This is a genomic window from Bradyrhizobium sp. AZCC 1578 (assembly GCF_036924675.1).
In the GTDB taxonomy this organism is placed as follows: domain Bacteria; phylum Pseudomonadota; class Alphaproteobacteria; order Rhizobiales; family Xanthobacteraceae; genus Bradyrhizobium.
Genome location: NZ_JAZHRZ010000001.1, coordinates 5,316,507 through 5,431,849 on the forward strand (window position 1 = coordinate 5,316,507; position 115,343 = coordinate 5,431,849).

The window sequence follows — 115,343 nt, forward strand, 5'->3', positions numbered from 1 at the left end:
CGGACCTCCGGTGAGGTCCGCTATCAGGGGTACAGCGGACCTCATCGCCTAATCTGCGGCGCAGGTTATGAGTACAGTCGACAGCCACAGCGCGTTAACTTTTGTTGTAGAGCGGGCTGCCCGCTGCTGCGATTTCAGCGGTGGCCCTTTGTGGGTGAAGGGCTGGTCTCCAGGGGCCTCAGCTTCGACGCCCCAAGCTGGGGCCCTTAGTGCTAGAGGGCAGCTGAAAGGCCCACACGGGGACGAGGGAGTTCTTCCCGTGCTGGCCTTACCACGGGAAGGGGCACTTGAAAGGCTCACACGGAAACGGGGGACGAGGGAGTTCTTCCCGTGGTTTCTTTATCACGGGAGGGCCTTTTGTTATGTCAACAGGCCCGCGCACGCATTGCCATTCCCTGCAAACGGCTGCTTGTTCACCTAACTGGGTGACGCACACACCAGCTTGCCTGGCGCATTTGGGAGCCCACCCGGCCGGGCACGATGGAGCCTCGAACCAGGGTTTGCCGTCGAAAATACTGAGCGGGAAAACTGTCCAACACTCACGGAGAAGTTTGATAACCTGCGCCTGCGCTGATGAACTAGTAAAACTCGTGCCAATCAGAATTAACAGCAGTGGTGCCGCCAGAACGGGAGCGAAATTCATCGCGTCCTCCTTCTCTTTGCGGTCGCGGCTTCACACTACTACCTCAGCGATCAGAGAAAAGGCAGTACGACGGACATAGCTCGAGATTATCCAGCTCGGGTCGATTAGAATCATCAATGGTCCGGCCGCGGCCTGTCATTGGCTTAGCACCGGATATTCGAAGGCAACGACTTCTGGATCGTTTCCACGAACCAGGTTTCACCGGTGTCCTTGGCGGCGAACATCTTGATGTGTTGGCATCACCGACCCGCTTTGCTGGTATCATCAGCGGTGATGTAGCCGCTTGTAAAAGGTTGCTTCGCAATTACAGTGTGCATTGTGAATTGCGTGCGATTGATTTTCGCATTCCTAGACTCTTCCAAATGCTATCGACTTCCTATTCCGTCGGTGAACGTCGATGACAACCTCGTCCAGTACGTGCTGGGCTACCAGACGTCCGATCCAGCCAATGCGATGCTTCTTTTCGGATTGACAGCTATTCCGGCCGGCGCGCTCGTCACCACCTCCGTCGCGGCCGATGGCTCCGGCACGATCGACGACTGGACCATCGTGCTGGTCAAAAAGTAAGCGCGCACGTCGTCGATTTCGATCCGATGCCAGATAGGCTGGGCAGGAACTTTCCCTCGCTCCCATTCGGGAATAAGCGTGCGGTCCGGGACAGTCTCGATATCTAAACAAATGATCTTGTCGTGTTCCATAGTTTTAGGCGGGGCTCTTTTTTGATGAGTGGACCTTGTTCACCGTCTTCATTCGAGGAGTGACTTACAAAGGACGCTGGTGAGATGATCAACCGGGAGGTCCTCATGACACGGATAGTATCCCTAACGAGCCTTATGGCTTTGTTCTCAAGGGTGGGGATTATGCAGTCGAGGCGTTTGATGGGAGTGGCTGTCATTGCTGCAACGTGCATGTGCTTTCATCCCTATGCGCACGCCTATTCACTCTGGTCTACAAGCGCTGTAGGCTGCGTACCAGTGAGCGCGTCAGGTCTTCTTGTCACCGCTGGTGCTGTTACCGCCACGGTTGGCAATACTGTCACGCTCTATTGCGGGGGGCCCACCTCGATAGGTCGTCCCGTTACCCATATCGAAATAAGCTATAAGGGCGGCGGGACCCCCGAACCTACGGAAGCCCGAGACACACAGGCGGCGGCGCGTCTGGATCAATTTTTCAGGGGGATTGCGACAGCTGAGTTCATCGAAGTATCGAAGGAAACAGGAGCTGAAACATCAAAGTGCGCAGTCCAGTCCAACGGTTCGTTTCAGATCGCGACCGATGCAGGGAAATGCAGCGAAACCGGATCGATACCGAATATTGATAAAAATTTCTACTACGTGCGAATTATGGTGAAATCCGGCCTCTTCGCGGGACAAGACATGAGCGTCTACGCGTATCGCTTAGTTGGCAGCCGACGGCTTCTCCCTGAACGGCCGCCGCGATCTCATGGTCCTCTGCCTCCCGCGCGGCTATGAGATCGGCACGCGCGGCAGCCTACATCGCGAAGGCTTTGTAGATCGGGAACCACCATCGTTCGGAGTCGAAAGCGCGATTCCCGTTGGCAATGCCATACGCGCGGATTGAAACAAACAGAATACAAGCGTGATGGCAGCCAGCAAGCCAAAACCATCAAGCTGCCCTTGAATGTCGGGCCTAAACAGAGTGTCGCAACTTGAGAAGTGCTGCACGCCAGAAGCTTTTCGGCTTCTGAAAATCAGAAATGACAATTGACTTGTCGGGCAAATCAGTTGTTTATAGGGAGCCTGCTGATTTTCAGGAGGCTTCTTTATGTCCGATCAATCTTCCGAGCTTATAGAGATCTCGAAGCTCAACGGCGATTTCAGAAGAAATTACGGCAGGCTGATCGGCGCTTATCTCTATCTGCGATCTGTCAGCGCCGCGCGCGGCCGTTCCTTGTTTTGGGCCGGTCTCGCTTCCTTCGTTTGTTCTTTAGCGTTGGCTTGGTTGGCGCGACGTGGTTGGCCAATATGAACCTCGCTTTGATCTCTGCAATCAGCTCGTCCACCGTCTCAACGCGAACCGCCCTGTGGCGGGCCAAAGAGCTGTCGGAAAGCGTTAGATACCTCGGACAGCCCGACGCGGCCACGAGCACATAGTCTTGAATCTCCACATTGGGGGCATTTAATCGCGGGATAACGAGCATTTCGTCATCGGGCTTCGGCCGGTGGACTCGCCATTGCGCGGCATGCTTTGCGCCCCTCTTGGCCAACTGGCGAACGACCTGAAATCGGATCTTTCGTCGTCGGCTCAGTGACAGACTTGGGCCATCTGTTATGTCCACCTGAATGCCAAGATCGCTTCTCAATTCTTCAGCAACCCGCGCTGCAAGGCTTGAGAGAACATCGGACCAATGTTGTCGCGCATCATACCAAGCGCAGTCGCGTGAGGCTTTGTAGCCAATGAGCGCATAGGCTTTTCTTATCGAGCCAAAGTGCTTCACGTAACTTTGGGTAGAGGGAAGTCCGGCCGTATTGCGGATGATGCCGTCGCTGAGCTTTCCCTTGCGAGCAAGCGTGAGCCGTAGCCGCCGCAACATATCGTCCTCGGAGAGAACAACGTACCGCTCGGCCATAATTTTCTGGGCACGTGCGAAGAGGTTTCGGTCAACTATCGGTTCCACCGCCGCTGTGTTCCGAATCCAAATGTGATGAGGATTTCTTGTAAGCTTCTGCCCAAGACGGCGAGACGTGCGGTTGTAGACGAGATTGCCAACATAGTTCTCGTTCTTGAGAATGGCATGGACCATGATGTCGGTCCAAGGACGGCCATGCTGATTGGCGATGTTCGCTCGATTGAGCTTTCTTGCAATGTCAATGTTCGTTTTTCGCTCGACAACGAATTGCTGAAATATCCATCTGACGACCGCGACTTCTTCTTCAGACCCTGGCCGGAGCCGCACACGGTCCGTTTTCAGGGCCTTGCATTCCCCCTTCGCCAGCCTGCCTTTCGAACGCTGCTTCTCATCCACCATCTCCCTGTAGAGTCCGAACGTGAGCGGGCCACCAACGCGATAGCCGAGGCCCGCTATCCGGCAGTGACCGGCGTGCACCTTGACGCCAAGCTCTCGGCTATACTCAGCCGCCATGACACGTTTGATGTTCTTGACGATACTCGACAGGAGACTTCCATCGTTGTCGAACTGTTCAGCGCAATAGGCAACCTTGACGCCGCTTCGCTTGCAGACAAACTCGTAATGCGCGCTCTCATCGACGTCCTGGAAGCGTCCCCACCGGCTGACGTCGTAAACCAGCACGTGATCGAAGTCCGCGTTTCCTGATTGAACATCTTCGATCAATTCGATCAGGCCCGCCCGCCCGTTGATCCTCACTCCGCTGCGTCCTTCGTCGACGTACGTCCGAACGATGGTGAGGTTGCGTTGCTGAGCGTATGCCGCGATGGCGGCAGCCTGATTCTGGATCGAATACCGCTGAAGATCAGTCGACATTCGAACGTACTGTGCCGCGCGAAGAGCCTTCTGGGTCTTTGCCAGTTGCGTATTTCGGCGGATGACGAGCGCATTGACCATATGCATCAATGCTCCAATGCCGCAGCAGCGAAGCTGCCGCGGTATCCCGAGATCGATTCCTCACATGACTCTGTCCGCTGAAATTACATCATGAGACTTTTGTGATGTAGCAGCGGCAAACCTTGCATGACCCACCGTCTTTAGTCGGCGAGTGCCATCCCAAGAAACATAAGATTGTTCTGATCATCGTTTTCTCCCCAGCCCGGAGCATCCAACCGCAACTAGCGGTGGAGGGCAAGGGGCATACCCCCAAAGTGCACAGGTGGAGTCAGCCTTTGGACTTAGCCTTTAGCCCCAGCTCTACAAACCGGCGGATGGCTTCGGAAAGATCGATCTTCAACGACATTCAACGCATAGCGGAGAAGGCGTCTTCGTGATGCTGTTGAAGGCCCGCCGGTTCACGCTGGCGGGCTTCCTTCATGGACCTTCGACGACGGACCGCAGCCGCTACATGCGCTTGCCGGACCAACTCGCGCAATAATTCCAAATCGCGGAGTTCAGTCAGAAGATTTGCGGACAGGGTAGAGTAGTCGTCAATACGTTGCTGAAGAGAAGGCATTTTAAAGAAACCCTCACTAACTATTACTCATACTTCATTGTGAAGAGGGGGGACGGCGGCTTCAACAGGATTCGTCTAATTTGAGAGCCACATCCGGAGTCTTACGGGCGCTTCAATTTGTGGGCAGAGCCTTTGCGAAGAGGCCGCTAGCTCAGGGCAGCTTCTTTCATTCGCGGCACAGGCAGGTGGTTCGCGCGGCCTGCCCTTTGTCAGCGGCCGTACAGACGATAGGTCCGATTGAGGTCTAGTCTGCTCACCCCCGGCTACTTCCCCAAGCCGGGGGTTTCTCCAAGCGCTGGCGGCCCCGGTGCGTTGCGTATTGCCGGGGCCGCTACAGCGACCCGAGCACCTGCCAGACAATAGCCAGCACCAGTATCACCAGCATGGCGTAAGCGGTCCTACGGCCAATGCGGTTCACTTTAGTAGACCCGGCGATGCCGCCGATAGCCCGCGGGCTCTTGCGAACTCGCGAAATATGGATTGATGACGCACTGTGCCGATCGGCCCGATGCCGACGCGTTGCATTGGGGCAGCGACGTGTAGCTGCATTCGTAATAGATGGTCCGGTCGTACAGGCGCAGGCAAACCGGATAAGCCGGATCGTACATCTGGGCAGTCGCCGGAGAGACCATCCCGATCGTCAAAATCGCCAAGGCCAGAATGCGCATCAGAGCCTCCTTCTGCATTCAGCCCAAGGAGTGCCAGCCTCACTCTTTAGCTGATAATCTCCTTGACCTTGATGCCCCGCAAGGCCTCGATGCAATCAGCTACCAAATGCAAGAACTCATGCCGCTTTATGCTTTTCACCTGACGCCCTTCCATATTGATGAGAATGAACCTCGCCATTTCGTGGGCGACTTCAAATTGCGATTTGCCGATAACCTCAACATCGATCCTTTCAGCCATTTCGCTCTCCGCTAGTTGGAATTGGAAAGCAGCAGCCTGTGGCGAACACCTTGATGTGCTCGGGATCGCCAACCTGCTTGCTGGTGTCGATGTAGACAAAGACGGTCATTGGTCTCTCTTCAGTTTGCGCCTGCCCCAGTGATGACTTTTGCGATCGGCGTTGAAGACCCGCTCGACGTGACGATTTAACGCCCGCATGACGCCGATACGGGCCAGCATCGTCGGCCCGCCGCTCTCCGCAACCAAGATTAGCGCCTCCATCGCCGCCTGCCATTCCGGCGCTGAGTGCTCGGCCTTCGGCAGATCCATGATGTAGGTAGCGGCATCCTTCAACGTGAGGAGCCGCCGACCATCGGGAAGCGGTATTGGATCCTCAAACGAGGCGGACCAAGGCAATAAATCTACTCGGGCAATGATCTTGGGTGTTCCATCTTGTCCAAGACTATCGGTAGCGGCTTGTCATCTTGTTCTTGTTTTGTACTATCGCCAAATGACGACCGATCGTGAAATCGAGACCCTGTTCAGGCGGCTTCGCCTTTACGACCAGCTCAGGCGCCGGGCCGAGGGGCTTATTCGAAAAATCCAGAGAGAGATTTGAGGAAGCGCTATGGGACTACGGCACGTGCGTTCCGAAATCGAGCACATGCGCGTCCAGGTCGGAAGGCAGCGCAGGGAGATCCTGCAGCTTCAGCGCGCCGGCATCGCCACAGCGGCGGCTGAGCTCTTGCTCGGCAGGATGCTGGCGAAGATTGAAGGTCTTTGCGCAGAGCGGGACCGGCTCAGGAAGGAGCAGGGCGGACCGACGATAGGTCGCGTGCTCGGTGGCCGGAGCTGGTGATGCCAGAGCGGCTCAAATGGTACGACGAGAAGGCGGACAACTCGCCATGGATCAGGGCGCTTGCTGAAGTGCGCCAGCGGGCTGCGCGTGAAGGCTACTGTTATCAGCACGTCCAGGCGATCACGGTCGCGATCGATCAGTACGCGGAGAAGGCATTAGGCAACCGCGACTACTTCCTCAACAAGCCCTACAGCATCGGCGGGCCTAGGAAAGCCGGTGACGCGCCGTAACCTGCTCCAGAACGACGCGCCCATTTTCGCCAAGAATCGGACCCAGCCCGAGTTCGCCATTTCGGGGTGGCCGCAGTGGCGAGGGGCCCGGCGTCCGTCGTCCGGAATCGTCGCGCGCCGGGCCGCCTAGTGCGCCGACGCATAGGAGGCGGGATTGCGTTAAATCCGTTCCCCGTGCCCTCGCTGGCGATCCTGGACGGCATCGATGTGCCGGCGCCGGGGCGCTCGTGTTCGGGGCAGGGAAGGGCGGGCTACTCGGGTTGGTCAAAGTCCAAGCGGGGAGGTGGACGAGGCCACGCCCCAGGATCTCGCTACATGCCGTTCGGGCTAAACTTGGGACTGTCTAGCAAATTGCGATTAATCACCAGTCGAGGATCCGTGTCCTTCTGATGCATGAACGAGGCGCTGATCCCAGAAATCGTAGCAAAAGGGGACTTAGTGGAGTTTTGGATCAGATTTAACCACCCCATGAAAGTCGACGGCAAGTGTAATCGCCACGTCAAAGAGTGAAGGCGAACTGAGATTTCTGATCTCACATTTGTAGGCATGAGATCCCTGCGGCCATCCGGTCATCATTCCGGCATCACCGTACTTGATTGTTGATTGGCCGGCTTGGTGCGGAGTTTCGGGGGCTGACGACAATTGAACCACGGTGACGCGCCCTCCGGGAGGCAGCTTCGTCGGGAGGAAGTCCACGAAACAATCCGCGCGGACGTTCACGACGTTTGCGCGGTCTTTAGCCCATTGGATCAGCGCCGGAATTGCGATGAAGAGGACCGCGCCCATACCAGCTTGCTATTGCGAATGCGAAGGCCGCGGACGCAATGAAGTCTCCGAAATTATACATGAGGCTCTGCAAATACGGCCACTCGCTGGACCGCGGGCGCGTCTATTTCAGGTACGGGTACGAGTGCAGGCGTTGCCGAAAGTGTGACAAACTTCGTAATGCCAGAGCTGGCGTCCTCAGACCGGGAGACATAGCAAAAGCTTCGAGCGCGCTGCGGAACGGGGTGACAGTTAATCAGATCATTCACGGCATGCCGATGGGCGGAGGTCCTCGAAATCCATCTTTGATACTCGTCAACCCTGTGGCGTTTTACCGCTTTCGACGTGAGAACCCAGAGTTCAACGGGTTCGTGCTGGCCGCGATTGAAAAGAGGATCGGAAGAGCCAACAATCCTGTGCTAGCAGTGGCAGCCGGGACTTTCAGGTACGACTGGGATCAGGCCGACTATCAAATCATCCAGGCGATGGTGCCTGAAAATTTTCCGGACAGGGACGTCGTAGTCAACGACGTGATCGTATCCCTCCTCGAAGGAAGACTTGATCGCAACCAGATCAGCGCAAAGATCTACTACTACATCAGAGCCCAGAACCTCGCGTTCCCAACTAAATATCGCAAGTTCGGCAACAGTCCTCTTGAATCGCTGGATGAGGTCCTGTTCGAGGACGGGACCGCGACCCGGGGCGACACGGTCAGCCGCGGTCTTTGGGACTAGAACGCGCAGAGGCACCCCAGAGGGGCGGGGGATTTTAAGTAGGGCCGAAAGCGCTGATGAGCCCGATCACTATGGGGATGAGACCAGCGCAAATCCATAATGCGGGTGCACTGGAGCTTAGGCCGGCAATAAGGATCCAAAGACCGAAGCCGACGATGATGGCCGAGATCGCATAGGCGGCCCCTTTTTCCATGTTCGATCCAACAGCAAAACCGGGATCGATCGCCCTCTATGACTCGCTAGTGGGGCAAAACGTTCCGGTGCCCGTGGACGGCTGCCCCCTGGAAAGGTGATTTCGTGAGCAAATCAGCAGGCGGCGGATCGTATTCGTTCGACCAGCCGGCGTCAGGTCCCGCCGGGAGCAGGGTTTCAAACCAATCTCCGCTACTTCCGCCCGCGCCTGATTCGGCCGCCATGCGTTCCGCCCGGCCTCATGGCCGGGCCGAATTCATGGCCGCCAACGGCGACGGCACTTTTGGGCGAACAGCGACTTCGAGCGCACCAAGGCCCGCCAGTTCAGGCTGACTTGCCACTTATCGACGTTCAGCTAACTTCGGTGCAGCGGAGTGTCCCATGAATTGGCGATCTGCGGCAAGGAAGGCAAGCCTATGGATCCTCGGGTCCCTCGGCGCCGGTATATTGATTGCCAAAGCCATTGAAAAATGGGGAGACCGAATTGGGTATCTCGACGACCCCTCAAACGGTTTCCAGTGGGCGCTCGCCAAGGCTGCTGCAGTCACGGAACAATGGTTCTTTTATCCAGCTTTGACTTTCCTGATCGGATTGGCGATCGGCTTGTGGGTTGATGCGTTATTTCGCAGCAGAAGCGCCGAAAGAGAAGCGGAGCTTGCACTGCTGGGATACGATCTGAGGGAATTTTCAGACTTCATTGTTGAGCGCGCTGGCCAGATTAACCAACGGTGGCCAACCTGCATAAGTGACCGCATGCCGGACCTGCAAGCCTTACTAAATCGGGCACATGGCGCTGGGCTACCCGCTCCACCGCCAGAGGTCATGCAGCTAAGCGACGATGGCGAGCACTTTGCCGGTTACCTCCGGGACGTGGGCACGTTTCTGATCAACAATCAGTTTGCGGGAGCGAAGAACGTCGCCCTTCATTGGAATGCAGAGATCGAAAAATACGCCGCCAGCCGTCAGGGCGGCGGCGTTTGATTTCCTTTTTGATTTCCTTGGAGAACGAGGAAAGCCAACTCTCTGGCTAAAGCAACAGCCGCAGGCATTGGCGCACTGCGGCTTTAGCCGGGTCAATGGCTATTGGTGATGAAACGTCGGCCCCGCCGGCCCGGTGCCTAGCCCCCAAGGCCTCCCGCGGGGAGTAACCGCGTAGGAGGCCCGCCGACTCAACCCGGCGGGCTTCTTTGGTTTTGATGGGAGGGCAACGTCCTCGCTAACGCGGAGCAGCTGCCTACGGGCTTCGATCGCTCCGGTGCATCGATCATGGCAAACAATCTGGCGATGGTGGACCGGTGAAAATCAGGCGGCTAATTTTAGCTTTTTAAGCACATTGGGAGCCGCGTCATGTTGCAGGGTTTCCTTTGGTTATTTGATGATGCCATTGCGTACATTCTACTTGCCAGCACATTCGTGCTCGCAGCCCTCCAGTACCGACAACTCAGGCTCATGCAACACCGAACAGACGCGCTTGCATCCGAGGTCTACGAGCTAAAGATGCTGGTGAGGACCATGTCGTATGTTCCCGAGGCGGCCAACATGAAGCTTGCCGAGACAGAGCCGGCACTACCAACTGGCGCCGCGCCGCTGTCGCTCGCTTCAGTTTCCGCCGCGACAAAGCCGGGGTTTCCGGCCGTTTAATCGCGGCGACGGGGACGGCCGCTACCCACCTAGCAGCAGGAGGGTCGAGCAATGGCTGAAATCGTTCCTTTCCCCGTAATTCGCCGGCGGGCATACGATTGCAGAATTCGGCGCAGATGCGCCTCGCCCAAGACAATGACGTGGTCCACACATTCTCGCCGGATTGATCCAATGATTCGTTCGGCACAGCCGTTCTGCCATGGCGAGGCCGATGCGGTCGGTTTGTCCCGGATGCCCATGGCCCGCAGTCGACGTGTGACGACGGTGCCATAGATCCGATCCCGGTCGCGGATCAGGTAGCGCGGAGTCTCGTCCCAGGGAAAAGCCTCGGTTAGCTGGCGTGCAATCCATTCAGCTGTCGGGTTTGTTGTGACGTTGATCCAGACGAGCGCTCTGCGATCGAGCCGGAGGATGACGAAGCCATAGAGCAGCTCGAAACCGATCGTTGGAACGACGAAGAGGTCCATGGCGGCGATGTCCGGCATGTGGTTGCGCAAGAAGGTTCGCCATTCCTGGCTTGGCGGCCCGCGTCGCTTGACCATGTACTTGGCAACGCTCGACTGAGCGACGCTAAAGCCGAGCTTGAGCAGTTCGCCGTGGATGCGTGGCGCGCCCCAAAGCGGATTGTCGACGCTCATCCGCCGGATCAATCCGCGCAGCTCCATGTCGATCTGCGGTCGCCCTCCCTGTGGGCGCGACTTCCAACGCCAGTAGCCGCGAAAGCCGGCCCTGTGCCAACGCACGAGCGTCTCGGGCCGGATCATCGTGAGGACCTGCAGGATTGAGGGAAACCACCGCTACAGCTGGATCAAGAACCAGCGATCCTGGTTCGTCAGCCTGGCGCGACCATGCAGCCTGCGCCGCAAGACAATCAACTGATGTCGAAGCGCCGCGTTCTCCGCTTCCAGCCGCAACTTCGACTTGAAGGGCGAGGCCAGGACGGCTAGCACGAAACACAGCAGCCCGATCATTCCACCAGCTTAGGCGTTTCTATCACGTCATCAACTCGGATGGGGTTTTCGGTACACACAACCTTTGCAGAAGCGATTTCCGGGATCCCGCCGGCAACGGCAGCCCCAGTCAGTGCGCCCGCTGTCAAGGGACGAGCACGGATGATGCGAGGGTCGTCCTCCGGGCTCAACAACCCAAGAGAGCCGCGAGGGCTTCCGCTCTGCGAGAGCCGCTCAGTCGTTCCTAACGGGAACGTCCTAGATCGCTTTGGTGAGTGTCCTGATCAGACGAGTAGCCGGCGTCACGGCTCTCATGCATACTGTGGTCGCCTCCGTGCCCCTCCAAAGTGTAGGTGCTGTTTCTCCAGCAAGTTGGCGCCTTACCGTGATTTGTTTCGATTTCTTTCGTGGTTCACCGCGTTAGCGGTGTCGATGCCCCGACCCGCTCGATTTCAGTGATCAGCCTGGCGGGCTTGAGAAGTCATCGGCTCCCATCGGCGATCGAGGGCAGGTGAGTTGTTGCTTGTCGATTGTGTCAGAAACGCGTTATTCATACCCCAGATTGCCGCTTGTGTCCGGTTCTGGACCCGGATCTTGCGAAGGATCGCTTTGACGTGGACCTTAACGGTGGCCTCTGTAATATCCATTTTTCGCGCGATGCATTTGTTGGAGTGGCCTTCGACCAGGCAGCGAAGGATCGATTTCTCGCGCTGGGAAAGGTGCGGCTCGATCCTATCCGCTGCTGCGAGGAGCATCGCCTGATCGTTGCGTTCGTCGCTCGATGCCGTCCCGCTCAAGTGTTCCCCCTCGGGATCGAGGACGAAAGACAGAAATGCGGGCGGAAAGATTTTTTCACCCATCATCACCAGTTCAAGGGATTTGATGAAAACATCGCACGTCATCACATCGACGAAATAGCCGTTAGCACCTGCCCGAAATGCTGAAGCCACCTCGCCTACCCCATATTGATCGGCCACGATCGCAATTCGCCCGCTCGGGTACTGATTTTTGAAAAGTTCGATTTGTTCAACGGCGGAGTCAAAGTTATCTCCTGTATGGACAATGAGAAACAACAGCTGGTGTGGTGGGAGTTTGGTTGCGGGCAAATCATCGGCGCATAATGCCGAGGCTATGATACGGAAATTGACGGAGCGCAGGATACTAGCAAGTCCTTCTCTGAATAATATGCTTTTTCCAACAAGAATGGCTGCAAAAGATTGGCGGCGGCTCCGCATGGCAATCCTCCCCCACCCTTTTTTCAAAAAATAAAGCGTACATCTGGGGGTCTCGAGCTGGACCCTCTCATTCATTTTTTTGTCACCGGGCGAGGTGTCTCTCCCAGTTGGAAATCCTGGTGTCGAACGTCTGTGACCGTTGCAGGTTGTGTCAGTTAGATTTCAAGAGCTCCCAGCTTCAGGTTTAGTGAACCTTTTATGAATACTAGAGGTGAATTCCCGATATCAATATATATCTTTGGTTATAGGCGGGAGGAGCAGGTGGTGATGGATGTTGTGGTTGTCGCAAGCGACAGCCAAGCAGCCTCGGGTCTCTCGTGACAAAATACTATGCGCTGTGATGTGCATTGCGCCGCGGCAAATTCAATGCTGCGCATGTTTCAAAAAAGGACGGCTCCAGGAAACATGCGCGGATGCCCGGCGTTAAATGGCTCAAAGGCAAGGCTAAGGAGCAGCCATGCAGTGCACGCGTGTGGTGCTCGCCGATCGCCATCCAGTGGTCATTCAAGGTTTGATGAGCGTACTCCGCGGGCAAAGTGGCTTTGAAGTTGTTGCGTGTTGCAGTGATGGAAAAAGCTGCTTGGAAGCGATTCGCAATTTGGTTCCGGACATCGCCCTTCTCGACATCTCAATGCCTGACTTGACTGGGCTGGAGATCCTCACCATCGCTAACTCAGAGGGGCTTTCCACGCGGGTGATCTTTTTCACCGCATCTGTCGACGACCGCAAATTCGTTTTGTCAGCCGCGGCCGGCGCCTACGGCGTCATTCTGAAGGATGTGGCGCCTGAAATTCTCGTGCAGTCCTTGCGGCAGGTCGCGGCTGGCCGAAGGCTGTTGCCGCTTCCCTCCTGTAGTCAGGCTGCTTCTGAAGAACAAAGAAATATCGCGATTACGGAAAACGCGCTGGCTATGCTGACAGAACGCGAACGCCAGATTATGCGGTTGGTGTCCGAAGGATTGTCGAACAAGGAAATCGGGCGCCGCCTGAACATTGCCGACGGCACTATCAAAGTTCATCTCCATCACATTTTTCAGAAGCTTGAAATCAGCAATCGGACAGTGCTCGCGGCGCTCGCCATATCGCGAAGCGACAATACTCCCCCTTTGAAATCAGGTACTCCCCCTTGAGATCAGGTCCCCTAGCTTCGCGGCGATTAAGACGCTTTCGCAGACGGCTCAATCCCACCCCGCGGGCGTGAGCAGCGCTGGCAAGATTGCGCTCAACATCATGATGATGGCCTCGACCAACTTCGCGGAAGTTTCGAAGCCCTTTGCGAAACGGCGCGGTGCCTTCGCGATTGTGCCGCAGAAGCAGTGGCAACCCTGGGGGAAATCTGCAATGAGCGTGTCGACCTGGAAGGGCACGACATGCTGCGCATGGTGTCACGACCGGATCCCGATCAGCTGCGCTAAGGCCGGCATTTCAACTGAGGCCGAGATGCGGCGCGGTTTCTGAGATCACTCCAAAGTGGGACTCGTCGGTTCAAGTGTTTTCCCTAACGGTGAGAGGAGGGGACGCCTAAGGGAGGGCTGGTCTACGGAAGAGGTTTGAACAATGCGGGTTTGCGGAGCGGTTCGGGTCGGCTTGTTCACTGCATTCATTGCAGCGGCCTCGCTCGGCGAACAGGTCCGGGGATGCCTCGCGTTCTTTGTGTAGCGGCAGAAAGGAGAGGAAGTGGCAGGACGGTACTGGGAGGCGTCGACCTGCCGTTGAATACCGCGGACTTCCCATCGTTTTTTGCTCTAGGCGCAGCCAACCAATCCGAACGTCATCGCTTTACGAATTCATTCACGACACCAGTCAATTTGATCAAGCGAGCCGTGGAATTCGTGCTGACGGCCAATAGCGCGCAATTTGCGGCTTACGTTCTGGTCCTTGAGCACGTCCAGAGCATTACCTTGACGTTGCAAAAGGGCTCCGAGAATCTGTCGCCTGCAAACGTGTTAATTGGCACGAGGTCTTGGGCATATTCGCAAGAGGCGCTCGATATTTTTGCAGAACTTGATGCGCGAGTGAGCGGGTCGGGTCATCTACTTAATTGCAGCGACTGATCCTGCTACTCCCTTTTGATTACCTCTACTGCGAGATCGACAAACGACCGGTGAAGGCTGTGTCATAAGAAATCACTATGCCCTAGGACCAAACTTGAGTTATCGCGATTGTCTTTCAGACTGATGGGCTTGCAGGCTCTGGCTGGCTATTGAGGTGGCTCCAAGGACGGAAACCCAGTTTCCTGGTGGACCAACACACCGGTGACATGACCACAGCCCATTCGGGGCGTTTCATCTCAAAGGAGGGCGCGTCGATTGCTTTTTTGCCAACCCATTGGCTGCCGAGGTCCAAATTGCCTAGGTTCAGAACATTCGAGGGCTCACGCCGAACAAGCAGAGGCGTTGCACGCGCATCTTTTGCTTTAGCAGTGTGTGTTCTGTGGGCTTTTATTGAAGCTGCGGCGGACAAGGGGCTATGCGGTGAAAGCGATACCCGCGCCCTCTCGTTCGTTGCACCAACCGAAATGGAACCCAAGATCGCGCGGTCTAACGCCTTGCGGGACAAATCCTTAGTGGTCCCGCGGGTCGTTGAAACGACGCTCGTCGGGCACAAGCAGAATCTCAAATCGGGCCGTGAGAAAAGCGATGTTCTCGCAGATCGGCTCAAACCCATTCAACAGTTAGATGCAGCGCAGGGCGAAGCCGCGCAAGCGCCGCAATGCGCCCCGGCTTGCGAGCAAAGGCACGCGCTTGAACATGGACAGAAGTGCGACAGTGCTGAAGTCCTTGCACGTGCACTTACCTCGTCACTCCGAGAAGAGCTCGATGCGATGCGATCCGCGACTGAAGCGGCAAGGATCAAGCAAAAGCAGGCGCTTGATCACGAGCGCGGCAGGGCAGACGCGCTTGAGCGTGAACTTGCCTCCCTCTGGGCAGAACTCGATGCCGCGCGGATCGCAGGCTTTGAAGACCTGAAAGCCACCGAGGCGGAGAGAAAGCAGAGGAAGGCGCTCGAACAGGAGCGCGGCAGGGCAGACGCGCTTGAGGGTGAGCTTGTCTCGGTCCGGGCAGAACTCGATGCCGCGCGGATCGCAGGCTTTGAAGACCTGCAAGCCACCGAGGCGGAGAGAAAGCAGAGGCAGGCGCTCGAACAGGAGCGCGGCAGGGCAGACGCGCTTGAGGGTGAGCTTGTCTCGGTCCGGGCAGAACTCGATGCCGCGCGGATCGCAGGCTCGGACGCCGTGCGAGCCACCGAGGCGGAGAGAAAGCAGAGGCAGGCGTTCGAACAGGAGCGCGGCAGGGCAGACGCGCTTGAGGGTGAGCTTGCCTCGGTCCGGGCAGAACTCGATGCCGCGCGGATTATAGGCCAGGAAGTTACGCCAGCCGCCGCGGCAGAGGTCGAGCAAAAGCAGACGATGAAACGGGAGCGAGACGGAGCAGAGGCACTTGCGCGCGAACTTACCTCTGTCAGGAGCGAACTCGAAGCCGCAAACCGGCAGATCGCCGCCTTGAACGCTCTGCATGCCCTGCAATCACGCGAGCCGGCCGTTAATAGCTCGCCCGAGCGGATGGGCGAGCCCCCTTCGAGCACGACTGAGGAAAAGAGGCGCTCAGCGGAGCAGATCTCTGCGGCGGCCGCCGCTTCGACCCCAGGACGGTCGCCCGCTGAGCCAAAGTCGACCGCTCGCGAAGCCGCATCGGATTTTGATCCGGAAGTGGCCAGGGAGACAGAGCGATCTACGCCGGCGGACGCCGCTTCCTCTCGCTTCCACGTGGACGAACAGAGGCTGCTTGCTCGGGCAGACACACTGCTCCGGCAAGCTGACATTAGCGGCGCTCGCCTGTTACTCGAACATGCTCTTGAGCGCGGCAGCCCGCGAGCCGCCTTTATGCTGGCCGAGACTTATGACGCGCGCGTGCTGCAATCGTGGGGCGCAGGCGGAATCTCGGGGGATCCTACGAAGGCGCGCGAACTATATGAACGAGCTCGGGCAGGCGGCATTGAGGATGCGAAGACGCGGATCGAAACTTTGAAATAGGCATCGGCTTGTCGCCGACCGCCTCACGGTAGTCAGTTGGAGATGGCGATGCGCATTGCGCTCAGAGTTTTCTACGTTGGCGCTCGCTTGTGACTCGTCGAAAGGAGTGCCGAATGACGATAATGATCACGGGGGGTGCCGGGTTCATTGGCGGTCATGCAGTTCTCGCTTTTCTCGATCGGGGTGAAATTCCGATTGTGCTGGATGATCTGTCGACTGGTAACACAACGGCAGTTCCGCCAGGCGTCCCTTTCTTTGCCGGCGACGTCGGAGATACGGAGCTTGTACTGCGTCTCGTACAAAACCATAAGATTGAGGCTATTCTACATTTCGCCGCCAAAATAGTCGTTCCGGATTCAGTCGCCGATCCGCTCAACTATTATCTCAACAATACGGTCAAAACACATGCTCTGCTACAAGCTGCGGTGAGGGGAAACGTAAAGCACTTTGTTTTCTCTTCAACGGCTGCAGTCTATGGCAACCCAGGTTTTGCGCCCGTAAAGGAGACAGCTGATCCAGCGCCGCTTTCGCCTTATGGAAGGTCAAAGCTAATGTCGGAGTATATGCTGGCTGATGTAGGCGCAGCACATGATCTGCGGTATGTGATCCTGCGTTACTTTAACGTGACCGGAGCCGATCCGGCCGGACGACTTGGTCAATCGACACGAGGTGCGACGCACCTAATCAAAGTGGCACTGGAGACAGCGCTTCACCGGCGGCCTTACTTGAGTATTTATGGCAGCGATTACCCGACACCCGACGGGACATGCGTGCGAGATTACGTGCATGTTTCCGATTTGGCTCGTGCGCACCTTGCGGCGCTCGATTGTCTTCGGGAAGGTGGTGTGTCCCGAACGCTCAATTGCGGCTATGGACGCGGGTATTCGGTCAGAGAGGTTGTTGACACAGTAAGGAGGGTCGCGGAAATTGATTTCGAAACTCGCCAAGCGCCCCGTCGGGCGGGAGATCCCGCCTCAATTGTGGCAAACAGCGAGCAGCTCATGAAACTGGGATGGAAGCCAGAATTAAATGATTTGCCAACAATGATTGAGCATGCCCACAACTGGGAAAAAAGGTTGACCGCGGTTACATAGTGGCGGGTTAACCGTCCGTCTGGTGGAAATGTCTAGATTAATTTACCGGTTGAAATTGCTGCAGACCGCTCTTTTGCAAAACTCGGCGCGCGGCGGTGTCGTCTGCGCGGTAATCTAGCCAGTTTACTGGGTGCGTCTGGGATCGCATCCCTCAGCCAAACTACTGATCCGAAATTCTTTCCTGCGAAATTGCGACGGCTACACGCGGACATTCTGGCCAGCGCAGCCTCCCACGATGGCGACTTTGTCCCGGGTCTGTTTGCGCGGCGTGAGCCACAGAGCCAGGCATATCCCGACACCGAGCGCCGCGCCCGCGGTAAGCCCAAGTATCAAAGTGATAGAAGGCCCGGAAGGGATAAAGGTACTCTCGGCCGCAACAAATGACTGTCCTGTGACGAGACTGGCGGCATCGTCGTCAGGTGCATTACGCAAGGCGATCAGGCGATTCTGCAGAGTTTCCAGCCTCGTGCGCGCGAGAGCGTAGCTCGGGTGACGTACGCCGTATATCGAGGAAAGCTGGTTTAGTTCGCGCTCAGCGGCGGCCTGGGAATCAGATAATTGCTGCAACATCCGAGCGCGGAGGTATTCCAAGGCAACTGTGTTGGCGAGGGTGGTGGCCTGCTCCGGATCGCTTGCGGTAACCGCCACCGATATCAAATAGGAGCGCGGCGGGTTGGTCACCGTGACCATCCGCATCAGCCGGTTCGCTGCAAGATCGCGGGGCGTCGGCGTCGCCGCCTTCATACCGAGCGCTGCTCGCGTGCCTAAGAGCACGCGCCACATGGTCGACTCGCGTGCGAAGTCAGGATCCCTGTCAAGGCCAAGCCGAGCCACTGCGGCGCTGGCCGTCGTCGGCGAGCGGATGGCGCGTGCTACGCTGTCTACAAGTGCGACAGCATCCACGGTCGCGATCGACTGGGTTTTGACGCCGGTGGCTGGCTCATCACGAATGAAGTTGAGCTGGATCATGGCTTGGCTCGAATAGCGTGGTCCGATTAGCACGAGCGCGATTGATGCGGCCGAAAGTGCCAGCAAAAGGATTCCTATAATCAGTGGTTTTTGATGCCAGAGAATTCCTAGCGTTTTGCGTGCGACTTCCTCGTAATAGGCTTGCGCAAGGATACCCTCATTTTTCTTAATCTTTAGCTGCGCTGTCATTCTAGGCGTTCCAGGCTCCAAGGTTGCGGACCTTGCGGTTGGTTGGGGCAGCTCCTGACTGCGCTGATCGCAAGCCTCGTAGCGGCAACAGGGTGAACGTCTCGTAGCAGCAACAGAGTGAACGCCGGATCAGGCACGATGGAAAGGATTGCAGTCGGGGTAATCCGCAAGAGTTATGCCGGATGCCGTAGCGCCCAGTGCCCCTGCGCCCCACGCGCCTTGATTCCAGCTAACCTAGGTTGCTAACGCAAGAAATTCTTGAAGACAGCGGGGTCGAATAGAACGCGGAACAAATTTGTGGCCCGGCTCTCGTCCGCGGCTTTCAGAAGTCCAGAAACAGGGTCGACGGCAAATCCCCGTGATTCGCTGCATCTGTGTTGATTACCATCGTGGGCATGCGTGAGTCCTTGCCGGTTGGCCGGAGACGCTTGGTAGATAGCGCGTCAATTTCGAAGTTCATATCTCGCGAGCATTGCTGAGCGCCTTCTCATAGATAGTCATAAGCGTTTTGTGGTTGGAATCGGCAGTGTAATCCTGCTCGAACTTCTGGCGAGCAGCCTGCCGCATCCGAGCGAGCTCCAGTGAACTTCCTAGGATTCGCCGCACCGTCGCGGCGAGATCGACGGGGTCTCCCGGCTGGAAGTGCAGCCCGGTGAGGCCATCGTCGACGATCGCGGCCATCGCCCCCAACCTGGAGACAACCAACGGCGTGCCTTTGGCAAAGGCTTCGATGACGACTCGAGGAAAATTCTCGTAGCACTGGGATGGGAGCACCAAAAACGTCGCTTCTCCAACCAACTTATAGACGGCCTCAAGTGACTGATTTCGCATCCATTGGATAGACGTGTCCTTCGCCGCGGCCTCCTGCACTGCCGCTGCCAAAGGACCGTCGCCCACGAGCTTCAGCGGCAGCTCACCGCCGAGATGCCGCCAGGCCTGGAGGAGCGCCGTCACTCCCTTCTCCGCTGACAATCGCCCGACGAACACGGCATAATGACCTGTCCCTGCACCGGGGCCTGGATCGGGGTAGGCGAAGTTGGATTTGATCGCGATCTTATCTGCGGGCAAACCCCCTTCAACGAGTTTGCGCCGACCGAATTCGGTGAGAGCGATATACACGTCCACTGCCTTCCACCAAGTGCCCAGCACTCGGTGCGTCGCAAGCATCGTGGCGACAGTGGTGCTGGCGGCTCGGCTGCCCCGGTAACAGTTATGCACGATGCCCGGCCAAGGGACCAATCTCCCGAGACACTTTTCGCAGACGTCTCCGTTACGAAACAGAAGCGCATTAGCGCAAAGAAGACGAAAGTTATGCACGGTCTGGACCACACGAACGTTTTCTGCCCGTGCGGCATAGTAGGCGGCCGGTGAGATCAGGGGAAACGTGTTGTGGAAGTGTGCGATCTGCGGCCGATGCGTTCGAAACAGTTCTCGCAGCTCGCGGAACGCCGTGCGGCTCCAGATCGTGCGCGACGCGAGTTGTAGGCGACCCATCGCATCGATCGATTTGTTGTGCAGCCAGTACTTCGTCACCTCGTGCCCGTGCGCCCTGAGCATGGCGACCTCGGCCGTCACGCACTGATCTTCACCGCCGGGCTGCTTGTAGAAGTTATGCGCTACCAGAATTTTCATTGGAGAATATTCCCAACAGGGACAACGTCGATCGTTCGCAAGCTCCGTCCGCGAGATGCGCCATTTCTTCCGAAGTCTCACCTCATGTTTTTCACAGGTCCATTTCTTCCCGCCGCGCTACTTCGTCAGTTGACGCGCTCGACAACAATGCGCGTTGGCAGATCTGTCCATTGGTAAGCGAGGGGGCTTGGATTGCGAACTCACTCATGCAACGCAAAACCTCATCCAGGCGTCGCCACTGGTCGGTTTCCTGCAGCTCCCATGAATGTCCCCACAGGTGCAGCATGCCGCCACATCTGAGGGATTCGTACAGCAAGGATCGCGTCAACTCAGGCCAATCGATCGAACGACCATGAGTTATCAGCCGTAAGAGGTTCGTGAGGGCCATGCGCTTGACCGCGTTCTTCGCGAACGCAAAGGAGCCGTGCGGATAGGCTTGGATCGTGGTCGGCAGCAGCATGATCCCCGCATTCTTGCGGGGCAAGTCGAGCGACAATAATTCGACATTGCGCGCACCCAAGTACCCTGCCTTACGGACCATCTCCAAGTGCCTATTTCTGTACTTTCCGTTCGGCGGACAAAACATCAGGCATCGGATGCCGGTATTGCTTTCAACCCACGATTTGGAGCCGGCAATCTCCTGCCACGCCTTTTGCTCGGTGGCCTCGGTCAGGACAGCGTGATGTAGGGTATGTGCACCAATCTCGAAGGCGAGACTGAGCTCCCGGATCTGGGCTGCCGACATCGTCTCATGCTCGGCGATCCTCGGGACGTAAAATGTGCCGCGCAAACCATACTTCGAGAGCAGCTCGGCCACGCGCAAATCCAGCGGATGGCCGTCGTCCCAACTGGTTGTGATGAAAGTCGCCGGCTTCATTCTCGATCTCCCTCAGAGGTCAGGGAGCCTCATTTCTCAGTTGTGAATGCACCACTGGGTTGTGCCCGGCATCCCTGTTCTGTTCTAGCCCAAGGCGGCGCGCAATGCGCATTGCAAGGTGCCGCAGAATGATGTCGCTTACGTCGCGGACGACGTGCTCCAGTGGCCGGGCAGCATCAACGACGTGTCCATTGTTCATTGTCTTCATCAGCGACAGGTAAGCCCCGCGCTGCCGGGCTGTCTCTTCAATTGGAACGTCCTGTTTGCGGGCCTGAATTACCCCGGGCGGTGCGTCAAGGAGCATGACCAGATCAGGTTTGGGAGTGAAACGCCAAATCAGGCGCAGCAACCAGGTCGGGCCGCCATAGTGATAGCGCTTGGGATCCACGAGAGCATCGACGAGATGGCGGTCGTGCAAGACGAGGGTAGAGCGTGCCAACGCAAAATGAATCGCCAGACGGTAGTAAACGAGGTAGTACACCAGCCAATAACACAGCGCCAGCATGACCGACATCATGCGCGATCGCGGAGCTGCAGCGTGTGGTAGAGTTGGGCCCGAGGGGCGGCGGAACAGACTGAGTAAGCCAGGCGCAAAGTAGTGGCACGTCGTTCGAGCGAAGGCACCGGCCAAATCTTGACGCACCAATTTTATGACAGACGACTTGCCGGCACCGTCTGGCCCGAGAAAGATGACACTGAGCCCCCCCTCGGGCCACAACCCTGAGCGAATTTGGTGTCCCATGCGGCGCGACCAATTCCCAATCGACCGCCGGGGCTCTCTCAACATCGCACGCATCCGCATCTCTGCACCAAGAGAACTCAGACAACGCCTCACCGGGGTCCAGTCGCCGGAACTAGCGGCGGAGACGATCAGCGCCGTGTTCCTAGCGCCCCAGAAACGAGCGGCATGCTGCTGGCAACCGGTCGGATCTTGCGCATACACGGTACTGAGCCTTCGCCCCTGCGTGTCGTTTAGCTGCGCCTTCGCAATTTTCCTAACCAGATAGCAGCCGAACTCGACAGGCGGTGCCGGAATCCAGAAACGACTGTGCCTGCGACGGCTCTCTATAACCTCCCTGCCGTTGTAGAACCTGAGCCCGCCAAGCTCATAATCAATGCTTAAGTCTAGCACGAGATAGCTTGGTGAGAGATCCGCATTCCTGCCAGCGAGCACGAAGTAGTACTCCCTGAAACACACCAGGTCGGCATCAATGCTGATTCCCCTACTTTCATGAAATAAGGCTGCTAGCTGGCCTGGATGAACGCTAGCGGAGATCATGCAGTCCACATCGGACGTGATCCGCTGGGGATAGCGTTCATACCCGTGCAGAACGCAATAGGGTATCTCGGCGCGGTCCAGCGTCTCAAATACACCAAGCAGGATCCGGCCTGGGCCGCTCTGGTCAACGCCGTCGGCTAGCGCCGACGATTTTTCCTGATGTACAATTTTCATGCTTCGCATTGGCGTTGCTCCTCAAATCCCGTTCACGAATGGGCGGCCCTGGCGGACTCAGAAATTCCGACAGCGGAGCGGTGCCCAGCCCTGCATCGGCTTGCACTCTGCCAATGGTTTTCTTTAGTCGTAAACGGCCGATTTGTCTTTGGAGCATTTGGTACAGCCCGCGCGGCGACCATGAAACACTATCCAGGGCCATCAAATGCAGCCGTACGCAGGCCCGGATCTCCTCTAACTGCGACCTTCGTGCTTCTAGCGAACCGATCGTCTCGACGAATGCTAGTACGACACCCTCGGCGAACCTTCGCTTGCGAGCGCAGGCGACGGGGCTGACGATCGTGTTCAACACAGATACTGCTGCATCATAGAGCATGTGCGCCAGATCGTGCGAGGCCGGCTCCCAACGGCTGCTGAGGTCATCGTCAAAAGAGCAAGTTCTTCGCCTGCCGGCGTCCACAAATGAGAGACTCCGTGCTCCGACGTCGCAAAGGATGTTATCGAGCGTCAGGTCTCCGTGGAGTAGACCGTTCGACCATAACCTATTCATCGCAGCGATGATCGCGTGCGGAAGCGATTGAAACACTTCGGGGGGCATATTGCCATGATCCAGCCAAGAGCCAAGCGGCTTACCCGTGACCCTGGAGGTGACCAAGGCCAGGGGAGACTCGCAAATATAGACTGGCGTCGGGATAGAGATCTTCCAGCCGTTAATGGCGCTGCCGTCCAGGGCGGTATGCAGCCGTGACAGTAGTTCAAACTGGCAGCGCACCAGTTTGACATCCGGTGATAGCCACGGTTTGTACAGCTTAATTACAACGCTACAGTAGTCTTGCCAGACCGGCAGGTGGTGGTCCGAGCATTGTACGTGATAAATGCTGGCCTCGACCCCTTCGGCAAGTTTTTCAATTATCCAGTCGTTTGTTTTGCAACCCGGGGCTAGTTGCTGGAGCACCGGGAGCACTTTCGAGGGGATGGGCGTCGCGCTTATCCTTCCGGAATTTGTCCGCGTGCCGGTCCGTGGGACGAGCGACAAGAGCGCGATCCAACGTGCCGTCGATTTGACCAGGTTTCCTGCGAGGATTCCGTAAGCGGCGCCCACCGAACCCCAAGTCACCACTAGGCACCAGACGAGGCTACCGGTGACAACAGCCGCCCATAGAGCGGTCCAGAAGATCACACGAGGATGCTTCATGCTTGTCAGCGCGTCGTTTGCCGGCATGCCTATGGCCATCACCAGCATCGCTACCATCAGCACCGTGATGGTGTGGCCTTGGCCGGCATAATTGGTGTCTTCGTAGAGGAACTGCATCACGACTTCACCAACGAGCAACGCCGCCACGCAGAACAAGACCATTGCGGCGCCGAGCCACATTGCGTTCCGGATGCTCTCGCGCCGCAGTCGCTCGCCACCACCCTCATTCCAGGCCAAGGCAAGTTTCGGAGTGAGGAGATTGCCGGCCCCAAGGATCAAAGGATTTGAGAGCAACGCAATGCTCATGCACGCGGCGAAGATACCCGTCGCCGTCGTGCCAGCGAGCCATGCCAGCAACCAATAGACAAGCGAACCTTGAACCGCCGAGGTCAGGTGCACGGCAAGAAGCCATTTTCCCAGACCCCAATTCTCCTTCGTCGCGGCCCAAATCTGGTCGATGCGGACCATGAAGCTGGCGTGGACGACGTACAACCCCACGATACAGGCCACGGCGCAGGCGCCGCCGAGCGCGGCGTACGCGGAGACAGCAGACAGGTGCCCGGTCCATCCCATCCAGCCGAGTGCCGCAAGCTGGATGGCCGCCACCGCCGTATCGAGTATTAGAGCTTGGGCCATGCGAAGATGCGCGAAAGCTAACCGGCGACAGAATTCTCGCAGCATCACAAGCGGTGCGACCGCCGCCAGCGCCCAGAGCAATGTCCCGAGCTCAGGCCGCGTGCCGCGGGCGGACAGCCCCCACGCGGTGGCAGCCAGTGCGACGGCAACCAGGGCGGAAAGCAGGCCAGCCTGTCCCAGCGAGGCGCCTGCATGTTCGGCTGCCATCCCAAAGGAACGATGCTGGTGGATTGTGTAGGGAGTTGAGATCAGCGATTCCAGGATGCAGAGGCATGTTACAAGCAGGGAGAAGCCCATTGAGTAAAGTCCCAGTTCACTCGGCTGGGCGAAGCGACCGATTAAAATCGTGGTCAGAAAACTAGCAGCGCTGACCACCGCCTGGTCTGTCAGCGTTAATGCCTGGCTCCATGACAATGTGCCCTGTACCTTAGCCCACACACTTTCTTGTTGTCCCTGCGCCTTGCTCGCGTCAGCCTCGTAGGCCGCCGGGTCGGCATGGGCTAGCCTTTCACCCACGAGGACACGCAAGCAGGAGAGGGACAAAAGCATCAGGCCACGGGGTCTCTAGTGGGATCTGCTGCGGAGCCAGTTACCTCTGAGACCGCAGTCGCGAAGGTGCATTCACAGAATATAGGATGGCTTGGCGGACGACCGCTCCGGCGACAAGTAACAGGAAGGCGGGCACGATATAGGCATAGCGGCGCCATAAGCGGCGCGGTTCCGAGCACAACCGAAACAGCCACTCCAGCCCGTTTCGCTGCATCCACAGCGGAGCCTGACGTTTGGTGCCCGCCAGGAAGTCGAACGCGGCCCCTACACCGATCATGACCGGTGCCTCAATGCGCCCGATGTGGTTCGCCATCCAGAACTCCTGTTTCGGCGTGCTCAGTCCCACCCATACGATGTCTGGTCGCGTCGCGTTGATCGCGGCAACCGCGGCCTCATCCTCCTCCTGCGTCAACTCGCGAAATGGGGGACAAAGCAAGCCCGCCACGTCGAGCTTTGGGTGCGCTGTGATCAGGACTTGTTTGAGCTTGTCGGCCACTCCTTCGGCGCCGCCGTAATAGAACTGGCGGTAGCCGCGCCGGCTTGAAACGGCCGTCATTTTCCGCATCAAATCCGGACCATAGACTCGGTCCATGCGACTCTTGCCATAGAGGCGCGAAAGCCACACCAGCGGCATGCCGTCGGGCGTTACCATGCCGGCATCATTGTGAATGCGGCGCAGGCGCTCGTCGCGGCGGCTCTCCAAAACGCCGTGAACGCCGGTAACGCAGACGTAGTTGCAGCTGCGACTGCTGATCCAGCGCTCAATCGTTGCGATAGCGTCGTCCAGATCGATTGCACTGACACCGACGCCAAGAATGTCGACACGGTCGTCGCGAATGGGGCCGGCGGAATTTAGCTGGCGATTTTCCATACGATCTTCTTTGCTTCGTCGGGACTCGAAAGCAGCCTATCGAAATAGCGGATGGTTCGGCTCAGGCCTTCCCTGAGCGGCACCGCCGGCTGCCAATGTAGGAGTTGCGTGGCGCGGGTGATGTTCGGGCAGCGCTGCCGGGGGTCGTCCTGTGGCAGCGCTCGGAACTCTAACCTCGAGCGCGAGCCGACGAGGGAGATGATAAGCTCGGCCAGCTCCGAAATGGTGGTTTCTGAGGGGTTTCCGAGATTGACCGGCCCGTCGACGTCGCCCTCGACATTCATCAGACGCGTGAGGCCGTCGATGAGATCATCGACATAACAGAACGACCTCGTTTGCAACCCCGAGCCAAATATGGTGATCGGCTCGTTCTTCAGAGCCTGGATTATGAAGCTGGAAACGACGCGCCCGTCCTGCGGGTGCATGTTCGGCCCATATGTATTGAAGATGCGCGCGACCCTTATGGAGAGCCGGTGCTGACGTTTGTAATCGTAGAACAGCGTCTCGGCGCATCTTTTGCCCTCGTCGTAACAGGCGCGCGGGCCTGCTAAATTAACTCGACCGCGGTACTCTTCGCTCTGCGGATGGACGTCGGGATCGCCGTACACCTCGCTGGTGGACGCCTGCAAAATGCGCGCGTGCAAGCGTTTGGCGAGACCCAACATGTTGATCGTTCCAATGACGCTCGTCTTAGTCGTTTGAACTGGATCATGCTGATAGTGGACCGGCGAGGCCGGGCAGGCGAGATTATAGATCTCGTCCACCTCCACATAGAGAGCAAACGTCACGTCGTGACGCATGACCTCGAAAGCCGGTTCGAGGAGCAGTGGTTCGATGTTGCGGCGCGAGCCTGTGAAGTAGTTGTCGACACAGAGAACCTGGCACTCCTGCTCGAGCAGCCGTGCACATAGATGCGAGCCCAGAAAGCCCGCACCCCCCGTCACAAGCACCCGCTTTTTCACCACACACCTCCCGTTGCGATCGCGACAAGATCTCTCTCGTCCAAGCTGATGCTGCCTGCAAGCTGATGCTGCTGGCCCTCGGAGTGTGATCGGCAGGACGAAAGTTGAGAATTGCTCATTGGGGGCAGGACAGAACATAGGCCAGCAAAGGCGGGGTATCCCGCGCATACCTATGGGGTACTCACGAAGACCTTAACCCATAGCCACTGTTCGTGCCCGACGGCTCTTGGGCGGCCGCTAGACTGTATCAAAATCGATGTAGCGCTATTCGGTTTAAGTGCAAAGTCGCGAGGAGCGCGAGGAGAACGCCATGACTCCTGGTCGGAGGGCAACGGCCGGCACGCTCGGGCACCGCTGTGCGACTGCAGTGTATCAATGTACAAGAGCGGCAGCTCTGCTCGGCGTACTCGCATTCTCCTCCCCTATGCTTGCGGATTCCCCGGGGGACAGTCGCGTCTATAAGCTCGGGCCAGGCGACCGGATCACTGTGACCGTGTTCGGGCAGGCAGAGTTATCGGGCGAGGTGCTCGTCGACGGGGTTGGCAATATTGTCCTGCCGCTCATAGGCCCAATCGAAGTCAAGGACCTGACGACGCTCGAGTGCCAGAACCTTATTCGAGACCGGCTTGGCGATGGAATTCTCCAGCAACCTTCAGTCAGCGTACGGATTAGCGAGCTCCGGCCGCTATATATTCTGGGCGACGTGCGCGCGCCGGGTGCCTATCCCTTCCGTTACGGCAGCACCGTGCAGAGCGCCGTAGCTGTTGCTGGCGGTTTCGCGCTTCCCCAATTGGCTCACGGGACGGCCGTTTCCGAGTTCCTTCTGGCCGACGAGCGTGTGCGCCAGCTCAGCTTCCAGAAGCAGGCTATGCTCGTTCGTCGTGCGCGTCTCGAAGCGCAACGCGACGGCATGAAGACCTTCTCTCCTCCGCAGGGCATGACCGAGGGAGCTCCTATGTCAGGTGGACGCGCGACCGCGCAGCCGCAAGCGTCGAGCATAGTAGCGGACGAGACGGACACGTTCGAAAGGCAGTCGGCCATCCTGCAACGTCAACTGGACTTGCTGCGCTCGCAAAAGCCGCGATTAGAAAAAGAGATCGAGGCCTTCAACGGGCAGATTACGGCGGCGAAGAAGCAGCTTGAAATCGTCAAGCAGCATGCCGATCAATATAGCCGGCTGGTCAAGCAGGGCCTCGGCGTCGTCAATGCGGAACTGCAGTTCAGGATTACAGAGGCGAACCAGGAAAGCGAGCTTTGGAGGCTAACGACTCAGGTCTTGCGCCTGCAGATGGAGGCCAGTGAGCTCGACATCAAGATTCATGAGGCCGAGGCGTCCTTCAAGAGACAGGTCATTACAGAATTGCGGGACGTGCGCGAGCGCCTCAGGGAGCTTGATGTTGCGTTGCCGTCGGCGCGCGAAATCCGCGACGTAAAGCTAGAGCAGGCTGGCAGCATGGCCGGAGCCGAAGCCTCTCGCTCCGTCAGCGTCGCGCGCACCCAAAACGGCAAGGCCACCATCTTCCAGGCAACCGAGACAACAGCCCTGGAGCCCGGCGACATCATCGATGTCAAGAAGTCGCTTCCCCGTGAATCGCCTCGGAGCGCTCCGGCCAGCCAATCTAGTCTGCGTCCATATCAAATGGGACCATCAGAGTCTGAAGGGCCGGTCGCTTCGGTTTCCCGGTAGTAGCCGGCATGGGTAACCGCCGTGAGGGCAGACCCGCGGTGGCCCCTGTTTCCGCGTTTGGAAAGCCTATGGCTTACATTTCAAGTGCTTCACGACCAATGAGCTTGGGCGATCATTATCTGGCGCTGCTCGGCGGCGTGCTGCTGGGATATGCGATGATGGGTAAAGGGTTCGCCTACCTCGGTTTCCCGCCCATCTACATGGGCGAGGTAGCCCTCTTCGCTGGCATTGTCGTCTTCCTGCGGACAGGCTGCCTTATCGCTGCACTGGCGAAGCTACCGAGCCCTCTCCTGTCTGTTCTGATGATCTGGGTACTGTTACGCGCGCTGCCCTTCGTTGGGGTATATGGCGTCGATGCGCTGCGCGACAGCGTCTTAATCATGTATGGGGCCTTCGCCTTCATCGTCATTGCACTGCTGCTGGAAGACGCTCGCCGCATCAATACGATAGTTCGCTACTATGGTGCCTTCTTGAAAATCTATATCCCGGCAATCCCTTTCCTTTTTGCGTTCAATCATCATTTGGCGGATTCCATTCCGTATGTGCCCGGAACAACTGTCCGGCTGATTTGGATTGGGCCCGGCGAGGTCGCGGTGCATTTGGCCGGAGCTGCCGTGTTCGCCCTTGTGCGATTTCGCAAGGTGACGCTGCTCTGGATCGTCCTTCTCGTCGCTGCGCTGGCAACGGTTAGCGCCTTGAGCCGCGGCGGCATGCTTGCTTTTGCCGTTCCCGTCACGTTTGCGATGCTCACGCTCGGGAAGATACGCGAGATGGCAGCCGTTCTCCTGACCGGGCTGGTGATCCTTGCCGCAGCCTACACCGTTGAGCCGACTTTCACTGAGTATAGCGAGGCGCGCTCCAGCGAAGAGCGCTCCATCAGTACACGTCAGCTCATCGATAATGTTGTGAGCATCGGCGGCTGGGCCGGAGAGCAGACCGAAGGCACGAAGGAATGGCGCCTGGAATGGTGGAGCATTATTGTCAACGATACGCTCTATGGGCCGAATTTCTGGACCGGACGAGGCTTCGGATTGAATCTGGCCGACGCGGATCGCTTTCGCACCGATCACAACGTACCGGCGCTGCGAAGTCCCCACAATGTCCACATGACACTGCTGGCGCGCGCCGGGGTTCCGGGCGTGGCACTGTGGATCCTCTTCCTCGCCTCCTGGCTTGCAATGCTGATGAACGCCTTGCTGACCGCTCGGCGCTGCCGGCAGCCCGAGTGGGCCGGCCTCTTCCTATTCATCGGCTGTTACGTCATGTCCATGATCATCAATGCCACGTTCGACGTCGCGCTCGAAGGGCCCATGCAGGGCATTTGGTTTTGGTGTCTGATCGGCTTCGGTATCGGGTCGGTGATGGTCTATCGTGCGCAGGCGCTCAGCGTCTTGCCGCACCACGCAGTCTTGTTTGGCTCCAAGGCAGTGCCCGCCAAGGAGGCGCCATGAGCGCGCCCGGCGCAATGGGGCCGTTACAGTCGACTGCGCTAGCCGCGGCGTTACTCGGTACTAGCATTCCTAATGCTAGGGTTTCAGCGCGAGAGGCTAGGAACAGAATGGTCGGCGCACATCTAACATATAATGATCGACAGAAACGATCGTCGCTCCGCCTACAATCGCGCAAGGGTTCGAGCGGAGCGCCAAATACTGCGACAACGGAGCTTTCCCCTCTTTCGCGCAGAGGTCGGAGCCATCGCCGCATTCAAGCTGGATGCGGGAAGCAAATCGTGTGCAGGTAGCGTACCGATGAGGATACTCGAGATCTCTCGCTCCGGCTTTTTCAAGGCGCTGCAACCCGACAGCACGGTCTGGATCCGATGGGGCTCACCTTTGACCGCCGACGAACCTCATCGGCCTGAAGCATTCGGTTCGTCGACCGTTGCGAGCGCGCTTCGGCATGCTTGCAACAAGACCTACGATCTCATCGTGCTTCCGGCAATCCATCCCGACCACAGGTTCGATCAACCTCTGCACAAATTGCTGGCTAAAAGCATGCTGCAGGCGTTTGGTCGTTCGCCAGCATTTTCAAGGCTGCTCAATCGTCTCATCATCGGCGCCAACCGCCATGCTATCGTCGACGTCAGGGACGAACGCGATCTCTGCGAGACGACGATCCGGCTGTTTCCGCGAAACACACTCTATTTCAAGAGAGAATTGGACCTCGATCGGATCCTAGATCTGCAAGCGCCTGACAGAGTTCGCCCCCTGTCCCTGTTCGTTCCGGACGAGCGCTACGTGCCTTCCCCGCGCGGAAAGGATATCGACATCTTTTTCGCCGGTGCTCTCTGCAACGGGATAAGAACGGAAGCCCTCGATGCGGCTCACAGCTTGGCTGCTCGCGGTCTCCCTGTCGTCACGCCGTGCACGCCTTTGCCTTATCCTGAGTTTATGACGGCGCTTGCCCGGTCATGGCTGGTGCTCTCACCGGAAGGCTATGGGTGGGATTGCTATCGTCACTACGAGGCCTGCCTCGCCGGCTCCGTTCCGGTGATCAGCAGCCCGAGGTACCGTCGCCGTCTTTATCTCGAGGACGGCGTGCACTGCTTCTACTACGACGCCGACCGGGGTTCGCTCGCCGACCAGTTGCTGGCACTTCTCGTGGACAAGGACCGGCTTTTGCGTATGGCCGAGGCCGGCCGGCGGCATGTACTCGCCAACCATACGCGTTCGGCGGTGGCCAACTATATGTTGAAAGAGATCTTTGGAGGAAGCCCGGCGATGGCTGACCTGCTCTCCGAGAATTCCCAGTCAACACCTCGCCTCGAACGAAGGTCCCTTTGAAGCCGCTAGGTCGAAAGTCGGACTCATGGTGCAGGTGCGTGGTCGGCTTTAGCACGGAGTCAATGATGATCTGCTGCGATCGACCGAATGATGCTTTTTGGCGATGGGTGAATGATGCCCAACACCCTGGTCGACCGCTGTGGCGGGCACTGATGCGGTTGATTGCGGCCGAGGCCGCAATTTGCCGGGTGATGGTCTGCATCCTGCTTGCCGTGGCTCTACAACTGGTCGCGACACCCACCGCACAGGGGGTCAGCAACGCGCCCTGCCCCCGAAATGCGTTTGCCGTGGAGCCCGGTGCCTCGATCCAGGCCGCGGTCGACCGCGCCGACCGTGGCGCAACATTCTGCCTCAAGAATGGTATTCACCGGATGCAAGCTATTCGCCCCAAGCCGGGGCAGAGCTTCCAGGGCGAGGGCCAAACGGTTCTCAACGGCAGCCGCTTGCTCACAACCTTCAGCCTCGAGGAAGGGTACTGGGTGGCGAGTGGGCAAGTACAGGTTGGACGAAAACATGGGGAATGCACGAAAACGGTTCCGGCTTGTAACTTGCCTGAAGGTTTGTTCATCGATGACCAGCCTCTCGTCCAGGTGCTAACTAGGGAGAGCGTCGAGCCAGGCCGGTTCTATTTCGATCACGCTAGGTCCCGCATCTATTTCGCCGATGACCCGACGGGCCGCAAGGTCGAGGCCACGGTGGCCGCGTTCGCGTTCGAGAGCAGGGCGTCCAACGTGGTGATCAGGAACGTCATCATCGAGAAATATGCGAGCGTTGCTGAGAAGGGCGCGATTCAAGCCCAAGAAGCCGTTGAATGGATCGTCGAGAACTGCGACGTGCGGCTGAACAGCGGGGCTGGAATCGCGGTCGGTACTGGCAGTCGCGTACGCGGCTCCAACATTCATCACAATGGCCAGATCGGTATCACCGGCGCAGGCCGAGACGTCCTGATCGAGGGCAATCAGGTTTGGGCAAACAATATCCGCGGATTTTCGTCTTCGTGGGAAGCCGGTGGCGTGAAGATCGCCTTGGGTGATGGTGTCGTGTTTCGTGGCAATCACATCCATGACAACTTCGGTCCCGGCTTGTGGTGTGATATCAACTGCCGCAACGTAGTTTACGAGAATAATATCGTCGAGCGCAACCACGGCGCCGGTATTTTTCACGAAATCTCGTTCAACGCAGTCATTCGCAACAACATCGTCCGCCATAACGGCATCGCTAACAATGGCTGGTTCGGGGGCAGCGGCATTCTCGTTGCTGCATCGCAGGACGTGGAGGTATATGGCAACACACTGGCTGTCAGCCCAGGCAGATGCGGAGTCATGCTGATAGACCAAGGCCGCGATGACCAAGTTCGGACTCGCAGCGGTCCGATATACAAGACGCGCAACAACTCAGTCCGCGACAACGAGATGACTTTTGAGGGCGCCGCCTGTGCTGGAGGCGCGTCCGACGTCGAGCCGGGCCATGAAAACTTCTCCATCATCATGGACGGCGACAACCTGTTTGACGGGAATGTCTATCGTGTTCCGCAAACGGGCGGGCCGGCGCGCTTTGTGTGGGGACATGAGGTTCTCGACTGGGAGACGTTGCGCGGGAAAGGCCTGGAGCCGAAGGGGCGGCTGGTGGTCTATTGATTGCCGGTCTGCCTGAAACTCTCAGGTCATCGGTTCGCCTCGGCTGTCATACGACATGGAGACTGTCATCGGCCGCGGGAAGCCATGAAACAGAAATCGGCCCGCAGCACGCATGTTGAGCGATCTCACTCGGATCGCCGCGGCGATGTGTTCGAGAGCGCGTTCCAGAGCAGAGGCCCAACCGGATTACTCCATTGTTGCAGTGATCGATCTGCCTCGATCCCGAGTATCATCAATAACGAGTATCATCAATAAATCGGCCCATGGCAGGAAAAATCGGCCCATGGCAGGAAACTGTAGGGAGCGAGTGCAATGCGTAAACAAGCGACCGTGCTGGTGACTGGAGCGGGCGGATTTATTGGGCACCATCTCGTCAAGTACCTCGCCAAGCGTGGATACGTCGTGCGCGGTGTCGACATTAAGGGTCCGGAATACGAAAGAACGGAGGCTGACGAGTTTGTGATCGCAGACCTTCGGAAGCCTGCCGACTGCATGAGAGCGACCAAAGACATCGATGAGGTCTACCACCTTGCCGCCGACATGGGTGGTATCGGCTACATCAGCTCGTCTCATGCGGAGATTGCTGTCAACAATACGCTGATCAATGCGCATACGCTCCGCGCAGCCCGCGAGAACGGAGTGAAGCGGTTCCTATTCTCGTCATCAGCGTGCATTTATCCTCAATACCTTCAGAATAAGCCCGATGTCGTGCCCTTGCGCGAGGAAGACGCCTTTCCCGCGCAGCCCGAGGAGGGCTATGGGCTCGAAAAACTCTACATGGAGAAGCTCTGTCAGTACTTCACAGAGGACTGGGGCTTCTCGACACGAGTCCTCCGCTTCCATAATGTCTATGGGCCGCTCGGCACCTATGAGGGAGGCCGTGAGAAAGCTCCGGCCGCAATTTGCCGGAAAGTCTCGTTACTCGCGGATCACAGCGAGATCGAGGTCTGGGGCGACGGGAAGCAGACGCGATCGTTCATGTACATCGATGATTGCGTCGAAGGCATTTACCGCATCATGCAGTCCGACTATAGCGCGCCGCTCAATCTGGGAACCGATGAATTGGTCAGCGTCGACGATCTCGTCGACATCGTCTGCGAAATCGCGGGCAAGACGCTAGTCAAGCGGTACGACACCTCACGTCCACAAGGCGTACGCGGTCGCAACAGTGACAACTCGCGGCTGAGAAGTGTTCTCGGCTGGGAGCCGAAGACGCCGTTGCGAGTAGGGCTCATCCCGACTTATCGATGGATCGAAGCGTGCATACGAGGTCAACTGGGTCAGCCTATGGTGACTGCGGCCGAGTAGGAGCCGGAATCGCGTTTGCCGATCAAGCAGGATGTGGTCCGCAAAACATCTGTCGCAGAGATACCCAAAATCGGGAAGAGGTGCGAATGGCAGAAGTTGGGGCGATTCTTCCGGGGAGCGATGCGCCGAAGAGCCGTTATCGTGGCTGGCGTAGGGGCGATGAGGGATTTGCCAATCGATTTCGAAAGCCCGTTGTCGTCGCGATGTTGGTGTTCGGCGATGTAGTTGCCGCCATTGCCGCCATGTCCCTCAGTCGAGCGTTGATTGAGATGACTGGTACGCAACCGCCCGACCCCAAACACCTCCTGATACTCCTCCTCATTTTGGTGTTTTCTTGCGTTCGCCTATACACCGGATGTGGGCCTAGTCCCTATGAGCGTCTCCGGCTGCGCGCCATCGGTATCATGGGCCTGATGGCGATCGAATTGCTGGTCGGACTTCCGGATGGACAGTGGGGCCTGCTCCTTGTGGGATTTAGTGAAGCACTTTGTCTGCTGGTCTTCGGTCACTACGTCGAGACGATGATACGGACCCTATTGATCCATCTCGATCTGTGGGGAGCTTCGGTCGCCTTAGTCGGCTGTGGTGATAACAGTCGAAAATTGGCCCAGTTGCTCGTGGATCAGCCTTCCCTCGGCTTAAGGCCGATCGGATTCATCGAGACTTCTCGCGACAGAGATTTGTGCAACGAGGCGCTTCCGTTCCCGCTGATTGGGCGGATAGCGGAGCTGGGCCGAATAAGTCCTCATGTCGAATTCGCGATTTTCGTTTCTGCGGATGAACTCTCCGCGCTCACGTCTGACCCGCAGCGATGGATGTCATCTTGTCGCTTCCTGCTGGTCGAGGATGTGCGAGATGTACAGAGCTTGTGGCTGCGTACGCAGATGCTCGGTGGGGCAATCGGAATTGAGATCAGGCGCGACCTCTGTTTGTGGCACAATCAGGTACTTAAGCGAGTCATCGATATTCTTCTCGCGATTCCCATTGCGCTACTGGCGTGGCCGATCATCGTCGTTCTTGCGTTTGCCGTTAAGCTTGTCGATCCGGGCCCCGCGTTCTACGTTCAGGAGCGGATCGGGCGCAAGTCGAAGACGTTGCGAACTTTGAAGCTTCGCACGATGTATACTGACGCCGAACAACGGCTGGAGGAGCATCTGCGCCGCGATCCGCGGGCGCGCGCGGAATGGCAGGGCTTTTTCAAGCTCACGCACGACCCTCGGATACTGCCGATCATCGGAAGTTTCATGCGGCGCACCAGTCTTGATGAACTGCCGCAACTCTGGAACGTAATTCGTGGCGATATGAGTCTCGTCGGTCCGAGGCCGTTTCCCGCGTATCATATGAATAGCTTTGATCACGAGTTCCGAATCATTCGTGTCAGCGTTCAGCCCGGCATCACCGGTATGTGGCAGATCTCATCCCGGAGCAACGGCGATTTGCAGGTTCAGAAGGCGCAAGATCTCTTCTATATTCGAAACTGGTCCATCTGGCTTGATATCTACATTCTGCTGCAGACAGTGATTGTTGTTCTAAACGGTAGAGGCGCCAAGTGAATGCGGCTTCCCGGGCCTCATCGCGTGAACGTCGTCACGATGTGCACTCCGCGTCGTCGTGGTCAAAGCAGAGGTCAGAGTGCGAGAGTTGCCGAACAGCGGAGCAAACCTGACGAGTGGCATCCCGTACGGCGTGACGATTCCGGCGTCGTTGTTTACTGCGCGACCGCTCGCTGCGGGCTTACGTCGCGCCGTTTGGTCGGGGGAAGGATCAACTGTCCGACGCTAATGGAAATCCAGTAGGACCGCCGCACTGCCTATCTTGACGCGCAGGCCCGGCTATGAGGGGTAAAGCGGAAGTGGCTCGGACATCGTCAAACCGGCTCGATCGACCCTGAACGGACATGAGGAGAGGATTTCGCCCGTCACGCTAGTCATTCCGGCTTTCTGTCTGGACGTTCAACAAGTTCATATATGGGAACGTACGTGCTTTCCGACCACGATTATAGCGCAGCTCCGCAGACCGCGCAGATCGCGTCACCAGTATGCGGCACCAAGAACTTCTCTTCGGTGCGTCTGTACTCGGCGCCGCAATTGCAACTCGCCAGCGGAAGCTTCATCGCCCTGGGGCACGATCGACCTCTCGCGCCTTCGGCTTCCGATGTATCTTCTTGCTGGGAGCGCCGACAATGTGGTCGCCCCGGAACAATTTCTTGCAGTGGAGCGGCTGGTAGGAACGCAGCCGGAATATGTCCGCCACGAGGTCGCGCCGTGTAATTATCCGGGTCTACTCATGGGAAAGCGGACGCTCGAAGAGTATTGGCCGAGGATTGCGCGTTGGATGAAAGAGGTTGATTGAGTGAGCCTGGCCACTTCCGCTAATGGGCACAAACTTGACCTGCCGTCCCGTCCAACGCATGTCCAGTTCATGACCCGTCTGAGAAATCGGTAAGCCGCTACTTTGTTTTCTACGCTGCCCATCTCACCCGCCCGTAAGAGCCCGGCGCGTCTTCTATAATCGTGAGCTTGCCACCGCCAGGTTCACGCGCAGGAACGCGGTCCGAATCGAGTTGCGTTACCCATTCGTTCCAGACCGGCCACCACGACCCTTGATGAGACGTCGCGCCGGCGAACCATTCGTCGGGACTGAGCGGCAAATTGTCGTTCGCCCAGTGTCCATATTTGCTGCCCGGTGGGCTGATCACGCCAGCCATATGGCCCGCATCGGTTAGAACGAATTTGATCGGCCCGGAGTACAAGCGTGTCGCGGCATAGGTCGATTTCCACGGCGCAATGTGGTCTTCGCGCGTAGCCAGAATGAAGGTCGGAGTCCTGATTTTCGATAGATCGATCGGCGCATCCGCCAACGTGATGCCGCCGGGTTTTGCCAGGAGATTTTGCTGATACATCTTACGCAAATAAAACGAATGCATCGCCGCTGGCATGCGCGTCGAATCGGAATTCCAGAACAAAAGATCAACGGGAATTTGCTCCTTGCCGAGCAGGTAATTGCTGACGACGAAGGACCAGATCAGGTCATTGGCGCGCAACATATTGAACGCCGCCGCCATATCCTGCGCTTCCAGATAGCCGCGCTCGCGCATTCGTCTTTCGAGAGACGCCAGCTGCCCTTCGTCGATGAAGACGGCCATATCCCCGACTTCGGTAAAATCGACAAGCGTCGCGAAGTAGGTGGCGCTTGCAATCCGGTCGTCTCCCTTCGCGGCCGAATATGCCGCCGTCGAGGCGAGCAGGGTTCCGCCGAGGCAATAGCCAATTGCGTTGACGTTATGCTCACCGGTCGCGGACTCGATCGCGTCCAATGCCGCCAAAGGTCCCTCGAGCATGTAATTTTCAAAGCCCTTTTCAGCGAGCTTCTCATCGGGATTCACCCAGGAGATGGCGAACACCGTATGTCCCTGATCGACGGCCCATTTGATGAAGGAGTTCTTTGGCTGTAGATCGAGAACATAGAACTTGTTGATCCATGGCGGGATGATCAGCAGTGGCCGCCTCCGGACTTCTCTTGTCGACTGCGTATACTGGATCAATTGCATGAGCTCGTTCTGGTAGACGATTTTTCCTGGGGTCGTTGCGATGTCTTCGCCGAGGCGGAAAGCATTCATGTCGGTCATTGTAATCGCAAGCCGGCCATTGCCGCGCTCCAGATCGGCAAGAAGGTTCTGCAAACCACGCAGTAGGTTCTGTCCGCCGGATTCCAGGGTTGCGCTGAGGACCTCCGGATTGGTGATGACGAAATTGGAAGGCGACAAGGCATCAACGAACTGGCGCGTGTAGAAATCGACCCTGCGAGCAGAGGCCTCGTCCATGCCTTTGACTTCGCGGATAGCAGAAAGAATCGACTTGGCAGCAACGAGATAACTGTCCTTCACAAAGTCGAAGATAGCATTCTCGCTCCAGTCCGGATGCCTGAACCGTTTGTCTTTCGGGGCATCGGCTTCGCGTGCACGCAGCATGAGCATGCGTTCCGCCATTTTCTGCCAGATACCTAGAGAGTTGTAGAATAGGTCGATCTGGGCGCGGGCGACAGCCACCGGGTCGGTCATCATCCTGGTCATGAGCTCGAAAAAATCGAACCTGAGCGTTGACGTGCCGCCCATCTCGAAATTGATCGCGCCCGGCTGATGAGACGCGAAGCGCTGCATCAGTAGCTGGTTTTGTTCCGCGATATTCCGCAGTTGCGCCGCAAGGGCAATCGGATCCCAGGTGGGCTGCATCCGTTTGTCGGCCAAAGCTCTCTCCTGCTGTTGACAGGCCTGACCAAAGCCGTTTGGGTAACTTCCAAGAAAACTAACATCTCGCCGGATGCGGTTGGATACACGCACGGTCGGCAGATAGGGTTGATTAGTTATGTAAAACCGGTCTTCCGTGTACGCAGCTCCTGTTCGAGAAAGCCCCCGGCGCGCTTATGGCCCTAGTCTTCCACCTGCATCCGCATGAGTTGGTGGCGTATCAATAGAATGCGACGGCGATACGTTTTTCTTTACGCCAGACGACTGAACAGCGGCGCGGGCCACCGTCCGGAATGACAGTCAGCGCGAATTCGTCGGGAATCTTTTCATCTCCAGCAATATCAAGGGCGGCACCGTATGCGGAGATGCTGCGAATCAAGCAATCTGCTTTCGAACGGCCGAAGCTGATTGAGCCGGACTTTGGGATGCGTGTCGAATGGGAATTTTTCTGCTCCATAGTTTTTCTCCGAGTAAAGAGTTCACCCCGCCGAGCGCAAATCGATTGTCGTCGGGCACCTCCTGCCCTCAAAACGAGCCCGTCAAAATCTCGGAAGCCGATCCGATCTCAGAGCCTTGAATTAAATAAGTGCCATTAAAATACCACATTAAAGTTGCGAATTAAACTGGAATATAAAAATTAAATTAAAATTAAATTAACGGTCGAGGGTCTGAGCCGAAGTTCTGCAAAGGCTTGCCCTTTCCTGCAATTTTAGCGCCGATTGCATTCGATCCTCCTCAAAAATGGCTGCACCATTGGCATTTGATCCAAGCGACCTTTAAATCGCCCATACAGCCGTCGGTTATTTATTTCGATCCCGCGGGGCCGCGTCGCACTTGTTAGTCTCGGCGGCCGCCGACGGGGACCGGACCGACGGGGGTCGATGCCGATTGCTGACACCGCGCTACTCTATGCGCTTGCGCCAGATCGTGAACGACAGCGCCCCAACAGTTGGTGCCTTATTATTCTCGGCAGTCGCGCAAAGCTAAACGCTACAATCCTGAAACCAACACCATCTCGTGGGGAACGGCGAATCCTGCACCGCCTTTACGACTGGTCCGGTGCGGACTGGCAGAAAAGCGGACCGCGGCCCGGCAGCAACATCACAGGATTTATTGATTTCGGGATGCCACGCTGCCCGCAGGGACTGGCCAATTCGGCGCCATTCAAGCGGTGGCGCCGTCGTTTGGGGTCGAGTTGAGCCCAGTCAACGTGAGTGACTACGAAGGGACCGAGCGCGCTGTCGCAGCTTTCGCGCGACAGTCGAATGGCGGTCTAATTCCGACCGCTAGCACTTTGGCCGTGATTCATCGCGATCTGATTATCGCGCTTGCGGCTCGGCACAAGCTGCCAGCGGCTTATTCCAGCCGCGCTTTTGTCGCTGGCGACGGCCTTATCTCATATGGGCCTGACCGGGTCGGCCAATATGCGCGCGGCCAGCTATGTCGATCGCATCATTAAGGGAGAGAAGCCCGCCGACCTGCGAGCATGTCAGTCAGTGCAGGTGCCTCGCCCCGATACGGAACGTGCACCATGTTGAGACCGGCCAGCAGCTTGAACAGTTCACCGGATAGATGGCCTGCCGTTCCGTTGCCGCCTGATGCCATGTTGACCTTACCCGGGTTGGCCCGGGCATACGCGATGAACTCGGAAACCGTCTTCGCTGGGAACGATGGGTTTACCGCCAGAATGAAGGGGATCGAGTTGATGCCGGAGACGGGTGTGATGTCGCGGAGGAAGTTGAAATTGAGTTTCTCATAAAGCGTCGCATTGATCGCGGACGAGGCGCCGACCAGGAGGAGGGTGTATCCGTCCGGCGGCGCATTCACAACCAGCTCCGTGCCAACATTGCTGCCTGCTCCTGGCCTGTTCTCGATGACAAATTGCTGGCCGAGACGCTCCGACGGCCATTGGCCTATCAGACGAGCGCTGATGTCGGTAAATCCGCCGGCGGCAAATGGGACGACGACGCGCACCGGCCGGGCGGGGTAGCCTTGCGCCCAAGCGAAGCGCGACAAGGCCGGCAGCGCGGTAGCCACTGTTGCGAGAAGCAAGAATTGGCGGCGGGGCAGTTTCATGGTCTCTTCCTCCCTGATCGTCTTTATTGGGCACGCCTAAATGGGCGCGGACGCGCGATGGGAGCGTGGATAGACCGCAAATGTGATGGTCTCAGTGGATATGCCCGCCGAGGGCATCGACGCCTGCCACCAACCAAAGGGGGACTTCGGCACGTCCCGCTGGCCCGGCTCGAAAGTTAGGCTACCTCAACGGCGCAGCGGGCGGAAGTGGACATGACCGCTTGTGGCCCGTTCGAGACATGACGGCTGAACGCGGGATGTCCGTTAATCGGAGTATAGCCGATGTGCCCGGCCTAGGGTCGAACCGACGCTTTTGACCCTGGCTGTGTGAAAACGCCGTGCCGCTGTTATGATTCTCCCGTGATTCTAGGGGGGATCGATGAGGCGCTTCGTTGAGGAGGCCGATCGTGGGCAATGGACGCTACTGCCCGAGTGCCTCGATGATTTCATTGACGAGGGCAACCCCGTCCGCGTCATCGACGTGTTCGTCGGTGCGCTCGATTTGGCGGAGATGAGCTTTGAAGGAGTGGAGCCGGCGGCGACTGGTCGGCCCTCGTACCATCCCTCGGTTCTGCTGAAGCTTTACATTTACGGCTATCTGAACCGGGTGCAGTCGAGCCGCCGGCTCGAACGAGAAGCCGGACGCAATGTCGAGGTGATGTGGCTGCTGGGCCGGCTCGCTCCCGATCACAAGACGATCGCGGACTTCCGGAAGGATAACGGCTTGGCGCTGCGCAAGGTCTGTGCGCGCTTCGTCGAACTTTGCCGCGAAATGGGGCTTCTTGCGACGGCGAGCGTCGCCATCGATGGCAGCAAGTTCAAGGCCGTGAACAACCGGGACAGGAACTTCACAAAGGCGAAGGTGCAACGGCGGCGTGCGCAGCTTGAGGAGAGCGTCGCGCGCTATCTGAGCCAGCTTGACACGGCCGATCGACAGGAGCCGAGCGAGGCGCTGGCCGCAAAGGTAACAAGGCTCACCGAGAAGCTGACGAAGCTGAAGGAGGAAATGGGCAAGCTTGCGGTTTACGAGAAGCAGATGCTGGATTCGCCAGACCAGCAAATCTCCCTGACCGATCCGGACAGTCGCTCGATGGCGACGAGCGGCCGCGGTTCCGGCGTCGTCGGCTACAACGTGCAGGTCGCCGTGGATACCAAGCACCACCTGATTGTGACGCATGAGGTAACGAACAACGGTTCAGATCGGGCACAACTTGCCAATATGGCCAAGCAGGCGAAGGCTGTTCTACAGACCGAGACGCTCGAGGCCGTTGCCGATCGCGGCTACTTCAGCAGCGCGGAGATCCTCGCCTGCCACGAGGCCGGCATCACAGTAACTCTGCCCAAGCCGCAGACGTCTGGCGCCAAATCGGATGGACGCTTCGGCAAGCAGGACTTTGTCTATTTGCCGGAGGAGGACGCCTATCGCTGTCCGGCCGGGGAGCAACTGCCATATCGTTTTACGAGCGAGGAAGATGGCAAGCGGATAAGGCGTTACTGGACCAGCGCCTGCCAAAATTGTTCGCTCAAGTCTCAGTGCACGACAGGACCGGAGCGGCGGATTCCGCGATGGGAGCATGAGCATCTGCTCGAAGCCGTGCAGCGGCGCCTTGATGCAAACCCGCATGCCATGCGCGTGCGTCGCGAGACGGTCGAGCATCCGTTCGGCACGATGAAGGCCCGCATGGGGGCGACACACTTCCTCACCAAAACGCTTCCAAAAGTAGCCGCCGAGATGGCTCTCTCGGTCCTGGCCTATAACCTGACACGGGTCATGAACATCGTCGGGACCAAGCCGCTGATGGCTGCGATCGTCGCCTGAGACCGAACCGGTCCAGACTTCTCACAAACTTCCCTGGGAAGGGTGTTTTTACACGGCCAAGACCCGAAGCGGACGTCACTGACGTAAGCGGATGTCGTCTACCGACCCGAATAATCGGACGGCACGACTTACTTGGCCGCGCCTTCATCCCAAATCGTCGAGGTCTTCCGGCTCAAGCTTGAGGGCGGCCGCAAGCACATTATCTTCCAGATGATCGATGGATCGAGTGCCCGGGATTGGCAGCATAACAGGTGATTTAGCGAGCAACCACGCGAGGGACAGGGCAGCGTGCGTGAGGCCGCGACGCGAGGCGACTACCTTTATCCTCTGTGCCCTTAGGCCACGCTTCCCGCCCAAGGGGTACCAGGGCAGAAAAGCAATTCCGAGACGCTCGCAGGCGGAGAGTACATCTTCGCTGGTTTGGTCTCGTAGATTGTACTCGTTCTGAACCGACACGATTGGTGTGATGGAGCGCGCGACCTCGAGCTGGGCAACCGTGACGTTCGAGACGCCTATATGGCGAATTTTGCCCAAGCGCTGCAGATCCGCCAGCGCTCCAACCGATTCTGTGAATGGCACATTGGGGTCAGGCGCATGGAATTGGTACAAATCGATGCGATCCAGCCGCAAGCGCTGCAAACTGCCTTCAATCGCCCGCCGCAAACGGTCGGGGCGACCGTCCGGGACCCAAGATCCGCGGTTTGGTCTCACCAACCCGCCTTTCGTGGCAATAACCAAACCCGGCGGGTAGGGATACAGCGCCTGCGATATCAATAACTCATTCGCTTCGGGGCCATAACTATCCGCAGTGTCAATAAGATTAACGCCAAGCTCGACCGCTCGATGCAGAACCCGATTGACGTGCTGTCGATCCCTTGGTCTTCCCCAGGCATAATCCCCGCACAGACGCATCGCGCCGAAGCCCAATCGGTTAACCTTCAGGTCGCCGAGTTCAATCGTTCCAGCAAGCGCTGCACCTTTGTGGGATGACTGTTTCACCCGAAATCCCGTCCTATAGTAGCCGCAACGACTACGTCCTGCATTCTCGAAAAAAATCGCCTTTGCCGGTGGTGTCGCGCGCAAACTCTTTCAGGCGACGTTGATCGTCAAGCGAGAGACAAGCATAACCGGGGAGGTTCGGGCGGTCTTTACGGCCGCAGGAGCTGCATCTACACTGGCCGAAATTGCAATTTCTGGCGTGCCTTGCCCCAACGCAAAGCGAATAGCCCGCTTCTGGCCCAAACCGGCGGTGAGAAGGCGGGCAGAGCATGTCCGCTCTGCCCGGGTACTTCAGACATCCACTTGTTCCGCTATTGCCAGGGCGTCATCGACCTCAATGCCGAGATACCGGACCGTGCTTTCGATCTTGGTATGCCCAAGCAGAAGCTGGACGGCCCTGAGATTACCAGTCCGCTGGTAGATCAGGGTAGCTTTCGTTCGTCGTAATGAATGCGTCCCGAACAGCCTTGAGTCCAGTCCAATGCTTCCGATCCACTCCGACACGAGCCGGGCATATTGGCGCGTTGTCATGTTGCGGTTAGGACCACCACGAGCCGTGAATAAGAACTCACCAGGCCTTTTGTTGGCGGCCTTTAGATAGTCATCGACTGCCTGGCGAGTCTGCTCGCTCAATTCAAATCTGACAGGCCGTCCGGTTTTCTTTTGGCGGACAGTTGCGCGATCCGCCGTGTACCCGCCGGCAGCAACATCCTCGACTCGGATGGCGACAACATCACAGCCGCGAAGCTTACTGTCTATCGCCAGATTGAACATGGCGAGGTCGCGAGTGCGGCCTTCGATCTGGAGTTTCGTCCGGATTGACCAGACGTGTTTGGGTCGCAGCGGTGGCTTTGCCCCTGTCAGCTTTCCCTTGTTCCAGGGCAGGCGTTTATCAGGCGTCAGCGCAGCATTTACTTGATTCTGCATGGTCATACTCCTCGGTTACAGAGGAGGAGAGCATGTGCCACTGGTTAGGCATCCTTGACCCGGCCAATCTGCTCCTTTTGCGTAAGTCGTGTATCTTTAGCACCCGAGAAGCTCGTTCAACATCTTTGAAGGGTTCGTGGCCGTGGTCCGTAGCAAGAATGCGTCACCAACTTGGGGCGACGTTAAGGCCGCGCTCCTAGATTTCGATCGCGCGGGCCTTCGGGGACTAGTGCAAGACCTCTATACTGCGAGCAAAGACAACCAGGCATTCTTGCACGCCCGCTTGGGCTTGGGTCATGATCAGCTCCAGCCCTTCAAGGCGAGTATTTCGAGATGGATATCCCCGGACCTAATGAAAGGCCAGTCGGTATCGGTTTCGAAAGCCAAGAAGGCGATTGCGGATTACAAGAAAGCCATCGGGCGCTCGGATGGAATAGCGGAACTGTCGATATTTTATTGCGAGGAGGCATTCGGCTTTCTAGACTCCTACAACACGGAAGATGAAGGCTATTTTGCTGCTTTGATCCGCATGTACGAACGGTCCCTCGAAATCGTATCAAGCCTAGCTCCTGCCGAGCGTATGATCTACCTTGAGCGTCTCGACAAGCTTAGATCGCGCGGTAGGAACGTCGGCTGGGCGATCGAAGAAGGATTCAATAGCCTTTGGTACGCCGCTGCTCTGGACGAACACCAGGGTGAATGAAGCATCCTGTCGCACGAGGTAACGATTAGGTCGTCGGGAATGGAGCCCGGGAAGGATGTGCCGAATTCCTCTGGGGGCATGTATTTGGAGAGAAACAACGCGCCAACGTCGGCAGCAATATCGGCAACCAGATGGCATGGGCCTTCCAATCCGTCGCAGTCCGTGTCTGGTGCCGGGACGTAGTCCCAATGCGCGCCATCGCGCAAAATTAGCCCGTACTTCGGCTCAATGAGAGCATCCCAGTACCCCGATGCGTTGGCGTGGACTTCCACTAGATCCTGGGTTCGCGTTCCCCAGGCGATCAACTTTGGCACCCTGAGCGTATCGAGAGGCCGCGGCGCACTGGAGATTGCCCAACTCTCCCAAACACCCCCCCAGCGACACGTAGGCGGTGGCTGGGATTGTGAAAGCCAATTGCCCGCCGTAGAGTGCCCCATAAGAATGGCCGATGATTCCGAGGGTCGGTGGCGGCATTAGGAATTGGCTGAAAGGACCTGAGCGCATCCAACTGATGACGTTGTTGATGAGCGAGTAAGTAGCGTCCGACGGAGATCCTAGCCGAATACATGATCGCGGGCGATGGCGAAACCGGAGGAACTGCTAATCCGGGTCGGTCCGGCTTGGCCGGCACTTTTCGGACCTGCCGATCCTGCCGGCGAACGTCGGCTATGAGGGATTAAAGCGGAAGTGGCTCGGATATCAGCAAGCCGACGCGATTGACCCATTTCGCGGTGAGCCTAGCCGGACATCGACCCAAAATTCTGCTATATGATCTTTTTCCCCGAGCATGGGGGAGCACCTTGAGCAGAGAGCATGTAGAGCGGCGACTGGCAGCCATTTTGGCGGCGGATGTCGCGGGCTCTTGCCGCCTCATAGGGGTCGATGAAGAAGGCGCGCTGGCGCAACTGAAAGCTCTGAGAAAGACGCTTTTCGATCCCAAAATTGCTGATCATCGCGGGCGCATCGTCAAGAACACCGGGGACGGCGCTCTCATTGAGTTCGCGAGCGTCGTAGACGCCGTACGCTGCGCTGTCGAAATTCAGCGCGGCATGGCCAAACAAAATTCCGATGTACCGCAGGACAAACGGATTGAATTTCGCATCGGCATTCACGTCGGCGATATCATCATTGAAGACGATGATATCTTTGGTGATGGGGTCAATATTGCAGTCCGTCTCGAAGGGATCGCAGAGCCTGGCGGCATCAGCATTTCCGACGATGCACACCGGCAAGTTCGGGGCAAAGTAAATAGCACCTTTGAGGACATGGGTTCGCATTCTTTGAAGAATATCGCCGAACCGATGCGGGTCTGGTGCGTTCCAAAAGGTTGCACCGGGATAGATCTGCCGAATCGCCTGCTCGTTGATAACGCTGAACAGCTTGCTCTTCCTGATCGGCCTTCCATCGCGGTGTTGCCGTTCCAGAATATGAGTGGTGATCCCGATCAGGATTACTTCGCTGATGGCATGGTGGACGAAATCACCACTGCGTTGTCACGGTTCAAACCTCTATTCGTGATCTCGCGCAATTCGAGTTTTACCTACAAGGGAAAAGCCGTCGACATTAAGCAGGTCGGACGCGAACTCGGCGTCCGCTACGTGCTTGAAGGGAGTGTGCGCAAGGCAGCCGGAAAAGTCCGCATCATCGGCCAGTTGATTGATGCCGCCACCGGGTTGCACCTTTGGGCCGATCGATTCGAAGGTGATCTGAGCGATATCTTCGCTCTACAGGATCGGATGACCGAAAGTGTCGTCTCTGCCATTGAACCAAAAATGTTTCAAACCGAAATCGATTTGGCCGCGCGTCGGCCGAAAAACCTCAGCGCTTACGACCTTTGTCTTCGAGCAATACCGCATCTCTATTCATTTACTCGGGGCGGATCGGCCGAGGCCCTTCGGCTTGTCTCTCGCGCATTGGAGATTGACCCTCAGTATGGCTTTGCTGCAACCCTTGCAGGAAGTGGTCACCTCCAAAATGTCACTCAGGGGTGGGCGACCGATCCGAAGTCGGAAACTGCCGAAGGATTGCGGCTTCTCCGGTTGGCACTCAGCATCGATGGGAACGACCACTTGGCATTGAGCATGCTTGGCTACGCAGCGGCCTGGTCTGGCGATTTCGATACTGCAAGGGAGATGGTGGACCGTGCGGTCGCCCTGAATCCCAATGCAGCCTTCGCGTGGGGCCAGCGAGGTTGGACTTACCGAGTAGCGGGGCAGCCCGAAGAGGCGATCCGCAGCTTTGAGCGCGCCATTCGACTAAGCCCATTTGACCCGTTGCTATTTCTAAGGCTTACAGAAATGGGCGTTACATTCATCGATCTTGGTCGTTTCGATGAGGCGGTTGCCGCGGTCAAGAAGGCTCTTAGCCAGAACCAGACTTTTGCGGCGTCCTATCGCTGCCTCACGACGGCCCTGGCTCATCTGGGACGCGAAGCAGAAGCGAGGAAGGCAGCGGCCTGTTTGCTCGAACTCGAACCCGATTTTCGCATTTCTGAATGGGTAGCTCGTAGCGGCCGACGGCATGATCAGATCTTTATCGACGGTTTCCGCAAAGCCGGCCTTCCAGAATAACGCGCTGTCCGATCTCGCGGTACCAGCGATTTCATCGATTGGGCGGCGACCCGCGACCTCCACTGTTGGCACCTTTCGCCGGTGCGAGTTGGTCTGGGTCAACGGGTCACAGGTAGGCGTGCGGTTCGTCACCGAGAAGACAAAAAAGCACCCGGGCAAGAATGACCATCCCGCTCGTGCGCAATAAGTCAATCTTGCAGGACCAGGATGACGAGCGATTCACATGCAGCTAGTCTCTTCGCGAACGATCTCCTTCATCGATGTCCCCTCTCTCGCAGTTTTTTGAGGCCAAAGAAGCTCTGTTTCATGACGAGGGTAAGGGCTTCCTCCTCTACCTCTCCGGCGGAGAGGTATCATCAACCGCAAAAGAGCGAGTCGTATTCCTGGAGTTGCGGGAGGCGCTGATATGGTTGAACGAGCCCCCTGAGGATCGGGGCTCGTTTTGGGCATGAAGACGCGCAAGTAAGTCGCTCAACGGAGACGACCCGCATGTTTGTGCATGTTCTGGCGGATGATGCCGCCAAGTTGTCCCACCTTTGCGGCATTCTTGACCGCAGATTTCGCGTAGCAGCGGAACGGCTCGACGTCGACGCAAAGCTCTCGCAGGAGTCTCATGCGGTGGTTGTCCGGGCCGATCTACGTGTCGTCGAAAACATCGCGGCTCTCAAGAAGAGGAGTGCACGCATGGCCAAGGTGCCAAAACGCATATTCCTTGTCGAAGAGCCGTCCCACGTCTGCATCTCGCAGGCCTATGCCCTGGGAGCCACGCTCGCCCTAACGGGCACAATCAACCGGTCCAAATTGCTCGCTGCGTTGGCCGATCCGGCAGCCCCAGAATGCTCCTCGCCAACCGGCGCGCCGCAGCAAGACAACGCGGTTGACGTCGCCGCTGCCGCCATTGGATCGATGTTCACCGCGGTGTCGTTGGGCGAGCCGATAGATGTGATCGGGACGAAAGAAGCTGGCAGGAAAATCGCCGATCGCATCACAGAGCACGGGCTCACTGAATGGCTCACGACCGTGCGGCGCCATCACGAGGGGACCTACCAGCATTGCCTCCTCGTAACCGGCGTGGCCATCGACTTTGGACTTAGCCTGGGACTACGGCGAACCGATCTTGACCGGCTGTGCTCCGCCGCCATGTTTCATGATATCGGGCGATCCTGGACAAGCCCGGACGGCTGAACGCCGAGGAGCGCGCACTTATCGAGAGCCATCCGGTGGCAGGATACGAGTTCCTCAAAGCCCAGACCGGTATTTCCGCCGAGGCCCTGGATGCTGTCCGGCATCATCACGAGTATCTCGATGGCAGCGGATACCCGGATGCGCTCTGCGCCGAGAGTATCACCGACATCGTCCGAATGCTGACCATTTCCGACATCTTCGCCGCGCTGATTGAGCACCGGCAATACAAGCCGACCATGCCCTGGGGCGGAGGCATACGGCATCCTTTCCAGGATTCAGGGAAAATTGGAAACGGCCCTGGTGGCTGCGTTCAAGGACGTCGCGCTGGCCAGGTAGTCCTTGCGTCGACCGTCGGTCACCGAAAACGAGGCAAAGCCATCAGGACGGCTGCTTGCGACATGGCGCGATCATTGGACTCCTTCACCGCATCAAACAGGCGCTATTATTCACGGGCGCTAGGACGCATGGGCCAAGCTCGGCCGAATCGGGTCAAGCCCGCTGTAGAGGCGCGAATTGTCGAACTGCAGGCCAGCCGTGATGGCATCCTCAGGATCGCTCAGCAGCTCGGGTATCGATACCACCATGGTGTAGCGGGTGCTCAAGTAGGAGCTGTGGCTTGCCCACCGGAAGGGTCGCTAAGACATCGCTAGACACGCTGTGTTTCAAACACTGTTTCAAACACTCCTTTCACCAAACTACGGCTGAGAGTCTAAAAGCGAACCGACACCTTGAGGCCCATTGGTAATCTTGATGGTACGCAACTGGGGATGCGGGACGCGACCGTGTTGGAAGTGTTGATTACCAGGCGAAGCCCGACCAAGTGGGAATGGCGGGTCTGTGACCGCTATGGGGCCACGATTATGGGCGGTTATGAAAGCACCCGACCGGCGGCCAACTACAGGGGGAATCGGGCGCTATTTCTCCTGTTGTCTACCCGCTGGATTCGGTGATCGCGCAATCCGGACCGGCAAAGTAGGCATAAGGCAGAACACGGACATCGAACAATCAATGCGTTTTCCGTCGTTCTCTTGGAGACGGAACCCCTGCCAATGGGTAATTGCCAAATCATCCGGCACTCGGCTGAATGAAGCCATGCGGAGCAAGGCGGTAGTCGCTCTTCTGGGGATCGCGGCAGGTGGAGCCTACTCGGGAGGCGATGCATCGTTTTTACGAAGAACGATCGTGGATTCCTATTCGGCCAAAACGGAATGTAGATCGCCGGAGTTTTGGTTGCCGGAGCGGCCTAACTGCGAAGCTTCGCTGTATCCAGCGGAAAAAATCTGGTGATATTGGCAGCTCATGACCTTGTAGCACTCACATGCCGCTCCTTCGAGCCGCGGTCTGTCAATCTCGACCAAGCCCCGCCGGCCGGGTCGTACAGCACCCGACGCCCGTAGTTTGCGCATAATCAGCGTCACTGTCGTTCGTCGTACTCCAAGCAACTCTGAAAGCGCTTCCTGCGTTAGCAATATAGCATCAGCGTCGATCCTATCGTGAATGTGGAGCAACCATCGGGCCATGCGGGCTTCGACAGGATGCAGCGCGTTGCAGGCGGCCACATGCTGAAGCTGCATCAACACTGCCCTTGTGTGGGTCTGGACCGCCTGTTTGATGAGGCTGCTCTGACCGAAGGCTGCATGAAACCTTGATGCGGAGATCTGCGATGCGATCCCCGGCACGCGCACGACCGCCGTGGTAGGAGAATGCGAGGGCCCGAGCACTGACAGCATGCCCACCGCTCCCTCAGGCCCGATGACGGAGGTTGCTACTGTTTCTCCGTTCGGCATTTCGAGCATGAACGAAATCGTCCCGCTGTGCGGAAAATAGACCTTGTCACTCCGATCGCACCAGCACCGCGTCTCGTTTGAGCGATATTTGCTCGAAGTAAGGGGCGAGTAAACCAAGGTCCGCTGACGGCAGCCCAGCTAACAGTCGATTACCAACGCTCGTATGGCGCTTCATTGTGGCTGGCAATTCCTTCAATGATTATGATTCATTTCGGATTCAAGGTGAGCACGACGGCCTGGATCGAAATCGGTTGGCGTCGCGCGTTACCAAGAGCACCACGATTTGTCCTCTCGTATTTTTACTTGGGGGCTTTGCTTCTACTTAGGGGCTCGGTCGTAATTCCGTAATATTGGGCAACCCTTTCAATCTACGCCGGGCACCGCCAACACCGCGGTTTTGAAACGCCCAGCCGCAAGCGGAAAGATCTTCCGCAAGAGGTACACAAGCGGCAATCGACGCGCTCTATCGTCCAATCCTGAAACGCTCAGTGCCGATGTCCGAATTTCCCGAAAAGTGCCAAGAGCGTAAATCTCGTATCTTACCCATCACCCATAACCACTGTAGTTTTGACAAAGGTCACGCGCTCTGCGGATGATTTTTCCTATTGGTGGTTTGCATTGGTCGTGAGAACAGAACGATCGGCCCTAAGCGAGGCCTGCAATGTCGAGAATGCTCCTGGCGCTGTCGATCGCGTCAATCGTCTTTTGCGGCGCGATTTTCGGATCCTTCTATGCTTGGGTCTGCTCGACGATGTGGGGGCTCGATCAGGCGGATCCCCGTGTCGCAATCGCTGCCATGCAGGCGATGAATGCCTCAGTGCGCAACGCGGTGTTCTTTCCTGCATTTTTCCTGACACCGGTAGTTTTGGTTTTCACGGCGGCCGCAATGCGCTTTGCCGGTCAAATCTTGGCTGCGTTGTGGTTCCTAGCCGCGGCTGCGGTCTATATGGCTTTCGGCCTTTTCCTCACGATGGCAGTGAACGTTCCCATGAACGAGACGTTGGCGGTGACGCCTGTTCCGGCAGACGTTAATGCCGCTCGGGAGGTTTGGGACAGCTATTCAGGGCGATGGCAATTCTGGAATCAAGTGCGAGCGATCGCTTCAGGCATTGCTTTGATTTTCGCCGTTTTCGGATTGACGAGATCGCGACTGAGCGCCTCAAGGACTGTATGACGGCAAAGGTCGATCTTTCACCTTCGGCCAAGTTGCAGAGGAATGGACTGGCTTAGCCAGTGGCCCCAATGCTCTGGCCCGGACTCCTCACCGAATGTCCGTAACGATCATTCGGGTCGATTTGACCGCAAAACACAGAAGGATGGAATCAAACTGGCCAGCCTTGATCAACCGCAGACAGAATCAACACAATCGACGCAAAGCGTATAGTCGCGTATGGGATGCAACGGTCACGCCAAAGCGAGCAGAGGGCGTGTACAGGTTTCCGATCAACGTCTCCGCTCATGCCGATCGCACGCGGATCGAGTCTCTAGAGATGTTGGCCCCCACCTGAGTATCGGCCGCTGTGATTCCCGACCGTCCGAGGATATCGACTAACTATAGAATATTCCGCCATCCACGTTGAGTGCCTGGCCAGTTACAAATGCCGAGTCGTCCGAAGCAAAGAATGCGACGGGACCAACAACGTCTTCCGGCTCGCCGAGTCGATGCAGGTCGGTGATCTTTTCGAAATACGTCACCCGTTCCGGATCGCGCAAATTGTTGCGACCCATCTCCGTCAGGATGATGCCGGGACATACGGCATTGACGGTAATTCCGTGGCCGCCAAACTCCATGGACGTGACGCGCGTAAAGCCGACCACGGCGGATTTTGATGCGGCATAGTGTGACTGCCCTGGACCGCCTGTGCGTGCGGCGAGGGATGCTATGTTGACGATGCGTCCATAGCGGCGCTCCTTCATATGCGCCGCGACGGCCTGGGTCATCTGGAAGACGCCGCGAACGTTGACGGCAAAGGTCTGATCCCAGATCTCCGGTGTCAATTCGTCGATCATTGCCAATCTCAGGATCCCCGCATTGTTGACGAGAACGTCGATATGTCCAAGACCCTGTACTGCCTCGGATACCGCGCGCTGACAGTCTCCGATATTGCTGACATCGGCCAGGACGGGGATGCATTGTCCGCCCAGTTTCTTCACCTCAGCGATGGTCTCCAGCAGAACCGCCTCTTGGGCCGGGATGTCGTTCAACGCGAGGCTGTAGCCCCGATTGGCCAATCCGATGGCAATCGCGCGCCCGATGCCGCGGCTGGCCCCTGTCACGATGGCATGTCTGGTCATGTTGTGTTCCTGTTTCAATAAACGTGATGTCGATGGACTAAGAGCGAGCGGCGCCTCGGACGGGCAGAGTATTCATCGCGTGGATCGTGTCTTCGAACGACACGAGATTGGCACCGGAGCCCAGGCCCGTTGCGACGATCGCGGCCGTTGCTGTCGCCAGCTTTGCGCAGTCGAGCAGATCCCAGTCGCGGACCAGTCCGGCGATGAAGCCACCGGTATAGGAGTCGCCGCAGCCGGATGTGTCGCGCACCGCCACCTCGAATGCCGGCAATGTGAACTGCCGCCCTTCGCGGGCCATGACGAAGGATCCGTTCTCTCCCAGCGAGATGGCACAGGCGCCGGCGCCCTTGTCGATGAAGATTCGCGCACAAGCCACGGGATCGTCGGTTCCGACCATGGCGTGGGTCTCGTCGATGCTTGGCATGAAAAAGTCCACATAGGGCAGCAGCGGTTCGACCAGCGCCAACGTCTCGCTTCGTGCCTGGATCAGGTCCAGCGTCGTGATGCAGCCGGCAGCCTTGGCGTCCCGCAGCAGTGCCACCGACGGAGCGCCGTCCATCGCCAGCAGAGAGCCAACGCCGCCAAGGTGCAGCACTTTGCTCTGGCAGGCGGCCTTCTGCGCCTCGGACGAGATGCGCCAGCGAGCAGAAGCGCCCCTCGCATGCAAGACCGGACGCGATCCGTCGGGACGGATGGGCAGGATCGTCGCTGACGTCGGGGCGCCGGGCATCCGCTCCATGACGGAGATATCGATGCCCTCGCGCTCCATTGCATTCAGCACCCAGTCGGCCTTCTCGTCGGTGCCCACCGCGCCAACTGCGCGAGCGTTCAGGCCAAGTCGTGCGCATGGCACAACCGTTCCACCGGCGGTGCCGGCGACGGTCAGTCGTATTTCATCGATCAGCGCCCGACCGCCGCCGGCCGGGATTTCCGTGACCGGAACGCCCAGAATATCCAGAATGTAGGTGCCGCAGACGCTGACGTCGTGTCGGTGTGCCATGAGGCATGTCTCGCAGTTGTTGGTGCCGAGTTGTTAATTTGAATGCGCCGAGGTCTTTTGGGCGCCGTCGCTGTCACGCAAACCATATTGCCCCCATCGCCTGAGGATGCTGTCGATCTCTTCGTCCGGCAGCAGCGGCGGTTCGCCGAGCTGCAGGCAGCCGTGATATTGCTTGGCGAGCACTTCGACCTCCACCGCGAGCCACAGGGCCTTGCGCAGGTTCAGACCGATCGCGATCAGCCCGTGATGGGCCAACAGGCAGGCGCGGCGATAACGAAGCGCGTCCAGGGCCGCGCGTGACAGCTCCTCGGTGCCGTATTGGGCATATGGTGCGCATGGGATGTCGTTACCGCCGGCCGCCGCGATCATGTAGTGGATGGCCGGAATCGAACGGTTCATGATTGCGATGATCGTGCAGAAGATCGGATGCGCATGAACGACGGCGTTCGCTTCGGGTTTCGACTTGAGGATGTCGAGGTGAAAGCGCCACTCCGTCGAGGGCACGTGGCCCGGCGACGCCGTCCACGAGCCATCCCATTTCATGGCGACGATGTCCTCCGGCCGCATGCGGTCATAAGGAACACCCGACGGAGTGAGCAGGATGCCGTCCTCAGTCCGAACGCTGATATTACCAGACGTGCCCTGGTTGATACCCTGAGCCGACATCTCGCGACACGCGTCGATGATGGATTGTCGAAGCTCGACGTCTGAATCGTAGGACTTCACCATGGCGTACTTCCTCGAAATGCATCACCGTAGCTCGTCTGGGCCACCGGAGTTGTCGCCTCATCCTGATCGAAGCGCTTCAGCGCCCCATGGCAAAGAACTCGTCGTTCGGCCGCATGCTGGTAACGTTTGCCAGTCGGTTGGACATGCCGAAGAATGCAGCGATGGCGGCGATATCCCACGCGTCTTCCTCGGTAAAGTCATGGCGCTTCAGTGTTTCGATGTCGGCATTGCCGACCTCGTAGGCCTGCATCGAAACTTTCATGGCAAAGTCGAGCATCGCCTTTTGCCGCGGGGTGATGTCGGCCTTGCGGTAGTTGACCGCCACCTGGTCCGCGATCTGCGGGTTTTTCGCACGGATGCGAAGGATGGCGCCATGGGCCACCACGCAATACTGGCACTGGTTGGCATTGCTGGTGGCGACCACGATCATCTCGCGTTCAGCCTTCGAGAGCGGACCGGGCTTGTCCATCAAGGCGTCGTGATAGGCGAAGAACGCCCGAAACTCCTCAGGTCGATGCGCAAGCGTCAGAAAGACGTTGGGCACGAAGCCCGATTTTTCCTGTACCGCCAGAATGCGGTTACGGATATCGTCCGGCAGATCCGAGATTTCGGGGACAGGAAAGCGGCTGATGGCAGGCTTGGTCATGTTTATGGATCTCCCTCAGGCGGCCGCGAGTGCAACCAGCTTTTCTTGATATTCGTCGAAGGCGTCGCGTTGATCTGCGATATGTGGTTCGGCCCTCACCAGGCACGTCTGCGCGGAGCAACCCTGGCCAAATTGCGAGGTGCCGACGTCGAGCGTCAGCACGTTCGGATTGCCGGCGGCCTCGAGACCTTCGTCATCCCGCGGGGTGAACCAGGCGCCGGTGGGTAGCACGATCACGCCCGAACGCACGGTATCGGTAACCTGGGCCGTGGCCAGACAGGTTCCCCGGGTATTCCAGATGCGGATGGTCTGGCCGTCGGTGATCCCAAGCGCCGCCGCGTCATCAGAATGAAGCCGCGCCTGCTCGCGACCATTGCGCTTCAGGGCCACGCTCGAGGCGCCTGTCTCGAGCTGACTGTGCAGGCGTCCGGCCGGCTGGTGCGAGATCAGGTGCAGTTCGGCTGGATCACTGCAGTTGCCCAGCCATTCCGCCGGCTCGATCCAGGCCGGATGTGCACGACAGTCGCCGTAGTTGAGCCTGGCGAGCGTTTCGCTGCCGAGCACGATCTTCCCGCTTTCGGTCTTGAGCGCGAATTTCTCCGGTGCCTCGCGGAAATCAGCCAGGAATGTGTGGCCGGCCTGCACCGGGCAGCGCGCGTAGCCGGTCTGCCAGAACGTGTCGAAATCCGGCATTTCGAAGCCAAGCCGCTGCGCAGCATCCTCTCGGCTCAGCTCGTAAAGGTAGCGAAGCCAGTCCATTTCATCGCGGCCTTCATTGAAACGGTCGGCGACGCCGAGCTTTCCGGCGATCAGATTGAAGATGTCAAAGTCGGGTCGCGAGTCTCCCACGGGCTTGATGGCTTGTTTCATCGCGAGGATGAGGTCGGAGCGCTTGTTGCCGGCCATATCGTTACGTTCGATCGATGTGGTCGCCGGCAGCACGATATCGGCGCGCTGCGCCGTCGCCGTGAACATGGGATCCTGAACGATGATGGTCTCGGGCCGCGTCCAGGCTTCAGACAGGCGATTGAGATCCTGATGATGATGGTAGGGATTGCCGCCGGCCCAATAGACAAGCTTGATATCCGGATAGGCCCGGATCTCGCCCTCGTAGGTGAACTCCGTGCCGGGATTGAGCAACATGTCGCTGATGCGCGCCACCGGGATGAAGCTGTCGATCGGCCGCGTGAGCTGCGAGATGCCGGGCGACTTAAGGAGATTGAAAGGTGCGCCGACGCCGCCGAGGGACGCATAACCGTAGCCGACGCCGCCGCCCGGCAATCCGATCTGACCGATGACCGATGCGAGGCCGAGTGCTGCCCAGAACGGCTGCTCGCCATGATGCGCGCGCTGGAGGCTCCAGCTCACGGTCAGCATGCTGCGGGTGTCGACCAGGCGCTTGGCGAGCTGGCCGATGCCGTTGACGTCGAGCCCGCAGATACCGGCGGCCCAAGCCGCATCCTTGCGCGTGCCATCCGACGCGCCTTCAAGATAATGCAGCAGCCGATCCGCACCACTCGTGCAGCGATCGAGGAAGCTCCTGTCGTGCCTGTCCGCTTTCACGACCTCGCCGGCCAGCCCCAGCATCAGCGCCGTGTCCGTATTCGGGCGGATCGGCCACCATTCGGCGTCGACCCAGTCCGGCAGATCGTCCTTCAGGGGCGAGACGTGAATGATCTTGACGCCGCGCGCGACGATCTTCCGAAGATATGTTTCGAGCCGATGGATGCCGATACCTCCGGCCTCGCTCTGTGCGGTCCGCGGTGACAGCGCCCCGAAGACCACCAGCGTCTCGGTGCGTTCGGCGATGGTGTCGAGTGTGTTGGCGCGCCCGTCACACGCGTCGGAGCTTCCCAGCGTATGGCGCAAGATCACGGGACCGGCGGCGATGGAATAGGTGTCGACATGCCTGGTGAAGCCGCCGACAAGGTTGAGCATGCGCTTCAGCAGCGACGAGGCATGGTGCAGGCGGCCCGAATTCGTCCAGCCATAGGAGCCCGCGAAGATCGATGCGTTGCCATAAGTGCCTGAGACGCGACGGATCTCGTCGGCAACCAGCGTCGCCGCCTCATCCCAGCTAACGGCCACGAATTTCTCCTGGCCTCGCTTGCGCCGGTCGCTGTGTTCGCGCTTGTCCAGCCAACCCGAACGAACCATCGGCCGCAATACGCGGCGTTCGGGGTTGGCCCATTCCGAAATGGAATGGATGATCGGGGAGGGGGCCGGGTCGTGTTCGAATGGCTCGACGCCCACGATCTGTTCATCCTGCACGAGAATGGTGTAGGCGCCCCAATGGCTGCAGTGCGGTATCCGCCTGAGCTCACTCACGCGCCGTCTCCATGGGCTCGCCCGTGTTGCTGCAAATCAGGACACATGTGACAGGCGCCGCTCGATCTCGCGCAGCTCGCGCCGCATCTGTGCGGCGAACTCGGGATAGGTCTCGGCCACTTCGTCGAAGACGCGACCGCGCAGCAGATCCAAAGTGTGTCGGTCGGGCAGCGCGGTCTGTTCCGGTTGGCTGTCATGGGTGAATTGAAAGCCGGTGGCGTCCTTGATTGCGGCGAGGTCGTGTCCGGGGTGAATGCTCTGGAGCTCGAAGCCGGGACGGGTCTTGTCGAAGCGGAACAGCGCCTTGCTGGTCAGCAGCGCAATCGGGCCGCCGCTTCGGAACACGCCGTCATCGCTGACGCCCGGCGCGCTGATGAAGTCCACGTTCTCGACAAGGGCGCGGGGGGTGTGCTCCTCGCGGAACAGGATGACCCGCGGCACGACGTAATAAAGATAGGCCGATCCGAACGAGCCGGGCCATCTCACTTGCGACTGCGGATAGTCGCCGGTCCCCACCAGGTTGACGTTGCCGCGGCCGTCGATCTGTCCTCCGCCGAGGAAAAAGGCGTCGATACGGCCTTGACCCGCGCAGTCGAATAGCTCGGCCGAGCCATTGGTGAAGAAGTTGTGCTCCACAGATCCCAGAATCGAAATGCGCGGGCCAGCATCGCCCGCTGCTTGCTGCAGCGCCCGGAGCAGCATGGCGCCGGCGGCAGGAATGGGGGAGGAGGCACCGACAGCGACATGCCTCACGCCATCGAGCAGCCGCGCAATGGTGCAGATCAATACCTCTCGCGGGTGGACCTCGGTCATCACGCGGGCTCCATCCGGGCGTGAGCCATATAGTCGGAGAAGCCCTCGGCCGTCCGCGCCGCCTTCGCGTAGCGCACGATCTCCGCCGTATCGGCCGGATACTCGCCCCAAAGGCCGTAGGGCCACGCGCCTTTTGGGGCGAGGCCGACTTCGGTGACGTAGAGAGATGGCAGAACGCCGGCGGCGCTCATCTCATTCGCGAGCAGGCTGTCGTCGACGATACGCTCCACGGTGACGAGAACCGTGGCCGACGCATAAGCCATGGCGGCGAGTTCGCGGCGCCGTCCGATCCAGACATTGCCGAAGCGATCTGCCATCGGGGCGTGGAAAATCGTGACATCCGGCCTGATGGCTGGAATGAGGACGATCGGATCGCCGCCGTCTGCGAGGGGATTGTTGATGACACGCCAATCGTCGCGGTGGCGGAGCAGGTCACTGCCAATCAGTCCGCGGAGCGGCAGAAACGGACTGCCTTTCTGCCCCGCCATCAACCCGGCATGGATGGCGGGGCATGTCGCGTCCTTTAATTTGATCGCCCCGTCCTTGACGGCAGCGTTGAAGCGGGGGGCGCCACCAGTCTCGCCAAGCGAGACTGCGCTCGTTTCCACCGATCGGACCAGACCTGCTCCAACGAGTTGATCGACCTGAAGTCCGCCGGTCGGGACACAGACGAGATCGAGATTGTTGGTGCCGCGCTCCATGATCGGGCGGGTCATGGCCATGGATACGCCGGCATAGTCGACCGGCAGCGCCAGGCGCATGCCCGGCTCGATGTGCTTCGCCATTGCGCGAAGATCGCTCAGCACCATTTTCCTCCTTCGATGCGTTCTATATTATAGAACACAGTTCTAAATCAAAAGTAGCCGTACCGCCACGAGGCTGTCAACGCGTTTGTGCCGGCGACACGTATGGGCGGGGAGCTCGCGCGTCTTGCGCGAAAAATCGCGATGACCCGCGGCCAGGCGAGCGGATTTTTCTTCCTCTCTTGACAAGCCTGAGTGTCGGGCCAACAATAATTCAGAATGGCGTTCTACAATATAGAACACGGGGAGGAGCGAATGGGTGAGCCTCTGGCGTTGCGCGCTGAGCGTTCCGGCGAGGCGAGCGCCTTTGCATCGCATGGCGGTCGCTATCGGGAGCGAAGCGCGATCGGGTCGAGCATCGCCATCCGCGACGTCGTGAAGAATTACGGACACTTCCTCGCGGTCGATCGCATCAGTCTCGACATCGAGCCCGGCGAGTTCATTACGCTGCTCGGGCCTTCGGGTAGCGGCAAGACGACGCTGCTCAATCTGCTGGCGGGATTCCAGAAGCTCGACGGCGGCGAAATTCTCGTCGATGGCAAGCCGATCCACCATGTTCCGACGCACAAGCGCGGCTTCGGGATGGTGTTCCAAAGCTATGCTCTCTTTCCGAACATGACGGTGACGCAGAACGTCGCGTTCCCGCTGCACATGGCGGGAGTCGACCGGGCGACCATCGACCGCCGCGTTGCGGAGACGCTGGAGATCATGCGGCTCTCCGAACATGCGAGGAAGTCGCCGTCGCAGATGTCCGGCGGGCAGCAGCAGCGGGTGGCGATTGCGCGCGCCATCGTCATGAGGCCCAAGGTGGTCTTGATGGACGAGCCGCTGAGCGCGCTCGACCGTCGATTGCGCGAGTCGATTCAGATCGAGATCCGCGATCTTCATCAGACGATCGGCAGCACGATTCTCTTCGTCACGCACGACCAGGGCGAGGCGCTGACGATGAGTGACCGAATCGCGGTGCTGGACGCCGGTAAGATCGTCCAGGTTGGCCGTCCCTTGGAGATCTACCGCCACCCCATCAACCGCTTCGTCGCCTCTTTCGTCGGCGAGAGCAATTTGGTCGAGGCGGAAATCGTGCAAAAGCGCGGGTCGACGATGACGCTGAAGAACCGCGCCGGATACGTGTTCAACGCCGAGAGCCGCGACGCGATCGATGTCGGCCGTGCAACCGTGCTGGTGCGCCCGGAGCGCATCGCGGTCTCGAACGAGGCGACCGCCAACTCGGCGCTGGTCACTGTCACGTCGGCAATCTTCCTCGGCGAGATCCTGCGCATCGAAGCGCGCATGGAGGGCGGCGAAACGTTGCTGATCCGCTGCACCGACACCGCGGACCGGCCGCTGCCGGCCGTCGGCGACCGCCTCCATGTCAGTTGGGGCGCCGAAGACTGCTGGGTGTTGGCATGACCGCGGCATCGATCGGCGTACAACCGGGCCGCTTCGTGGTCTCGGGCCTTTGGCGACTGAAGGGCTCGACGCTCCTGCTACTGCCGGCTGCGGCCTTCCTCGCATTCGCCTACCTGCTGCCGCTGATCGATCTGATCCGGATCAGCCTGAGCGGGCCGACGTGGTCGGTCTATTTCGAGCGGGTCTTCGCCATTCCGCTTTACTGGGATTCGCTCGTGCGCACGATGCAGATCTCGGTCACCGTTGCATTTCTCTGCCTGCTGTTCGGCTATCCTACAGCACTCCTCATTCATCGCAGCCGCGGCATCATCCAGGTGCTGATTGCCACCGCGATCGTGCTGCCCTATTTCATCGCGATCCTGATCCGCACCTATGCCTGGATGGTCCTGCTTGGCCGCAACGGCCCGGTCAACAAGCTGTTGATCTCGGTCGGCATCTTCAGCGAACCGGCGCAGTTGCTCTTCACCCGCGGCACCGTGCTCTTGTGCATGACGGCGGTGCTCCTGCCGCTCATGGTGCTCAGCATCTATTCCAACGTAGCGCGGCTCGACCAAAATCTCACACGCGCTGCGCTCGCAAGCGGTGCCGGCCCGATCGCGGTGTTCTGGCGAGTTCTGCTTCCGCTGACCTTGCCGGGCATCGGCGCGGGCTTCCTCCTGGTCTTCGTCACCGCGCTCGGCTTCTTCATCACGCCGACGCTGCTCGGGGGGCCGGGCGACCAGATGTTTGCCATGCACATCACGCAGCAGGCCGATTCGGTCACCTCGGAAGGCTTTCTCCAGGCGCTCGGAGTGGTTCTCCTCGCGATCACCCTGGCGGTTGTCGCTGTGGCCGGCCATTTCCTCGGTTTCGAGTTCATTTGGGGCGGCGGCAAGCTGTCGGAGGCGGCTCCGGCAAGGGCCGCAGCGACCGCAAGCGGGGCAGGGCCCGACCGGCGCACGGTCGGCACCTTGCTCGCCGATGTGATCGGTTGGCCGTTGTTGAGGCTGCTGGGGCGCTTGCCTGCCAGTTGCGGCGTCTGGACGGTGCGCGGGATGGGCGGCCTGGTAGTCGCCGTCCTCATTCTGCCGATCGTCGTCGTGATGATCATCTCGTTCAGCAGCGCGAGCTACCTGACCTTTCCGCCGCCGGGCTTTTCAGTTCGCTGGTACGAGAAGTTCTTCTCTGATTCCAATTGGATGCTGGCGTTCTCGAACTCGCTGATTGTTGCCGCGATGTCGGCCTGCATCGCTGTCACGCTCGGCACGTCGGCGGCCATGGGCATCGTTAGGAGCAGCATTCGCGGCAAATCTGCGATCATGCTCCTGCTCGTGAGCCCGGTCATTGTCCCACCGGTCGTGCTTGGACTTTCGCTCTACACTCTCTTCCTGCGTTTCGATCTTGTCGGCACGATATTCGGTCTGGCGGCGGCCCATGCGATCGGCGGGCTGCCGATCGTCGTGGTCATCCTGTCCGCCGCGCTTCAGGCTGTCGATCCGAAGCTGGAACAGGCCGCGGCCGTTCATGGCGCGTCGTCGCTGACGGTGTTTCGCAAGGTCATCCTTCCGGCGATCGCACCGGGGCTCGCGGCGGCGACGTTCTTTGCTTTCCTGCACTCGTTCGATGAACTCGTGCTGTCGCTCTTCCTGTCGAGCGCACAGCTGAAGACTCTCCCGCTCATGTTATGGGCGGACGTCAACTATCGGCTCAATCCGGTGCTGGCCGTGGTCTCGACGCTCGAGGTACTGCTGGTGGTGGGAGGCATCGTTCTTGCGCGACCTGTGTTGGCAAGGTCGCGTGAGGCGGCGTGAAACAAGCCAACGGGAGGAGAAGGAACATGCGGGGAATGACGTACCTTGGACGATTGGCATCGCCCTTAACCTCGGCCGTGCTGGTCCTGGCGAGTACGGGCCTTGCGGCCGCACAGGCCAACGTCGTGATCATGCAGGATCCCGGCGGCGGCTACGGCGAGGCGCTGCGTAAGGTAATGTATGACACTTTTGAGAAGGACACTGGAATCAAGGTCGTTACCGTTCAGGAGGCTCGCAGCGGCCCACGCATCAAGGTGCAGGCTGAAGCCGGCAAAGCCCAGTGGGATCTCACCTTCATCTTCGACCAGGAAACCAAGCTGCTCGGCGATTGCTGTCTTGAAAAGATCGACTATTCGAAGTTGTCGGAGCCAGCTCAGAAGACGCTTGCGGCCATGCCCGACAACCTCAAGCGACCAAGGGGCGTCGCGCTCCAGGTGATCGGGGTCGGTCTCGTCTACAACAAGGAGAAGTACAAGGGAGATAATGTTCCGAAGAGCTGGGCCGATTTCTGGGACGTGAAGAAGTTTCCTGGCCGACGCTGCCTGCCTGCCTGGCCGCGGTTTGTCTTCGAGGCCGCGTTGATGGCGGACGGAGTGGAGAAGAGCAAGCTCTACCCGCTGGACATGGAGCGCGCCCTGAAGAAGGTCAAGGAAATCAAGCCTTCCATCGCGAAGTGGTGGACGACTTCCGCTCAGCCACCGCAACTGATGCTCGACGGCGAAGCCGATATGTGCATGGCTTATACCGGCTCCATGAGCAAGCTGGCTCTCGAGGGCGCGCCGGTCGAGTTGGAGTGGAACCAGGGCTTTATCTATTACGATTTCTTTTCGATTCCGAAGGGCGCGCCGCACTACGACAATGCGCTGAAGCTGCTCTCCTGGCGTCTCGACCCCCAACGCGCTGCGCAACTGACTTCGTCGTTTCCGGTTGCGCTGCCGTCTCCTGTCGTCTTCGAGGCGGCGGACCGGAAGATCAGTCGCTACTGGGCCAACAATCCTGCGAACGTTTCAAAAGCGATCGAGTGGAGCCCGGACTACTGGGGCGCGGCGTCGCCGTCGGGCAAATCGACCAACGAGGAGTATGGCCAGGAGAAGCTGAACGCTCTGCTTGCCCAGTAGGAATGGGTCGTCAAGTCGGGTGACCGCGTGCGGAAGACCGCGGTCACCTGTTGGCTATGGCTTCACTTCGGACCATGCTAGAGCGAGTGAACAGATTCGGTTTCATTGAATGGATAAGGCGTTTATCAAGGGACTTCGTCTGCTGGAGACGCTTGCATTGAGCGAGCAGCCTCGCGGCATTACCGATCTTGCGACCGAATTGAAGTTCACCAAAAGCAACGTCCACCGCCTGCTGGCAACGTTGCAGTCCCAGGGCTACGTGCGGCAGATTCCGCAGCACAGCACTTATGAACTCACGACTAAGATCTGGGCGCTCGGTAGCCACGTCATTCACCGCATGGACCTCATCAAGGCAGCGCACCCGGCAATGGAGAAGCTCGCCCAGATAACCGGCGAGACCATCCATCTTTCTGTTCTGGAAGGCACCGACGTCGTCTACGTCGACAAGATTGAAAGCGCTCACCATATCCGCGCCCATACGAGCGTGGGCATGCGCGCACCGGCTTTTACCATGGCGACCGGGAAGGCCATGCTGGCGCACATGCCCGATGAATACCTCGAAAAGTTCCGCCCGCACTTCAGGCGCTACACGGATACAACGCGCACCAACATCAAAGACCTCCGCAAGGACATCGAACTGGCGAGGGCGCAGGGCTTTTCCTCGGTGTTGCACGGCGAATGGCGCGAGGGCATCGCGGCCTGCGCCTGCGCGATCCTCGGCCGATCTGGAGAACTCGTCGGGGCAATCGGCATGTCCGGCCCCGACTCGCGCATCAAGCGCAATCAAATCAAGGAATATTCCGTCCACGTAATGGAGGCGGCCCGGACCATCAGCGCGGCGCTCGGCTATCGAGATCTCAGCGCTGCGGCCGAGCCACAGGCGCTGAGGCGGGCCGGCGGAAAGCTCATGCGAGGTACGAGATGATTCATGACCGAGTTATCTTTTGGCTCGCAGTACGATGAACCCATTTTCAGCCAGCGCCAACCCGGCTTCGATTGGCGCCGATCCGGTGCTACTTGAACGGCTATCAAGCGCGCTACCGCGCAACGCCCTGCTGGTCGGCGACGCGATCGACGCGCGCTATCGGGAGGACCGGAGAGGCAAGTTCTCTGCGCCGCCGCTCTTCGTCATGCGGCCGGGGTCGACCATCGAGGTTTCCGCCTGCCTTGCCGCGTGCAATGATTTTACGCAGCCGCTTGCCGTGCATGGCGGGCGCACTGGGCTCTCGGGCGGCCATCGTGTTGTAGAGGGCGAGGCGGTGCTGTCATTCGAACGAATGACTGAAGTCGACGAGGTGCACGGCGACAGCGCCACGATCACGGCATCCGCCGGCGCGCCTCTGCAGGCCGTGCAGGAAGCGGCGGAGCAGGCCGGCTATCTGTTTGGCGTCGACATCGGATCCAGAGGCACCGCGACGATCGGCGGCAACGTCGCGACGAATGCCGGCGGCATTCGCGTGCTGCGCTATGGCATGTTCCGCGCCCAGGTGGTGGGCCTGGAGACTGTGCTGGCCGACGGCACGATACTGTCTTCGCTGCGCGGCCTAGACAAGGACAACACCGGATACGACTTGAACCAGCTTTTCGTCGGAAGCGAGGGTACGCTCGGCGTAGTCACGCGCGCACGACTGCGCCTGCACCCCAAACCGCTTGTCGAGGCCAATGCCTTTCTCGCCGTGCCGTCGCTTGAGGGGGCGCTGGAACTCCTCAAGCGGCTTCGGGAGGTGCTGGGGTCGTCGGTGTCGGCCTTCGAACTGATGTTTCGCGAAGCCTTCGAGGGTGTCATCGCGTTTCTCGGCATGGCGCGGCCGCTTGATGCGACGGCGCCTGTCTACGTCCTGACCGAGGTTCAGGCGTCGAGGGAGGACGCCAGCATGGAGACGTTCGCCTCCTGCTTGATGCAGGCGCTGGAGGATGGTGTTGCGCTCGACGCCGTCGTCTCGCAGTCGCCGCGCGAATTTCACGCGCTCTGGACCATGCGCGATTCCTGTGCCGACTATGTTCGCAGCCGTGATCATGTCACCGGATGCGACATCAGCGTCCCGATGCATCGGATGGCTGCATTTCTTGAAGCCGGCCAGACAGCGCTCGGGGCCATTGACACTTCCACCGAGTTCATCGTTTTCGGCCATCTGGGTGACGGCAATCTTCATTATGTGATCCGGACGCCGAAGGGTGAGGAAGCCGCCGACAAGATCTATCGGCTGGTTGCCCACCATGGCGGTTCGATCTCGGCCGAGCACGGCATCGGCTTCGACAAGAAGCCGTGGCTGCAACTCTGCCGCAGTAAGGCCGAGATCGAGACGATGCGCCGGCTGAAGATTGCGCTGGACCCAAAGGCCATCCTCAATCGCGGCCGCATCTTTGATTGACGCGGGGCTTTGCTTCGGCTGATCTCCCGGACCACGGCAGCATCCGGTATTGCGTAGCCAGGGCAAATAGCGGCATGCCTAACAACGAGCTGAGTCCAACTCGTTGCACGTCGCTGGTTCACGGTAGCTCAAACTTGCCCACGATGGATCGGAGCGAGAGTTCACCCGACGCGTTCGTGCGCGCCGGCTTCGTGATCAAGTCGTCAATCATGATCAGCATAATCATTTCGGGCTACTGACGGCAGGCCTGAGCTATCGGTCCGTTCTGATGATGCGAGAGCTGGCGCCGACGCGCGCCGAGTTGATGCGAATTTCCGGTACCGACCAATTGACCGGGCTGCTCAACCGACGGGGTTTCGACCAAGCCGCGGGATCGGCCTTGACCAAAGCGCGCGATGCGAGCCTGCGATCAGATCTGATCGACGAGACCACATCGAGATTGAGCGATCGCGGCTTGCGGCGGCGTGCGAATGCCACAGTACCATGCGTCTCGAAGTCGAGGAGACCTTCTCGATGAAAACGCTCCAATCTCACGTTTTGGTTGTGCCGGCTGACGCAGTAAGTGAAACGGGCGATGCTATGTGAGCGTCTTCCGCGCTGGCGACTCGTCTTGGTAGGGTGGAATGCCTGCGAGGTTTGAGCGCACATAGGGGCAGGCGTCGAGTTGATCGCGGTGGTTTTAGCCTTGCATGGAAGAGGGCGGCCTCAATTGATCGGCTCTGTCTGGAGACAATTGGGCGGGGCCGCTTCAAGGGCACACGAAGCGACGCCTAATCGTGCAGTACGCTGGTCTATGTGGGGTTCACGTTGGTCCAATCTGCGCGACTGCGACCACGCTAGACTTGTTTAGTTCGGAGGCAATGAAACACACCGGTTAGGCTTGCCAGTTAACTTTGATGTCCGCACTGGAGGTTAATTCTGGAACACAGTGCGCATCAGGCCAACAGCTCGGCGCCAGTCACAACACGGGTAAAGCTCATCGAGGAAGACGCTCAACCTGAGCCCGAAACGTTGTAGAGCCGCTTAAGTCGATCCGTAATGATCTGGCAGAAAGTCTGGAGTTCCGTCCTGTTGCGAACCGGGCCAGCTGCGGTGCCAAACGACAGCCATGAATTCCACGGGTTAGAGCCGTAGACCGTCACGTTAAACCCGCGCTTGGGGCAACCTTCAATCTTGCTTAGGTCATCGAGGATCATCGTGGCCAGTTCATCTGCTGTCCTCATTCCTTTCGCGGGAGGGGTAAGTGCCAATCCGGCGATTTCTGGCATGCTCGGTAAAGGTGGCGGCTCTTCAAGCGCGATCTCCCGCGCATCTGGCCCCGGGCTCGCCCTCGTCGCGACGGATTGGCGAGTTCGCCGCGCAAGATCACTACCTCGGTTTTCGAACTCCTAGCGGTCCAATCGAGGTGATCGACGGCGATGGGTCCGCCTGCAGGATATGGTGTACCGGCTGAAGGCTTTGACCCACCGGAGCTTGGCTGCAATGCGCGCTGCGACTATGAGCGCTGTCGCGAGGGAACAGGCCAGAGATCGCCTGCGCAAGCTCGTCGCCGCGGGACCAGTTTCAACCGCATGGCGTGCGCTTGCAAGGGCAGGAGGGCGCGAGAACTGCAATTCAGTCGGCTGTGGCCAGGCCGGAAGCTAGGCGAGAAAGAACCGCTTTTTAATCAATCGCTCGATGACCTTCGTTGGTAAGCACGGGCACGTCGTCGCGCATCTCGACCAGGTCGACTTCAATCAAGGTCTTCAGATCGTCTGGATTGACTGGCGTTAATTTCGTTCGCTTGGCTTTGATATCGCGCAGCGCCCAGCGGAGGCGGATTGCCGTGTCCAAATCAAGATCGGCAAGTGGTGAGAGTGGTTGATTTGCTGTCGTCAAGTCGTTTACCGGGCCGCCGTCGACGGTAGTATTCTCTGGGGCAATTGTATTGGTTTGTGAGGGGTCGGCCACGGTTGAAGCGGCTTGCGAACGACCTCTAGACGCCGCCGCTAACATTTCTGCGAATTCGTGAAGTTTGTCGGCTGCGCCCATTTTCCCTTCGCCTTAGAAGCCGGCGGATGCCTGGCCTGCCTTAACGTTCCGAACCGCCGTTGTTATGGCTTCCGAACTGCAGGTCGTTTGGTGTCTTAGTGACATTAGAGAGTCGGCCGTTGTCTTCATATCTCGCTGCGAGATCAAGAAGACACTCTTTGATGAATGGGTCGGCTTTCTCCGCAAGATCGCGCACAATTTGGGCGCGCTGTTTCTTAAATTCATCGTCCAACATAATCGGCCCTCAACACAACAAACAAAGTGCAATGCAGGTAGTATACTGCTTTTAGCTAGTCGCGAAAAGCCTCACGTCAGTCTCCCGGCGGCTTCAACTCGTCTATGACATCGAATTCGAAAGTCGTTCTCTGCCAACTACTCATTGCAGGGTCCTGGTTTGAGAACGCTTTGAGATGATTGACATTGCCAACCTGCTTGCTGGTATCCACATAAATCAAGACTGTTTTCAGGGGGCGCTCAACGGGCAAGCACGCCGGAATAGGCTCAGCCTAATGCGCATCGGCATCACGTCGATGGGCAAATGCACTGGGGACGGCATGATCATCGGTAGCGTTGATTCAATCTTGGCAGTTCAGATTGTCCCCGTAGGGGGGCCGGATACTAGAATCAGAATGGTTTCTGCCTCTAAAGGCAGAGACGATGCCGCGGCGGACCAGGATGAAAGCTTCGACACGTCGCAGCAGGCGCTGGATTGGCTAGGCAATGTCTCCCAACAGCGACCTTGCCGGACAGCATCGAGCCGCCAAAATCGTTGAGGCGACGGGGACCAAAGCCCGCTGGTTCACGCCGGCGGGTTTTCCTTGCCGTGAACCGTCTGGCGCCCTTAGACTGTCGCCATTGATTCAAAAACGGAGTGCGGACGTGGCGACAGGTACAGTTAAGTGGTTCAACGCGACTAAGGGCTATGGATTTATTCAACCCGACAACGGCGGCAAGGATGTTTTTGTGCACATCTCGGCCGTAGAGAGAGCCGGCCTGAGCAGCCTCAATGAGGGTGCCAAAGTGAGCTACGAAGAAATGAGCAACCGTGGCAAAACGTCCGCCGAAAATCTGAGAGTCGGATAAAAATCAATTCCGTCGGCTCGCCGGCATCTGAAAGAGAAACGGCCCCAGCCTGGGGGAAGCGCTGGGGCCGTCATTCCAGTGCGCCATGCGACGGGCCGTGGCGCTTATATCAACGTGGGCGGTCAGTGCCCGTTCCTAAAGGCGGGGATGCGTCCGGTTGCTGACTTTATCGTGTCGGGCTGGGGGGTGCCGGCCGATGCAAACTTAATAGATCGTTAGTCTCAGGTTGCTACGCATGGCCCAATCGCGGAAACCCGCCCAAGCCCCCGCGAGAGTACGAAACCCGCCGACCTCAATCCGGCGGGTTTCTGCGTTATGCGCCCGTGCCCACGTGCGCCTGTGCAAATAGCGGCCTGAGGTCGGCGCCGCGGTGTCCGCAGACCTAAAACAGCGATTCCGAATCGGATAGTCAAAGGCTGTCCGGCCAACGGTTGGCGTCGATCAGGACGGAGTGCGAGCATTTGTGGGCGCCGCAGTAGACGAGCAGCCGGCGAGGACCGGACCAATCTCCCCGAGCGCGATCATCTGTTCGCGTGCTCGGGCCCGGCCGAATCGCCGTTCGGGGGCTTGCCTCTCAGCGGCGTGCGCGCGCATGGGGCGCACGTAAGTGCCGTCGTTGCGAGTATATCCCGCAACATGCTGCGCCTGGGGTCGGACGTCGCTGACTGGACCGCCAGTGCCTACCGCTACTGGCGCGTAGGGCTGTGTCAGTTGCTCCCCAGGTAGGTGGGTTTCCGCCGCTCGAATTAAGAAGGGAAGGGGAGTGAATTTTTGAGGGGCAGAGAGATCCACGATCGGATCTACATGAGCCGTCGAGAGCCAAAGACCACGGCGGCCAGAACGCGAAGCAGCCAAATACACCAAGCTCAATGCCGACATCGGCGAGGAGGGAGGACATGGTGAAGGGCCACAGGTCGACCTCTTCATCGAGGTGGCGAAGGAGGAGTTCTAGAACGTCGTACTGGAATCGACCTGCACTATCGAGATCGAGGAGTTCGGTGCGGCAGACCTCTACCGCTGAAGTTTGGTCAGAGTTTCTGAAGGCGACTCGCCAAATTGCAAACGATAGCTCCTGGCGAAATCGCCCAGGTGCCAAAAACCGCAGGCGAGTGCGCACGCTTTGACGCTACCCATCCCTGCCAGCAGTCGCTGGCGCACGAGCCATAGCCGTCTCAAGCGTAGATATTGATGGAGGCTCATTCCCTGGTGTCGCTGAACCGCATCGTGCAGGGTTCGTACCGAGACGCCGACATTTCGCGCAAGTTCTCCGCTGTAGACTGGACGCCCGATGCTCTCGGACAATACTGCCTGGATGTCCCGGAAAAGTTTGAACTGCCCGATGGAGTTCGCACGAGAGGTCCACCTCGCATCAATAACGTTGGCGAATGCGGCATCGATGGCGGCAACCAGGGACTCCCGCATCGCCGAGGAAACCTCGCCCACTTCGGAGGCATCGAATCCCAAAGAGCTTGATAAGATGTGCCTCACCAGTTCGCGGAGGCGATAATGCGCAGATGCGCTCGTTTCAAACACCTTCCAATTCGGACCTGCTTGGGGCCACCCACGATCTTGCATTTCCTGCGTGAAGATAACCGACGTGAATTGTAGCTCGGTCCGTTCGACCGTAGTGTATGTAGCACCATTGCGTCCGATCACGATAGCCGACCGATCTTTTTCGACCCCGTTGAAGCGAATGGGTGAACCCTCGTCCATCAAAAATCCGACGGCGGTGCAATTTGGGGCAAGTTGGCCTTCGGCAATCCGTGGGAAGGACTGTGCGAAATTGATATCGCAACCCGGCAGATGCAGGATGGTTTGCGCAGCCGAGATTCTCCGCACGAGCGGGGTGAACTCCACGGCCAGATTTCGCACGGCAGTCCGATATTGATCAATGTCGCTGAAGCGAAATACTTTTGGGGCAAGCGTTGGCAGAACGTCGCTGTTCATCACGTAATTGGCGTTGGCAACCGCGGTAGGATCGCCATTATGGCATTGACCTCAGAACGGAGTTTGACGTCCATCAATTTTTGACCACCGGAGTAATACGGATCGAGCTAGGCCGGCGGAAAGGACCAGCCCCCAGCCTTCTTCTCGGGCCTGCCGAATTTCGACATTGTTTCAGTGAACTCTCGGTACCATGCCACCAATCACAGCCGAATATATAACGCTCGATTAACCATTACGGCGTGATCATTCCACCACTTGTACGAGCATGCAACGGCGGATCGACACAGGCCGGTTTGTCACGGCCGCCTAGCTAGTCAAAGCTGGGCTGTCCGAGTGGTGCGTTTGTGTGTGGCTTTCGAGTTTTTGTGTCATTCATTTTCTTTTTTTGCTTCCGACATAACGAAGCAGTGCGGTGATTGCGGATGTCTACGCCCCTAAATTCTCATGGGCCGCACCAGCGGGCAACCCGACCTGACTTCTCGCGCCAGAGACCATTTGATGTTTTGACCAACCTCGCCGCACTGCTGTCGAGCGTTGAAGGTTTGCAAATTCACACAAGGGAGGATTTGCGCCGCGCCATCCTTATTCTTGACCTCGCAAACATGTGCATCCAATCGCTCGTTAGGCAGATCGGGAATGGGGCGGCCAGAGAACAGTTGCTGGCGTAGTCGGCGAGGATCGATCAGCTCATTGAAGCTGCGCGTGGCGAGGCCGTTCATCTATGAGTTCTGCAATTGCTTTAGTCAAATTCAGTGCCTTTACTGCGGGGAATCGTCATGAAGTGGAATAATCGAAAGGCAGCCCGCATTCAGTTAGAACACAAGCACCGCGTCGATCTCATGGTGTCGATGGAAGACGGCGACGAATTTGCGCCGCTTCTCGACGATCCTGAAAGCGCCGCTAAGCTCGAGGCAGGGACTCTACCGCATTCAAGACAGAAGAGCTTTCTTGGTTTTATTCAGCGCCGGTATGGCATTTCGCCGGTGCATCCCAGTTCAATCAGTGAGGTGCCCAAGCCGGTCTTGATCAGACCGGCGCTTGACCGAAACCTATCGCGACCTTCCGCGTAGCGCATTTCACGCAATTCATTCTGCAAATCCATTTCGGGTCCCAGCGACCCGCGGAGCCCTGCCATGTCTTTCAATTTTCGTATTCGCGGCCGTCTGATTACTGGCTTTATCGCCGTATCTGCAATCACCGCGCTCTCGGCTGGATATACCGTGTTCGCGGTCGGTGGTATTTCCTCGACCGTCGATCGCATGGTGAACCAACGCACGCCCGTGGCGCTGGCAAGTGCGGAACTGGTCGGCAATCTTATTCCACGCTGGCGACGTTGCGGGGCTACCTGCTGACGGGAAATCCTCAGGGCAAGCTCGACCGCATGGCGATGTGGAAGGAGATGGACACCAACGTGGCTGCCTTTGATGACAAGGCGGCGCAATTTACGAACCCTGAAAACAAGCGCAAATGGGCCGAGGCCAAGGTACTGCTCGCGGAGTTCCGCGCTGCCCAGGACAAGGCTGAGGCGCTGGCCTTCACCGCCGACGCATATCCGGCGACGAAGCTCATGACTGCCGAAGCCAACCCACGCGCCGAGGTAGTATTCTCCGAGATCACCAGGATGATCAACGAGGAGGAAGGCCTGGAGGCAACAGCCGACCGGAAGAGACTGCTCAAGGCCATGGCAGATACGCGCGGCAATTTCGCCGCCGCTATGGCGCAGCTGCGCCTGTACCTGTTGTCCGGTGAGGGGAGCGACAAGGACAAGTTCGCCGGACCGTGGGAGCTGTTCGAAAAAGGCTTCGCCGCCGTGGGTGCGCAAAAGGGACAGCTCACCATCGCGCAGCTGGCGTCCTTCGAAAAGATCACACGGGCACGGAGCGAGCTTGCGCCGCTGTACGAAAAGACATTCTCTCTCCGGGAGTCCACGAACTGGAACGCGCCCGTCGAAATTCTCGTTACCGAAGCAGCGCCGCGCGCACTCAAGATCCTTGACTTGCTCGATGGGCCCAAGGGTCTCGACGGCACTCGCTCCGGAGGCATCAAGACGCACCAGAAGAAGATGCTCGTTCAAGAACAACAGGAGGTTCACGCGAGTATTTCGTTCCTGGAGATGGTCCTATGGGGGTTGCTCGCGGCGGGACTGGGCGTTAGCGCGATGATTGCGCTATTTACGGCGCGTTCGATCGCAACCCCGATCCAGGGAATGACCGCCGCCATGGGCAAGCTCGCCGGCGGCGACACATCTATTGTTGTGCCGGCGATCGGACGCGCCGACGAGATCGGCGAGATGGCGGGCGCGGTCCAGGTCTTCAAGGACCACATCATCGAGGCAGACCGCTTGCGAGCCGAGCAGGCGCAGTCGGAAGCGCGTGCCGCGGCTCAGCGTAAGACGGAAATGCACGCGTTGGCTAACCGGTTCGAGAACGCGGTTGGAGAGATTATCGAGACGCTGTCCTCGTCTTCGACAGAACTGGAGGCCGCGGCCAATACGCTGACCCGGACCGCCGAAAGTACACAGGAACTCTCCACCACCGTCTCTGCCGCCTCCGAGGAAGCATCGGCGAACGTCCAGTCGGTCGCCTCAGCCAGCGAGGAAATGAGTTCCTCCGTCAACGAGATCGGCCGTCAGGTGCTGGAAGCGGCGAGAATCGCCGGCGCGGCTGTGGAACAGGCGCAAAAGACCAACGACCGCGTCACCGCCTTGTCGCAGGCTGCAGCCCGCATCGGCGATGTCGTCGATCTGATCAACACCATTGCCGGACAGACCAAACTGCTGGCTTTGAATGCCACCATCGAAGCGGCGCGGGCTGGAGAAGCGGGGCGCGGGTTTGCCGTGGTCGCATCGGAGGTCAAGGCGCTCGCCGAGCAAACAGCGAAAGCGACTGGCGAAATCAGTCACCAGATTGCCGGTATCCAGTCCGCGACGCAAGAGTCGGTGGCCGCGATCAAGGAGATCAGCGGAACGATCGACCGCATATCGGAAATCTCGTCGACCATTGCCTCCGCTGTCGAAGAGCAAGGAGCCGCGACCCAGGAGATTTCCCGCAATATCACGCAGGCGGCGCAAGGCACCCAGCAGGTAGCTTCGAGCATCGCTGACGTGCAGCGCGGCGCGAGCGAGACCGGCGCCGCTTCAAGTCAGGTGCTGGTATCGGCCCAAACGCTGTCGAACGATAGCGTAAGACTCAAGACCGAAGTCGACCAGTTCCTCGCAACGGTGCGCGCGGCCTGACGGCGCCCTTGCACTCCAAGGTGCTTTCTTTCGATTTGGAATGGAGGATGCATTGATGAGTTCTGTAGTGCGATTGCACGAAGGATCAACCGGAACCGCGCGTGCGACTGCCGACGGGGTACGGGACAGTGTCGTTGAGTTGCCGTTCAGAGAAACGAGGCTAGAACTGGCTGGGGTGAAAAGCGCATATGAAATGCTGCGCCAAAGCATCGACAGCCTGCAGCGAAATCTCAAGATACTCGCGGATGTCAGCAGGACGATCGATGATCGTGAGGCACGTCAAGTGCTTCAGGAGCAAATCGCGTTGACGAACGACTTGCTTGTGATGCGGTCGGATCAATTGTCCGACGCGGAGAAGTCATTGCAGGAGGCACTTCGCCGTGTAGCGACCGTAGCACGTTCGCATTCAGGACCGCGTGGCTGATCAATAGGTTTCCGGACAGCAAAATCGTAGTGACGAAGTACTAGCCAGAATGGATATGGTCAGATCTGCAGAATAAACATCGTCAATGACGCGCTTTTGGAATCATCGCGGCTATGTCGTCCGGTATGGAAAAACGAAAGAGCGGTCGGGTCGAATTTTCGAAAGGCATTGATGTCCATATAGTGGCAATTGATGGGACTTGGCGAAGAGCTTGTACAATGTGGGACGTTTCAGTTGGTGGGCAAAATTGACAGCCCTCGAGTCCATCGAAAGACTCCCCTCAAGGGAATTCTTCTTGCTTCTTTCTTCTCCTGGTCTCGCGTTTCGGCGCTGCGAACTGGCTTGGGTTAATGCGGATCAACTGGGTGTTCGATTCCTCCAGAACCAGGCGTCAAAGGGAGGACAACGCCGAGATGCGACAAATACCTAGGGTCAACATTCTGGGCGTTCTGAGATCGCAAATTAGCCCGCATGCAGGGATCGCCGTTAGGTAGCAGAAAATGTTCCTGCAATGGACGCGATTTGTTCCCAACGTGAGTTGGGAATCATCCGTATTCTACCATGGAAGGCGGTGGAGCTATAGGCGACAGACTTTTTTGCTCACCGGCCAGTGAGGCTGGAAGAAAGTGCCACTACCTGACAGATCGATCGTCTAGAATCACAAACTGCAATTGGCTCATGTCGGGCCACGGGTTCAGATCTCAACCGATACCTCTCTAAGCGTACACGCCGCGGCTTGCTTGGTCCCGATTGGCACCCGATCGCTGGGAGCGCTCTTCCGACCACTGATGGACCCAGCTTCGCGTTCGCAGCATTCGAAGCTATGGATTCCCACCCATGCTCTGTCCGATGCGCCACAAAGTGCCGCTTGGATCGACGATCACAAGTTCGCGGATGCCCCAAGGCCTATCTTTTGGGGGATCTACCTTGATCTCGTACTTGTTCTTCAAATCCTGAGCTTGAACGTGTTGCCACCAAGCTTCAACGTCCACCACGAACAGATGGATTACGACATTATCAGCGCGCTCTTTATTGTTGAGTTTTTGTAGCACGAAGCTTGAGTTGCCATGCCGGAAATGCGTTTGGGTCCCATCAGACCAGCCAAGTTCAAATCCTAAGTGCTGGTAGAACTGCTCCGACTGATCGAAATTGCGGGCAGGCACCAATGCCTTCACTTCAGAACTCGTCATTTCGCTCGTACGAAAGCTCGCCGCATCGACTGTGCTCGACCGTCCCTCACCATGCTTCGGAAGAACGGCATGGAGGTAAACGACCGTGCTAGGACCTGCGGTCATTCGATGGGCCTTTTCAAATCAGTGACCACATCCAGGACGTTGTGCAATTGGCTCGCACGAGGACGGTCAAATGAGAGCAACTGATCAAACTCCGATGGTGGGTACGACACGCCATCGGCGTCGATGATCTCGACGGCCCACCCCGTTTTTGAAAGTGCTCGCGCTTTTGCAACGGACAAGGTGGGTCCTGCTCGGACTAATACCGTGGTGTCGCCGTCTTTGACCGCTCGGATCGTGAAATTCATAGGTAGTGCAAACTAACAATTGGGCGGTACGCAATACCTGATCCGCCCCCAATCAATGTGAGCGCCAGGTATTAAAAAATTACTTCAGATAATCGCGTTAATTGAGAATGCCTCTCAGAGCCGATGTCCGCTTTGGTCATTTCGCATCAAACTGACCGTGCAGGTCACTGGCGGTCGTTCTGAACGTTGGCACTTCTATGCTCAATCGAACGAGTCCGACGCAGCGATCGCCTGCACCCCCGGGATGGCACGGACGCCGCCATTAACCGAGTCTTAGCCCTAAGCGTGCGGATCATCTGGGCTGTTGTGAAACTCCGAGGGAGAGGAATCCCCCGTGCTCAAAGACGGCACTTACGCGGCGTGGTTCAAGACCCCGCAGGGCCAAGTTACCGGTATTGCCCATGTCGCTGATGGGAAAAATTTGGGGTCGCGACAGCGTCATGACCTATACCGGCACTTGCGTGGTCGACGGAGATCGATTCACCGCGACCATCACGACGAAAAGGCATACCGAGGGGCATACGGTTTTCGGTAGCAACGATGAACTCCAGCTGAAGCTCGATGGTACGTGCCCCGGCAAGATCGCTCGTTACGTTGGTACGGCTGAGCAGTTTCCGGGCGTGCTTCTTGAGGGAACGCTCATTCTCAGCGAACAACAACCGCCAACGCTCGAGCCGAGCGCGCCGCCGCCAAAGTTCGACCCCGACAGACTGCCGAAGTTGCCGACGCGCGGCCGGTGATGCGATCAGATGCTGGCTTCAGGGTCGGCAGGCGGGGAAACGCCGCGCCCCGCCATATCGCTCATTACAAAATTTTTCAGCAGTATCGGGACCGGCGGTCACGCTCCCGAGCAAAAGCCCAGCAGTCGGGTTCGACTGCCGGGGCGATCGCAAGCATGATTTTCGTGATGAAGCGTCCTGCAAGCTACGCAATACGCGGCCGCGGTCCTTGATCAGGATCAATAGACCGTGCCGGGTCGCTCCCGCGTGCAGCATGCCGACGACCAAGCCATTCACCAAAGCGGCACCGCTGAAAACTGCCATCATCGAACGCGGCAGGCTCGCCGCGCGGCGAACCGGGACGAAGCCGACGCTGTTGAGGCGGAATGGGCGAACGCGATGCGACGGTTCGTGTCGTCATGCTCGCCGCCGGTCACAGACGATCCGCAACACGTCATCGCCGCTGGCGTATGTGGCTCAACCGGCGAACCGATGTTTGGTTCCTGCCAGCAGCCTACGTAGCAGTTAACGACGCGGAAGAGGGCGCGGTCGCTTCTTCGTTGGTGGTGATGCTGTAAAGATCGCACGCCTATCAAGGGCCGTCCAATGAACGAGCCGATTCATGCGCGCTAGTCCCGATTGCTGCGCAGGTCCTTTAGTTTGCGCACGTAGTAGCCCTGGCTCTGAAGCGCTGACCTAATCTCGTCACTGACTTTGATGACCCTCTTCTTGCTCTTGCGCCATTTCCCTTGCTCGCCAATAGGTGGCATCGGAAATCCCTTCTTCACAACGAGCAGATTGCGCTTGGTGTTGAAATACACGTCGACCATATGCTGCCTCCCCTGAAACGACAGAGCTTATCGCCTGTGAGCAAAAGCACGGGTTGCCAAAATACAACACCGAGCCATTATCGGGCGTTCGTGGTCGCGCGCCAGCAAGCGATTCCGGTGGGTCGCAGGCCGATTGGCAGCGGCTTTATTCTGGCTGTTCGGATTTTCGTGTTGAGTTGTAGTAATCGCCTGCCGGCATTGGGCCTGCGCCTACTAGGCTTGAACGGAGTGCGAGAGTTTCGGCAGCGAGAGGGGACCGGATCCAAGCCTGTCAGCAGAGCACTGCACTCGCCTATAGAACGACCTCTAAATCGTGCCTGGCCTCCTGTTCGCCTAGATTGGAAGCCCATCATTGGATTTTCCGTAGATTATCTGGCTCGCGATGAAGTCATCTAAGCCCCGGGAATGGACCGAACTAGAGGTTAAAAGCCTGATCTCCATGAGCGGGCAGCGGCATAGTGCGGCAGAAATATCGAAATCCCTTGGACGCTACGTTGGTTCGGTGAAAACGAAGGCGCGAGAGCTTGGATTAGTAGCTGTCAAAAAGCGATCAAAGTCCCGCCGGTGGGGCGCGAACTGATGACTATTGGAGATGGAAGCGGCGCGCTCCCGCGTTAAATGGCTATCATCCAGTCGGATCACCGAGCGCACGCCACAACCTGCGTTGCCTCCGAATGCAATCTAATGACGTCACCCAGGCCCTGGCCGGCGGCGGCAGCGCCACGATCGCCGCGGTGGTCAGGACTGCCGAGTCGCTCACTCTCGGCGCATCATCGCTTCCTTAGCCAACCGCTCGGATCGCGTGGGCGGTTCTCAACAAGGCGCATGCGAACACTGGTGACCCAAATGGCCCATTCGAGGCCTGTCCGTTTATCAGCTCGCATGCGCGCTGATATCCATGATGGCCCGGAGCACCACACGCTCCAAGCAGAGGCCGGATACATTGATGCAAGACCGCATCTGCCAGGTGGACGAAACCTCTTGCAACGCGCGGCCGGACCATACAGTGGTGATGTCATACCAATCTCGGCCGATGATCCGCTCGCTACAGCCCGGACAGTACGTGCTTTGGCCCCTCTCGTCATGGACATTGCCGGTGTAGACGAACTGCAGCCCGGCCTTGCGCGCGATGTCGCGAGCCATCGTCAGGGTGAGGGCCGGCGTCCGGGGCAGATCCAGCATCTTGTAGTCAGGGTGGAAGGCGGTGAAATGCAAGGGCACGTCAGGTCCTAGCCTTGTCATCACCCATTCGCTCAGCTTTTTTCACCTCCTCTGAGCTGTCATTGTGACCCGGGGGGCATGCTATCGGTGGTCCCGCCTGCGGCGGCTCTTGTTCGTGATGCGAGCTAAGGGGCGACATCTCGGTCACGCCGCCAAAGCCGATGACCTTCAACTCTTGTCGTAAGGGTGGGACTTCGTCTATGCGGTGCGGACGATATCCCATCTCACGGCGGGCCATCCCCCGTGAATGACCCCAAAAGCAAAGCATTTGGTGGTAGTATGGAGATAAGGAACTGGGGAAACAGACCCCAATGGCTCTAGATCAGACCAAACGCAAGCTCGCGGCTATTCTCGCTGCCGATATTGCCGGCTATAGCCGGCTGATGGGTGCGGACGAAGAGGGCACGCTCGCCCGCCTCAAGGTGCTCCGCCGCGAGCTGATCGATCCAAAGAACAAGCAACATCGCGGCCGCATCGTGAAAACGACTGGTGATGGAATTCTAATTGAGTTTCCAAGCGTGGTGGATGCAGTTCGCTGCGCGATCGAGGTTCAGCAGGGCATGGTCGAACGCAATGCTGACGTACCGCAGGAGAAACGAATTGAGTTTCGTGTCGGGGTTAATCTTGGGGACGTGATGATCGAAGGCCGAGACCTCTATGGCGATGGCGTGAACATCGCGGCACGACTTGAGGCGCTGGCCGAACCCGGCGGCATATGTATCTCACGTACAGTCCTCAGTCACGCGCGCGATAAGGTGTCTTTCGACGTCGAGGACGCGGGCGAACAGACGCTGAAGAATATCGCCCGGCCGGTCCACGTTTACCGTATTATCGATCCAAGCCAGCGGCCCGCGACGCGCAAACCTGAGGTTCCGGCGCTCGCGTTGCCCGACAAACCGTCCGTCGCCGTGCTGCCATTCACCAACATGAGTGGCGACCCCGAGCAAGAGTTCGTCTCCGATGGGGTCGCCGAGGATGTGATCACGGCACTATCGCACTATCCCTCGCTGTTCGTCATCGCCCGGAACTCGTCCTTCACCTACAAGGGTCGAGCGGTCGATGTGAAACAGGTCGGACGCGAGCTCGGCGTGCGCTATGTGCTCGAAGGTAGCGTGCGCAAGGCCGGCAATCGGATCCGCGTCACTGCGCAATTGATAGAGGCAGGAACCAGCAACCATGTGTGGGCCGAGCGCTACGACCGAGATCTCGCCGATATTTTCGCTATGCAGGACGAACTCACCGAAGCGTTAACGACCGCCTTGGCCCCCGCCATCGCAGACGCCGAGCTGCGACGCGCCATGCGCAAGCCACCGGAGAGCCTCGATGCCTGGGCGGCCTATCAGCGCGGTCTGTGGCATCTGAGCAAAGCTACCCCAGACGACGATGCGACGGCAGAGAGTTTTTTTAAGCAGGCAATCGATCTCGACCCGACCTTCGCCGGCGGCTACAGCGCGCTCGCCTTGTATCAGCTGCAAGCGGCCGCGATCTACCAGAAGCTGGATCTGCCAAGCGCGCAACGCTCGGCCGAGGCCTTGGCCCGTCGGGCGGTCGCGCTCGATGGCGCCGATGCAGAATCCCGTTCATGCCTCGGCTGGGCCTTGCAAGCGCGCGGCGACGCCGACGGTGCGTTGGCGGAGATCGAGCGAGCTCTCTCAATGAGTCCAAATCTGGCCATCGCGCATGGCCACAGAGGCGCGACGCTGATCTTCGCGGGACGGCCAAGGGAAGGGCTCACGGCTCTCGAAACATGTATCAGGCTTGACCCCCGCGATCCGTATCTGGCAGTACGTTTATTGCACATTGCATGCGGACTATATTTCTGCAGCGAATACGAGGCTTCGATCGAAGCCGCGAAACGGCTGATCCGGTCGTTTCCCGATTTTCCGATGATCTACCGCTGGCCCGCGGCGGCGCTGGGCCAACTTGGGCGCACAACGGAAGCGAAGGATGCATTGGAGAAGGCCGTCTCGCGCGCACCGGGGGCATTCGACATGTATGTCCGCAGGCGAGCTCCGTGGTTTCGGCCGGAGGATCACGCTCATCTCGTCGAGGGTTTGCGCAAGGCCGGCTGGAATGGTTGAGGCCGCATTGAAGTCCGTCGTCTTACCCGATCCGGACGGCCTGTGATTTACAGGCGAATGTCCGAAATGGGTCCAAGCTGTGTGAAAACCCGCGTGAGCCAACGACGTGCATAATTGTTTCTCAATTGTCGTCTCCCGACAGAGGTTGCCAGTGCAATTGGTCTCCGCATCGACGAAATTGAGACAGATGTTCTACACGCAAATTGAACGACAGACTTTTCACACAGAAACCTGACTCTGACGGGAGGCCCGGTTCTGGCGCCAAGCGGACATGCGACGAAGCGGTGCGGTCCGAAAAGTGCCAACAGCGGAAATGGTCGATCGCGGCTTTAATGTTCGCAAAGAGCATTCGGACACTTCGAGAACCCACAAATTTTCGTAATTTGGTTCAGATCGCCGTTAGGTTGTTGATGGTATAGACCTCTCGCACAAACCGATTAGCCGGTCGTGGGCGGACAAGGCATGGATACAGTCACGAAAATAATCGCAGCTCCGGCGGCTCTTTGGGCAGCCGTGGTCGGCCTCGTCGCCCTGCTTCCGCTTGGCTTGGGAATCTACTGGCTCTTCAACAAGCAGGCCAGATTGAGAGATTTGGCTGAGTTGAGAAAGAAACTTGATGAACTAAGGGTCTCTGATCCTGAGTATGGCGCTGTCAGGGCGCTTTACACGTCGATGATGGTCGATGCGGAGCGCTGGGGTTTTGTTAAATCTGGCTCTGGATCGGGCGGCGATGGTGAAAGCGCCGACCACAGCGTTGGTGGTCATGTGGGCGATGGCAACGCCGGCAGTGATCACTGATGGTCGAGATGAGCGACGGAGGCTCAGATGGCTGAGGCCGTTGTTCGTCTTATCGGTGCGTTGATCCAGGCGGCGTTTGAACTTCTCGTCCATCATACGGGCAAGAAGGTTCTGTCTCTTTGGGGCCGCAAGTCGAACCCGTTTATCGAATTGCTGATCGGTCTGGTCGTCTGGAGCGTCGCCGGACTTCTGTTGGTCGCTGCTATTGCAGCACTCGCCTCAAAGGCATGACAGGATGTTCGCGGCAGCGACTGAGGGTGCCGCAAGAGATGCCGGATGATGAGCGGGCAGCAAATGTCTGAGATGGGTCAATCGCGTCATTTTGGTCGTCGGCCGACTACTTCCGGTCTTCCCCTGGAAACGGACATCGTCAGGGCCGATCGCCATGTCTCAAAGGTGCCAATAGGAGCCGATCGTTGAGAGCTTGACCGGTTCAACCGGAGCTATTTCTTCCTCCCTGGCATGAAGTTCGGCTGCCAGGTCGCGGCCTTTTGGCTGGGCGCCGCGGCGATGACCTTGACCTTTTCTTTCTTGGGCTTCTTGGCTTCGCGGTTGCCTCGTTGCTGGCTTTTGGCCATGGCAGTCTCCTCCTGTTTTTCAAGATGATTGAATTCATCTGACAACAGGACCTGCCCGCTGATAACAGGACCTGCCCGCGCGGGGTGCAGATCCTCACGTCGAGGTAGCCTTCTTGCACGAACTGCCTGGCCTTCTTCAGCGCGGCCGCCGCCGTGACGCGGCCGAGATTTTCGCGAGCCCCTTCATGGTTGCCACCGACCCGGTATTTCAGTTTAGGCTTGGACAACGCCGCCGCGTTGCCCACATGCCCACAGCAACCGCAACAGAAAAGGAAGAGTCTCAAGCCGAGATTCCAAATTGACCGCGCGGCTTGGCCGATGCAACCTCGGGATCGCTGCCAACAGGAGCAGAGAGGCGCCGCCCGTCGGCTAGATCAACGGCCGTCTGCGGCGCGACACCAGCGGTGCGAGGAGTCAATCACGCCGCACCACCTTACCGGTCGCCAAGTCTGAGATTGGGGGAATAGGGGAATGATCCGGAACGCGAATCATCGCGGCGCGCGCCGGAGCGGGCCGTTCAGCGTTATGGTGGCACTCGCTCTCTGTGTTAGCGCCCCGCTCGACAGCACCCTTGCTCGCGCTCCCGAAAACGGAGAACTCAGCGCTCCCGAAGTGCCCGCGGATTTCGGGGCCGTGCAAATTGCGGGTCCGTTCGAGTTCCCTTGGTCCATCGCTGTTCTGCCAAACGGCTCCATTCTCCTTACGGAACGTGTTGGCCGCCTTCAACTCATCCGGCCGGGGTCAAGTGCTCGCGAAATAACCGGCGTCCCTCCCGTCCTGTTCAGCGGGCACTCCGGACTTCTCGACGTTTCCGTTGATCCAGGTTTCGGCGAAAATGGCATTATCTACCTGTCTTATGTGCACGGAACCGGGTCATCCTCCACGATCCGCGTGCTCCGGGCCAAGCTCGATGAGCCGCGCTCGAAGCTTAAGCACAAGCAGGTCATCTTTGAGAGCTCGCCGCCCGCGCCGAGCCCGAACCAACTCGGAGGCCGGATCGCTGTGACCGGCGATGGATACCTATTTTTGACGCTTGGTGACCGCTGGGAGGGTGAGCGCGCGCAGGATCTGGCTGATCACGCCGGGTCAATCATTCGCATCCGCACCGACGGCTCGGTTCCGTGGGACAACCCGTTTGTTTCGCTGCCGGAGGCGAAGCCGGAGATCTGGAGCTATGGTCATCGCAACCCGCAAGGCCTCGCTTTTCATGCGCGTAGCGGCCAGTTGTGGTCGCATGAGCACGGACCGAAGGGCGGCGATGAGCTCAATTTGATCATCTCCGGCCGCAATTACGGGTGGCCCGTCATTACGCACGGTATCGGATATGCGGACGAGCCGATTGGCGAGGGTGCTGCCAAGCACGGTATGGAGCAGCCCGTTTATCATTGGACACCCTCGATTGCTCCGTCGGGATTGGCTCTCGAAGGTCTCGACCGTATCACCGGATTCTGGATTGGCGCGCTCGCTGGAGAAGCGTTGGTCAACCTGGACATGAAGGAGGGGCGGATCGCTTCCGAACGGCGTTTCCTCCGTGGCGAACTTGGTCGCATTCGTGACGTGCGCGTCGACTCCAACAACCTTGTATACTTTGTTACCGATGGTCTTGCTGGGGAGGTGTACCGGCTCGAGCCGGTCGTCGAACAGGCACACCAAGAGGAAAGGCGTCGGAGGTGAGGAGCAAGGGGCGCCTCTAGTCCAGACTCCGCGAGTTTAAAAATCCCATCAAGTGCGCGTTTCGCGGGATCGTGAGCACGGATTTCAGAGCTTCATGAGCATAGATTTCACAGCTTCATGAGCATAGATTTCAGACGATCGTGAGCACCGATTTCGCGGGATCGTGAGCCGCCCCGCGCGCCCGCTTCGGCCGACATCTCAAGCGGCTTAGGACAGCCTCGTCGTTTAACGAGGAAGCCCACTGCCTACCCAGAGATTGTCGATGCGCCGGAACAGAGAAGTCCTTCGTCTCAAGCATGTTCAAGGCCTACCGGAACGGGCGATTGCCCGCACGATCGGCATCAGCAACGGCGTCGTGCATGGTTATCTGCGCCGGGCCGGCGCTGCCGGGCTCAGTTGGCCGCTGCCAGATGGCCTGACTGATGAAGATCTTGAACTCTTGCTTTTCTCCGCGCCGCGGGCGGCCTCGCAGGCCTTCGGAATGTAGGTACGTCTGGCCGGACGCGCTCGGTAACTGCCCCGATGCACCTTGTCGTGCAGGTCCTCTAGCTTCTCTTCGAGGTTCTCTCCGTAGGTCTGCCACGGCGCGGAGTCCTGTTCAAGCGACAGGTAGCTCCGCTTCAGGAGATCAACGGTGATGTGATGCAGCAGTGCAGTGAACCGTACACTCTTGCTCTGTCGCGCCGCTCGGCGCACGGCAATGAGTCCGTTCGACGCGTTGTCCCGACGCAGTGTCCGGGCCGCGGCCGTCTCGTCGCCGTTCCCCTTGGGCGGGGTCCTTCCCTCCACGGCCTCCGCCGAGGGCAAGCCCTCTTTGTTCGGCCGCTTCTCGGGTACTATGACCCCGTCCGAATTCTCATCCGCGTGCATGTTCACCGTTCGGCTGTTGCCTTCATGAACCGGCCCGGCTTGCCTGTCCGGACACGGATGAGACTTCCCAGGTTCCGTGCAAAGAACCTCTCCACGTGCACAAGATCTCCGACTGCGCGAGGTTCTTCCGATGCAAGCCATTCGCCATGGGACGATGTTGCCTTCTCTTCAACGGAAGGAGATCGGCACCTCGGAATTAGACCCGTTTCGCAGCTCAATACTTGGCCCGTGGTCTCCCCTGTGAGCGCTTCACGTCGGCCCTCGCGGGACGCCGCGCATCACTCGAGGTCGGGGCGGATGGCTAGTCCTTACCCCATGGGGGACTTTCACCTCCTATTCTTTGCCAGCTTTCCTGGCGCACTCCGAGTCGGGTCATTCGCGTCGATTTCATTGGGCGCCGGCTACTTCCGGTCTTCCCCAATGAGCGGACATTCTCGGTGTCCGTCGGCATGTCGCAAGAGTGCCATCAACGGACTTCCGTCGGTACTGATGCTCAGAAACCTGAGGACAGCCTGACTGCAAGTGACGGGGCTTTGCCAGGGCACGCTGTGCGAACTCTGGCAATGAAAAAGGGCGTCTAACTGAATCTGTGTACGTGATATCAGCGATGGACGAGTGCTGCCTCCGCAGGTGCCGCTCTCTTGGACTGCACGAAGAGGAAACGTGATGCCACAGAAATTTGCGCGTCGGCGCGGCCATCTTGGCCGATGAGGATTAGTCCCGCTCCGCCATTAGCTACAGTCAAAATGACGGGCTCGCCCTTCCATGTTTTGATCGGCTCCATTCCGATGATGAGAAATTCACCGATTGGCTGATCTAAGTATTGAAGCCTCAGTTGCGGAGCGATCTCTGGTGTCGCAAGTCCAAAACCTAGCTCTTGAGCGCGGGCATAAATTTGCCCCAGGGACGCAGTCTCGGTCTTAAAACCGAGTTCGGCCGCCGATACCGTAAAAAGCTCCACGTCTGTTTTCGTGGCGCTGAGGGTAAAGGCCGGTCGAGCAAGAATTTCCCCAGCCGAGTCTCCGACGCCACAACCTATTGCACTCAACGCGTTAAGAAGTGCGAACGAACCTGAAAACGTCCCTACTGTAATCTTCTTCCACGCCGGAACATCGACGGCGGATCTGACTAGCCCTCGCGGCATGGTCGGCGAGGGAATCTTGGTGAGCCTCAGTTGGTTCTGCAAAACATCTCTCGCCGTGCATTGCGCTTCTGCTTCGCTCCCGGATACGAGGATGCACGCGTTGCAGAGCATCATAAGCATGAGAGCCCCGCCATTTTGCCATCCTGTAGAAAGATGTGGTGTTATGACACCTCGGTTCGAGGCAACGTAGTCGATCTCACCGCGCGTGATACCGATATCCGTTAGCTCCCTTTCGCTCAGGCGGCACAACCGGGCTCGCAGCCTCTCTCGTTTGCGCCACTCTTGAAATGCATCCCAATATATCTCTAAGGGGCTGTAGACCTGCCGCTTTGCGGTTGTCTGTCCAAGCTCGGTGGCCCCGCGAATCGTAATCATTGCAATATGTCCAGGCTCGACTGTTCACCAGGCGAGCGTGCCGCGACATGCGCTGGCGTGCTTAACAAGCGGCTTACATTTTCCTTACCGGCGGCTTATTCTTCGTGTTCCAGGGGTGCTGCAGAGGTGACCCTGAGAAGGAATGGCAGCTTGCGCTATCTCTTCGAGGATTACACGTTTGACACCGAACGGCGTGAACTGCATCGGGGGGCAGATGCAGTGTCGATCACACCGCAGGTTTTTGACCTGCTCGATTACCTGGTTCGAAACCGGGAGCGCGTCGTCAGCAAAGACGACCTCATCAGTGCCGTTTGGAACGGACGCATCGTCTCCGATGCTGCGTTGACGACCCGCCTGAACGCTGCCCGTAATGCGATCGGCGATTCTGGCGAGAAACAGCGCTTGATAAAAACGCTGCCGCGCAAAGGCTTCCGTTTCATTGGTACAGTGCAGGAAGTCCCCGGCCCCACGGTCGCCTCATTCGCGGCCAAGGCGGAGAACCCACCGAAACCTGCTGTGGACTTACATGAAAACACATCAGCGCGTGGAATGGTTATGGGAAGAAGCTCGACGCCGCGCCTGTCCATCGTGGTGCTTCCGTTCGCTAATCTCGGCGGCGGCCCGGAACAGGAATATTTCGCAGACGGCATCACGGAGAGCCTAACCACTGACTTGTCGCGGATCAGTGGCACATTCGTCATCGCCTGTAATACTGCGTTCACTTACAAAGGGAAGGCGGTCGACGTGCAGCAGCTCGGCAGGGAGCTTAGCGTCCGCTATGTGCTCGAGGGATCAGTTCAGCGCGGCGGAGACCGGTTGCGGGTCAATGTCCAGCTGATCGACGCCGAAACTCGCTCCCATCTTTGGGCCGACCGGTTCGACAAGCCCGTGACTAACCTTTTCGAGATGCAGGACGAAATCGTTGCCAGGCTTGCCATTGCATTGCATGCTCAGCTCATCGAGGCCGAGGCGAGGCGCGCGGAGCTGTCACCGCATCCGGACGCGGTCGATCTGATTTTCCAAGGAAGAAGTTGGTTGAGTAAGGGAATGACTCCCGAACACATGGCGCAAGCGCGATCCTATTTCGAACGCGCGCTGGAGCTGGACCCCGGCAATATCGAAGCGTTGGTCGGCACTGCGAACCTCGATGTGGCAAGTGTAATCGACGTCCTGGACGTCGACCGTGACGCGCGGCTTGCGGCGGCCGAGACGGCCTTGATCAGGGTCTTGTCGAGGTCTCCACGGCACGCCCGCGCGCACATGTTTTTGGGGGCCGTGCAATCGCACACCAACCGGGCGGCTCTAGCGATTGGGCAGTGCGAGCAGGCCCTGACGCTGGATTCTAATTTGGCCGACGCGCACGGTGTTATCGGTTGGGCCAAGCTCTGCAGTGGCCGCGGTGCAGAAACCGAGGCTCACTTCCAGGAGGCCTTTCGGCTTTCTCCCCGGGATAGCCGAGCATACCGGTGGATGCTCAATATCGGCATCGCCAAACAGGTTCTTGGTGCCGACGCCGAAGCAGTCGTATGGCTGCGACGGTGCGTTGAAGCTAACTGGAATTATCCCATCGGGCATTTCTCGCTGGCCGCCGCACTGGCGCGGGTCGGCTCCCCGGACGAGGCGCAAGCCTCCGTGCGCGCGGGCCTTGCACTGGATCCGACGTTCACCCTTCGCCGCTTACGGCACCTGGTGCCGGGAGGCCTCGCGGTAAGTACCGATCCAACGTTCCGTGCCGGAGCCAAACGCGTCCTTGACGACATGCGCTTGGCCGGGGTGCCTGAGGGCTGATGTCCGAGTTGGGTGTGCGCCGTGCAAAGGCGGCGCTTTCCAGTGGGTGCAAGCCCCACCCGGCAATCGCTCCAGCCGGAAGCAATCGGAGCAGTGCGGTAAGTACCGATCCAACGTTCCGTGCCGGAGCCAAACGCGTCCTTGACGACATGCGCTTGGCCGGGGTGCCTGAGGGCTGATGTCCGAGTTGGGTGTGCGCCGTGCAAAGGCGGCGCTTTCCAGTGGGTGCAAGCCCCACCCGGCAATCGCTCCAGCCGGAAGCAATCGGAGCAGTCATGGAGGTAACGAAGTGGCTGAAGCCTTCGATTAGCGTGTCACGAATTGGTGACAGCGCGAGTGTGCAGGCCGCAACGCGAGTGAACGCCGAGCAAGCCTTGAAAAGGACAATGCGCAGGTCGACCCGACAACCCCATCGGAAGACTGATACGTCTGGATGAAATGAGCGAAGCGATCGTTCAGACGCTGCGCCGGGGTAGTGGCGGCGGCATGTACACAAGGAAAGCGCACGAAACACGGGAAGCCCCAAGGCGTGGTCAGCGATGACCAACCGGAAGCCCGTGAGGGACAGGCTGGGCGCCCTGGGGTGGCGGAGAGGTTCGTAGTACCGCGGAAGCCGGGTAACGCCGGTGGAGGGAAGGGACCTCAGAAAGCGTGAAGTCTTGTCCGAGAGCCGGATGCGGGAAATCTGCCTGTCCGGTTCGATGAGCGGGATGTGGAAACGGAGCCATGGTGGAACCACTAAGGCACCGCCAGACGAAAGGGGCGGCAACAGATATGTTCTACCTAACGCCACCGCGCCACATCTCGACTCTACCAATCGCGTCCTTGTCGGAACGACCGCTGTTGGCGCAAACCGGACATTCGGCCGGACCCGCTCCGCACGCGCATCAAAGAATGCACGTTGGCGTCATTCGAGCAGCCGCTGGCGTCTCGTCCATCCGGATGCGATAGGGCGCGACGCCCGTGGTCCGGTCGGGCGGATCAGGCCCTAACCGGATCTCGGCTTTCACCTAGTCGTGAGTTGGGTCCGCTGCCTGCGCGGGTCTACATCAAGGGCGGGTTTGATCGAGACGGTCTCTCGCGCCACGAGCGCCATCGGACCTGAGTCGACAGTGCCAGTGCCCGACGGGGCCAGCGCCGACAGTGCCAGCGTCCTAGCGGCCAGAGAAAGCGAGCATCAACCTCCGCGCCCCACGCGGCGCAAGCGCTTGCGCCGCGAGTTGGGCGCGGTTGGTTAGTTATAGGCCGTTTTCGTCTGATGATCCTGTAAGCCTTCGCGAGCCTCTTGCGCGGTGGTGCGACGTGAATGTCATCGCCACGCGCTCGCCCGCTGTGGGTTCACTGTCATGAGCGAAAGCATCTCATCGGTATTGCTCGATGCGCACTGCGCAAGAAGGCAAGGTCTCAACGCCATCGCCCAGCGACAACGCGCTCGGCTTGGCGAGGCCGTCGCCTTCGCTCGCGCCAACTCGCCCTATTATCGCGAACTCTATCAGGGTCTACCGGAGCGGATTGAGAGTTCGTCCGTGCTCCCGGTGGCTAATAAGCAAGAGCTAATGCGTCATTTTGACGACTGGGTTACCGACCGCGAGGTTAGTTTCGCGGCAGTGCGAGCGTTCGTCGATAACCCTGAGCTGATCGGGCAACGTCTCCTTGGCAAGTATTCCGTGGCAACCACTTCGGGCAGCACCGGGACACCTGGAATATTTCTGTTGGACACACACAATTGGACGGTCACTCTCGCTTTTTCGCTGCGCATGATGATGGGCTGGCTTAGCGCCAGCGACATGTTTCGTCTCCTCGTCCGCGGCGGCCGCGCGGCGTCGGTGCTGGCGATGGGCGGCCATTACATCGGCGCAACCAGCTTTGCTGCAATCCGCACAAAACGGTCGGCCCGACGATTACGGGCGCTTCCGGCGCAGGCGCCGTTGCGCAATCTGGTCGCCGAACTCAATCGGTACCGCCCGGCTCTGCTCATCGGATACGCCAGCGTCATGGCACTATTGGCCGCCGAGCAGGATGCCGGTCGCCTGCATATTCAGCCGGTGCTGGTTCTTCCGACTTCGGAAGGGCTTTCGCAGGACGGATACGACCGGATCGCAAGGGCATTCCACGCCAAGGTCCGGACCGTTTACGTCGCGACGGAATGCCTGTTCATGGCCATCGGCTGTGAACACGGTTGGTATCATATCAACAGCGATTGGGTGATTCTCGAACCCGTCGATGCGAGCTATCGGCCGGTTCCGTCCGGCGAGGAGTCGCATACGGTTCTCGTGAGCAATCTCGCCAATCGCGTGCAGCCGATCCTCCGCTACGATCTAGGCGACCGCATCCTGCAACGACCTGATCCTTGTCCTTGCGGCAACCCGCTTCCGGCGATCCGCGTGCGGGGCCGCACTGCCGACGTCCTCACCTTCCCAGCCGAACGCGGAGAGAAAGTCGCAGTGCCACCGCTCGCGCTTGAGATCGATCATGTACCCGGTGTGGAGTTGTTTCAGATAGTACAGACTGCGCCAACACAACTGCGCGTTCGCCTACATCCCGCAGCCGACGCTGACCCAAACCGGGTTTGGCGGGCGGTGCATTCCGAATTGACCAAGCTGTTGAATGAGCATGGGCTTGGTCGCGTGTCTGTTGAGTTGGCCGCCGAACCGCCAGTTCCATCTTCCGCCGGAAAGTGCCGCACCGTCATCCCACTGGTTTCGAGCGCTTGAAGACTGATGAGAGCTTAGGCGGATCGCGCTGCTGCTAAGTGGCCCTAACGAGAGCCAAGGTTATGAAACTAACCTATACGGATTCACGGGATGGAAGGGTGATTATTGGGTTCACCGATGAGCGCGGTGAACACGAAATCGCTCTAAGCACAGTAGAGACGGCAGACCTTATCGGTGCGTTGAGGACCTCGTTAGAGGAGGCGATTGGAAGTCCGGCCGCAGACAGCATGGCCCTTCCCAGCATTGAACGAGTGCAGATCGTTGAGACTGCGGAAGAAATGGTTTTCCGCGTTTATATGAATGATCGCATTTCCCATGATTATCCGGTTCCGAAAGGGACCGTTCTTGCGGATGAGCTTCGGATGCTGGCTGACCGGATGGAGGCGCGCAATTCGGCAAAGGCCACGCATCCATCGCCCGATGCCCAAAAGGGCAAACTGAATTAGCGGATGGCGCATGCTCACAATCGCGACCCTTCTGCAATTTCTAAGTGGTGTCTGCTTAGCTCCCACGAGCGGCGGAAAAGCGGAAATCGCGAGAGGTCCGGCCCCTGACGGCCATTCTCTCAGCCCAATAACACGACCATGTCATGACGACCACAAGCGCTGTCTTCGGCTCGATATCATTTACATACGCTCCACCTTTTATTTCGGGCGCTCCTCAACGCAAAGCGACCCCCACGAGAGACGGCGTCACTTCGGCGCGCATTCCGGGGTTACTACGTCCGAGTGCGATAGGTCAGTCCGAGCAACACGGAAGTTTGACCGCAAAGCGCGGACGCTCAGAACAGCGCGTAATTCGACAGCTCGATCGTGACGGCGTTGAAATCTCGGTCGAGCGTGCCGTCCGGATGGATCCTGAACACGCTGCGACGGCTGGGATATTTCAGTCCGTTGACGTCGACATCGTCGAATATGAAGTGCGCGGCGGGCGTGTCCGCCCATACATCAACCGTATAGTCGTGGCGGCGGAATAACCCATCCGAGCCGAAGTAGAACCGCTGTTCCCTTGTGTGGCTGTGGACGCCTTCCGGGAATCGCACGGCTACGCCACGAAGCGTCTCACCCTCATTCTCGATCGGAGCAACGTCGTGCGCTTCATAGCCCGGCTCGCCGAACACTAACGGCGTCGCATGGTAGGTCCACATGGCATAGCCGTTGAAGTAGGCGAGGTTCAGCGGATCCCATTTCCCGTCGAAGCTGCGATCGAATGCCTCGCGTCCATCGTCGCGAGCGCCGATAATCGAGCCATCTCCGACGGTGATCTCCACATGCAGGGGCGTCCAGGTCATCGTCCAATCCGGTTCGCCAAAAGGGGGTAACCTGTGTCCGCTGGCGGTGGAATTCGCTCGTCGCGCGTGCGCCGCGGCACCGGGATCAAAGGCGCGCCTTTCAGCTCCCAGAGCTTGCCGCCGGTCAGGATGGTCGATGCTATACCCTTGAACTTGACCCAGCGGTCGTGCCCACCATGCGCTTCCAGTGCTACTTTCAACAATGGGTGCAATGCGTCGCTCATCGCGCTTTTCCTCAGGTGAGATTCACGAAGGACCGTCTAATGTGCCTTAATGCTGGATGGTACGTCGTACATAATACCCTCGCGGGATGCAAAGTACTCTCCGGATTGCGACCGAAGGCCTGTTCGGCCTGGCGCGAATCCGAAAGTACGCGTGGACTTGGATGACTGACTGCCCAGAGACGACTCGCTCGATGCAAGGGGCTTTCAGGTGAACTCCTACCGTCAGACGGAAATGAGCGCATAGGGCAACCCTGAAGGCTTCTGCACGCCCATGGCGACGTTGTACACTCGCGCTCCGGCGGGCGTGCGGCCCTCATACTTCCCGCGATGCGCATGACCATGCACGACGGCGCATACTTTGAAGCGGTCAATGGTCTCTGCAAGGCGCGAGCACCCGAGGAAGGGATAAATTTCGAGAGGTTCACCCTCTACCGTGTCGACAATCGGAGCATAGTGAAGGACCACGACGGCGCGCCGGCTGTTCACCGTGCGCATGATGTTCTCCAGCCGCATCGCTTCATTCATCGCTTCGGCAACAAACGTCTTGATCGCCGGCTCGCCGAAAGAGCTCAGCATTCGTGGACCAAATCCGCCGGCAAAGCCTTTCACACCAATAAATGCCACGCCATTAACTTCGGCTGCCTGGCCATCGAGCAGGTGTACGCCCGCGTCACAAAGGATTCGTTTCACCTCGTCGGCATGTCCCGACTCGTAATCGTGATTCCCAAGGACGCCGATTACTGGGATAGAGCAGGCACGCAGCTCTTTAGCGAGGATTTCCGCCTGTGCCGGAGTTCCGGTATCGGTGAGGTCGCCGCAAAGGACCAGGGCACCGGCACTCTTCGAGATTGCTTGAAACAATTCACGAAGCGAGCCCGACTGCCCATCCTTCACATGAAGATCTCCGATGCTTGCAAATGTGAATGAACTTGCATCATCGTTCATTGCCGCACTCGTCTTCGACGTTCAGGAAGCCCCATTTCTCGGTCGCACTTCGGTAATCGGAGCCGGAAAGCAACCGACCGCGGCAGAGTTTCGTCGCCGGTGGCGGATCTTCCCGCTGCCGACTCAATCGTTCAAGAAGATCGTCAAGCAGCCAATCCGGAATGGCATCTCGCTCGCTCGGATAGATCCAACGATACGTGAGTAGATGACAAAGCAGTATCTCCCAATGTGGGTTCATGTACATGATCAGGCGCTGCCAATCGATTGCCTCTCGCTGCTTAAGAATGAGATGGACGATATCGACGCCATCATGACGGTTCCGCTTCTGGATGAACGCCTTGGACCAGATCAGCTCGGTGGGGTTGATCACAGGCACGCAATGCCCGAGCACTTGAGCCTGTGCTGCATACTGAAACCACTCTTCCTGAACCGGCACGGCGCCATTGCTGGAACCAAAGATGACGTCAACGAAATCGCGGCCGCGGTGAACTTTTCCCAGCCAACTCTCATCCGCCGATACCCGATTGTTCCGCTGCAGGTGAGAGAGCAGGCGGGGGAATTCCGCGGCAGTTGTAAAAATGTCCAAGTCCTTTGTCGGGCGCCGTGCGTGGGTATAAAGATTTACGGCGTACCCGCCTCCGATCATGAACGGAAGATCCGATTCGAGGAGATCCCTCAGGACATTTGAATAGAACTGCTCCCTTTGGGTAAGAGACGCGAGCTTGAACGCATCGACATCTGTCGAACGTTCCGTACCCGGCGCTGGGCGATCTCGCGCGAGCACTGATCACTCCATTTGTTCCTGAATATTAATCGGCGCGCATCGTGGAAGTTCCCTTGAGTTCCGAATTGAACGACTCGGCGCGAACGGCCGCGGCGGCAGCAGAAGGCGTGCGCGATCAAGACTATCGAGGCGTAACGGCAATGCCGCACCGACGCGGATTCCGTTCTTATGTGGTCAGTATCGTACAGACGCAACTGGAATGAAGGGTAGGCTTCGCGTGTGTAGGGCAATGCAGCGGCGGTTGCGGACTCGTCGAGGAGCCTCCAAGCCTCGAACGAGTCCGCTCGCGCCGCTCTTCGACTAATTGCGCGTATCGACTGCGCCAAGCCATCAAACATTGGCTAGGAAGTTAGACGTTCTTCGGTCTATTTTTCTTGCGCTTATCGTATACTGAACGACCGGTATTGGCGCAAAGCGGACATTCGCCGAAACCGTCATGTCAGCTAAGGGCCAACATCGGAAGTTGGGCGCGCTAGTCAATCACGTCTTTGTCGCTACTGCCGCTCCATCCCAGGCTCGATAGGACCGCCGCGATGGCGTGGATGACTGGCGGCGGCAATCATTACTTGTCGCGGACCATCGCGCCGGCGCGCCCAACCGGTTCTCGCATATGGCTTCGACGCCTACCTGAACGGCTGTTCAGGAAATTATTCCCCTTTTACTGGAACGTGTAGAGGTCTTGAAACGTTGACTGCGCTCATCCACCAATGGAGGAGAAATCACGTGTTAAAGAAATTCTTGATCGTCGCCGGCACCATACTGTTCGCTTCGTCTGCGTTCGCGCAGTCGCCGACCACGAAGAGCGCTCCCGGCCAGCAGATGCAGAAAGCACAGGAAACCGGCAAGCCGTCCACGGGTCCGGGCGCTTCGGAATATACACCGGGCCACAAGATGAAGGCCGCCAAGAAGACCGGAGCGAAATCTACCGGACCGGGTGCCTCTGAATACGCGCCGGGCCATCAGACAACGACCGGTTCTTCCACGACGACTAAGAAGAAGTAACCTCTATCTTCGAGGCAAAAGGAATGGCTCGGCAACGTAATGTGTGCCGGGCCTTTTTGCTGCTGACGCGTATGACAGTACATTCATGAGAAAACTTCTTTTGCCCGCTTCACCCCCGCCGTCAGAGTTTATCGTGCCTGCGTGTGGAGGTATCAGTGCGCGGGTTGCTCCATGTCGGCTCTGGGTCTTGGCCGTGTAAAAACACCCTTCCCAGGGAAGTTTGTGAGAAGTCTGGACCGGTTCGGTCTCAGGCGACGATCGCAGCCATCAGCGGCTTGGTCCCGACGATGTTCATGACCCGTGTCAGGTTATAGGCCAGGACCGAGAGAGCCATCTCGGCGGCTACTTTTGGAAGCGTTTTGGTGAGGAAGTGTGTCGCCCCATGCGGGCCTTCATCGTGCCGAACGGATGCTCGACCGTCTCGCGACGCACGCGCATGGCATGCGGGTTTGCATCAAGGCGCCGCTGCACGGCTTCGAGCAGATGCTCATGCTCCCATCGCGGAATCCGCCGCTCCGGTCCTGTCGTACACTGCGATTTAAGCGAACAATCTTGACAGGCTGTGGTCCAGTAGCGCCGTAGCCGCTTGCCGTCCTCCTCGCTCGTAAAGCGATATGGCAGTTGCTCCCCGGCTGGACAGCGATAGGCGTCCTCCTCTGGCAAATAGACAAAGTCCTGCTTGCCGAAGCGGCCATCTGACTTGGCGCCCGAGGTCTGCGGCTTGGGCAGGGTTACCGTGATGCCGGCCTCGTGGCAGGCGAGGATCTCCAGGCTGCTGAAGTAGCCGCGATCGGCAACGGCTTCGAGCGTCTCGGTTTCGAGGACAGCCTTCGCCTGCTTGGCCATATTGGCCAGTTGAGCTCGATCTGAACCGCTGTTCGTGACCTCATGCGTCACAATCAGATGGTGCTCGGTATCCACGGCGACCTGCACATTGTAGCCGACGACGCCGGAACCACGGCCGCTCGTCGCCATCGATCGGCTGTCGGGATCGGTCAGAGAGATTTGCTGGTCGGGCGACGCGAGCATCTGCTTCTCGTAGACGGCAAGCTTGCCCATTTCTTCCTTCAGCTTCGTCAGTTTCTCGGTAAGCCTTGTCACCTTCGCCGCCAGCGCCTCCGTCGGTTCCTGTCGATCGGCGGTATCAAGTTGGCTCAAATAGCGCGCGACGCTCTCCTCCAGCTGGGCACGCCGCCGCTCCACTTTCGCCCGTGTGAAGTTCTTATCCCGGTTGTTCACGGCTTTGAACTTGCTGCCATCGATGGCGACGCTCGCCGTCGCGAGAAGCCCCATTTCGCGGCAAAGTTCGACGAAGCGCGCACAGACCTTGCGCAGCGCCAAGCCGTTATCCTTCCGGAAGTCCGCGATCGTCTTGTGATCGGGAGCGAGCCGGCCCAGCAGCCACATCACCTCGACATTGCGTCCGGCTTCTCGTTCGAGCCGGCGGCTCGACTGCACCCGGTTTAGGTAGCCGTAAATGTAAAGCTTAAGCAGAACCGAGGGATGGTACGAGGGCCGACCAGTCGCCGCCGGCTCCACTCCTTCAAAGCTCATCTCAGCCAAATCGAGCGCACCGACAAACACGTCGATGACGCGGACGGGGTTGCCCTCGTCAATGAAATCATCGAGGCACTCGGGCAGTAGCGTCCATTGCCCACGATCGGCCTCCTCAACGAAGCGCCTCATCGATCCCCCCTAGAATCACGGGAGAATCATAACAGCGGCACGGCGTTTTCACACAGCCAGGGTCAGATCTTGGTCGTGTGAAAACGCAGCGCCGAGCAAATTGCGGAGAAAAGTATTTCTTTGGAAGCTCGCTCTAGGAGCGTGAAGAGCATGCTGAACTTCGGCGCCGTGGCATCTCAGAAGCAGATTCTCTGCCCTTCCCGAGATTTCGCGTTTTCACACAGCCAGGATCAATCGCATCATTTTGGTCTTCGGCCGAATACTTCGGTCTTCCCCTGGAACGGACATCATCAGGGCCGGTCGCCATGTCTCAAAGGTGCCATTAAGAGACAATGCCTTGGCAGTCATATGGCCCAGGGGACACATCTTGCATGCATGTTAATCCAGCTGGACTTTCGTCCACTCGGAGCGCTTGAGCCCTTGCGCGACAGGGACACCAGGCTTGACCCAAGCTACCTCGTGGCCGCCTCCGTCGGGGTCAGTGAAGCTAAGAAGGAGGAGCGAGCCCATGTCTGTAACGGCTCCATCGCTTACGCCCTCGGCAACGAGGCGCCGCCGTACTTCCCGGAACGCTTCCTCGCTTGCGGCATTGAGCGCAAAGTGGTCGAGGCGCCCGCGCTTGAACATGGGCTGGTGGCCAGGCGGTTCAATTCCAGGGACCTGAAATGGGTGCAGGACAGTGTGCGGACCCACTTCGATGAAGGCGTGGCGCAGCCCCTCCTCCTCGAGATCGACCGTGACGCGCGCTCCGAAGATACGTTCGTAGAAACAGATCAATCGGTTCATGTCGGCGGTGATAAATGTCAGGTGATGTATGTCGTTGAGCAACTGCATGTCTACCTCCGGGCTCGCTAACAATGAGCGACGACGCGCGCCGGCTCATTATTGAAGTGCCATCCAACCAGCGGTATTTAGCTCATGCAATGGATTTGGTGTTTCTCGTCCTCCTTGGCGGGCGCACCCGAACAATACGCCGCCCGCATGGCGTCACGAATGCGGTGCGCCAGAAACCACGCGCTCTTGTGCGTAATCGCCAGACCACATTCGGGTGTGAACTAAGCCACAAGTAGGTTCGCGTTCTGCGCGTATACTAGAATGGCGTTTCAGAGGTGCGAGAACTCAACGGCCTCTTGAAGCCGTCAATAACCAGGAGGACAAGATGACGACGACGGCCACCAAGTACGAGGAAGCGTCCACAACGAGGCCGGCATCACAGTAACTCTGCCCAAGCCGCAGACGTCTGGCGCCAAATCGGATGGACGCTTCGGCAAGCAGGACTTTGTCTATTTGCCGGAGGAGGACGCCTATCGCTGTCCGGCTGGAGAGCAACTGCCATATCGTTTTACGAGCGAGGAAGATGGCAAGCGGATAAGGCGTTACTGGACCAGCGCCTGCCAAAATTGTTCGCTCAAGTCTCAGTGCACGACAGGGCCAGAACGGCGGATTCCACGATGGGAGCATGAGGTCCTGCTCGATGCCGTGCAGCAGCGCCTTGATGCGAACCCGCTCGCCATGCGCCAGCGTCGCGAGACGGTCGAGCATCCGTTCGGCACGATGAAGGCCCGCATGGGGGCGACACACTTCCTCACCAAAACGCTTCCAAAAGTAGCCGCCGAGATGGCTCTCTCGGTCCTGGCCAATAATCTGACACGGGTCATGAACATCGTCGGAGCCAAGCCGCTGATGGCTGCGATCGCAGCCTGAGACTGAACCGATCCTGGCCTCTCATCGACTTCCTGGAAGGGCGTTTTTACACGGCCAAGACCCTAAGCGGACGAAAAAGATGGCACCATCGGCAAGTGGTGTTGGTCGCGATCGCAGCTCGATGGCGAATCGGCGTTGGCGTAATCCGCCATGTCACGACGATTGTAGAAAAGTGGCGGATCACGCGTCGCTGACCCGCCCGACGGCCTGCCACTAAACGTGCAGAACTGGCGGTGACTTACCATTAGTTACATCACACCACGAGACGGCCATGGATACTTCGTGCCATCTCTGAGCCTCTCAATAGCTCGGCCAGCGACGATGCAGTCGATGTCACTGGGTGTCAGGCCGATATCCATCAGCTCTCTGTCACTCAGGTCGTGCAAACTAACTAGCAACCTCTCGCGTTGCCGCCGTTTTCGAAACGCACGCCAATATCCCTGGAGCAAACTCAAGACGCTCCGCCTCTGCCGCGAGACGGGTCTTCTTGCGACGGCGAGCGTGGCCATCGATGACAGCAGGTTCAAAGCCGTGAACAACCGGGACAGGAACTTCGCACGGGCGAAGGTGGAGCGGCGCGCGCAACTCGAGGAGAGCGTCGCTCGCTATCTGAGCCAGCTCGATACGGTCTAGCGCGGTTTCCTGGTCAAGCCACGGGCAATGCCCAGACCTGGGCATTGGCGATGGCCGGCCCATTGCGCCGTCACGGCGGCACGTCAGGGGCGACTCGCCGCTCGTATCACCTTTGACGTGGCGACGGGACGGAACTGCCCCGGCAAGGATCACTCGGCCGAGTTCACGCGGATTTCGGATTGGACGAGCCTGCAACCCTTAGCTTCGGCGCAGCGGTCCATCGGAACAACGAGCATCTCCCTCAACCTGCGTTGCTTCTCTCCTTGGGAAAAAGCGGGCGCTAACTGGTCGGCTCTTCTCCGAATCTCACCTTCCAAAGCGGCTCGCTGGTCAGGAGTAAGAGCCTTCCCAGCCGTCATTAAAAGGAAACCAACTAGGTCATGCCGCCGCAAGTCCAAATCCAGAATGATGAGCCCGAAAGGACCATCAGGGATGCTCACCCGCTTGAAAATGCAATCATAGCTGTTCTGGCAAAGCGAATATTGCTTCAAGTTCACATACCGCATGCTGCATTCCGGAGGCGTTTCCAAACGAACGACGCAGACCGCCAGATCCGGCGCATTTTTGTGGGGGATGGCAATGGCCGCCGGACCGCGCCCCCCGCCAAGGCCTGAAATGCCGTCCCAGGGTTCTCCGTTGGCCTTCGTGTGGTCGGCCGCCACGGTGATGCTGATGGGTTTCCCTTCCCCGGCTAGGCAGTAGGCGGGGAACACCAAAATAAACAAAATGGCCCACAAGAACCGTCGGCTTATGCGCGAATGCCAACTAGCGACTCGGTAAGAGCGCCTGAACAAGCACAACTGATGTATTTGCATATGGCGCATCCGACAGGTTTTTCCTGACCCGGGCTCGCGATTCATTGATGATCCTTTTGCGAGATCAACATATTCTCGCGTACGGATGCGTCAACGCCTGAGCGACAAGCTCTATGGCAGAGCGCCTAAGAGAGGTATCCATATTCCGTTTCTCCGCGAGCGCTTCGGAAGGAGAGATACCATGGATAATGGCCAACAAATGAGGATTACACGGCGAGCTTACGAGCTGTGGCAGCAAGCAGGCGAGCCGAAAGGTAGAGACGAAGAGTTTTATCGTCAGGCCGCGCGAGAACTCAAGGAAGGTGCCAAATCCAATGAAGGCAACAATCCAGCTTCGGATTGTAAAGGGCGGCTATGACTTTACCTTCGACTGGATCTGCTACAAACTGCATTGATCCGGCCGCAATGTGAGTACTCCTGAACCGAACGGTTGAAGGAGCAAATCGGCAGATCAGTTTTCGGTCGGCACTTGCCGACGGCTTGAGCGCTGCGCATTGACCGCAATGCAGCTCGCGAGCAGGCTTTGAACGAGCGGGCGATCAGCGACTTGAATGCCTCCTCTCAGCCAGGAAACAGCGTCGGCTCATGTCAATCGGATTCCAGCGGCGGATGCAGGATAAGGAACAGTCTGCCGTGCCAGATTTGGCCGGCGAAAGGAGATGCGTTACCGTGTAAGCAAACGATGCCAACGCCTGTCCGCGTTCAATCAAATAGTAGCCGTCAAGAGAGAACCTGGAAAAGGTCGTGAGGCCGCCACAAAGGGCGACTGTCCGGAACATGCGCATTGCCTGCGACAGGTCCCATTTGGTGGCGAACAGTCCGACGAATGCACCAATCAGAAATGAAACCGGTCACGTTGATTATGAGCGTGCCCCACGTAAATCCCGTTCCGAACAGCTTTCCCGCCGACGCCCACCAAATAACGCGCTACTGATCCTAGCGCGCCGTCAGCCGCAACAGCGATAGTGAATTTAAAGTCCATAGACATACTCCTACCTGCGCTCTCGCGCTTGGTAGGAGTCATCAGCCTGAAGCATTATCGGGGGGAGCCCCATCCCCATCACGTTGCGTAGGTAGGCAGCATCGTCGTTCCAGTTCGCCTATTGGCCCTGGACTTTCCCACGCATCTGCTGAGTTCAGGAACGGTCTGGAGTTGCCAATCTGGTCCATGCGCTGCCGGGTGCTGCCCTGATTGGATCCCTGTTGGCCCAGTTTGAATTTCGGGGTGGCCCAGTTTGGGTGATTGCCCAGAAGCGAGTAATCTAAGCTTGGAGGCGACGGTTAACTTACGGCGGAGCAACTTGTCATGACGCCTCTCAATAGAAACATACTGATCGCTGCCGTGGTGGTTATTCTTGCTGGAGTGCTGATTTATATTTACGGCGGATCCGGTACGACTACGACAACATCAACACCTCCAGCCGCGACTACGACCACGCCCTCGCCGCCTGCAACGCCGCCCGCGCCTACACAGAAGTAGCCGTCGAAGCACGAATCAAAGAAGTGCACGATTTGCTAGTCGAAAAGGGGCCGCCTCAGTTGGCGGCCTCTTTCATTTCAAATGTCACCTGTTGGCCCCGAGCCGAACAACGCTTAAGCCGTTGTCAGGTCGGTTGTCAGCGATAGACCGGACTTCAGTCCACGCTCGCCTCCACCGCCGCTTGTGATCGGACATAAAGACCGCGCGATAGGAAGCCTGAGCGGCTAGTTCCAAGTCAATTCTTTATCCGTGCAACAAGCAGCTCGGCGCGTGGAGCTATGCGGGCGTGTGCACCGATGCGCCAACGAGCGGCGACCGAAGGTCATCGGCGTCGACGGCGTCTCCGACTTCAACGCGCTGCATTCCGGCAAGCACAATGAAAAGGTACAGCTCTGCGCATTCGATGTGCTCGCGCTGGACGCGACGATTATCTGGATGCGCTTCCGCGCCTCCGTCCCTTACCGGGCCGGACTAGGTCAGCCGCGAACGGCGGGGCGCGCTCTTACCGAAGCTGTTGATCTTTTCCGTTACGGATAAGCCGATGCAGAGAAAGGATCCAGGGCGTGTTTGGAGCCGAACCTCGGGTTCATAAGCATGGCGACGGGCGTGCGACTCGGCAATCATGCCCGGCTGCATGGCGACGAAAGGCGGCCATCAAATGCCGGACAAAATTTGCGCGGCAGTGCATCCAGATTGTCGGCTTCCGACTAGAAGTAGCGCGGCAGACGTTACAGTAACTTGCATCGAAGGAGAGCAACGGGGAGATGCATATGACAAATTGGTCGCCGACGGTAGTGCCTTACGGCGCTGATCAGACCGTCTACCTTGTGTTCGATAGTTCCGGACCGTCACACAGTGATTGTCCCGAAAAGGGGATTGAGCGGGACGACGTCGAAACGATCATCTCCGATCTCCTAACCGGCCAACTCAAAGCTCCGGTTCGCGTAATGGCCTTCAACACACTTGAGCACTGGATCGAGGATGTTTCCAACCAAGTAGCCGAAGAAATTCAAACCCGCTGCGATATCGACGGCGTACCAGTACCCGAACACGTCGAGGACTTTGTTGCAAGCCACACCGGTGCAATTCAGCGGCTTCACTTGGCTTAATTCGTAATCCGGAGCAGGCCAGAACCGTGCAGCCAAACCATATTTTGCCCATATCGAGAAATGCGCAGCCAAGGCGTCCGCGGCGGGGCATGCCCATAGGTACTTCGACAGGGCGGCTTGCATTGCTCCCCACTTCGTCTGAGGTGAAGTTCGAGCCTCGCATATCGGCTCGTGGCCCCTTCGGATTGAACGTGGGACCTTGCGGGCGGGCATCTTCGGACAGCAACGTGCTTTAAGCTCGCAGGCGTCGCAATCATGTTTGACGGCGCGATAGAGCAGTGTCTCGCCCAAGACCAAAGAAAAGAACGGAAGGCCCGCTCCTCTGGCTGGGATCGATACGGCAATAGTCATGCATCAAACTGCCGGTGCGACATGCAGGAGATTACTGCGAAGGGCCCTTATCTCGACGTGCCGAGCCCTGTCACCCGAAATCACCATGTGAGAAGTCGAACTTGGCCAGCGCTTCACCTGGGTTACGATAGGTGTCGCCCTTGCCGCAGTCGTCGGACGGCTTGGGGTCGCAATTGTCCTTCTGCGGCTGATGGTCGTCGTTCTTGGCGTCCTTCCAGCCACCATCTTGCTTGGAGTACTCACCCTTGCCGTCTTTCGAGCAGTCGACCTTCCCGGCATGCTTCGAATAGTCGCCCTCGGAGCCCTGCGCGACCTTGGTCGATTGCGCACCTTCGGCGGCAACCCCGGTGAGACCGGCATTGCGCGCAGGCGCCGCTGCTGATCTGCGGCCTGTAACTCCGACCTGCAACGGCCGGGTCGCCGTGGGAAGACGGATGATCATATCCGCTCCGTGGGCGATTTCGGGTCGGTGTGCTATACTCACGCGCGTCATATCTAGATGCCGGAGATTGGCATTGATTTCTTTTTCCTTGTCGGTGTCCAGATGTGCCGTGCCCTCGTCCAGAAACAGGATCTTTGGTCGGCGATAGAGCGCGCGCGCAAGCAGTACTCGCTGTTTCTGCCCGCTGGATAATGAGCTTCCCATGTCACCGATGAGGCTATTGTAGCTCATCGGCATTGCCATGATATCGTCGTGGATGCCGGCGATCTGCGCACACTCGATCATCCATTGCTGATCGAATGTTGTCTCAAAAAAGCAGATATTGTCGGCAATAGATCCTGACAGCAATTGATCCTCCTGCATCACCGCGCCGATTTGTTCGCGATAAACGCGTGGTCCGATCTGGCCTAGCGGAAGGCCGTCGATCAGGACCTCCCCGCCCGTTGGCTCGAGCAGCCCAAGCATAATCTTGACTAGAGTTGTCTTGCCGCAGCCAGAGGGTCCCATGATCGTCACGAATTGTCCCGGAGCAACGCACAGATTGACGTTATTTAGAATCAGAGGCTCTGCTTCTGCATAGCGGAAGCACAAGTTGCGTAGTTCGATCGCGCCGCGGATCGGTCGCATATACGACAGATCTTGGTCGTGCCCCCGCTCGAGTGGGGTGAGCGCAATATCGGCGAGGCGTTCTAGGTGCAGTCCGAGAATGCGCAGTTCCACCAGCTTCTCAATCAGCAGCGCTGTCCGTTCGGCGAACTGCAGCTTGTAGCTGACGAACGCGAATATCATGCCAACCGAGATTAGGTTGTCTAGTGCGAGGCGAGCGGCGAGGTAGATTGTGATTACGTTCTCCAGGCCGAATATCGTGTCGTTGATCCCTTTGAAGCTGATTCTCGCCCGGCCTAGCCGCACGTTGGCATTTACGTATTCAGCATAGCGGTTCAGCCACTGGCTCTCCCGTTCGTTCTCTCGGTTGAGCAGCTTCAGGCTCTGCACCGCCCGCACGGTTTCGATGAAGGTGGAGTTTTCCTGTGCCTTGCTGTGAATGGCCGCTTCGCTCCGTTGTCGGAACATCCTGAAGAGAGCTAGTCGCAAAGCGGCGTACAGCGCGAACGCGCACAGGACGACAAATCCGAGCTGGACGCTGTATGCAAACATCAACGCCAGCATCAACACCGACATGAGACCGTCGATCAAGCCCGTGATCAGTCCCTCCGCGAGCATGTTGCGGATAGGCTCGATCGAGCCGAAGCGCGACAGGATGTCGCCGATGTGCCGCTTTTCGAAAAAGGAGAGTGGCAAACGCACCAGATGATGAAACAGCCGGGCGCCGATCTGAAAGCTCAGCGTGTTCTGCAGAATAAGAACAATGAACGAGCGGGTCGCGGTCGACGCGACTTTGATCAGGACGAGTAGCGCGAATCCAAGCCCGAGTACGAGCAGAAGATCGACGTCGCCTCTGGCGATGACCTCGTCAACCGTGAGCTGCATGTAGAAAGGAGCGGCGAGGATAAGGATCTCGATGACCACCGAGAGAACCAATATTTGCGTCAAGACATGAGAGTTTCCCCTCATTCCGCTCCAGAATGCTGAGAACGGTAATCGCACTCTCTGATCTGTGCAGCAGAACTCTTCAGTGGGTGAGAGTTCAAGCACGACTCCGGTGAGATGTCTCGATGCTTCGGTGATGGGAAACCATTTCTCGCCGGCGGCCGGATCGTGAACCACGATCCCGTTCTTCTTGCACGCCTTCAGGACAACGAAATGATCCATGTCCCAGTGCAGGATAGCCGGGAGACGCAGTTGGCACAGATGGTCAACCTCGATTCGCAGCGGCCGGCATGCCAGGCCCAGGTGAGCCGCTATCTCCATGAGGTCGCGGAGAGTGACACCTTTCAGCGAGATTGCGTACCGCCGCCGCAGGCTATTCATGTCAGTTCGATGGCCATGATAGGACGCTACCATGGCAAGGCATGCCAGCCCGCATTCCGCTGCCTCTGTCTGCCTGATGACCGGGAGGAACCCGCGTCCGCTGAAGTTCAATAGCGCCTGCATACGGCTACATCCTTGCGCTAAACACCGGATCAAGCAGCCACCTCATCAGCGAGCGCTGCTCAAGAATCACGTCGGCCTTGAGCAGCATGCCTGGCTGAAGCGGCGTCTTGAGGCCATAGGCATCGATGTCGGGCCGCTCGGGAGCCACAGTCACGCGGTACGCCGGCTCTTGGAGGGTGATCGGCCCGGTAGCATCATTGCCGGTCAGGATCGTTTGAGAGACTTTTGTTACGCTGCCGCGGTAGGTGCCGAATTTCTGATAGGGAAATGCATCGTAAAGTATCCTGACCTGCTGGCCGGGGCGCACGAATCCGAACGCGCGCGTCGGAAAGAACAGCTCCGCCTGCAAGGTCGAATCAAGCGGGATGATTTCGAGCTGCATATGCTTTGGATCAGCGACCTTTCCGATACTTGCATGCAGCGCGGACACGCGCCCACTCGTCGGCGCCTTGATAACGTAGGCCCGCCGTCCGTCCACCTCGGCGACGCGCTGTTCGATCCAGGAGAGATCGCCGCGCAGTACGCGAACCCTCTCTGCGGCGACGATCGGAAGTTGCTCGAGCGTATGCTGAGCATCAGCCAATTGGGTGCGTCGTACGGTGATCTGCTGATCGAGCGACGCCAAGTGCTGCGCTTGCTCAAGCGCCGCCTGCTCGCGGCGCTTCAGCTCGATGGCCGGCAATGCTCCCTTCGCGATTAGAGTAGCGCCCGTCGATACAAAACTCTCGGAAAGCTTCAGCCGTTCGTTCTGGATGTTGCGCTGGTCCTCGAGTTGGGCAATCTCCCCCTCGATCCCTTTGGTCGTGGAAGCGAGGCGCTCGTGTTCCGAGGCCGTCCGGCGCTCTTCCGCAGCGATCTGTCGCTCGACTACCTCGCGTTGCCGCGCCAGCGCTGCGAGAACGGTGGCATTGACGTCATCGCCGTTGGCGCTGATTTGGGAAGTGACTACGGTCAGGAGCGGGTCGCCCTCGGCAACCTCCTGACCCTCCTTGACGTGGAGCTCTTTGATGAAACCCTGTTGCGGCACGAAAATTTTAGCCGTTCCGAAGGTCGGCGTTAGATAGCCGGTGACGGTTTCCTTGCGCGCGTATTGAGCGACGGAGATAAAAACCAAGATGCATGCAACAAGGCCCGCAAGAGTCCAGCCGAGGATCGTGCTCGATATCGGCTGCAGCGCTACGACCTCGCCCCAGCTGTGGCGTTGATGCAGAAAGTCGATTGCTTCCTGGCGAAATAGAGCTGGCCGTGTCGCCATGGACGCACCTTATTGCTACGCTTTCATTCGTCGATTTGAGGCTGCGCGTAGTATTCTCTACGCCGCGCCACGGGTGCGGACGGGTATCGCCTAATGCGGTGGAGAACCGCTCCCCCGCTATGGAGAAGCGGTTCGCCCGCGCATCTCGCCTTTACGTAGATTGCACCTGGATCCCGAGGACGTTGACTCCGATGTTTGTGTCGTTGATGTTGACCAAGCCGAATTGTGTGTTGTCGTCGCCACCGCAACACTTGTCGTGGCCGCGCTTGTCGCCGCCGGCGGCTACGAGGTCGAGTTCGTGGTCGCGCAGTTCAACAGGGTGGGTAAGTTCATGCATGTTACTCTCCTTGTACTCTCTTGGATGTTGATGTTAATGGCGCCGTACTAATGGCTACCACTATCCTCTAGTCGGAAGCCGCCAATCTGGATGCAACGCCGCGTAAACTTTTCCCGGCATAATCCTCGCCGTTCATTGATACCGATTGACGTCGAAGAGATCGCAATCAAGCTCGTTACGAGCGCTCACGCCACTCCTGCTCGATCAAGCGCGCACTCCAGCAGAGAAAAGCAATGGCCGTCATGCGGGACAACGGGCCCTCAATTCACGTTTAATCCGCTGACCGGATCGGCGATCGGTGCTGCCATGGCCGAGTGACCAGCTACAAGTCCAGGCTGGGTTAATGAGGCGTATCTAAATCATTCTGATGGGGGGGGGCCAGCGATGGCTTTGAGTCTACCCGCCCTTGAATAATGCGAAAACACTGTTCACCGAATGTCAGCGTTTTCGATGGTGACGATTCGATTCACCAATTCCGTTCGGCGTCGGAGCGGACCTAAGCGCGGCCCTCTAACACCCAATTCAGGACTCGGAGGGCATCGCTCCGATCCGTGCATTGTTCTGTTGGACCACAGTCCGCGAGAGCTTTCACCCATCGAACGCCCGTAGCGCCGCCTTCGCATTGGAGCGTTACGACATAACCATCCTGCAGCACCAACTTCGGACCAGTCGCGTTCATGACCATCCTCATGAACTCCTCGGGCCCAGTGATGGAGCCTTCTGCGACGACAGGTCCTGCCACCGGTACTATGGTGAGCCAGTAGTAGATAGCGCCCGCTTTCGCTTGGCCGATGATGATCGTGCCGTCGCCACTCAATTCGTCGATGGTATCATCGTGCAGGTCCATGTGCTCAGCCCTCAACAGGATAAGGTCGCTGTCAACGGGTTGTGCCTTCATGTTACCTTCCTTGGGTGTTGATGGCGCCATGGTAACAGCTGCCATCCACCTCTAGTCAGAAGCCGCCAATCTGGATGCAACGTCGCTCGAATTTTGCCGATAACGATAAGGAATAACGCTTGTCGTTCATTGATGCCGTGTGACCTCGAGGAGATCGCAATCAAGATCACTGCGGGTGCTCACGCCACTCCTCCTCGATCAAGCGAGATGGCGTGGCCAAGCCCCTTCAGGTTCCGAGCGACGTCCAGTTCCTGGCGCGCACTCCGAACTAAGAAAACATTGGACCTTCATGCGCCATCACGGGCTCTCAAATTTCGCGTTCTGAAATCCGTCGACGAGACCGTCGATCGGTGCTGTGAGGCTGGAACCCTCGCTGCGGCAAATACAATCATGTCCATCGCGTGCCTCGATTGGGCAGGTCACCGCGGCTCGCGTGGCAAGTGAGCATCACTCGCGTGGCAAGCGAGCATGAAGTGTTACTCGCCGGGGCAAAATCAAAATGCAAAATCAAAATCATGTCCATCGCGTGCCTCGATTGGGCAGGTCACCGCGGCTCGCGTGGCAAGCGAGCATCACTCGCGTGGCAAGCGAGCATGAAGTGTTAAGCGCCGGCTGCGCCCTGACGAAAACGTCACGAATTTGTGATGGCGCAGATTGAAACAATTTTCAGCATCGAAGTTGATTTCCCCCAACGGCTCATTTCGCATCAGGAAATGCAAGCCACCAGTTTTCTGGAAATGCAAGCCACCAGTGTTCAGGAAATGCAAGCCAGCAATATTCGCTGGACGGGAATAGTTGCGTCTGCGTTACGAAGGGGTGACTTCGACCATGCCCCGCCACGGAGCCGAGTTCACAAAGGCAGAGTCTCGCTCCGGCGCAGCGCAGGATGATACCTACCTCAATTGCGAGACGGCTCTCAATTACGAAACCGCGCTAATCGAGTGCGCCGCCGGATCGCAGTTTGCCGTCGGCGAGATCTACGCCCGGGAGAAGGACCAGTTGCGCGCGGTGGCGCACCGGATCGTCCACGACAGGTCGCGTGCGGAGGACGTCATCCACGATGCATTCGCGCAAATTCTCCGATGTGCCAAAAGCTTCGATCCTGCACGCGGATCCGCGCGGGGCTGGATCTACGCGATCGTCCGTCACACAGCACTCAGGATGCAGAAGAACGCCTGGCGGGAACTCGCGCTCGAGGACCACACGCTGAACGCCGTCTGCGAGCGGGAACAGGGGGTCCCGAACCCCGCGTCTCGCATCCCGGACAGCATGACCCTACGGACCATGCTCGATCAACTCGAGCCAAAGCGCCGCGCGAGCCTGCTTCTGGCGATCATCGACGGGCGTACGCATGAGGAGATCGCCGAATACCTCCGGGTTCCGGTGGGAACGGTCAAGGCGTGGATCCGGAGAGAACTCGTGGCCATGCGGCGGCAGCTCGAATGAGAAGTGAATTTGTTTTGCGCGCTGCATCCATCGGGGCGCGTCGGCGACAGTAGGGTGAGGGCGCCGGGATCCGGACAAGGCATGGGCCCGTCGCAAACCGGAAGTTGGGAGCGAAACCATGTCCATCCTGAGCTGGGTTACGAGCATTCTCGGACTGGCAAAGATTCCGGAAATCGGCGTCCCACGCGAGGAATGCAAGCCAACCACGCTGGACGACTGCGGCAACGGCGAGCACTTCAAGTGGAATGACGATCACAAGGGTCGCGAGGACTACTCCACGCACGATGGCGGCTGGAAGGACGCCAAGAACGACGACGGCCAGCCGCAGAAGGACTATTGCGACCCCAAGCCGTCCGAGGGCGACATCTATCGTAACCCGGGTGAAGCGTTGGCCAAGTTCGACTTCTCACATGGTGATTTAGGCTCGCATGGCCCGGATCATTCGAGTGACCTGCAGGCTGCGCTCGCTTCGATGTCGTCCGACGACGCGCTCGAATACGCCATCGGCCAGATGGGCCCCGCGGATCACCTCGACGGAGATTTCCACATGCCGGCGGACGTGTCGCACGGCACGGACGCTTGATGCGCCGAAAGACCCGCCCGGCACGGAATGCGCGAGAGTAGTTTCTGAGTGGAACGAGAAAAAAGGCGGCGGTCATGAACCAAGTAGAACAACGCGAACTGTTCGAACAAGAGCGGAAAATCTTCGAAGCCGGGGTGCAGCGTGCGGACAAACGATCCGGCTCTTTCAATTTCTTGACTTGGTCCTTCTTCACTGCCCCGCTGATTGCCTGCGAAGAGTTTCTTGTCGCCGTGTTCAAATCCGCGGCGGCCGAGCAGGAGGACGCGAAAACGGCTCAGGCAGCCGCCGCGCCGCAGGCGGCGAATGACCATCCGCCGGCGCTTGATCCCTCGAAAACGGGCGGCGCAGAGGATGAGACGGCCAAAAGGCCCGCCGCGTCGTCGGAGGCGCGTGTGGCCCATTTCGATCCGACCAGGCTTTTGGCGCAGCCGCATGACGATGCGCTCAGGCCGAGCGCCGCCCGCAGCGAAGCTGTCGCCGCCGAGGGGGCGGGGGCGGCGGAGGCGGCGATGATGCCGAGTCCCGCCATCATAACGCTCACACCTCAATCGAAGATAGTTCCGTCAACCCGCTATCAGCGGATTCCCACCTCGGAGGCACTCAAATGCAGGGTGGGTCAACGCTCGAATCCGTTCAGTCCAACGTGCTACTCTTTCAGCCCGTCGATCAGCCCGTCGATGATCGGCTTTGCTCCCCTGCTTGGAGCTGTCGGCAGTCTCAGCAATGACGTGGTGGGAGGGATCATGCCGGTCGAGGCGGCGGCGCAGCCGGTGCTGGCGACCGCAACCGACACTGTAAGCACGCTGACCGATGACGTGGGCGGCACGATTGCGCCGGTCGAAGCGGCGGCGGAGCCGGTGCTCACAACAGTGACCGACACCGTGGGCACGCTGACCGATGACGGGGGCGGCACGATTGCGCCGGTCGAGGCGGCGGCGCAGCCGGTGCTGGCGACGGCGACCGACACCATGGGTACGCTGACCGATGACGGGGGCGGCACGATCGCACCGGTCGAGGCGGCGGCGCAGCCGGTGCTGGCGACGGCGACCGACACCGTAAGCACGCTGACCGATGACGTGGGCGGCACGATTGCGCCGGTCGAGGCGGCGGCGCAGCCGGTGCTGGCGACGGCGACCGACACCATGGGTACGCTGACCGATGACGGGGGCGGCACGATCGCACCGGTCGAGGCGGCGGCGCAGCCGGTGCTCGCGACGGTGACCGACACCGTAAGCACGCTGACCCATGACGTGGGCGGCACGATTGCGCCAGTCGAGGCCGCGGCGCAGCCGGTGCTGGCGACGGCGACCGACACCATGGGTACGCTGACCGATGACGTGGGCGGCACGATCGCACCGGTCGAGGCGGCGGCGCAGCCGGTGCTCGCGACGGTGACCGACACCGTAAGCACGCTGACCGATGACGTGGGCGGTACAATCGCGCCGGTCGAGGCGCAGCCAATGCTCACGACCGCGACCGACACCATGGGTACGCTGACCGATAACGTGGGCGGCACGATCGCACCGGTCGAGGCCGCGGCGCAGCCGGTGCTGGCGACGGCGACCGACACCGTAAGCACGCTGACCCATGACGTGGGCAGCACGATCGCACCGGTCGAGGCGCAGCCGGCGCTCGCGACCGCGACCGACACCATGGGCACGCTGACCGATGACGTGGGCGGCACAATTGCGCCGGTCGAGGCGGCGGCGCAGCCGGTGCTGGCAACGGTGACCGACACCGTAAGCACTCTGACCGATGACGTGGGTAGCACGATTGCGCCGGTCGAGGCGGCGGCGCAGCCGGTGCTGGCGACGGTGAGCGACACCGTAAGCACGCTGACCCATGACGTGGGCGGCACAATCGCGCCGGTCGAGGCGCAGCCAATGCTCACGACCGCGACCGACACCGTGCGTACGCTGACCAACGACGTGGGCGGCACGATTGCGCCGGTCGAGGCCGCGGCGCAGCCGGTGCTGGCGACGGTGACCGACACCGTGGGCACGCTGACCGATGACGTGGGTGGCACGATCGCGCCGGTCGAGGCCGCGGCGCAGCCGGTGCTCACAACGGTGACCGACACCGTAAGCACGCTGACCGATGACGTGGGCGGCAAGATTGCGCCAGTCGAGGCGGCGGCGCAGCCGGTGCTGGCGATGGTGACCGACACCGTAAGCACGCTGACCCATGACGTGGGCGGCACGATTGCGCCGGTCGAGGCCGCGGCGCAGCCGGTGCTGGCGACGGCGACCGACACGGTAAGCACGCTGACCGATGACGTGGGCGGCACGATCGCACCGGTCGAGGCGGCGGCGCAGCCGGTGCTCGCGACCGCGACCGACACCGTGCGTACGCTGACCGATGACGTGGGCGGCACAATCGCGCCGGTGACCGGTGACGTGGCGCAACCGGGCAATATGGCCAGCGACGCTCTTGCGAGTGCAGCGCCGGTCGATGAGACGGCCGAGCCGGTGCTCACGACAACGGCTGCCGCCCTGAGCGATCCGACCAGCGGCGTGTCAGATCCGGCCGACACCGGGACCATGGCCAGCGACGCTCATGCGAGTGCAGCGCCGGTCGTTGAGACGACCGAGCCGGTGCTCACGACAACAGCTGCCGCCCTGAGCGATCCGACCAGCGACGAGCCAGATCCGGCCGATATCGGGACCGCGGCCAGCGACGCCCTTGCGGATGCGGCGCCGGTCGTTGAGACGACCGAGCCGGTGCTCACGACTACGGCTGCCGCCCTGAGCGATCCGACCAGCGACGAGCCAGATCCGGCCGATATCGGGACCGCGGCCAGCGACGCCCTTGCGGATGCGGCGCCGGTCGTTGAGACGACCGAGCCGGTGCCGACCCCAACGGCTGCCGCCCCGAGCGATCCGACCAGCGGCGTGTCCGATCCGGCCGATATCGGGACCGCGGCCAGCGACGCTCTTGCGGATGCGGCGCCGGTCGTTGACACCACCGAGCAAGCGCCCACCACAACGGCTGCCGCCCTGACCGATCCGACCAGCGACGCGTCCGATCCGGCCGACAGCGGGGACGTGGCCAGCGACGCCCTTGCGGATGCGGCGCCGGTCGTTGACACCACCGAGCAAGCGCCCACCACAACGGCTGCCGCCCTGAGCGATCCGACCAGCGAGGAGTCAGATCCGGCCGATACCGGGACCGCGGCCAGCGACGCTCTTGCGGATACGGCGCCGGTCGATGACACCACCGAGCAAGCGCCCACGACAACGGCTGCCGCCCTGAGCGATCCGACCAGCGAGGAGTCCGATCCGGCTGACACCGGGAATGCGGCCAGCGACGCTCTTGCGGATGCGGGACCGGTGGATGACGCCACAGGCGACGTGATCGCCTTGAACGACGCGCCACCGCCATCAGAAAATGCTCTGTACACCGGAACCGAGTACACCGATTACGGCGTTAACCTGAGCAGCGATCCCCCGCAGGATACCGAGTCTTCGGCCGACGCCGCATCGGCTCATGACACTGGGCCGCCGCCTCCTGACATCGTGGATACGAATCATCCAACCGATCACCCTGAACATGCCATCCTATAGCGGGGCGAACATGGCGGCCGCCGAGATACTGAGCAATCCGCCGCGCAGCCATTCTGCGGATCAGCTTCGCGTCGCACCCGGCGGCGAGGCTCGCGATCATCTTGGACCTGTCAACCCGCTGGCCGCCTGGCGTTCGGTCGCGCGCACGAACCTGATCGCGGTCGCGGCATTTTCGGTCGTCGTGAATCTGTTGATGCTCACGATGCCGATGTACCTGTTCCAGATATCCGACCGCGTGCTGACGAGCCGCAGCCTCGAAACCCTGCTGATGCTCTCGGCTCTCGCGCTGGCGTTCATCGGCATCCTCTCTATCGTCGACATTCTGCGTCGGCAGGTGCTGGGGCGTCTTGCGACCAAGATGGAGGCCTTGCTTGGCGCCGCAGTGCTGGCGAGCAGCATCAACAACGCCAGGGCCGGCGAGGGCGGGACCATCCAGGCGATCCGCAGCCTTCACCAGGTGCGCGGATTCATCTCGAGCCCCGTCATGCTTCTGCTAATGGACGCGCCGCTCTCGCCTCTCTACTTTGGAGTCATATTCCTCGTTCACCGAGATCTCGGCTGGATCGCCGTCGTGGCTGGCTTGGCCCTCGCGCTGATTGCACTGATCAACCAAAAAGCGACTTCGGAGCGTCTGGGCCAGGCAGGCCTGCATGCCGCCGAGGCCGATGCGGCGGCCGAGTCGCTGGCGCGAAATTCGCAGGTGATCAATGCGATGGGAATGCTGAGCGAGAGCATTCTCCATTGGGGTCGCCGGCAGGCGCCGGCCCTGACGGTGCAGAGCCAGGCTCTCGACCGGAATTTCTGGATCAGCGGTGCATCGAAGTTCGTCCGGCTCGTGGCCCAGATCACGATCCTCGGTACGGGCGCCTATCTGGCCCTCAATGCCGAGATCACCGGCGGCATGATGATCGCGGCGGCGATCATTGCCGGCCGCGCCCTGCAGCCGCTTGAGGGCTTGATCGAGGGATGGCGCAGCTGCGTTCAGGCGCGATCGGCCTATGCGAGCGTCAAGCAGGCGGTCGAGTCATTCCAGCGCGAGACGCCGAAGCTGCGCCTGCCCAAACCGCAAGGACGCCTGGCCGTGGATCGCGTCCTGTACCTGCCGCCAGGCTCGAAGGAGCCGGTGCTCAATGGTGTCTCGCTGGAGCTCGCGCCCGGAGAGTCTCTGGCCATTGTCGGACCGTCCGGATCGGGCAAGTCGACCCTTGCGCGCATTCTGGTGGGCTGTCTGACGCCGACCGCCGGTAAGGTCAGGCTGGACGGAACGGAGCTGCGCAACTGGGATCGCCGCCAATTCGGGGAATATACCGGCTACCTGCCCCAAGAGGTCGAGCTATTTCCCGGAACCATCAAGCAGAACATCTGCCGTATGCGCGACGACCTGCCCGACGCGAGCATCTATGAGGCGGCGATGTTCTCGGGCATCCACGACATGGTCTGTCAGCTGCGGCAAGGATACGAGACCGCGCTCGACCGCGGCGGCGGGCCGCTCTCCGGAGGACAGAAGCAGCGCATCGCGCTCGCGCGGGCGTTCTTCGGTAATCCATGCCTTGTCGTGCTCGACGAGCCCAACTCGAATCTCGACGCAGCGGGCGAGCAGGCCCTGACCGAGACCCTGCAACGCGCCAAGAAGCGCGGGGTGACCGCAGTGGTCGTAACCCTGCGCCCGGCGCTGCTGAACAGCGTGGACAAAGTGCTCATCCTGCGGGCCGGACACGCGGAAGCATTTGGATCTCCGAGCGACGTGCTGCATCGCCTGGTTCGGTCGCCCGGCGGGGCCGGCGGAGACAACCCAGAGCAGCCGCGACGCATCGAATCCTCGGGGGCCGGTGACCAGCGCGGGAGGACAGCATGAGAGCGGAAAAGGAGAGCATCGGCGAGTGGTACCGCAACGTTCCGCAGAGCGCCAAATGGCCCATTTTCACCGGCCTCGCGATGTTAGTCGTTTGGCTCGGTTGTTT

General features: G+C 58.9%; 96 protein-coding genes, 8 pseudogenes and 1 riboswitch (1 of these 105 only partly in view). Of the genes and pseudogenes, 53 read left to right on the plus strand and 51 right to left on the minus strand.

Annotated elements, in window-relative coordinates; translation table 11 throughout:
* Window positions 1-1,030: 1,030 nt before the first annotated feature.
* Entirely contained in the window at window positions 1,031-1,210 is a 180-nt protein-coding gene (locus tag V1290_RS25590; protein WP_334366934.1) for a hypothetical protein, read from the plus strand.
* Window positions 1,211-2,531: 1,321 nt separating this feature from the next.
* Here V1290_RS25590 and V1290_RS25595 read toward each other — a convergent pair.
* From V1290_RS25595 to V1290_RS25610, 4 genes are all read right to left on the minus strand, one after another.
* Window positions 2,532-4,193 carry a recombinase family protein gene (locus V1290_RS25595; RefSeq protein WP_334366935.1) on the minus strand — a complete coding sequence of 554 codons (1,662 nt, stop codon included), beginning with the start codon at window positions 4,191-4,193 and terminating at the stop codon, window positions 2,532-2,534.
* A 972-nt stretch (window positions 4,194-5,165) separates the two neighbouring features.
* Window positions 5,166-5,414, minus strand: a complete 249-nt coding sequence (locus V1290_RS25600) for a DUF3551 domain-containing protein (RefSeq protein ID WP_334366936.1) — start codon at window positions 5,412-5,414, stop codon at window positions 5,166-5,168.
* 46 nt (window positions 5,415-5,460) lie between these two features.
* On the minus strand, window positions 5,461-5,652 hold the full coding sequence (locus V1290_RS25605) for a hypothetical protein (RefSeq protein WP_334366937.1): 192 nt from the start codon (window positions 5,650-5,652) through the stop codon (window positions 5,461-5,463).
* A gap of 105 nt (window positions 5,653-5,757) precedes the next feature.
* The gene (locus V1290_RS25610) at window positions 5,758-5,985 is read right to left on the minus strand and encodes a hypothetical protein (RefSeq protein WP_334366938.1); all 228 of its coding nucleotides are present in this window, start codon (window positions 5,983-5,985) and stop codon (window positions 5,758-5,760) included.
* 274 nt (window positions 5,986-6,259) lie between these two features.
* Here V1290_RS25610 and V1290_RS25615 point away from each other — a divergent pair, with 274 nt between their 5' ends.
* A complete protein-coding gene (locus V1290_RS25615) occupies window positions 6,260-6,490 on the plus strand; it encodes a hypothetical protein (RefSeq protein ID WP_334366939.1) in 231 nt (76 codons plus the stop codon).
* Entirely contained in the window at window positions 6,490-6,720 is a 231-nt protein-coding gene (locus V1290_RS25620) for a hypothetical protein (protein ID WP_334366940.1), read from the plus strand. Before V1290_RS25615 ends, V1290_RS25620 begins: the two co-directional genes overlap by 1 nt.
* A 435-nt stretch (window positions 6,721-7,155) precedes the next feature.
* Here V1290_RS25620 and V1290_RS25625 read toward each other — a convergent pair whose 3' ends face one another.
* The gene (locus V1290_RS25625) at window positions 7,156-7,506 is read right to left on the minus strand and encodes a hypothetical protein (RefSeq protein ID WP_334366941.1); all 351 of its coding nucleotides are present in this window, start codon (window positions 7,504-7,506) and stop codon (window positions 7,156-7,158) included.
* A 59-nt stretch (window positions 7,507-7,565) separates the two neighbouring features.
* Between V1290_RS25625 and V1290_RS25630 the strand changes: the two genes are divergently transcribed.
* The 3 genes from V1290_RS25630 (at window position 7,566) to V1290_RS25640 (ending at window position 10,052) form a co-directional block, all read left to right on the plus strand.
* Window positions 7,566-8,219: a hypothetical protein gene (locus V1290_RS25630; protein WP_334366942.1), complete on the plus strand. Its 654-nt coding sequence runs from the start codon at window positions 7,566-7,568 to the stop codon at window positions 8,217-8,219.
* Between the two features lie 573 nt (window positions 8,220-8,792).
* On the plus strand, window positions 8,793-9,392 hold the full coding sequence (locus tag V1290_RS25635) for a hypothetical protein (protein ID WP_334366943.1): 600 nt from the start codon (window positions 8,793-8,795) through the stop codon (window positions 9,390-9,392).
* Window positions 9,393-9,758: 366 nt separating this feature from the next.
* A complete protein-coding gene (locus V1290_RS25640) occupies window positions 9,759-10,052 on the plus strand; it encodes a hypothetical protein (RefSeq protein WP_334366944.1) in 294 nt (97 codons plus the stop codon).
* A gap of 29 nt (window positions 10,053-10,081) precedes the next feature.
* On the opposite strand, the gene V1290_RS25645 is transcribed toward V1290_RS25640, so the two are convergent.
* The 3 genes from V1290_RS25645 to V1290_RS25655 all read right to left on the minus strand — a co-directional run bounded on the left by V1290_RS25645 (window position 10,082) and on the right by V1290_RS25655 (window position 12,237).
* Window positions 10,082-10,816 carry a hypothetical protein gene (locus tag V1290_RS25645; protein ID WP_334366945.1) on the minus strand — a complete coding sequence of 245 codons (735 nt, stop codon included), beginning with the start codon at window positions 10,814-10,816 and terminating at the stop codon, window positions 10,082-10,084.
* Between the two features lie 33 nt (window positions 10,817-10,849).
* Complete coding sequence (locus V1290_RS25650) at window positions 10,850-11,023, minus strand: hypothetical protein (RefSeq protein ID WP_334366946.1); 174 nt, start codon at window positions 11,021-11,023, stop codon at window positions 10,850-10,852.
* Between the two features lie 431 nt (window positions 11,024-11,454).
* On the minus strand, window positions 11,455-12,237 hold the full coding sequence (locus V1290_RS25655; protein ID WP_334366947.1) for a response regulator transcription factor: 783 nt from the start codon (window positions 12,235-12,237) through the stop codon (window positions 11,455-11,457).
* Between the two features lie 457 nt (window positions 12,238-12,694).
* Here V1290_RS25655 and V1290_RS25660 point away from each other — a divergent pair, with 457 nt between their 5' ends.
* The 4 genes from V1290_RS25660 to galE all read left to right on the plus strand — a co-directional run bounded on the left by V1290_RS25660 (window position 12,695) and on the right by galE (window position 17,363).
* Entirely contained in the window at window positions 12,695-13,366 is a 672-nt protein-coding gene (locus tag V1290_RS25660) for a response regulator transcription factor (protein ID WP_334366948.1), read from the plus strand.
* Between the two features lie 582 nt (window positions 13,367-13,948).
* Window positions 13,949-14,290, plus strand: a complete 342-nt coding sequence (locus V1290_RS25665; RefSeq protein ID WP_334366949.1) for a hypothetical protein — start codon at window positions 13,949-13,951, stop codon at window positions 14,288-14,290.
* 464 nt (window positions 14,291-14,754) lie between these two features.
* A complete protein-coding gene (locus V1290_RS25670) occupies window positions 14,755-16,269 on the plus strand; it encodes a hypothetical protein (RefSeq protein WP_334366950.1) in 1,515 nt (504 codons plus the stop codon).
* Between the two features lie 113 nt (window positions 16,270-16,382).
* The gene (galE, locus tag V1290_RS25675; RefSeq protein ID WP_334366951.1) at window positions 16,383-17,363 is read left to right on the plus strand and encodes a UDP-glucose 4-epimerase GalE; all 981 of its coding nucleotides are present in this window, start codon (window positions 16,383-16,385) and stop codon (window positions 17,361-17,363) included.
* Between the two features lie 198 nt (window positions 17,364-17,561).
* On the opposite strand, the gene V1290_RS25680 is transcribed toward galE, so the two are convergent.
* The 7 genes from V1290_RS25680 to V1290_RS25710 form a co-directional block, all read right to left on the minus strand.
* Window positions 17,562-18,521 carry a Wzz/FepE/Etk N-terminal domain-containing protein gene (locus tag V1290_RS25680; protein ID WP_334366952.1) on the minus strand — a complete coding sequence of 320 codons (960 nt, stop codon included), beginning with the start codon at window positions 18,519-18,521 and terminating at the stop codon, window positions 17,562-17,564.
* A 456-nt stretch (window positions 18,522-18,977) separates the two neighbouring features.
* The gene (locus tag V1290_RS25685) at window positions 18,978-20,153 is read right to left on the minus strand and encodes a glycosyltransferase (RefSeq protein ID WP_334366953.1); all 1,176 of its coding nucleotides are present in this window, start codon (window positions 20,151-20,153) and stop codon (window positions 18,978-18,980) included.
* 91 nt (window positions 20,154-20,244) lie between these two features.
* Complete coding sequence (locus tag V1290_RS25690; protein ID WP_334366954.1) at window positions 20,245-21,030, minus strand: polysaccharide deacetylase family protein; 786 nt, start codon at window positions 21,028-21,030, stop codon at window positions 20,245-20,247.
* A 19-nt stretch (window positions 21,031-21,049) separates the two neighbouring features.
* On the minus strand, window positions 21,050-22,492 hold the full coding sequence (locus V1290_RS25695; RefSeq protein ID WP_334366955.1) for a hypothetical protein: 1,443 nt from the start codon (window positions 22,490-22,492) through the stop codon (window positions 21,050-21,052).
* Complete coding sequence (locus V1290_RS25700) at window positions 22,434-24,863, minus strand: polysaccharide biosynthesis C-terminal domain-containing protein (RefSeq protein WP_334366956.1); 2,430 nt, start codon at window positions 24,861-24,863, stop codon at window positions 22,434-22,436. Before V1290_RS25700 ends, V1290_RS25695 begins: the two co-directional genes overlap by 59 nt.
* Window positions 24,864-24,903: 40 nt before the next feature.
* Window positions 24,904-25,734: a WecB/TagA/CpsF family glycosyltransferase gene (locus tag V1290_RS25705; protein WP_334366957.1), complete on the minus strand. Its 831-nt coding sequence runs from the start codon at window positions 25,732-25,734 to the stop codon at window positions 24,904-24,906.
* Window positions 25,716-26,696 (minus strand): UDP-glucuronic acid decarboxylase family protein, encoded by a 981-nt coding sequence (locus tag V1290_RS25710; protein WP_334366958.1) that lies wholly within the window; start codon window positions 26,694-26,696, stop codon window positions 25,716-25,718. Before V1290_RS25710 ends, V1290_RS25705 begins: the two co-directional genes overlap by 19 nt.
* A gap of 424 nt (window positions 26,697-27,120) precedes the next feature.
* On the opposite strand from V1290_RS25710, the gene V1290_RS25715 reads away from it, so the two are divergent.
* The 6 genes from V1290_RS25715 (at window position 27,121) to V1290_RS25740 (ending at window position 35,664) form a co-directional block, all read left to right on the plus strand.
* On the plus strand, window positions 27,121-28,383 hold the full coding sequence (locus tag V1290_RS25715; RefSeq protein WP_334366959.1) for a polysaccharide biosynthesis/export family protein: 1,263 nt from the start codon (window positions 27,121-27,123) through the stop codon (window positions 28,381-28,383).
* Between the two features lie 68 nt (window positions 28,384-28,451).
* Window positions 28,452-29,834: an O-antigen ligase family protein gene (locus V1290_RS25720; protein ID WP_334366960.1), complete on the plus strand. Its 1,383-nt coding sequence runs from the start codon at window positions 28,452-28,454 to the stop codon at window positions 29,832-29,834.
* Window positions 29,835-30,131: 297 nt separating this feature from the next.
* On the plus strand, window positions 30,132-31,166 hold the full coding sequence (locus V1290_RS25725) for a glycosyltransferase (protein ID WP_334366961.1): 1,035 nt from the start codon (window positions 30,132-30,134) through the stop codon (window positions 31,164-31,166).
* 152 nt (window positions 31,167-31,318) lie between these two features.
* A complete protein-coding gene (locus V1290_RS25730; RefSeq protein ID WP_334366962.1) occupies window positions 31,319-32,803 on the plus strand; it encodes a right-handed parallel beta-helix repeat-containing protein in 1,485 nt (494 codons plus the stop codon).
* A 312-nt stretch (window positions 32,804-33,115) separates the two neighbouring features.
* Complete coding sequence (locus V1290_RS25735; protein ID WP_334366963.1) at window positions 33,116-34,111, plus strand: NAD-dependent epimerase/dehydratase family protein; 996 nt, start codon at window positions 33,116-33,118, stop codon at window positions 34,109-34,111.
* An 86-nt stretch (window positions 34,112-34,197) separates the two neighbouring features.
* The gene (locus V1290_RS25740; protein WP_334366964.1) at window positions 34,198-35,664 is read left to right on the plus strand and encodes an exopolysaccharide biosynthesis polyprenyl glycosylphosphotransferase; all 1,467 of its coding nucleotides are present in this window, start codon (window positions 34,198-34,200) and stop codon (window positions 35,662-35,664) included.
* Window positions 35,665-36,572: 908 nt separating this feature from the next.
* On the opposite strand, the gene V1290_RS25745 is transcribed toward V1290_RS25740, so the two are convergent.
* From V1290_RS25745 to V1290_RS25755, 3 genes are all read right to left on the minus strand, one after another.
* Window positions 36,573-38,357, minus strand: a complete 1,785-nt coding sequence (locus tag V1290_RS25745; protein WP_334366965.1) for a PHA/PHB synthase family protein — start codon at window positions 38,355-38,357, stop codon at window positions 36,573-36,575.
* Window positions 38,358-38,577: 220 nt separating this feature from the next.
* Window positions 38,578-38,814, minus strand: a complete 237-nt coding sequence (locus V1290_RS25750) for a PilZ domain-containing protein (protein WP_334366966.1) — start codon at window positions 38,812-38,814, stop codon at window positions 38,578-38,580.
* 998 nt (window positions 38,815-39,812) lie between these two features.
* A complete protein-coding gene (locus V1290_RS25755) occupies window positions 39,813-40,433 on the minus strand; it encodes a Bug family tripartite tricarboxylate transporter substrate binding protein (protein WP_442894069.1) in 621 nt (206 codons plus the stop codon).
* Between the two features lie 379 nt (window positions 40,434-40,812).
* Here V1290_RS25755 and V1290_RS25760 point away from each other — a divergent pair, with 379 nt between their 5' ends.
* Complete coding sequence (locus V1290_RS25760) at window positions 40,813-42,252, plus strand: IS1182 family transposase (protein ID WP_334366967.1); 1,440 nt, start codon at window positions 40,813-40,815, stop codon at window positions 42,250-42,252.
* 144 nt (window positions 42,253-42,396) lie between these two features.
* Here V1290_RS25760 and V1290_RS25765 read toward each other — a convergent pair whose 3' ends face one another.
* Window positions 42,397-43,251, minus strand: a complete 855-nt coding sequence (locus V1290_RS25765) for an aldo/keto reductase (protein ID WP_334366968.1) — start codon at window positions 43,249-43,251, stop codon at window positions 42,397-42,399.
* A gap of 291 nt (window positions 43,252-43,542) precedes the next feature.
* Window positions 43,543-44,184 (minus strand): tyrosine-type recombinase/integrase, encoded by a 642-nt coding sequence (locus V1290_RS25770; protein ID WP_442894070.1) that lies wholly within the window; start codon window positions 44,182-44,184, stop codon window positions 43,543-43,545.
* A 223-nt stretch (window positions 44,185-44,407) separates the two neighbouring features.
* On the opposite strand from V1290_RS25770, the gene V1290_RS25775 reads away from it, so the two are divergent.
* The 3 genes and pseudogenes from V1290_RS25775 (at window position 44,408) to V1290_RS25785 (ending at window position 48,972) form a co-directional block, all read left to right on the plus strand.
* The gene (locus tag V1290_RS25775) at window positions 44,408-44,881 is read left to right on the plus strand and encodes a hypothetical protein (RefSeq protein WP_334366970.1); all 474 of its coding nucleotides are present in this window, start codon (window positions 44,408-44,410) and stop codon (window positions 44,879-44,881) included.
* A gap of 800 nt (window positions 44,882-45,681) precedes the next feature.
* Window positions 45,682-47,451 carry an adenylate/guanylate cyclase domain-containing protein gene (locus tag V1290_RS25780; protein WP_334366971.1) on the plus strand — a complete coding sequence of 590 codons (1,770 nt, stop codon included), beginning with the start codon at window positions 45,682-45,684 and terminating at the stop codon, window positions 47,449-47,451.
* Between the two features lie 489 nt (window positions 47,452-47,940).
* Window positions 47,941-48,972: pseudogene (locus tag V1290_RS25785) on the plus strand (HD-GYP domain-containing protein).
* Between the two features lie 854 nt (window positions 48,973-49,826).
* Here the strand turns inward: V1290_RS25785 and V1290_RS25795 are convergent.
* Window positions 49,827-50,598: pseudogene (locus V1290_RS25795) on the minus strand (Crp/Fnr family transcriptional regulator).
* 486 nt (window positions 50,599-51,084) lie between these two features.
* Here V1290_RS25795 and V1290_RS25800 point away from each other — a divergent pair.
* The gene (locus V1290_RS25800; protein ID WP_334366974.1) at window positions 51,085-51,597 is read left to right on the plus strand and encodes an anthrone oxygenase family protein; all 513 of its coding nucleotides are present in this window, start codon (window positions 51,085-51,087) and stop codon (window positions 51,595-51,597) included.
* 374 nt (window positions 51,598-51,971) lie between these two features.
* On the opposite strand, the gene V1290_RS25805 is transcribed toward V1290_RS25800, so the two are convergent.
* The 7 genes from V1290_RS25805 to V1290_RS25835 form a co-directional block, all read right to left on the minus strand.
* Window positions 51,972-52,718 carry an SDR family NAD(P)-dependent oxidoreductase gene (locus V1290_RS25805; protein ID WP_334366975.1) on the minus strand — a complete coding sequence of 249 codons (747 nt, stop codon included), beginning with the start codon at window positions 52,716-52,718 and terminating at the stop codon, window positions 51,972-51,974.
* A 37-nt stretch (window positions 52,719-52,755) separates the two neighbouring features.
* Window positions 52,756-53,718 carry a carbohydrate kinase family protein gene (locus tag V1290_RS25810; RefSeq protein ID WP_334366976.1) on the minus strand — a complete coding sequence of 321 codons (963 nt, stop codon included), beginning with the start codon at window positions 53,716-53,718 and terminating at the stop codon, window positions 52,756-52,758.
* 33 nt (window positions 53,719-53,751) lie between these two features.
* On the minus strand, window positions 53,752-54,447 hold the full coding sequence (locus V1290_RS25815) for an L-fuculose-phosphate aldolase (protein WP_334366977.1): 696 nt from the start codon (window positions 54,445-54,447) through the stop codon (window positions 53,752-53,754).
* 76 nt (window positions 54,448-54,523) lie between these two features.
* The gene (locus V1290_RS25820) at window positions 54,524-55,093 is read right to left on the minus strand and encodes a peroxidase-related enzyme (protein ID WP_334366978.1); all 570 of its coding nucleotides are present in this window, start codon (window positions 55,091-55,093) and stop codon (window positions 54,524-54,526) included.
* 15 nt (window positions 55,094-55,108) lie between these two features.
* Window positions 55,109-57,421: a molybdopterin-dependent oxidoreductase gene (locus V1290_RS25825; RefSeq protein ID WP_334366979.1), complete on the minus strand. Its 2,313-nt coding sequence runs from the start codon at window positions 57,419-57,421 to the stop codon at window positions 55,109-55,111.
* A gap of 36 nt (window positions 57,422-57,457) precedes the next feature.
* A complete protein-coding gene (locus V1290_RS25830) occupies window positions 57,458-58,234 on the minus strand; it encodes a CoA transferase (protein WP_334366980.1) in 777 nt (258 codons plus the stop codon).
* Window positions 58,234-59,043 (minus strand): CoA transferase subunit A, encoded by an 810-nt coding sequence (locus tag V1290_RS25835; protein WP_334366981.1) that lies wholly within the window; start codon window positions 59,041-59,043, stop codon window positions 58,234-58,236. The genes V1290_RS25830 and V1290_RS25835 overlap by 1 nt, the downstream gene beginning before the upstream one ends.
* A 249-nt stretch (window positions 59,044-59,292) precedes the next feature.
* Here V1290_RS25835 and V1290_RS25840 point away from each other — a divergent pair, with 249 nt between their 5' ends.
* The 5 genes from V1290_RS25840 to V1290_RS25860 all read left to right on the plus strand — a co-directional run bounded on the left by V1290_RS25840 (window position 59,293) and on the right by V1290_RS25860 (window position 65,727).
* Complete coding sequence (locus tag V1290_RS25840; protein ID WP_334366982.1) at window positions 59,293-60,447, plus strand: ABC transporter ATP-binding protein; 1,155 nt, start codon at window positions 59,293-59,295, stop codon at window positions 60,445-60,447.
* Window positions 60,444-62,237 carry an ABC transporter permease subunit gene (locus V1290_RS25845; protein WP_334366983.1) on the plus strand — a complete coding sequence of 598 codons (1,794 nt, stop codon included), beginning with the start codon at window positions 60,444-60,446 and terminating at the stop codon, window positions 62,235-62,237. The genes V1290_RS25840 and V1290_RS25845 overlap by 4 nt, the downstream gene beginning before the upstream one ends.
* 26 nt (window positions 62,238-62,263) lie before the next feature.
* Window positions 62,264-63,355, plus strand: coding sequence for an extracellular solute-binding protein (locus tag V1290_RS25850; protein WP_334366984.1), 1,092 nt, complete (start codon window positions 62,264-62,266; stop codon window positions 63,353-63,355).
* Window positions 63,356-63,464: 109 nt separating this feature from the next.
* Window positions 63,465-64,280 carry an IclR family transcriptional regulator gene (locus V1290_RS25855; protein ID WP_334366985.1) on the plus strand — a complete coding sequence of 272 codons (816 nt, stop codon included), beginning with the start codon at window positions 63,465-63,467 and terminating at the stop codon, window positions 64,278-64,280.
* A gap of 34 nt (window positions 64,281-64,314) precedes the next feature.
* Window positions 64,315-65,727 (plus strand): FAD-binding oxidoreductase, encoded by a 1,413-nt coding sequence (locus tag V1290_RS25860; RefSeq protein ID WP_334366986.1) that lies wholly within the window; start codon window positions 64,315-64,317, stop codon window positions 65,725-65,727.
* Between the two features lie 1,662 nt (window positions 65,728-67,389).
* Here the strand turns inward: V1290_RS25860 and V1290_RS25865 are convergent.
* The gene (locus V1290_RS25865; protein WP_334366987.1) at window positions 67,390-67,758 is read right to left on the minus strand and encodes a hypothetical protein; all 369 of its coding nucleotides are present in this window, start codon (window positions 67,756-67,758) and stop codon (window positions 67,390-67,392) included.
* 40 nt (window positions 67,759-67,798) lie between these two features.
* Window positions 67,799-67,993: a hypothetical protein gene (locus V1290_RS25870; RefSeq protein WP_334366988.1), complete on the minus strand. Its 195-nt coding sequence runs from the start codon at window positions 67,991-67,993 to the stop codon at window positions 67,799-67,801.
* Window positions 67,994-68,637: 644 nt separating this feature from the next.
* Here V1290_RS25870 and V1290_RS25875 point away from each other — a divergent pair.
* Window positions 68,638-68,841, plus strand: a complete 204-nt coding sequence (locus V1290_RS25875) for a cold-shock protein (protein WP_334369170.1) — start codon at window positions 68,638-68,640, stop codon at window positions 68,839-68,841.
* 1,011 nt (window positions 68,842-69,852) lie between these two features.
* On the opposite strand, the gene V1290_RS25880 is transcribed toward V1290_RS25875, so the two are convergent.
* Window positions 69,853-70,788: a helix-turn-helix domain-containing protein gene (locus V1290_RS25880; protein WP_334366989.1), complete on the minus strand. Its 936-nt coding sequence runs from the start codon at window positions 70,786-70,788 to the stop codon at window positions 69,853-69,855.
* A gap of 434 nt (window positions 70,789-71,222) precedes the next feature.
* Window positions 71,223-71,507 (minus strand): hypothetical protein, encoded by a 285-nt coding sequence (locus V1290_RS25885; protein ID WP_334366990.1) that lies wholly within the window; start codon window positions 71,505-71,507, stop codon window positions 71,223-71,225.
* Window positions 71,508-71,564: 57 nt separating this feature from the next.
* Between V1290_RS25885 and V1290_RS25890 the strand changes: the two genes are divergently transcribed.
* From V1290_RS25890 to V1290_RS25910, 5 genes and pseudogenes are all read left to right on the plus strand, one after another.
* Window positions 71,565-71,858: a hypothetical protein gene (locus V1290_RS25890; RefSeq protein ID WP_334366991.1), complete on the plus strand. Its 294-nt coding sequence runs from the start codon at window positions 71,565-71,567 to the stop codon at window positions 71,856-71,858.
* 63 nt (window positions 71,859-71,921) lie between these two features.
* Window positions 71,922-72,140, plus strand: coding sequence for a hypothetical protein (locus V1290_RS25895; RefSeq protein ID WP_334366992.1), 219 nt, complete (start codon window positions 71,922-71,924; stop codon window positions 72,138-72,140).
* Window positions 72,122-74,023 carry a methyl-accepting chemotaxis protein gene (locus V1290_RS25900; protein WP_334366993.1) on the plus strand — a complete coding sequence of 634 codons (1,902 nt, stop codon included), beginning with the start codon at window positions 72,122-72,124 and terminating at the stop codon, window positions 74,021-74,023. The genes V1290_RS25895 and V1290_RS25900 overlap by 19 nt, the downstream gene beginning before the upstream one ends.
* A 55-nt stretch (window positions 74,024-74,078) precedes the next feature.
* The gene (locus tag V1290_RS25905) at window positions 74,079-74,447 is read left to right on the plus strand and encodes a hypothetical protein (RefSeq protein ID WP_334366994.1); all 369 of its coding nucleotides are present in this window, start codon (window positions 74,079-74,081) and stop codon (window positions 74,445-74,447) included.
* Window positions 74,448-74,560: 113 nt separating this feature from the next.
* Window positions 74,561-74,877 (plus strand): annotated as a pseudogene (locus V1290_RS25910) (PilZ domain-containing protein).
* A gap of 391 nt (window positions 74,878-75,268) precedes the next feature.
* Here V1290_RS25910 and V1290_RS25915 read toward each other — a convergent pair.
* Together V1290_RS25915 and V1290_RS25920 are read right to left on the minus strand one after the other, a co-directional pair.
* The gene (locus tag V1290_RS25915; protein WP_334366995.1) at window positions 75,269-75,637 is read right to left on the minus strand and encodes a VOC family protein; all 369 of its coding nucleotides are present in this window, start codon (window positions 75,635-75,637) and stop codon (window positions 75,269-75,271) included.
* A gap of 101 nt (window positions 75,638-75,738) precedes the next feature.
* Window positions 75,739-75,987: a hypothetical protein gene (locus V1290_RS25920; RefSeq protein ID WP_334366996.1), complete on the minus strand. Its 249-nt coding sequence runs from the start codon at window positions 75,985-75,987 to the stop codon at window positions 75,739-75,741.
* 334 nt (window positions 75,988-76,321) lie between these two features.
* Between V1290_RS25920 and V1290_RS25925 the strand changes: the two are divergent.
* Window positions 76,322-76,727: pseudogene (locus tag V1290_RS25925) on the plus strand (hypothetical protein).
* A gap of 365 nt (window positions 76,728-77,092) precedes the next feature.
* Complete coding sequence (locus V1290_RS25930; RefSeq protein ID WP_334366997.1) at window positions 77,093-77,284, plus strand: hypothetical protein; 192 nt, start codon at window positions 77,093-77,095, stop codon at window positions 77,282-77,284.
* Window positions 77,285-77,335: 51 nt separating this feature from the next.
* On the opposite strand, the gene V1290_RS25935 is transcribed toward V1290_RS25930, so the two are convergent.
* The gene (locus V1290_RS25935) at window positions 77,336-77,536 is read right to left on the minus strand and encodes a hypothetical protein (protein WP_334366998.1); all 201 of its coding nucleotides are present in this window, start codon (window positions 77,534-77,536) and stop codon (window positions 77,336-77,338) included.
* A gap of 873 nt (window positions 77,537-78,409) precedes the next feature.
* Window positions 78,410-78,778, minus strand: a complete 369-nt coding sequence (locus V1290_RS25940) for a hypothetical protein (protein WP_334366999.1) — start codon at window positions 78,776-78,778, stop codon at window positions 78,410-78,412.
* A gap of 290 nt (window positions 78,779-79,068) precedes the next feature.
* Between V1290_RS25940 and V1290_RS25945 the strand changes: the two genes are divergently transcribed.
* From V1290_RS25945 to V1290_RS25955, 3 genes are all read left to right on the plus strand, one after another.
* Window positions 79,069-80,838, plus strand: a complete 1,770-nt coding sequence (locus V1290_RS25945) for an adenylate/guanylate cyclase domain-containing protein (protein ID WP_334367000.1) — start codon at window positions 79,069-79,071, stop codon at window positions 80,836-80,838.
* A gap of 462 nt (window positions 80,839-81,300) precedes the next feature.
* The gene (locus tag V1290_RS25950) at window positions 81,301-81,636 is read left to right on the plus strand and encodes a hypothetical protein (protein WP_334367001.1); all 336 of its coding nucleotides are present in this window, start codon (window positions 81,301-81,303) and stop codon (window positions 81,634-81,636) included.
* Window positions 81,637-81,663: 27 nt separating this feature from the next.
* Window positions 81,664-81,867 (plus strand): hypothetical protein, encoded by a 204-nt coding sequence (locus V1290_RS25955; RefSeq protein ID WP_334367002.1) that lies wholly within the window; start codon window positions 81,664-81,666, stop codon window positions 81,865-81,867.
* A 212-nt stretch (window positions 81,868-82,079) separates the two neighbouring features.
* Here the strand turns inward: V1290_RS25955 and V1290_RS25960 are convergent, their stop codons facing one another.
* The gene (locus V1290_RS25960) at window positions 82,080-82,214 is read right to left on the minus strand and encodes a hypothetical protein (RefSeq protein ID WP_334367003.1); all 135 of its coding nucleotides are present in this window, start codon (window positions 82,212-82,214) and stop codon (window positions 82,080-82,082) included.
* 471 nt (window positions 82,215-82,685) lie between these two features.
* Between V1290_RS25960 and V1290_RS25965 the strand changes: the two genes are divergently transcribed.
* Together V1290_RS25965 and V1290_RS25970 are read left to right on the plus strand one after the other, a co-directional pair.
* On the plus strand, window positions 82,686-83,888 hold the full coding sequence (locus V1290_RS25965; protein WP_334367004.1) for a PQQ-dependent sugar dehydrogenase: 1,203 nt from the start codon (window positions 82,686-82,688) through the stop codon (window positions 83,886-83,888).
* A gap of 241 nt (window positions 83,889-84,129) precedes the next feature.
* Window positions 84,130-84,363 (plus strand): annotated as a pseudogene (locus tag V1290_RS25970) (sigma factor-like helix-turn-helix DNA-binding protein); the annotation flags it as partial.
* A gap of 996 nt (window positions 84,364-85,359) precedes the next feature.
* Here the strand turns inward: V1290_RS25970 and V1290_RS25975 are convergent.
* Window positions 85,360-86,277: a DUF1127 domain-containing protein gene (locus V1290_RS25975; protein WP_334367005.1), complete on the minus strand. Its 918-nt coding sequence runs from the start codon at window positions 86,275-86,277 to the stop codon at window positions 85,360-85,362.
* Between the two features lie 150 nt (window positions 86,278-86,427).
* Here V1290_RS25975 and V1290_RS25980 point away from each other — a divergent pair, with 150 nt between their 5' ends.
* The 3 genes from V1290_RS25980 to V1290_RS25990 all read left to right on the plus strand — a co-directional run bounded on the left by V1290_RS25980 (window position 86,428) and on the right by V1290_RS25990 (window position 91,225).
* Entirely contained in the window at window positions 86,428-88,065 is a 1,638-nt protein-coding gene (locus V1290_RS25980) for a winged helix-turn-helix domain-containing protein (protein WP_334367006.1), read from the plus strand.
* Between the two features lie 1,370 nt (window positions 88,066-89,435).
* Window positions 89,436-90,779 (plus strand): phenylacetate--CoA ligase family protein, encoded by a 1,344-nt coding sequence (locus V1290_RS25985; protein ID WP_334367007.1) that lies wholly within the window; start codon window positions 89,436-89,438, stop codon window positions 90,777-90,779.
* Window positions 90,780-90,841: 62 nt separating this feature from the next.
* Window positions 90,842-91,225 carry a hypothetical protein gene (locus V1290_RS25990; protein ID WP_334367008.1) on the plus strand — a complete coding sequence of 128 codons (384 nt, stop codon included), beginning with the start codon at window positions 90,842-90,844 and terminating at the stop codon, window positions 91,223-91,225.
* A gap of 335 nt (window positions 91,226-91,560) precedes the next feature.
* On the opposite strand, the gene V1290_RS25995 is transcribed toward V1290_RS25990, so the two are convergent.
* The 4 genes from V1290_RS25995 to V1290_RS26010 all read right to left on the minus strand — a co-directional run bounded on the left by V1290_RS25995 (window position 91,561) and on the right by V1290_RS26010 (window position 94,023).
* Window positions 91,561-92,049 carry a hypothetical protein gene (locus tag V1290_RS25995; protein WP_334367009.1) on the minus strand — a complete coding sequence of 163 codons (489 nt, stop codon included), beginning with the start codon at window positions 92,047-92,049 and terminating at the stop codon, window positions 91,561-91,563.
* Window positions 92,050-92,066: 17 nt separating this feature from the next.
* Window positions 92,067-92,294, minus strand: a complete 228-nt coding sequence (locus V1290_RS26000; RefSeq protein ID WP_334367010.1) for a hypothetical protein — start codon at window positions 92,292-92,294, stop codon at window positions 92,067-92,069.
* A 222-nt stretch (window positions 92,295-92,516) separates the two neighbouring features.
* Window positions 92,517-93,239 carry a metallophosphoesterase family protein gene (locus tag V1290_RS26005; protein ID WP_334367011.1) on the minus strand — a complete coding sequence of 241 codons (723 nt, stop codon included), beginning with the start codon at window positions 93,237-93,239 and terminating at the stop codon, window positions 92,517-92,519.
* Window positions 93,229-94,023, minus strand: a complete 795-nt coding sequence (locus V1290_RS26010; protein WP_334367012.1) for a hypothetical protein — start codon at window positions 94,021-94,023, stop codon at window positions 93,229-93,231. The genes V1290_RS26005 and V1290_RS26010 overlap by 11 nt, the downstream gene beginning before the upstream one ends.
* A gap of 723 nt (window positions 94,024-94,746) precedes the next feature.
* Between V1290_RS26010 and V1290_RS26015 the strand changes: the two genes are divergently transcribed.
* Window positions 94,747-95,025, plus strand: a complete 279-nt coding sequence (locus tag V1290_RS26015; protein WP_334367013.1) for a hypothetical protein — start codon at window positions 94,747-94,749, stop codon at window positions 95,023-95,025.
* Window positions 95,026-95,272: 247 nt separating this feature from the next.
* Here V1290_RS26015 and V1290_RS26020 read toward each other — a convergent pair.
* Together V1290_RS26020 and V1290_RS26025 are read right to left on the minus strand one after the other, a co-directional pair.
* Window positions 95,273-96,711, minus strand: a pseudogene (locus tag V1290_RS26020) (IS1182 family transposase).
* Between the two features lie 378 nt (window positions 96,712-97,089).
* A complete protein-coding gene (locus tag V1290_RS26025; protein ID WP_334367014.1) occupies window positions 97,090-97,545 on the minus strand; it encodes a VOC family protein in 456 nt (151 codons plus the stop codon).
* A 363-nt stretch (window positions 97,546-97,908) separates the two neighbouring features.
* On the opposite strand from V1290_RS26025, the pseudogene V1290_RS26030 reads away from it, so the two are divergent.
* Window positions 97,909-98,415, plus strand: a pseudogene (locus V1290_RS26030) (transposase); the annotation flags it as partial.
* Between the two features lie 248 nt (window positions 98,416-98,663).
* Here the strand turns inward: V1290_RS26030 and V1290_RS26035 are convergent.
* Window positions 98,664-98,924, minus strand: coding sequence for a DUF1127 domain-containing protein (locus V1290_RS26035; RefSeq protein ID WP_334369171.1), 261 nt, complete (start codon window positions 98,922-98,924; stop codon window positions 98,664-98,666).
* Between V1290_RS26035 and V1290_RS26040 the strand changes: the two are divergent.
* Window positions 98,881-99,042 (plus strand): annotated as a pseudogene (locus tag V1290_RS26040) (IS5/IS1182 family transposase); the annotation flags it as partial. The gene V1290_RS26035 and the pseudogene V1290_RS26040 sit on opposite strands and share 44 nt — an antisense overlap.
* Window positions 99,043-99,197: 155 nt before the next feature.
* Here V1290_RS26040 and V1290_RS26045 read toward each other — a convergent pair.
* Window positions 99,198-99,785 (minus strand): hypothetical protein, encoded by a 588-nt coding sequence (locus tag V1290_RS26045; protein ID WP_334367016.1) that lies wholly within the window; start codon window positions 99,783-99,785, stop codon window positions 99,198-99,200.
* 259 nt (window positions 99,786-100,044) lie between these two features.
* On the opposite strand from V1290_RS26045, the gene V1290_RS26050 reads away from it, so the two are divergent.
* A complete protein-coding gene (locus V1290_RS26050) occupies window positions 100,045-100,221 on the plus strand; it encodes a DUF2934 domain-containing protein (RefSeq protein WP_334367017.1) in 177 nt (58 codons plus the stop codon).
* A gap of 181 nt (window positions 100,222-100,402) precedes the next feature.
* On the opposite strand, the gene V1290_RS36575 is transcribed toward V1290_RS26050, so the two are convergent.
* Entirely contained in the window at window positions 100,403-100,648 is a 246-nt protein-coding gene (locus tag V1290_RS36575) for a hypothetical protein (protein WP_442895013.1), read from the minus strand.
* A gap of 222 nt (window positions 100,649-100,870) precedes the next feature.
* A riboswitch (Fluoride riboswitch) is annotated at window positions 100,871-100,931 on the minus strand.
* 700 nt (window positions 100,932-101,631) lie between these two features.
* Here V1290_RS36575 and V1290_RS26060 point away from each other — a divergent pair.
* Both V1290_RS26060 and V1290_RS26065 read left to right on the plus strand, forming a co-directional pair.
* The gene (locus tag V1290_RS26060) at window positions 101,632-101,880 is read left to right on the plus strand and encodes a hypothetical protein (RefSeq protein ID WP_334367018.1); all 249 of its coding nucleotides are present in this window, start codon (window positions 101,632-101,634) and stop codon (window positions 101,878-101,880) included.
* Window positions 101,881-102,113: 233 nt separating this feature from the next.
* A complete protein-coding gene (locus V1290_RS26065; RefSeq protein ID WP_334367019.1) occupies window positions 102,114-102,452 on the plus strand; it encodes a hypothetical protein in 339 nt (112 codons plus the stop codon).
* Window positions 102,453-102,873: 421 nt separating this feature from the next.
* Here the strand turns inward: V1290_RS26065 and V1290_RS26070 are convergent, their stop codons facing one another.
* The 4 genes from V1290_RS26070 to V1290_RS26085 all read right to left on the minus strand — a co-directional run bounded on the left by V1290_RS26070 (window position 102,874) and on the right by V1290_RS26085 (window position 107,790).
* Entirely contained in the window at window positions 102,874-105,300 is a 2,427-nt protein-coding gene (locus V1290_RS26070; RefSeq protein ID WP_334367020.1) for a peptidase domain-containing ABC transporter, read from the minus strand.
* A gap of 4 nt (window positions 105,301-105,304) precedes the next feature.
* On the minus strand, window positions 105,305-106,555 hold the full coding sequence (locus tag V1290_RS26075; protein ID WP_334367021.1) for an HlyD family efflux transporter periplasmic adaptor subunit: 1,251 nt from the start codon (window positions 106,553-106,555) through the stop codon (window positions 105,305-105,307).
* Between the two features lie 151 nt (window positions 106,556-106,706).
* Window positions 106,707-106,892 carry a hypothetical protein gene (locus tag V1290_RS26080; protein ID WP_334367022.1) on the minus strand — a complete coding sequence of 62 codons (186 nt, stop codon included), beginning with the start codon at window positions 106,890-106,892 and terminating at the stop codon, window positions 106,707-106,709.
* Window positions 106,893-107,388: 496 nt separating this feature from the next.
* Entirely contained in the window at window positions 107,389-107,790 is a 402-nt protein-coding gene (locus tag V1290_RS26085) for a hypothetical protein (protein ID WP_334367023.1), read from the minus strand.
* A 795-nt stretch (window positions 107,791-108,585) separates the two neighbouring features.
* Between V1290_RS26085 and V1290_RS26090 the strand changes: the two genes are divergently transcribed.
* The 5 genes from V1290_RS26090 to V1290_RS26110 form a co-directional block, all read left to right on the plus strand.
* Window positions 108,586-109,236, plus strand: coding sequence for a sigma-70 family RNA polymerase sigma factor (locus tag V1290_RS26090; protein WP_334367024.1), 651 nt, complete (start codon window positions 108,586-108,588; stop codon window positions 109,234-109,236).
* Between the two features lie 118 nt (window positions 109,237-109,354).
* A complete protein-coding gene (locus V1290_RS26095) occupies window positions 109,355-109,819 on the plus strand; it encodes a hypothetical protein (RefSeq protein WP_334367025.1) in 465 nt (154 codons plus the stop codon).
* Between the two features lie 74 nt (window positions 109,820-109,893).
* Window positions 109,894-113,382: a beta strand repeat-containing protein gene (locus V1290_RS26100; protein ID WP_334367026.1), complete on the plus strand. Its 3,489-nt coding sequence runs from the start codon at window positions 109,894-109,896 to the stop codon at window positions 113,380-113,382.
* 10 nt (window positions 113,383-113,392) lie between these two features.
* Window positions 113,393-115,237, plus strand: coding sequence for a type I secretion system permease/ATPase (locus V1290_RS26105; RefSeq protein ID WP_334367027.1), 1,845 nt, complete (start codon window positions 113,393-113,395; stop codon window positions 115,235-115,237).
* Window positions 115,234-115,343, plus strand: the beginning of a protein-coding gene (locus V1290_RS26110; RefSeq protein WP_334367028.1) for an HlyD family type I secretion periplasmic adaptor subunit. The gene runs 1,255 nt beyond the window's last position; the window shows 110 of its 1,365 coding nt (coding positions 1-110); its start codon is at window positions 115,234-115,236; the stop codon falls past the right edge of the window. Before V1290_RS26105 ends, V1290_RS26110 begins: the two co-directional genes overlap by 4 nt.

Bases quoted from the DNA above. Each gene is read 5' to 3' on its own strand.
- V1290_RS25905 (WP_334366994.1), top strand. From the start codon at position 74,079: ATGAGTTCTGTAGTGCGATTGCACGAAGGATCAACCGGAACCGCGCGT.
- V1290_RS25600 (WP_334366936.1), bottom strand. From the start codon at position 5,414: ATGCGCATTCTGGCCTTGGCGATTTTGACGATCGGGATGGTCTCTCCG.
- V1290_RS25865 (WP_334366987.1), bottom strand. From the start codon at position 67,758: ATGGGCGCAGCCGACAAACTTCACGAATTCGCAGAAATGTTAGCGGCG.
- V1290_RS25750 (WP_334366966.1), bottom strand. From the start codon at position 38,814: ATGGAGCAGAAAAATTCCCATTCGACACGCATCCCAAAGTCCGGCTCA.
- V1290_RS25715 (WP_334366959.1), top strand. From the start codon at position 27,121: ATGCTTGCGGATTCCCCGGGGGACAGTCGCGTCTATAAGCTCGGGCCA.
- V1290_RS25945 (WP_334367000.1), top strand. From the start codon at position 79,069: ATGGCTCTAGATCAGACCAAACGCAAGCTCGCGGCTATTCTCGCTGCC.
- V1290_RS25650 (WP_334366946.1), bottom strand. From the start codon at position 11,023: ATGATCGGGCTGCTGTGTTTCGTGCTAGCCGTCCTGGCCTCGCCCTTC.
- V1290_RS25830 (WP_334366980.1), bottom strand. From the start codon at position 58,234: ATGACCGAGGTCCACCCGCGAGAGGTATTGATCTGCACCATTGCGCGG.
- V1290_RS25805 (WP_334366975.1), bottom strand. From the start codon at position 52,718: ATGACCAGACATGCCATCGTGACAGGGGCCAGCCGCGGCATCGGGCGC.
- V1290_RS25760 (WP_334366967.1), top strand. From the start codon at position 40,813: ATGAGGCGCTTCGTTGAGGAGGCCGATCGTGGGCAATGGACGCTACTG.
- V1290_RS25895 (WP_334366992.1), top strand. From the start codon at position 71,922: ATGTCTTTCAATTTTCGTATTCGCGGCCGTCTGATTACTGGCTTTATC.
- V1290_RS25615 (WP_334366939.1), top strand. From the start codon at position 6,260: ATGGGACTACGGCACGTGCGTTCCGAAATCGAGCACATGCGCGTCCAG.
- V1290_RS26050 (WP_334367017.1), top strand. From the start codon at position 100,045: ATGGATAATGGCCAACAAATGAGGATTACACGGCGAGCTTACGAGCTG.
- V1290_RS26025 (WP_334367014.1), bottom strand. From the start codon at position 97,545: ATGCAGTTGCTCAACGACATACATCACCTGACATTTATCACCGCCGAC.
- V1290_RS25740 (WP_334366964.1), top strand. From the start codon at position 34,198: ATGGCAGAAGTTGGGGCGATTCTTCCGGGGAGCGATGCGCCGAAGAGC.
- V1290_RS25810 (WP_334366976.1), bottom strand. From the start codon at position 53,718: ATGGCACACCGACACGACGTCAGCGTCTGCGGCACCTACATTCTGGAT.
- V1290_RS25660 (WP_334366948.1), top strand. From the start codon at position 12,695: ATGCAGTGCACGCGTGTGGTGCTCGCCGATCGCCATCCAGTGGTCATT.
- V1290_RS26075 (WP_334367021.1), bottom strand. From the start codon at position 106,555: ATGGCGACACGGCCAGCTCTATTTCGCCAGGAAGCAATCGACTTTCTG.
- V1290_RS25940 (WP_334366999.1), bottom strand. From the start codon at position 78,778: ATGACAAGGCTAGGACCTGACGTGCCCTTGCATTTCACCGCCTTCCAC.
- V1290_RS25645 (WP_334366945.1), bottom strand. From the start codon at position 10,816: ATGATCCGGCCCGAGACGCTCGTGCGTTGGCACAGGGCCGGCTTTCGC.
- V1290_RS25635 (WP_334366943.1), top strand. From the start codon at position 8,793: ATGAATTGGCGATCTGCGGCAAGGAAGGCAAGCCTATGGATCCTCGGG.
- V1290_RS25965 (WP_334367004.1), top strand. From the start codon at position 82,686: ATGATCCGGAACGCGAATCATCGCGGCGCGCGCCGGAGCGGGCCGTTC.
- V1290_RS25680 (WP_334366952.1), bottom strand. From the start codon at position 18,521: ATGACAGCGCAGCTAAAGATTAAGAAAAATGAGGGTATCCTTGCGCAA.
- V1290_RS25630 (WP_334366942.1), top strand. From the start codon at position 7,566: ATGAGGCTCTGCAAATACGGCCACTCGCTGGACCGCGGGCGCGTCTAT.
- V1290_RS25815 (WP_334366977.1), bottom strand. From the start codon at position 54,447: ATGGTGAAGTCCTACGATTCAGACGTCGAGCTTCGACAATCCATCATC.
- V1290_RS25850 (WP_334366984.1), top strand. From the start codon at position 62,264: ATGCGGGGAATGACGTACCTTGGACGATTGGCATCGCCCTTAACCTCG.
- V1290_RS25685 (WP_334366953.1), bottom strand. From the start codon at position 20,153: ATGAAAATTCTGGTAGCGCATAACTTCTACAAGCAGCCCGGCGGTGAA.
- V1290_RS26070 (WP_334367020.1), bottom strand. From the start codon at position 105,300: ATGCAGGCGCTATTGAACTTCAGCGGACGCGGGTTCCTCCCGGTCATC.
- V1290_RS26105 (WP_334367027.1), top strand. From the start codon at position 113,393: ATGGCGGCCGCCGAGATACTGAGCAATCCGCCGCGCAGCCATTCTGCG.
- V1290_RS25930 (WP_334366997.1), top strand. From the start codon at position 77,093: ATGGGCGAACGCGATGCGACGGTTCGTGTCGTCATGCTCGCCGCCGGT.
- V1290_RS26000 (WP_334367010.1), bottom strand. From the start codon at position 92,294: ATGAGCGACGCATTGCACCCATTGTTGAAAGTAGCACTGGAAGCGCAT.
- V1290_RS25605 (WP_334366937.1), bottom strand. From the start codon at position 5,652: ATGGCTGAAAGGATCGATGTTGAGGTTATCGGCAAATCGCAATTTGAA.
- V1290_RS25670 (WP_334366950.1), top strand. From the start codon at position 14,755: ATGGAACCCAAGATCGCGCGGTCTAACGCCTTGCGGGACAAATCCTTA.
- V1290_RS25860 (WP_334366986.1), top strand. From the start codon at position 64,315: ATGAACCCATTTTCAGCCAGCGCCAACCCGGCTTCGATTGGCGCCGAT.
- V1290_RS25695 (WP_334366955.1), bottom strand. From the start codon at position 22,492: ATGCGAAGCATGAAAATTGTACATCAGGAAAAATCGTCGGCGCTAGCC.
- V1290_RS25920 (WP_334366996.1), bottom strand. From the start codon at position 75,987: ATGAATTTCACGATCCGAGCGGTCAAAGACGGCGACACCACGGTATTA.
- V1290_RS26100 (WP_334367026.1), top strand. From the start codon at position 109,894: ATGAACCAAGTAGAACAACGCGAACTGTTCGAACAAGAGCGGAAAATC.
- V1290_RS26005 (WP_334367011.1), bottom strand. From the start codon at position 93,239: ATGAACGATGATGCAAGTTCATTCACATTTGCAAGCATCGGAGATCTT.
- V1290_RS25705 (WP_334366957.1), bottom strand. From the start codon at position 25,734: ATGGAAAATCGCCAGCTAAATTCCGCCGGCCCCATTCGCGACGACCGT.
- V1290_RS25960 (WP_334367003.1), bottom strand. From the start codon at position 82,214: ATGGCCAAAAGCCAGCAACGAGGCAACCGCGAAGCCAAGAAGCCCAAG.
- V1290_RS25990 (WP_334367008.1), top strand. From the start codon at position 90,842: ATGAAACTAACCTATACGGATTCACGGGATGGAAGGGTGATTATTGGG.
- V1290_RS26065 (WP_334367019.1), top strand. From the start codon at position 102,114: ATGACAAATTGGTCGCCGACGGTAGTGCCTTACGGCGCTGATCAGACC.
- V1290_RS25890 (WP_334366991.1), top strand. From the start codon at position 71,565: ATGAAGTGGAATAATCGAAAGGCAGCCCGCATTCAGTTAGAACACAAG.
- V1290_RS25735 (WP_334366963.1), top strand. From the start codon at position 33,116: ATGCGTAAACAAGCGACCGTGCTGGTGACTGGAGCGGGCGGATTTATT.
- V1290_RS25885 (WP_334366990.1), bottom strand. From the start codon at position 71,507: ATGAACGGCCTCGCCACGCGCAGCTTCAATGAGCTGATCGATCCTCGC.
- V1290_RS36575 (WP_442895013.1), bottom strand. From the start codon at position 100,648: ATGCGCATGTTCCGGACAGTCGCCCTTTGTGGCGGCCTCACGACCTTT.
- V1290_RS25975 (WP_334367005.1), bottom strand. From the start codon at position 86,277: ATGATTACGATTCGCGGGGCCACCGAGCTTGGACAGACAACCGCAAAG.
- V1290_RS26095 (WP_334367025.1), top strand. From the start codon at position 109,355: ATGTCCATCCTGAGCTGGGTTACGAGCATTCTCGGACTGGCAAAGATT.
- V1290_RS25595 (WP_334366935.1), bottom strand. From the start codon at position 4,193: ATGCATATGGTCAATGCGCTCGTCATCCGCCGAAATACGCAACTGGCA.
- V1290_RS25800 (WP_334366974.1), top strand. From the start codon at position 51,085: ATGTCGAGAATGCTCCTGGCGCTGTCGATCGCGTCAATCGTCTTTTGC.
- V1290_RS25770 (WP_442894070.1), bottom strand. From the start codon at position 44,184: ATGACCATGCAGAATCAAGTAAATGCTGCGCTGACGCCTGATAAACGC.
- V1290_RS25935 (WP_334366998.1), bottom strand. From the start codon at position 77,536: ATGGTCGACGTGTATTTCAACACCAAGCGCAATCTGCTCGTTGTGAAG.
- V1290_RS25720 (WP_334366960.1), top strand. From the start codon at position 28,452: ATGGCTTACATTTCAAGTGCTTCACGACCAATGAGCTTGGGCGATCAT.
- V1290_RS25620 (WP_334366940.1), top strand. From the start codon at position 6,490: ATGCCAGAGCGGCTCAAATGGTACGACGAGAAGGCGGACAACTCGCCA.
- V1290_RS25820 (WP_334366978.1), bottom strand. From the start codon at position 55,093: ATGACCAAGCCTGCCATCAGCCGCTTTCCTGTCCCCGAAATCTCGGAT.
- V1290_RS26080 (WP_334367022.1), bottom strand. From the start codon at position 106,892: ATGCATGAACTTACCCACCCTGTTGAACTGCGCGACCACGAACTCGAC.
- V1290_RS25955 (WP_334367002.1), top strand. From the start codon at position 81,664: ATGGCTGAGGCCGTTGTTCGTCTTATCGGTGCGTTGATCCAGGCGGCG.
- V1290_RS25845 (WP_334366983.1), top strand. From the start codon at position 60,444: ATGACCGCGGCATCGATCGGCGTACAACCGGGCCGCTTCGTGGTCTCG.
- V1290_RS25730 (WP_334366962.1), top strand. From the start codon at position 31,319: ATGCGGTTGATTGCGGCCGAGGCCGCAATTTGCCGGGTGATGGTCTGC.
- V1290_RS25655 (WP_334366947.1), bottom strand. From the start codon at position 12,237: ATGCGGAGCCGCCGCCAATCTTTTGCAGCCATTCTTGTTGGAAAAAGC.
- V1290_RS25880 (WP_334366989.1), bottom strand. From the start codon at position 70,788: ATGAACAGCGACGTTCTGCCAACGCTTGCCCCAAAAGTATTTCGCTTC.
- galE (WP_334366951.1), top strand. From the start codon at position 16,383: ATGACGATAATGATCACGGGGGGTGCCGGGTTCATTGGCGGTCATGCA.
- V1290_RS25755 (WP_442894069.1), bottom strand. From the start codon at position 40,433: ATGAAACTGCCCCGCCGCCAATTCTTGCTTCTCGCAACAGTGGCTACC.
- V1290_RS25840 (WP_334366982.1), top strand. From the start codon at position 59,293: ATGGGTGAGCCTCTGGCGTTGCGCGCTGAGCGTTCCGGCGAGGCGAGC.
- V1290_RS25835 (WP_334366981.1), bottom strand. From the start codon at position 59,043: ATGGTGCTGAGCGATCTTCGCGCAATGGCGAAGCACATCGAGCCGGGC.
- V1290_RS25700 (WP_334366956.1), bottom strand. From the start codon at position 24,863: ATGCTTTTGTCCCTCTCCTGCTTGCGTGTCCTCGTGGGTGAAAGGCTA.
- V1290_RS25870 (WP_334366988.1), bottom strand. From the start codon at position 67,993: ATGTTGGACGATGAATTTAAGAAACAGCGCGCCCAAATTGTGCGCGAT.
- V1290_RS26035 (WP_334369171.1), bottom strand. From the start codon at position 98,924: ATGGCCACGCTCGCCGTCGCAAGAAGACCCGTCTCGCGGCAGAGGCGG.
- V1290_RS25640 (WP_334366944.1), top strand. From the start codon at position 9,759: ATGTTGCAGGGTTTCCTTTGGTTATTTGATGATGCCATTGCGTACATT.
- V1290_RS25915 (WP_334366995.1), bottom strand. From the start codon at position 75,637: ATGACGAGTTCTGAAGTGAAGGCATTGGTGCCTGCCCGCAATTTCGAT.
- V1290_RS25950 (WP_334367001.1), top strand. From the start codon at position 81,301: ATGGATACAGTCACGAAAATAATCGCAGCTCCGGCGGCTCTTTGGGCA.
- V1290_RS26085 (WP_334367023.1), bottom strand. From the start codon at position 107,790: ATGAAGGCACAACCCGTTGACAGCGACCTTATCCTGTTGAGGGCTGAG.
- V1290_RS25690 (WP_334366954.1), bottom strand. From the start codon at position 21,030: ATGAAGCCGGCGACTTTCATCACAACCAGTTGGGACGACGGCCATCCG.
- V1290_RS25625 (WP_334366941.1), bottom strand. From the start codon at position 7,506: ATGGGCGCGGTCCTCTTCATCGCAATTCCGGCGCTGATCCAATGGGCT.
- V1290_RS25855 (WP_334366985.1), top strand. From the start codon at position 63,465: ATGGATAAGGCGTTTATCAAGGGACTTCGTCTGCTGGAGACGCTTGCA.
- V1290_RS25725 (WP_334366961.1), top strand. From the start codon at position 30,132: ATGAGGATACTCGAGATCTCTCGCTCCGGCTTTTTCAAGGCGCTGCAA.